Raw genomic sequence first — 111,722 nt, forward strand, 5'->3', positions numbered from 1 at the left:
ACAGGTCGCGGTCGATGAAGAGTTGGGGCGCCGCGAAACCCTCGACCGGCGCAAAGCCGGCCGGCGACACGCCGCCGATGGAGAAGCCGGTGCGAGCCTTGACGAAGTCGGCATCGGCACGGCCCAGCGGCCCGGTGTGGGGCTTGAGCTTGGACTCGTCGACGCGCCGGTCACCCGAGGTGATGACGAGGACGGCAGAGTCGTCGGCCTTGCGGCGGAAGACCACGGACTTGGCGATCTGGCCCAGCGTCACGCCCAGGGCGTCGGCGGCCTCCTGGGCGGTGCGGGCCGCGACGTCCAGCCACAGCGGCGGGTGGGGATGAGCGGCGGCGGCCAGCGCGGCGCTGACGCGTTGGAAGCCTTCGGGTCGGGTATCGAGATCAGCCATGGCCGCAATTGTGTCGCGGCCGGCGGGGGCCATGCGCTCAGTCGCGGTCCTTGTCCTTGCCGTGGCCATGGCCCTTGCCATGCTTGCCCTTGCCGCGGTCCTCGCCCTGGTCGTTGCCGCCCTGCGGTCGCGCATAGCGCTCCTGGTACCAGTCCTCGCGCACGAAGTAGACCGGCACGCCGCAGGCGTTGTACTTGGCGCAGTGCTTGTCCCAGTGCTTCTGGTGGCCGGGCGGGATGCGCATGTAGACAGGCTCGACATGCACGGGCCGGCGCTGCACCCAGACCGGCTCGGCCAGCACGACGGGCGGCGGCGCGACATTGCCGATGTCGATGCGGCCGTAGAAGCCGGGCTGGCCGACCTGGATGGACACGCCAACGTCGGCGGCCTGGGCGGCGCCGGCCAGCAGCGTCGCCAGGATGAGGAGGGTGTGCTTCATGGCATCTCCTTCAAGGGGTGGGCAGCGTGAAATCGAAGTCGTAGAAGTGCTGGTGGCCTTCGACGCGGATTTGCATGCGGCCGGCCAGGCCGGTCAAGGCCCCGGTGCCGGAGTCGGGCACGATGCTGATGTCCAGCGAGGGCTGGCCACGGTCCATGCGGCCCTGGTGGACCAGGGCGAAGCTGCCTTCGCGCCCCTGCAGGCTGCCCGTCACCGTCTCCAGTGCCACGTAGGCAGCTGAACCGGCCACGCTGCCATGCGTGGCCAGCATCTGGCCGGCGCCACGCGCCTCGAGAGCCCCGTGGTACTGCTTGTCCAGCAGCATGCGGCCAATGCTGGCGCTTTGGGCTTCGGCGTCCCGGACCGTCATGCCGACGCTGAACTCACCGCTGATCGTCGTCATCACCGTTCTCCTTGCAGCCGCTGCTGGCCCGATTCGACCACGCGCAGGGTCTCGGCGACCAGCGGCGTGAACAGGGGGTTGGCCACGCGCACCGGCACGACGTCCAGACGCGCGCCGAGCACCGTGTAGTCCTCGCCGCCACGCACCGCGCTGCACCAGCCGACCAGGCCGGGGCCGCGACGCAGGCGGAACTCGAAGCCGATGTCGGGCATGAGGTCGCCAGGCCGGGGATTGGCCCGGTAGGCGAGGCCGCGCACCTGCGGGGACGGGCCGTCGAGCAATTGGGTCAGGGCCTCGAGGAGACAGCCGTCGCCCAGGATGTCGAGGAAATAGCGGTCGGACTCCAGTCCGGGCTCGAAGCCAGGCGCGGCCGGGTCGATGCGCGGCTCGCTCAGCTTGTGGGCGGCCGGCGTCGTCACGCCGCTGGCCAGGTCGTGGCGGTCGCCATGGTCCAGATAGGACAGGCGCGCACCGCGCAGGTTGAAGGCCGGCAGCGTGACGTCATGGGTGGCCTCCTCGAGGTCGACCAGCACGGCGCCGCTGCCGCCAATGACTTCGAGTTCCGAACCCTTGATGACGACCGCTGCGTTCTCGTCCACGCCCAGGCCCAGGCGATAGCCCAGGGCCTGCAGCGCCGGCAGCATGCGGCCAACGCGACCCCTTTTCAGGAAATGCTGGTCGATGAGGAGGTCCGGGGCGACGAAGCCGAAGCCGCGGTCGTACTCCTGGCCGGCCCGCCACTGACCGCGCAGCACGGCCAGGTTGTCCATGGCATCGCGGAACATCAGCCGGCTCATGACGGCCGCGCCGGCGCTGGTGCCGGCAATGACACCACCGGCCGCGAAGACGGCACGGATGGCGTCCAGCATGGCGGTCGACCGGCCATCCGGCTGCAGCGTGTCGACGAGGTATTCCTGGGCACCGCCGGAGAAGAACACGGCCCGGGACGCCGCGACGCGGGCGATCAGGGCCGGGTCGTTCAAGGTGGCATGCAGGTCGACGCCTTCGAGATGAGGCGCCAGCGGGATGGCCTCGGCCTGGGCGCCGCAGCGGTTCAGCGCGGCGACGATCTGGGCGGCGATGCGCTCGGGCTCATAGGCCGCGGTGGGGAAGACGGCGATGGGCGCGCCAAGGCCGCCGGCCTCGTCGACGATGCGTTGCCAGACGGCGTCGCTGTCAGCTTTCAGCGCGCCGCCAATGACGATGACGGTGCCGGCAGGAGCGTGGGAGGTCAAGGCGGGCGGGATGGCCCGGCGCGAAGGCCGGGCGGGCAGGAATCAACAGCCTGCCATCATGGCAGCGTCGCAGCGCACAAATCAACCGGGCATGCCCGGGGAAGCGCAAGCAGCCGTGAGCAAACGCTGCAAGCAGTCACTGCCCGCTGGCAGGCGTGGCCGACGCGGCCGGTGCTGGCGGCGGCGGCGCGGCCGGCTTGGGCGGCGTCCAGCCCCCATACAGCGGCATGGGCAGGCGCACCGGGCTGATGTCGAGGTAGAGATTCGTCACCGTGAACTGCTCGCCGCCGAATTCCTCGGTGCTCCAGCCCAGTGAGTCCGAGCCCTTGTAGAGGCGGAACAGGAAGCCCAGTTCGGCCAGCGGGTCGTTGGCGCGCGGCAACACGTCGAAGGCCAGGCCCTTGACCTCCTTGCGCACGCTGTCGATGAGGCGGCTCATGGCGCCCGAGATGGTCGAGTCTCCCAGCATGTCGAGATGGAAGACGTCGTCGGTGTAGTAGGGCTTGAAGTTGGGCGACTCGGCGTCGTGCAACTCACCGCGCAGCTTGGGCGCGGAAGGCGTCGTCGAGCGTGCGCGCAGGTGGTAGCGGTCGCCATGCTCCAGGTAGGAAAGACGCGCGCCCTGCACGTTGAAGGCACCCAGCGTCGAGTCGGTTTTGGCCTCGGTCAGGTCCACCACCAGCGCACCACGGTCGCCGATGACCTCGATCTCGTCGCCACGGATGATGGCCGCCGTGTTCTCGTCCACGCCCAGTCCGATCTTGTAGCCCTTGGCCATCATCAGCGGGATCATGCGGCCGAAGCGGCCGCGCTTCAGGAAATGCTGGTCGACGAAGAGATGCGGGCCGACGAAGCCCAGGCCGCGGTCGACCTGCTTGCCATCGACGAAACGGCCCTTGAGGATGTTGATGACGCTGGGTGCGTCGCGGAACATGATGGTGCTCATGATGGCCGCGCCGGCCGAGGTGCCGGCCACCACGCCGCCCTTGCGGTAAACGTCCCAGATGGCTTCCAGCATGGGCGTGCTCTGGCCGCCGGGCTGCAGCACGTCAACGATGCGCTCCTGCGTGCCGCCCGTGAAGAAGATGCCCTTGGCGGCCTTGACCTTGGCGATCAGGGCCGGGTCACGCACCACCTTGCTCAGGTCCACCCACAGGAATTTGGGCGCGACGGGCAGGGCCTCGGCGACGGCGCCGCGGCGCTGCAGCAGGTCGACGACCTGCTTGGCACTGGCTTCGGGATCCTCGCTGGCCGTGCCGAAAACGACGAAGCGAGCGCCCTTGCCGCCGGCCAGCTGCACGATGCGCTGCCAGACCTCTTCGTTGTCGGCCTTGAGCGCGCCGCCGATGGGCACGGCATAGCCACGGATGGCGGGTTCGGTGTCGACGACGGCGGGTGCCGGCGTGGGTGCCGGGGCCGGCGCCGAAGCTGCTGGCTTGGCCGGCGCCGGCGCGGTGCTGCGCGGGGCCGAAGCCGGCGTGGCGGGTCGAAACAACCTGAAACCCTGCGGCGCGCTGGCCGCCGGCGCTGCGGGGGTGGCCGCCTGCACGCTGATGGCCATCGCCATTGCTGCCATTGCGGCCCAGATCCTTGCCCTCATGCCCTCACCTCTCCTTGGTCAGACCGCGCATGATGACAGACGCGGCAGGACCATTCGCCCCTAATTCGAACGACGAAGGCGTGGCGTGCACGAGACGAATCGATGACAGGAGACCGGCAGCTAGCGGCGCCATGCCTAGACTCGCGCGAACCACGGAGGCTCCCCCATGAAAACGCCCTGCCCTTCCCGCATTGCCGTCGCCACGGCCCTGCTCGCACTGAGCTGCGCCGCCCAGGCCCAGACGTCGCTGGAGCGCGTCGAGATCACCGGCACGGCGATCAAACGCATCGAGGGCGAGACAGCGCTGCCGGTGCAGGTCATCACGCGCAACGAGATCGACAAGGCCGGCGTGACGACGGCCGCCGAGCTGGTCGCCCGCATCAGCGCCAGCGCCAACAACCTGACCGACGGCGGCAGCGTGGCCTATGGCGGCTTTCGTGACCAGATGGGTTTCAACGCCGCCAATCTGCGCGGCCTGGGCGTGTCGTCCACCCTGGTGCTGCTGAACGGCCGGCGCATGGCCAATTTCGCCTCGCCCGGCGACTCGGCCGGCGTGGACCTGAACAGCATCCCGGCTGCCGCCATCCAGCGCGTCGAGATCCTGCTGGACGGCGCCTCGTCGCTGTACGGCTCCGACGCCATCGGCGGCGTCATCAACTTCATCACCCGCAAGGACTTCACCGGCGTCGACGTCAGCGCGCTGGCGGGCAATACCACCGAGGGCCATGGCGCAGCCAAGCGCTCGGCGACCGTGGCCGGCGGCTTCGGCGATTTCGGCCGCGACGGCTTCAATGTCTTCGGCGTGCTGGACGTGCAGAAGACCAGCAGCCTGAACGCGTCCCGACGCCAGTTCATCAAGGACCTGGACATCCCGGGCCGCCTGCCCGACCTGCTGTCCAGTGCCAGCTTTCCCGGCAACATCCGCCTGTCCAACTACCAGCGCGACACGCTGATCGGCGAGGGCTACTCGAGCAATGGCTCGACGGTCATCGATTCCAAGACCGTCAATCCCTCCGCGACCAAAGGCTGCAATCCGCCCGCCAACCTCTACCTGCCCGACGGCATCGGCGGCGTGGACGGCTGCACTTTCGACTACATGCGCGACATCGAGCTGTATCCCAAGTCGAAGAAAAGCAGCTTCTTCACCCGCGGCATCTTCAACGTAGGCGGCGGCCACCAGGCCTTTGCCGAAGTCTCGCTGGCACGGGCCCGCACCCTCTACACCGGCACGCCCAACCGCGTCGATGCCGACATGGACGTGTCACGCGTGCCCGCCTTCGCCGGCAGCGCGCTGAACAGCCTGGACGCCGACGACGAGGAACGCATCATCACGGTGCGCACCCGCCTGTCCGAAGCCGGCCTGCGTACCAGCGAGCTGGTCTCGACCACCCAGCGCGTCGTGGCCGGCATGACCGGCCTGGTATCGGGCTGGGACTATGAATGGGCGCTGAACCACAGCACCAGCAAGGTCTCCGACCGCGACTACCAGGGCTATCTGAACGAGCAGATGATCCTGGACGGCTTCGCCACCGGCCCGCTGAACGCCTTCGGCCCGTCCAGTGCCGCCGGCCTGGCCCTGTACGAGAAGGCCCAGATCCGCGGCGAGGTGCGCCACGCCACCGGCAACATGGACAGCCTGGACTTCAAGGCCTCCAAGGCCCTGACCCAGCTGGCCGGCGGCGACCTGGCCGTGGCCTTCGGCGGCGAATACCGCCGCGAGAAGCAGAACTACCACCAGTCCGACGCGCTCAAGCAGGACCTCATCCTCGGCGAGACCACGCAGGGGCCGGACTCCGACTTCGGCAAGTCGCGCAAGGTCGGCGCGCTGTTCGGCGAGATCAGCGCCCCCATCACCAAGCAGCTCGAACTGCAGGCGGCCCTGCGCTATGAGCACTACCAGGTCAGCGGCGGCGCGCTCAGCCCCAAGCTGGGGCTGAAGTACGTGCCCATGAAGGAACTGCTGCTGCGCGCCTCCATCGGCAAGGGCTTCCGCGCGCCCAGCCTGTCGGACCTGTACCGCCCGGTCACCGAGGGCTCATCGGCCACGCTGGTGGACCCGGTCTGCCTGGCGGCCGACCCGAGCAACACGCCCACCGACTGCTCCGACATCTGGACCACGCTGAACTTCAGCAACGCCAAGCTCAAGCCCGAGAAGTCGCGCCAGTTCTCGGCTGGCATGGTCTTCGAGCCCCAGCGCGGCGTGAACATCAACGTCGACTACTGGAATATCGAGAAGACCAACCTGATCAGCACCCTGGGCGTGGACGTCATCCTGTCCGACCTGGCCAAGTACGGCAACCTCGTGCACCGCGACGAGGACAACTTCATCGACCACATCGACCTCGTCAAGGAAAACCGCGGCAAGCAGCGCATCTCCGGCCTGGACCTGGGGCTGAACCTCAGCGGCCTGAAGACCGGCTTCGGTCAGTTCGGCGTGCGCCTGAACGGCACGCTGACGCTGAAGTCCCAGCAGCAGACCGGCGACGGCGACCCCTTCGTCAGCAACCTGGGCGTCTTCATCAACGACGGCGTCGTGCAGCGCTGGCGTCATACCGTGGCCCTGGACTGGGATGCCGGTCCGGTGTCGATGACGCTGTCCAACAGCTATCTGCAGGGCTACAACGACCAGCACATCGTCGGCAAGGCCGATCGCAAGGTTGAAGCCTATTCGCTGTGGAATCTGTCGGCCGCCTTCGAGGCCAGCAAGTCCCTCACCTTCCGCGTCGGTGCGCAGAACCTGCTCAACACCGCACCGCCGTTCTCGCAGCAGGCCTGGTTCTTCCTTTCGGGCTACGACCCGAGCTACACCGACTCGCGCGGCCGCTTCGTCTACGCCAGCGTGAAGTACGCCTTCAGGTAACGAGTGCCCTGACCCAGTCCGGCAGGGCGATGGCCTTGTCGGTCTGGGCGTCGAACCACAGCGTCGTCGCGCCGCCCTCGGCGTAGATGACGCCGGGTTCGTCGACGCGTTCCAGCGTGATCCAGGTCTCGAAGCTGGTGCGGCCGGGGTCGCTGACGTAATGCTTCGCCAGCACCTCGCCCGGCACTTTCAGCTGCCGGTAGAAGTTGCAGAAGGCGTTGACGATGACCGGGCCCTGCCCACCCGGGTTGGGCGGTGCGCCGATGGCAGCCAGCCAGTCCACCCGCGCCATTTCCAAGTAGCGGAAGTAGAGCGTGTTGTTGATGTGGCCCATGGCGTCCATGTCGCCCCAGCGCATCTGGATGCGCAACTCGAAGGTCAGCTTCTTCTCGGCCGGGACGGCATATCTCATGGGGTGATGCCCAGTTCGGCGGCGATGCGGTTGACGAGTTGGCGCAGCGAGGCGACTTCCGCGCGCAGCAAGGCCACTTCTTCGTCGCGCGGCGCGGCAACAGCAGCAGCATGCTCGACCGACGAGACCGGCCCGCACAGCAGATGTGCCCAGCGCGCCTCACGTGCACCGGGCGCCTTGGCCAGCTTGATGGCAAAGGGCTGCTCACGCCCGGCGAGTTCCTCGAGGAAGCCTTCGACCGAGGACACATCGGCAAAGCGGTGCAGCCTCTCGGTGTTCTGCCTGAGCTCGGCCGCCGTCTGCGGGCCGCGCAGCATCAGCTGGGTCAGCAGGGCCATCGCAGCGCCGGGCACACCCAGGCCACGCGCGAAGTTGTGCTCGTAGCGCACGACGCGGCTGCCGCTGACGGTGTTGACGAGGCTCCGGCTCTTCAGCTCCTCGATGGTCGCCAGCACCTCGGCCTCGCTGACGTCCATGACGGGGTCGCGCGCCGTCTTCTGGTTGCAGCCCGAGGTCAGCGCATTGGCCGACAGCGGATAGCTGTCCGGCACGGTGGATTCCTTCTCGACGAGGACGGCGAGGACGCGGGCCTCCAGCGGGGTCAAATCTCTTTTGTTCATGTGTTTGGTATTGCGGGCCGAGCGCCGGGCCGCTCCCTAGCGGGCCCGCGTTGGCGATGTTGCATGGGCTCGAAGCCCATGCAATCGCCGTCCCGACGGGGGACCGACTGGGCTGGCCCGCGTTCAGCGCGGCCGGACTGGGCGAGGGGCTTCAAGACCTAGACGCCGAACCCGTCGTCGGCCTGGATGACGGCGCCATTGATGAAATGGCTCTCGTTGGCGCACAGCATCAGCAGCGAGGTGTCGAGGTCCTGGGGTTGGCCCACGCGCTTCCTCGGCAGCAGCTCGACCAGCTTCTTGCCCTGCTCCGTGCCCCAGTGGTGGTGGTTGATCTCGGTGTCGATATAGCCCGGGCAGATGGCGTTCACATTGATGCCGTACTTGCCCCATTCCAGCGCCATGGCCCGCGTCATGTGGATGACGGCGGCCTTGCTCATGGCGTAGACGCCGATCTGGCCCAGCACACGCAGGCCGGCCATGGAAGCGACGTTGACGATGCGCCCGCCGATGAAGGTGCCCGGCGCCGAGCCGCGGGCGCGCGCCAGCATGCGCTTGCCCACCTCCTGCGCGACGAAGAAGGCACCACGCGTGTTGGTGTCCATCACAAAGTCGTAGTCGTTCTCGGTGACGTCGGTGAGGCGCTGCGTCGTGGACACGCCGGAGTTGTTGATCAGGATGTCCAGCGTGCCGACCTCGGTCTCGGCATGGGCTACCGCCGAGCGGATGCTGGCCACGTCGGTCACGTCCAGCTGCACCACATGGGCGTCGCCGCCATTGCCTTCGATCTCGGCGCGCAGGTCCTTGAGTCGCTCGACGCGGCGGCCCGCCAGCACGACGCAGGCGCCGGCCTGGGACAGGGTCTTGGCGAACTGGGCGCCCAGGCCGCTGGATGCGCCCGTGACCAGGGCCACGCGGCCTTCGAGGTTGATGGAGTAACTCATGAGACTGCCTTCCGAGTGGGTTGCAGCCATCCTACCGGTCTAGACCGCACAACCTAAAAAAGCACGATCGTTCGATTCACCATCCAGCCTCTCTAGAATCGCGCGCAATTCAAGCTGACGGAGACTTGGCAATGACATCCGAAGAAATCCTGGCCCAGTTCGGCCCCCGCGAGTCCATGGAATACGACGTGGTCATCGTCGGCGGCGGCCCGGCCGGCCTGGCGACGGCCATTCGCCTCAAGCAGATCAAGCCCGACGCCAACATCGTCGTGCTCGAGAAGGGTTCGGAGCCCGGTGCCCACATCCTGTCCGGCGCCGTCATGGACCCGCGCGCCATCACCGAGCTGTTCCCGAACTGGAAGGAACTCGGCGCACCGCTGAACCAGGCCGTGACCGGCGACGACGTGCTGATGCTCAACGAGACCGGCAGCACGCGCATGGCCGACTGGCTGGTGCCGCGCAACTTCCACAACGACGGCTGCTACGTCATCAGCCTGTCCGACGTCGTCAAGTGGCTGGCCCAGCAGGCCGAGAACCTCGGCATCGAGATCTTCCCGGGCTTTGCCGCCGCCGAGGTGCTCTACGACGAACAGGGCCGCGTCAAGGGCGTGGCCACCGGCAATATGGGCCTGGGCAAGGACGGCGAGCCGACCGACCACTTCCAGCTCGGCATGGAACTGCTCGGCAAGTACACGGTGTTTGCCGAAGGCGCTCGCGGTCATCTCGGCAAGCAACTGCTGGCCAAGTACAAGCTGACCGAAGGCAAGGACACCCAGACCTATGCCATCGGCATCAAGGAGCTGTGGGAGATCCCCGCCGACAAGGCCCAGCCCGGCAAGGTCGTGCACACGGCAGGCTGGCCCATGGAAGGCGACACCTTTGGCGGCGGCTTCCTGTATCACCTGGCGGACAACAAGGTCACGCTCGGCTTCGTCATCGGCCTGGACTACGACAACCCTTATCTGAGCCCGTTTGAAGAGATGCAGCGCTGGAAGGCCCACCCCGCCATCCGCGCCCACATCGAAGGCGGCAAGCGCATCGGCTATGGTGCGCGCGCCATCAACAACGGCACGCCGCAGGCCCTGCCCAAGACGGTGTTTCCGGGTGGCTGCCTGATCGGCTGCGACGCCGGCTACCTGAACGCCGCCCGCATCAAGGGCAGCCATGCCGCCATCAAGAGCGGCATGCTGGCTGCCGAAGCCCTGGCCCCGGCCCTGGACGCCGGCCGTGCCCAGGACGAGCTGAGCGCCTACCCCGAGGCCTTCGAGAAGAGCTGGCTGAACGAGGAGCTGCAGCAGAGCCGCAACTTCAAGCTCTGGTTCAAGAAGGGCCAGATGACGGGCCAGCTGATGACGGGCATCGAGCAGTGGCTGCTGCCCAAGCTGGGCGTCAAGAACCCGCCGTGGACGCTGCACAACCACAAGGCCGACAACGTCTCGCTGCGCCCGGCCGCCGAGTGCAAGCCCATCGCCTATCCCAAGCCCGATGGCAAGCTGACCTTCGACCGCCTGTCCTCGGTGTTCATCTCCAACACCAACCACGAGGAAAACCAGCCCGCCCACCTGACGCTGAAGAGCGACGCGGTGCCGGTGCAGGTCAACCTCGCCAAGTACGCCGGCCCCGAGAGCCGCTACTGCCCGGCCGGTGTCTACGAGTTCGTGCCCAACGAGGATGGCAGCGGCGAACGCCTGCAGATCAACGCGCAGAACTGCGTGCACTGCAAGACCTGCGACATCAAGGACCCGACGCAGAACATCGTCTGGGTCACGCCCGAGGGCGGTGGCGGCCCCAACTACGCCGGCATGTAAGACGCCGCATCCCACGCTCGAAGCCGGCCTCGCGCCGGCTTTTTGTTGCCTCCGCGCCAGCGCGCCGATAGACTGTTTTTCCATACAGTCAGCAGCCAGGAGGCGCTAGCGTGAGTTCAGCAAAGATCAGGGTCGGCATCGGCGGCTGGAACTTCGAGCCCTGGCGCGACAACTTCTACCCCAAGGGCTGGCCCCAGGCGCGTGAGCTCGAATATGCGAGTCAGCACCTGACGGCCATCGAGATCAACAGCACCTATTACGGCGCGCAGAAGCCGGCCACCTTCGCCAAATGGCGCAAGGACACGCCCGATGGCTTCATGTTCTCGCTGAAGGCCATCCGCTTCGCGACCCAGCGCCGCGTGCTGGCCGATGGGGCCGACTCCATCAAGCGCTTCATCGACTCGGGCATCGCCGAGCTGGGCGACAAGCTCGGCCCCATCGTCTGGCAGCTGGCCCCGACACACAAGTTCGAGGCCGGCGACCTGACGGCCTTCCTGGAGCTGCTGCCGGCGGAGGTCGACGGGCTCAAGCTGCGCCACGCACTGGACGTGCGCCACGCCAGCTTCCAGTGCGCCGAATATCTCGCCCTGGCCCGCCAGTACAAGGCCGCGACGGTGTTCACCGAGTCCGACGACTACCCGCCCATCGCCGAGCCCACGGGCGATTTCGTCTACACCCGCATCATGCGCACGCACAGCGACGAGCCCCTGGGCTGCAAGCCCGAGGTCTTCCCGCAACTGGCGGCCTCGGCCCAGGTCTGGGCCGAAGGCGGCGAGCCGGATGGCGTGCCGCGCATCGAGGCCGTGCCCACCACCGGTGCGGGGCCGCAGACGCGCGACGTCTTCGTCTACTTCATCAGCGGCGCCAAGGAGCGTGCGCCCCACGCGGCCATGGCACTGCGGCGCGCGCTCGGGGAAGACGTGCCGGCCTAGCGTCGAGAGCCTGGGGCTGCCGGCGCGCCGCGCGCGAGGAATCAAAAGGGGCGCGATCATCGCGCGGCATGCCCCACAAAAGGGCGCCCTGGTCGGCATGCATCACCGGGGTGCCGAGGCCATGCGGCTAGCCGTGAGGCTGCACCCGGTGCGCAAGGCCTGCAGATGGCCTAACGCCGAGCTTGATGCCAACTTCCGTGAAGCGTAGCGACACGCACCAGACTGGCGGCACCAACAGCAGGCACGCCACTTGCGAGATCGCCCGGATTTGGGCTTGGCCCGTGAAAACGTTTCCGGAGTAGTGAATCGCGATGACGAACAAGGTTTGGCACAAGGGCTTGCCCTTCAGCCCCGAGGTGGCGCCCTATCTGAGGCGCATGGCATTGGTGGACGAGCACCGCGAGGCGCTGCTGCGGCTGCAGGGCGTCTGGGACAGCCTCGCGCTGCTGGGCCAGATGAGCGGCACGGCCACCGACATCGCGCAGACGCGCACGGCCTTCCAGGACCTCACGACGACGCTGCTCGACAGCCTCGCGCGCCGGCTGCGCTCGCATGCGCTGGAGCGCATGGCCAGCAAGGCCCGCGTGGCCATCGACATCCTGGTGCGCAACCTGTTCGAGCGCACGGCCGACGTCGGCTTCCTCGCGTCCGACGGGCCTTTGTGCGCCCACGCGGCGCTGTCACCCACCGACCCCGACCCCGCTGCCAGCCGCCAGGCCTTGCAGGCGCGCTTTGCAGCCTACACGGCCAAGTACTCGGTCTATGACGACGTGATCGTGCTGTCGCCGCGCGGTGAGGTTCTGGCGCGGCGGGACGAGGGCATCACGCTGGCGGCCTGCAACGAGCCCTGGATTGCCGAGGCCCTGGCCTCGGACGCGCCCTACATCGAACGCTATGGCACGACGGCCCTGCTCGGTGGCCGCGAAGGCCTGATCTATGCCCGCGCGTTGAAGTCCCCGGCCGGCACGAACGAAGTGATCGGCCTGCTGTGCCTGTCCTTCCGCCTCGAGGACGAGATGGCGGCAGCCTTCCGCCAGCTGCTGGCGGGGCAAGACGAGCATGCCGTGATCTGCCTGCTCGACGCCGGGCAGCGCGTGCTGCAGAGCTCCGACGCCTGGCAGATCGCGCCTGGTGCCACGCTGCGGATCAAGGGCGAGCGGGTGGTTTTCGCGGGTCGCGACTATCTGTGCGCCGTGGCCGGCGCCAGTGGCTACGAAGGCTATGGCGGCCCACCGGGCTGGACCGCCTGCGTGCTGACGCCGCTGGAGTGGGCCTTCGAAGCCGAGGACGACGCTGCCCTGGGTGACGAGCTCGGCCAGGCCATCGACACGCGCCAGCTCTTCGACGCCGAGCTGCAGGGCATTCCCTTGGAGGCGCAGCGCATCCAGCGCAATCTGTCGCGCACGCTGTGGAACGGCAAGCTGCGCAGCCACGCGCGCGGTGCCACCGGCGCCAGCGGCGCCGGCTTCGCCACCACCCTGCTCAACGAGGTTCAACGCACCGGCGGGCAGCTGCGCCAGGTGTTCGAGCAGGCCATCGCCAAGCTGCAGAACTCCACGCTGGCCGCGGTCTTCGATGGCGCGCGCTTCCAGGCGCGGCTGGCCATCGACATCATGGACCGCAACCTCTACGAACGCGCCAACGACTGCCGCTGGTGGGCGCTGGACGTGAGGCTGCAACGCGCGCTGGCCGCGCAGGGAACGGCCCAGGCCCAGGCAGCCGCGCTTGAGGCCCGGCAGGTGCTGCAGCACATCAACGGCCTGTACACCGTCTACTCGTTGCTGCTGGTGTTCGACATCCAGGGCCGCGTCGTCGCCGTGTCGGACCCGGCCCAGGATCGGCATGTCGGCCAGCCGTTGAGCGCGCCCTGGGTCGGCGCCGCGCTGGCCTTGCGCGACCCCGAGCGCTACGTCGTGTCGCGCCACGAGGTCTCTGCGCTCTATGACGCGGCGAATCCCACCTACATCTACGCCACCTCGCTGCAGCACGAAGGCCAGGTCGTGGGCGGCATCGCCATCGTCTTCGACGGCGCGCCGCAATTCGCCGCCATGCTGCGCGACGCCCTGCCGGCGGCGAACAGCGACGCGGCGGGGCTGTTCGTCACGCGCGACGGCCGTGTCGTCGCCAGCTCCGATGCGCGCTGGCCGGCAGGCACCTCCGCTCCGCTGTCACTCGCCCTGCTTGCCGGCCTCGGCGCGGGTCAGACGCTGCGCAGCGAGCTGGAGATCGACGGCAGGATCTACGCGGCCGGCATCGCCATGTCCCAGGGCTATCGCGAATACCGGCAGGGCCAGGCCGCATCCGGCGAGGACGTGGCCGCCGTGCTGTTGCAGCCGCTGGGTCCGCGCCTGCCTGCACTGGGCGCTGCCACCGACGCCGGCTTCATCCCGCCGCCTGCTCAAGCCGGCGCACAGACCCTGGACATCGCGGCCTTCAGCGTCGCCGGCGAATGGCTGGGGCTGCCCGCGGCCCTGCTGGTCGAAGCGCTGGAGCAGCCGCGCCTGACCGCGCTGCCCAATGCACCGCACCATATCGTCGGCATGCTGGAGCACGAGGGCCGCATGCTGCCGGTACTGGACCTGAGCCTGGCCTTGTATGGCCGTGCGGCACCTGCGCAGGAGGCGCCGGTCATCATCTGCCGCAACGAGGGCGGCCAAGGTCTGGCATTGCGCGTCGAGGAACTCGGGCCCGTGTTCGGCATCGCCGCCAGCCAGGCCCTGCCCAGCCCAGGCCATCGCGCGCGGCTCGTGCGCGGCGCCGATGGCTCGTCGCACCGCATGCTGACGCTGCTGACCGCCGAGGATCTGTGGGCCCACATCGGCATGACGCTGGCGCCGCAGCGCGGCCAGCCCGCCCTGCTGTCGCCCTGATTCGGCAGCATCCGGGCATGGCTCCTATCATGCTGCCATGCCCGCTGCCGAAGACCTGTCGCCCCTCATTCCTGAGCCGCTGCTGACGCTGCGTCCCCACGGCGCCACGGCCGACGAGCAGGTCGCCGTGGAGATGCCGGTGGCGTTGACGGTCAACGAGGTGTCCCAGGCCGTCATGCTCGCCACGCCGGCCGATCTGGAGGACTTCGCGCTGGGCTTTGCACTCAGCGAGGGCTGGATCACGTCGCGGCGCGAACTGCTCGACGTGGAGGTGCTCGCCCAGGCCGATGGCATCGAGCTGGCCTTGCGCGTGACCGCCGCGCGCGAGCAGCACCTGAAGGCGCGCCGCCGCATGCTGGCCGGCCGCACCGGTTGCGGCCTGTGCGGGCTGGAGAGCCTGGCCCAGTTGGGCGCGGTGCAGCCCGCACCGGTGCAGGCGCCCGCGTTGGCCGCCGGCGCGCTGGACCGCGCATTGGCCGGCATGCGTGCGGCGCAAGTGCTGAATGCACGCTGCGGCGGCCTGCACGCCGCGGCTTGGTGCCACCTCGACGGCGAGCTGCAATGGGCCCGCGAAGACATCGGTCGCCACAACGCGCTGGACAAGCTGGCCGGCGCCCTCGCCCGGCGCGACACGGACGCCCGCGAAGGCTTCGTGCTGATGTCCAGCCGCGCCAGCTACGAGCTGGTACACAAGACCGCGATGGCCGGCATCGGCCTGCTGGCCTGCATGTCGGCGCCCAGCAGCCTGGCGATCTCAACGGCGCAGGGCCTGGGCCTGCAGCTCTGGGCCTTTGTGCGCGAAGGCCGCGCGACGCGCTACGCCTGACGGTCGCTCAGCGCCAAAGGCTCAGAAGGCCGCGCCTCGGCCTCGCCCTCGCCAGCCAGGAAGCAGCGCATGACGACCTGATCGCGCCCGCCCCGCTTGGCCTCGTACAGGGCCTCGTCTGCCGCGGCATACATGACGTCGGGCGTCAGGCCGGAACTCGGCGCCGCCCACCACGCCAGGCCGAAGCTGGCCGTCACCACCTTCTGCGGGCTGCCCTCATGCGGCAGGCCCAGGGCGTGCAGGGCCGCATTGAGCTGGCCGACGAAATGCAGGGCTGTCTCCGCCGACGTGGCCGAGAAGATCACGCCGAACTCCTCGCCACCGAGGCGGAACAAAGCATCGGTCGAGCGCTTCAGGCTGTCTTTCAGGGTCTGGGCCAGGGCCTTGAGGACGGCATCGCCGGCCTGGTGGCCGTAGCGGTCGTTGTAGGCCTTGAAGTGGTCCACGTCGAGCATGCACAGGGCCACGGCCTGGCCGCGCTGGGCGCCGGCCAAGGCGGCCAGGCAGACATCGTTAAAATGGCGCCGGTTGAAGGCACCGGTCAGCGCGTCCACGATGGCCAGGTCGCGCAGCTGGCGGTTGGCGGCCTCCAGGGCGCGGGCATCGTCGTGCAGGCGCTGCTCGTCGGCCTTGCGGCGCGAGATGTCCATGTGGGTGCCGGCCAGGCGCAGCGGCCGGCCCTCGGCGTCACGCTCGAAGACGCTGCCATTGCTCTGCACCCAGATCCAGCGGCCATCGGCATGGCGCATGCGGAACTCGGCCGTGTAGCGCTCGTCGGCGCCGCTGAAGTGGCGCTTCATGGCCAGGCTGGCCTCGATGAGGTCACCGGGATGGCACAGCCTCTCCCAGGTCGTGCCGGTCACGGGCTCCAGCTCCGCGCGCGTGCGGCCCAGCATCTGGGCCCAGCGCTCGTTGATGTCCAGCTGGCCGCTGTCGATATGCCAGTCCCAGGTGCCGGCGGCGGTGCCATCCAGCACATTGGCCATGCGCTGGCGGTCTTCGGCCAGCACGGCCTCGGTCCTCTCCAGGCGCCGACGGATGACGAGGCTGCGGGCCACCGCGACCGCGACCAGCAGGCTGGCGAGGCTGCCGGCGGCCAGGGTCAGCAGGGGCGTCCGGTCGCTCTCGGCGGCAAGCGCTCCGGGCCGGGGCCTGAGCACCAGCTCCCAGGGCCGGCCACCCACGTCCACATTGAGGGCGGTGTCGCGCTCGTTGGACTGGAAGGGCTCGCTGCCCGCGGACGAGTAGATCAGCCGGTGCTTCTCTTCCTGGTCGAAGACGAAGACGTCCAGGCCATTGGCGTCGGCGCGCAGCGCTGCCTCGGACATCAGCGCCGGCAGTTCGATGACACCGGCCAGATAGCCGGCCAGCTCGCGGCGGCGCGCCTCGACGCCCTCGGGCCGGGGCGAGCGATAGACAGGAGCGGACACCGCAAAGCCGGTCACGGCCGCGCCGGGCTGGCCACGACGGATCAGCGGGAAGGTCTCGGAGGCGATGGGCACGCCCGCGTCGCGGGCCAGCAGCTTGGAGCGCATGCGGCGTGGGTCGAAGGCCATGTCCACGCCCACCGCAGCGCCCATCTCGGGCCAGGAATAGCGCACCGGCACGTGCACGTCACGCTCGCGGGCCGGCACGAAACCATCGCCCTGGTAGTCCGGCGCCGGTTCAACGACGCGATAGCCAGGCTGCTCCAGGTTGGCCCGGCTCTCGAACTCGGCCAGCTGGGCGTGCGGCACGACGGGCTGCCACTCCAGCAGCGTCAACGCCGTCGCATCGTTCGCCAGGCTGGTGCCGTAGCGCGCAAACTGGGCGCGCGTCAGCTCGGCCTGGGCCGACAACATCTGGCTGGCGGCCTGCAGCGTCTCCACCGTCCTCACCAGCTGCAAGTCAAAGGCGCTGACGACGCTCTGCCCCATCGCGTTCAGCAGCTCGCGCTGCTGGCTGGCGGCCTTGAGCGCCAGCGATCGATAGGCGCCGAGGCTGCCTGCCAGGCCCACCGCCAGGATGAGCACGACCAGCGCGGCGTCCACGATCGAAGGCCAGATGCGGCGACGCGGGTTTGCGCTCATGGCCGGGTCTCCAGCGTCGTCACGAGGCGCTCGTAGAACTGCGCCTGCTGGCGCAGATAGTGCGCGGGATCCTTGATGGCTTGGATGCGGGCGGATGCGCCCAGGGCTTCGGTGCCCGCCTGCCATTCGGGGTCGACCGCCACCTTGTCGAGCACGGCGCGCCAACGTTCGATGGCCTCGGCCGGCATGCCTGCCGGCCCGAGCAGGGCCGACCAGCCCTGCAGCTGCTGCATGTCACGCAGGCCCAGTTCCGCGGCGTTCTTCAGCCCCGGCAGCGACTTCAGGCGCCCCTGGGCCGTCGTCATCAGGCCCCGCAGCGCCCCCGACTGCACCGCCGGCACGACCGTACGCGCGTTGTTGCAGCTGAAGTCGACCTCGCCATTGACCAGGGCCTGGGTGGCCAGCGAGCCCTGGCCGAGGTGCAGGGGCCGGGCCGCATCGGCAGGCAGGCCGTTCAATGCCAGCAGGTAGCGCACGGCCAGGTTCTGCAGGGTTCCGGCACCCGCCGTGCTGTAGCGCAGCTTGCCCGGCGTTGCGGCAATGGCGGCCAGCAGTTCCCGCAGCGACTGGATGGGGGTGCCGGTGCGAACGGCGCAGATGAGCGGCGCCTGGTCCAGCACCGCCAGCACGGTGAATTGACTCACGGGCGGGGCGGTGCCGGGTGACAGGGCCGGCAGGATGGCCACGCTGCCCACCCGGGCGAGCAACAGGGTCTGGCCATCGGGTGCAGCCTGCTTGACCGCCCTGCCCGCCGCGGCGCCCGACTCGGCGGTCAGATGGATGATCTCGAAACCCGTGCCACCGACACGCGTCGCGCTCTGGATGAAGTTGCGAGCCGAGCCGTCGGCCTCGCCGCCGGCCATGAAGGGCACGAACACCTTCACGGTCGCGGACGTCGTGGCTGCGGCATGCACGGCGGCGCCGGTCAGCACACCACTGATCAGCGCAGCGAGGGCGCAAAACGCCCTTCCCAACCTATTTCTTGTTTTGAACGCCACGCAGCGATCATAAATAACCGAATCCGGGTCCGATTTGGCAAATTTGGACTCGAAACGGTTAATTCGTGACGAATCGCCCGGAAGCGTCGCGATGATGGCGGCGCCCAAAAAGAAAAAGCCCGTCGATTGACGGGCTTTGAATGTGTCTGGCGGAGACGGAGGGATTCGAACCCTCGATGCAGGTTTTGCCCACATACTCCCTTAGCAGGGGAGCACCTTCGGCCACTCGGTCACGTCTCCAGCACAGCCACGCATTCTATACCAGCGCGGCGCCCTCTCAGAGGGAAATCAGTTTTTTCAGGCCGCGGCCGCTTCCTGATCCAGATCGAAGGCCTTGTGGAGCGCGCGAACCGCCAGCTCCATGTACTTCTCGTCGATGACGACGCTGGTCTTGATCTCGCTGGTCGAGATCATCTGGATGTTGATGCCCTCTTCCGACAGCGCGCGGAACATCTTGCTGGCCACGCCGACATGCGAGCGCATGCCGATGCCGACGATGGAGACCTTGCAGATCTTGGGATCGCCGACGACCTTGCTGGCGTTGGTGGCCGGGCCGACGGTGTTCTGCAGCAGCTCCATCGTGCGCGCATAGTCGTTGCGGTGCACGGTGAAGGAGAAGTCGGTCTTGCCGTCGTGGGAGACGTTCTGGATGATGACGTCGATGTCGATGTTGGCCTCGGCCACCGGGCCCAGGATCTGGAAGGCGATGCCGGGCTTGTCGGGCACGCCGAGCAGCGTCACCTTGGCCTCGTCACGGTTGAAGGCAATGCCCGAAACGACGGCTTGTTCCATTTTTTCGTCCTCTTCAAAACTGATCAGGGTGCCGGACTTGGCTTCTTCGTTGATGTCGATGTCCCAGGGCGTGAAGCTGGACAGCACACGCAGCGGCACGCGGTATTTGCCGGCGAATTCCACCGAGCGGATCTGCAGGATCTTGGAGCCCAGCGATGCCATCTCCAGCATCTCTTCGAAGCTGATGGTGTGCAGGCGGCGCGCCTCGGGCACGATGCGCGGATCGGTCGTGTAGACGCCGTCCACGTCGGTATAGATCAGGCATTCGTCGGCCTTCATCGCGGCGGCAATCGCCACGGCCGAGGTGTCGGAACCGCCACGGCCCAGCGTCGTGATGTTGTTGTCGGCGTCGATGCCCTGGAAGCCGGCGATGACGACGACCTTGCCCTCGGCCAGGTCGGCGCGCACGCGCTTGTCGTCGATGCTCTCGATGCGGGCCTTGGTGTAGGAGGAGTCGGTCGCGACCGGCACCTGCCAGCCCGTGTAGCTGACGGCCTGCACGCCTTCAGCCTGCAGCGCGATGGCCAGCAAGCCGACCGAGACCTGCTCGCCGGTGGCGGCGATCATGTCCAGTTCGCGGTTGACTTCCGCGCTCATGCTGGCGGGCGACAGCTCCTTGGCCAGGCCGAGCAGGCGGTTGGTCTCGCCGCTCATCGCCGAGGGCACCACCACCATCTGGTGGCCGGCACGCACCCATTTGGCAACGCGCTTGGCAACGTTGCGGATGCGATCGGTGGAACCCATTGAGGTGCCGCCGTACTTGTGGACGATCAGAGCCATGAGATTGAGCGAAGGCTGAGGACGGAGCCGCCGGGACGGCATGCTCGCAAACCCCTGATTTTATGCGGCAGTCCCGCCCTCGCCTTCGCTCTGCGTCAAGGCTGAGTCCTCGAGCCAGCGCAAAGACAGCTGTGGCTCATCTTGATCGGCGAAGGCACGGGCGTCCAACCCCAGGCCGGCGACGGCGATGAGGCGCTCCTGGGCATCGAACAGCAAGGGGCCGGCGCGACGCCAGGGTGGCAGGCCGGCCTCCTGGCTGGCCTTCTTCAGGCTGCGTGGCACGGAGGCCGGGGCGCGCTGGAAACGCTCGCCACCCGCACGGCTGCGCTGGGTCAGCTGAACCAGACGGTCTGCGGCAATGCCGCGTGAAGCCGGCTCGACGAGCCAGGCGCCGCCCCATCCAGGCTGGGGATGCAGGCCGGGGCGACGCAGGTCGAGGATGGCAGGCGGCGGAGGCCGCAAGGCTTCGGCCGCCCAATAAAGGCCGTCGCGATAGGCGTGCAATTCGCCGCCCGGCGCGGGCCAGGACAAGGTCGAGCCAGGCTGCCACTCCGTCAGCAAGCGTTCGACCAGACTGGTCGGCGCGACCGTATGCGGGGCCAGCCAGGCCCGCAGCGCATTGCTGGCGCGAGCGGGCGACAGGCCGGCCAGCGCGACCAGGTCCAGGCGCTCGGGCGTCGACAGGCGCGCCAGATCCTCGGCCGCCACTTCCGCCGCCAGTGCCTCAACCTGCTGGGCCCAGCGCGCCGCCTGGGCCAAGCCGGCTTCGGCCGCCGGGAATGCCGGCCACAGCGTCTGGCGCAGCCGGTTGCGGGCGTAGCGCGCATCGGCATTGCTCGGGTCTTCGATCCAGCTCAGCGCATGCTGCTGTGCATAGGCACGAATGAGTTCGCGCGGCCGGTCCAGCCAGGGTCGGGCCCAGCACAGGCCGTCGCGCCATTGCGCCCTGGGCATGCCCGACAGCCCAGCGGTGCCGGCACCTCGCATGGCCTGCAGCAGAAAGGTCTCGGCCTGGTCCTGGCGATGGTGGGCCAGCAGCAGCAGATCGGCGCCAGCGGCGATGGCCATGTCATGCAGGGCCAGGTGTCGCCCTTCGCGGGCCCAGGCTTCGATGCTGTCGCCTCGCCCCGGCGCGCCGCTCAGCCGCGTGCAGGCAAAGCCGGCGGCGCACTCGCGCGCCACGCGCTCGCAATGCGCCGCCCAGTCGTTGGCCTGCGGCTGCAAGCCGTGGTGGACATGAAGTGCGACGACCCTGGTGCCTTCCGCCGCGCGGGCGGTGGCATGCAACAGGGCCGTGGAATCGAGGCCGCCGCTGAAGGCGACGGCGACCGCTTTACCGGTTCTTGGTGTCGCTGAAGCGGCCATAGGCCTGGACGCGCTCGTAGCGGCGATCCAGCAGCTCGCGGGTCTTGAGGTCGCTGACCTGGCGCAGCGAGTCGGACAGCGCGCGCTTCAGGTTGGACGCCATCTGCTTGGCGTCGCGGTGGGCGCCGCCCACCGGCTCGTTGACGATCTTGTCGATCAGGCCCAGGGCCTTCAGGCGGTGGGCCGTGATACCCAGGGCCTCGGCCGCGTCAGACGCGCGCTCGCTGCTCTTCCACAGGATGGAGGCGCAGCCTTCGGGCGAGATGACGGAATAAGCCGCGAATTGCAGCATCAGCACCTGGTCGGCCACGCCGATGGCCAGGGCGCCGCCCGAGCCGCCTTCGCCGATGACGGTGGCGATGATGGGCACTTCCAGCTGGGCCATCTCGAGGATGTTGCGGCCGATGGCCTCGGACTGGCTGCGCTCCTCGGCACCGATCCCGGGGTAGGCGCCCATGGTGTCGATGAAGGTGAAGACGGGCAGGCCGAACTTCTCGGCCAGCTTCAGCAGGCGCAGCGCCTTGCGATAGCCCTCGGGGCGCGGCATGCCGAAGTTGCGCAGCGTGCGCTCCTTGGCGTCGCTGCCGCGCTGGTGGCCGATGACCATGCAGGCCTGGCCGTTGAAGCGTGCGATGCCGCCAACGATGGCAGCGTCATCGGCGAAGTGGCGGTCACCGTGGAGTTCCTGGAACTCGGTGAAGACCTCCGCGCAATAGTCCAGGGTCTGCGGACGCTGCGGGTGGCGGGCCACTTGGTAGACCTGCCAAGGCGCGACGTTGGAATAGACGTCCTTGGTCAGCTGCTGGCTTTTCTTGGAGAGGCGGTCGATCTCTTCCGAGATGTCGACGGCCGACTCGCTCTGCACATAGCGCAGCTCTTCGATCTTGGTCTCGAGCTCGGCAATGGGTTGCTCAAACTCTAGAAAGTGCTTTTTGCTCATCAGTCGTCCTGACATCAAACGCCCACCATCTTTCTACCGCGCCAAGGCGGTAGGACGTGGGCTAGTAATCCACGGGTAGTGGATCCAGGCTGCGCCAAATGTACCAAACCGCAACCGAGCGGTAAGGCGCCCAGGCGTCGCCGACTTCGCGGGCCTCGGCTCGTGACACGGGCTCGCCGGAGAAGTAGTTCAGGCTGATGCCCTTCAACAGCCCGATGTCATCCAGGGGCATCACGTTGGGGCGCATCAGGTGAAAAATCAAGAACATCTCAGCCGTCCAGCGGCCGATGCCACGAATGGCGACCAGTTCTTCAATGATGGCTTCGTCGTCCATCTGCGCCCATTGGCGCACATGAACCTGGCCGGAGTCGAAATGCTTGGCCAGATCGGCCAGGTATTCGACCTTGCGAGCCGACAAACCGGCGGCGCGCTGCTCTTCCACCGTCAAGGCCAGCACGGCGGAGGGCTGGAACTTCGGCGCGAGCGCCACCCAGCGGTTCCAGACCGACTGAGCCGCCTTGACCGAGATCTGCTGGCCGACGATGGAACGGGCCAGCGTGGCGAAGGCATCGCCGCGGCTTTGCAGGCGGGCCTCACCGAACTGCGGGATGAGCTTCTTCATGACCCGGTCGCGCTTGACCAGATGCTTGCAGGCATCATCCCAGTAGGCCGGGATCACTTCAGGTGCGACCTCGGCAGGGGTCTTGGATGCCATCAGCTCTTCACCCAGGTCGTGCCGCCGGCACCGTCCTTCAGCGTGATGCCCTTGGCCGTCAGCTCGGCGCGAATGGCATCAGCGCCGGCAAAGTCCTTGGCCGCCTTGGCCGCGGCACGCGCGGCGATGCGCTCCTCGATCCAGGCCGCCTCATCGCTGGAGCCGCCCTGCAGGTAGGCGCGCGGCGCCTGCTGCAGGATGCCGAGCACACCGGCAAGGGCCTTCAGCAGGCCGGCACGCTGGGGCGAGCGGTCACGGTTGACCTCGTTGACCAAGTCGAACAGCACGGCGATGGCGCCCGGCGTACCGAAGTCCTCGTCCATGGCCGTCTTGAAGGCGGCGGCGCTGGGCTCGGTCCAGTCGATGGCCACGTCGGCGGGCGGCACGGCGTCCAGCGCCGTGTACAGACGCGTCAGCGCCGTGCGGGCGTCTTCGAGGTGGGCGTCGCTGAAATTGAACGGCCGGCGGTAGTGGGTGCGCAGCATGAAGAAGCGCAGCGTCTCGCCGTCGAACTTCTGCAGCACGTCGCGGATGGTGAAGAAGTTGCCCAGGCTCTTGGACATCTTCTCGCCGTCGACGTTCAGGAAGCCGTTGTGCAGCCAGTATTTGGCGAAGTCGTAACCGGCACCCTGGCTCTGGGCGATCTCGTTCTCGTGGTGGGGGAACTGCAGGTCGGTGCCGCCACCATGGATGTCGAAGGCCTCGCCCAGCAGGGCGCAGCTCATGGCCGAGCATTCGATATGCCAGCCAGGGCGACCCTCGCCAAAGGGCGCGGCCCATTTGGCGTCGGCCGGCTCCTCGGCCTTGGCGGCCTTCCACAACACGAAGTCCAGCGGGTCGAGCTTGCCGTCGTCCACGGCGACGCGCTCGCCGGCACGCAGGTCGTCAATGCTCTTGCCGCTCAACTTGCCGTATCCGTCGAACTTGCGCACCGCGTAGTTCACGTCGCCACCTTCGGCACGGTAAGCCAGGCCACGCTGCTCGAGGCGCTCGATCAGCGACAGCATCTGCGGCACGTATTCGGTCGCACGCGGCTCATGGTCAGGCCGCAGCAGACCGACGGCGGCGAAGTCCTCGTGCATCGCGGCGGACATCTCCTCGGTCAGCTGACGGATGGTGATGCCACGCTCGACAGCGCGCTTGATGATCTTGTCGTCGATGTCGGTGATGTTGCGCACATAGGTGACGTCCAGTCCGCTGGCGCGCAGCCAGCGGTAGATGACGTCGAACGCCATGTTCATGCGCAGATGCCCCATGTGACACAGGTCGTAGACCGTGATGCCGCAGACGTACATGCGCACTTGGCCAGGCACGAGCGGTCGGAAGTCTTCGAGAGTGCGACTGAGGGAATTGAAAACGCGCAGGGACATGGAGAAACGGGCCGCAGCCACCAACAAGAAGCCCCGCACCGGGTCCGCCCAGGCGGGGCTCATAGAATGAATTCAGTATAGCGGCCGACCTTCGCCGTCGTCCTTTTCGCCGCCCCCCGCGACAACCCTCATGCGCCTGCCCCTCCCCACCTTCCTGCTGCTCGCTGTACTGGCCGCGGCGCCCGCCCGGGCCGACGATCTGGCCAGCGCTCAGCGCCTGTGGCTGGCCGGCCAGAAGACCCAGGCCGTCGACCAGATCGAACAGGCCCTGACCCGCCAGCCCGACGACCTGCAGCTGCGCTTCGCCCTGGGCGTCATGCGCATGGAACTGGGCGACCGCGCCCAGGCCATGACCATCTTTACGCGCCTGACCCAGGACTTCCCCGACCTGGCTGACCCCTACAACAATCTCGCCGTGCTGCATGCCGCCGCGGGCGAGCTGGACGAGGCCAAGGCGGCGCTGGAGCAAGCCCTGCTGCTGCATCCCGAACATGCCCAGGCGCAGGAGAATCTCGGCGATGTGCTGGTGCGCCTGGCCCTGCGCGCCTACCAGCGCGCCCAGAAGTCTTCGGTGATGGCGAGCGACGCCCTGAACACCAAGATCAACCGCACGCTGGCCCTGACCCGCGAGCTGCGCCCCCGCTAACCTGCACGCCTCCCATGACCAAGTTCATTCCCCTTCTCCTCGCCGGCCTGCTGGCCACGCTGGGCGTCCAAGCCCAGACCGTCAAGCTGCAGACGACCGAGGGTGACATCCGCATCGAGCTGAATGCCGAGAAGGCCCCCAAGTCGGTCGCCAACTTCGTCCAGTACGTGAAGGCCGGCCACTACAACGGCGTCGTCTTCCACCGCGTCATCGAGAGCTTCATGATCCAGACCGGCGGCTATGACGCCAAGCTGGCCCAACGCCCGCAGCAGATGCTGCAGCCGCGCCCGACCAAGCCGCCCATCCCGCTGGAATCGCACAACGGCCTGGCCAATGTCCGCGGCAGCGTCGCCATGGCGCGCACCAACGACCCGAACTCGGCCACCGCGCAGTTCTTCATCAACGTCGTCGACAACCCCATGCTCGACGGCGAGCCCGACAATCCCGCCTCCGGCTACGCCGTCTTCGGCCAGGTCATCGAGGGCATGGACGTGGTCGACAAGATCCGCATGGCCCCGGTCGCGCCCTACCAGATGCACCAGCATCTGCCCGTCAACGCCATCATCATCACCAAGGCTCTCATCGAGCCCGTCAAAAAATGAGCCAAGTCAAACTCACCACCAATCACGGCGACATCCTCATCGAGCTGGACGCCGAAAAGGCACCGTTGTCGGTTGCCAACTTCCTGCAATACGTCCGCAGCGGCCACTACGATGGCACGGTCTTCCACCGCGTCATCAAGGGCTTCATGGTCCAGGGCGGCGGCTTCGAGGTCGGCATGAAGCAAAAGCCCACCGAGGCTCCCATCCAGAACGAGGCCAACAACGGCCTGAAGAACGCCCACTACACGCTGGCCATGGCGCGCACCAACGCCCCCCACTCGGCCACGGCGCAGTTCTTCATCAACACGACCAACAACGGCTTCCTGGACTTCAAGTCCGAGAGCCCGTCGGGCTGGGGCTATGCCGTCTTCGGCAAGGTCGTCGAGGGCAAGGAAGTCGTCGACAAGATCGAGAAGTCCAAGACCGCCGGCCGCGGTGGCCATGGTGACGTGCCCGTCGAGGACGTCATCATCGAGAAAGCCGTCGAGGTTTGATCCACACGCTGACGGCCCCGGCGCGGTGGCAGCAGGTCGACCTGCTGTCCGACCTGCACCTCGGGCCGGACACGCCGGGCACACTGGCCCGGCTTGAAAAACATCTCGCCGAGACTCCTGCGCAGGCGGTGCTGCTGCTCGGCGACATCTTCGAGGTCTGGGTCGGCGACGACGCCCGCCACGAGCCCTTCGAGGCCGGCGTCGTGCGCCTGCTGCGTGAGGCCTCGACGCGGCTGGACCTCTTCTTCATGCACGGCAACCGCGACTTCCTCGTCGGTGCCGCGCTGCTGGCCGACGCCGGCATGTCCGCCCTGCCCGACCCGACCGTGCTCGAGGCCTTTGGCCAGCGCTGGCTGCTGGTGCACGGCGACGCCCAATGCCTGGACGACAAGGCCTACCAGGCCTTCCGTCAGCAGGTGCGCTCACCCGCATGGCAGGCTCAGTTGCTGACCCAGCCGCTGGCCGCCCGCCAGGCCCTGGGCCGGCAGATGCGCGAAGGCAGCAAGGCCGCCCAGGCCCGGCAGTTGATGGCGACGGACCTGGATGCCGAGGCCTGCCGCGCGTTGCTGCGCGAGGTCAACGCCAGGACCATGATCCACGGCCACACCCACCGCCCGGCCGAGCATGACCTGGGCGACGGTTGGCGCCGCGTTGTGCTGTCCGACTGGGATCTGGATGCCAAGCCGCCGCGCGGCGATGTGATCCGACTGTCAGCCGCCGGACTGCAACGCCTGCCGCTGTGATCCTGAAGGCCCTTCGCAACTGGCGCGAGCAACGCGCCGTCGAGCGCCATGCCATCCCCGATGCGCTGTGGCAGCTGACGCTGCTGCGCTACCCCTTCCTGGCCCAGCGCAGCGAGGACGACCTGAACGAACTGCGCAAGCTGTGCAGCCTCTTCCTGTCGACCAAGGAGTTCCACGGCGTCGGCGGCTTCGAGGTCAGCGACGAGGTGGCCGTGGCCGTCGCGGCCCAGGCCTGCCTGCCAGTGCTGCGCCTGGGCCTGTCCTGGTACGACGGCTTTGTCGGCATCGTCATGCACGAGGGCGAGGTCGTCGCCCAGCGTCGCTTCGAAGACGAGGACGGTGTCGTCCACGAGTACGACGAGGAACTGGCCGGCGAAGCCATGGAAGGCGGCCCGTTGATGCTGACCTGGAATGCCATCGCCGTCAGCGACGACCCGGCCGAGTTCGGCGCGGACGCCGTCTACAACGTCGTCATCCACGAGTTCGCCCATGTCATCGACATGCGCGACGGCGTCGCCGATGGCGTGCCGCCACTGGACGCTGAAGAGCGCGAGCGCTGGATCGGCATCATCGACACCGAGTGGGAGAAGTTCTGCGCCCGCATCGACGCCGGCGAGGAGACGCTGATCGACCCCTATGGCGGCGAGGCCGTCGAGGAGTTCTTCGCCGTCGCCGTCGAAGCCTTCTTCGTCGCCCCCGCCGCGATGCGCGCCGAGGAGCCGGCGATGTACGAGCTGCTGGCCAGCTTCTTCAGGCAGAGCCCGGCGGGCTGAAAAGAAAAGGAACGCCGAGGCGTCCCTTTCAGTTCAGAGCTGCAAGGCTCAAGCCGTCGCCGGCTCGGCCTTGGGCTTGCCGTCCTTGCTCGGCTTGGGCGGCGTGGGCTGGATGTCCAGCACCGTCTCGCCCTTGTCGTCCACGTCCACGCTCAGGCGGCCGCCATCGACCAGCTTGCCGAACAGCAGCTCGTCGGCGAGTGCACGGCGGATGGTGTCCTGGATCAGGCGTTGCATCGGCCGCGCGCCCATCAGCGGGTCGAAGCCCTTCTTGGCGAGATGCTTGCGCAGCGCGTCGGAGAAGCTGACTTCGACCTTCTTCTCCTGCAGCTGGCTTTCCAGCTGCAGCAGGAATTTGTCGACCACGCGCAGGATGATTTCCTCGTCCAGCGGGCGGAAGGAAACGATGGCGTCCAGGCGGTTGCGGAACTCCGGCGTGAACAGGCGCTTGATGTCGGCCATCTCGTCGCCCTGCTGGCGAGCGTTGGTGAAGCCGATGGTGGACTTGTTCAAGGCCTCCGCGCCCGCATTCGTCGTCATGATGATGATGACGTTGCGGAAGTCGGCCTTGCGCCCGTTGTTGTCGGTCAGCGTGCCATGGTCCATGACCTGCAGCAGCACGTTGAAGACATCCGGGTGGGCCTTCTCGATCTCGTCCAGCAGCAGCACCGAGTGCGGCTTCTTGGTGACGGCCTCGGTCAGCAGGCCGCCCTGGTCAAAACCGACATAGCCCGGAGGAGCACCGATCAGGCGGCTGACGGCATGGCGCTCCATGTACTCGGACATGTCGAAGCGGATCAGCTCGATGCCCAGGATGTAGGCGAGCTGCTTGGCCACTTCGGTCTTGCCGACGCCGGTCGGACCGCTGAACAGGAAGCTGCCCACCGGCTTGTCCGGGCGGCCCAGGCCGGAGCGCGCCATCTTGATGGCGGCGGCCAGCGCGTCCACGGCCGGGTCCTGACCGAAGACGACGCTCTTCAGGTCGCGGTCCAGGGTCTTGAGCTTGCTGCGATCGTCGCTGTTGACCGAGGCGGGCGGGATGCGCGCGATCTTGGCGACGATGTCCTCGACCTCGGCGCGGGTGATGGTCTTCTTCTGCTTGCTCTTGGGCAGGATGCGCTGGGCGGCGCCGGCCTCGTCGATGACGTCGATGGCCTTGTCCGGCAGGTGGCGGTCGTTGATGTACTTGGCCGACAGCTCGGCGGCGGCCTGCAGGGCGCCCAGGGCGTACTTGACCGAGTGGTGCTCCTCGAAGCGGCTCTTCAGCCCCTTCAGGATCTCGATGGTCTGCTCGACCGAGGGCTCGGCCACGTCGACCTTCTGGAAGCGACGGGACAGTGCCGCGTCCTTCTCGAAGATGCCGCGGTACTCGGTGAAGGTGGTGGCGCCGATGCACTTCATCGCGCCGGAACTCAGCGCCGGCTTCAGCAGATTGCTGGCGTCCAGCGTGCCGCCCGAGGCCGCGCCGGCACCGATCAGCGTGTGGATCTCGTCGATAAACAGCACGGCGTTGGGCTGGTCCTTCAGCGCCTTCAGCACCGCCTTCAGGCGCTGCTCGAAGTCGCCGCGGTACTTGGTGCCCGCCAGCAGCGCGCCCATGTCCAGCGAGTAGACGATGGCGTCGGCCAGCACTTCGGGCACTTCGCCTTCGGTGATGCGCCAGGCCAGGCCTTCGGCAATGGCCGTCTTGCCCACGCCGGCCTCACCGACGAGCAGCGGGTTGTTCTTACGGCGGCGGCACAGCACCTGCACGACGCGCTCGACCTCGGACTCGCGGCCGATCAGCGGATCGATCTTGCCGTCCTTGGCCTGCTGGTTCAGGTTCTGGGTGAACTGCTCCAGGGGCGAGGCCTTGGCATTGCCGCCCTCGCCTTCCTCGCGCTCGGCGTCCGTGCCGCCGGGGGCCTGGCCCTCGGGGTTCTTGGGCGGCTCGGGGTCGGTCTTCTTGATGCCATGGGCGATGAAGTTGACGACGTCCAGACGCGTGACGCCCTGCTGGTGCAGGTAGTAGACGGCGTGCGAATCCTTCTCGCCGAAGATGGCGACCAGCACGTTGGCGCCGGTCACTTCCTTCTTGCCGCTGCCGGTGCTCTGCACATGCATGATGGCGCGCTGGATGACGCGCTGGAAGCCCAGCGTCGGCTGGGTGTCCACCTCGTCGCTGCCGCCCACCATGGGCGTGTTTTCCTTGATGAACTGCGTCAGGCTCTTGCGCAGATCGTCCAGGTTGGCGGCACAGGCCCGCAGCACCTCTGCGGCGCTGGGGTTGTCGAGCAACGCGAGCAGCAAGTGCTCGACGGTGATGAATTCGTGCCGCTGCTGGCGCGCCTCGACGAACGCCATGTGCAAACTGACTTCAAGCTCTTGCGCAATCATGCGGCCTCCATAATGCACTGCAGGGGGTGGCCGGCACGCCGTGAGGCGGCCAGAACCAGCTCCACCTTGGTCGCGGCGACATCCTTGGTGAACACACCGCAGACCCCGCGACCCTCGTGGTGGATTTTGAGCATGATCTGCGTCGCCGTATCGAGGTCATGCCGGAAAAATTCCTGCAGAACCATGACTACAAACTCCATCGGCGTGAAATCGTCGTTCAAGAGCAGGACCTGATAGAGCCGCGGGGGCTCGGTCTTCTGGGTCTGGCGCTCGACGACGACCGCACCTTCGCCCTCGTCCTTGCCCGGCTTGATGGGCGGCACGGGCGGAGGCGGCGTCGACTGGTTTCGCGGTGAAAAAACGGGGAACACAGGCATGTCGGGATTCTATCGACGGGGGGTTTCCCTCGCCGACTGCGGGCAAGTGGAGACGCGACCCGAAATTGCAAGCAGCTTCGGGTGAACCCGGCCGGGAAGGTCCCGAATTGACGCTTTTTATTGCGCTACCAGAATCCACGTCCGCCTCCCCGGGAGGTGCCACAAAGAATTGGAGACAAGATGATGGCGCTGGGCAAAGTCAAGTGGTTCAACGATGCCAAGGGCTTTGGATTCATCGAGCCGGAAGCCGGCGGCGATGACGTCTTCGCTCATTTTTCGGCGATCCAGATGGAGGGTTTCCGAACGCTGAAGCAGGGCAGCCAGGTGCAATTCGATCTGGTGCAGGGCCCCAAGGGTCAACTCGCCCAGAACATCACGCCGATGGAAGCAGCCAGGGTCATGGAGCAGCCGCAAGCTTCCTGAGCGAAACGCCCCCCAAAAAGCCCCGTGAGCCGCAAGGCCACGGGGCTTTCGCATGGCGGGGTGCCGTTTCGGCGAGCGACTCGGCTTGCTAAAGTCCATGGCTTGCGCGCGGCGACCTGGCCGCTGCGCGCTGCAAGGATTCCCCCTTTACCGGACCACGCTCATGACCGCCGAAAAGACGACCCAGATTGTTTACACCCTGACCGATGAAGCACCGCGCCTGGCCACGGCCTCGCTGCTGCCGGTCGTTCAGGCCTTCGCGGCTCAAGCTGGCATCGACGTCGTCACCAGCGACATCTCGGTGGCCGGCCGCATCCTGGGCCAGTTCCCCGAGTTGCTGACCGAAGAACAGCGTGCGCCCGACAACCTGGCCGCCCTGGGCAAGCTGACGCTCAAGCCCGAAGCCAACATCATCAAGCTGCCCAATATCAGCGCCTCGGTGGCCCAGCTCAAGGCCGCGATCAAGGAACTGCAGGACAAGGGCTACAAGATCCCCGACTTCCCCGAGAAGCCCGAGACCGACGAGCAGAAGGACATCCGCGCGCGCTACAACAAGTGCATCGGCTCGGCCGTGAACCCGGTGCTGCGTGAAGGCAACTCCGACCGCCGCGCGCCCAAGGCCGTCAAGGAATACGCCCGCAAGAACCCGCACCGCATGGACGCCTGGAGCCAGGCTTCGCGCTCGCATGTGTCGCATATGCACGGCGGCGACTTCTATCACGGCGAAAAGTCCATGACCCTGGACCGCGCCCGCGACGTGAAGATGGAGCTCATCACCAAGAGCGGCAAGACCATCATCCTCAAGCCCAAGGTCTCGCTGCTGGACCGCGAAGTCATCGATTCGATGTTCATGAGCAAGAAGGCCCTGCTCGAGTTCTACGAAACGGAGATCGAGGACGCGCGCAAGACCGGCGTGATGTTCTCGCTGCACGTCAAGGCCACCATGATGAAGGTGAGCCACCCCATCGTGTTCGGCCACTGCGTGAAGATCTTCTACAAGGACGCATTCGCCAAGCACGCCAAGCTGTTCGACGAACTGGGCGTCAACGTCAACAACGGCATGGTGGACCTGTACACCAAGATCGCCACGCTGCCGCAAAGCACCCAGGACGAGATCAAGCGTGACCTGCACGCCTGCCACGAGCACCGCCCCGAACTGGCGATGGTGGACTCGGCCAAGGGCATCACCAACTTCCATTCGCCCAACGACATCATCGTGGACGCCTCCATGCCCGCGGCCATCCGCAGCGGCGGCAAGATGTATGGCGCCGACGGCCGCCTGAAGGATGTCAAGGCCGTGATGCCGGAGTCGACCTTCGCCCGCATCTACCAGGAGATGATCAACTTCTGCAAATGGCATGGCGCCTTCGATCCCAAGACCATGGGCACCGTGCCCAACGTCGGTCTGATGGCCCAGCAGGCCGAGGAATACGGCTCGCACGACAAGACGTTTGAAATCACCGAAGCCGGCACCGCCAACATCACCGACCTGGAAACGGGCGAAGTGCTGCTGAGCCAGGAGGTCGAGCAGGGCGACATCTGGCGCATGTGCCAGTGCAAGGACGCCGCCATCCGCGACTGGGTCAAGCTGGCTGTCAACCGCGCCCGCAACTCGGGCATGCCCGTCGTCTTCTGGCTGGACAGCTACCGCCCGCACGAGGCCCAGCTGATCCGCAAGGTCAAGATGTATCTGCACGAGCACGACACGACCGGCCTGGACATCCAGATCATGAGCCAGGTGCGCGCCATGCGTTACACACTGGAGCGCGTCATCCGCGGCCTGGACACCATCAGCGCCACCGGCAACATCCTGCGCGACTACCTGACCGACCTCTTCCCCATCATGGAGCTGGGCACCTCGGCCAAGATGCTGTCCATCGTGCCGCTGATGGCCGGTGGCGGCATGTACGAGACCGGCGCCGGCGGCTCGGCACCCAAGCACGTGCAGCAGCTGGTGGAAGAGAACCACCTGCGCTGGGACTCGCTGGGTGAATTCCTGGCCCTGGCCGTCAGCCTCGAAGATGTCGGCATCAAGACCCAGAACGCCAAGGCCAAGGTGCTGGCCAAGGCCCTGGACGCCGCCACCGGCAAGCTGCTGGACAACGGCAAGGGCCCGAGCCCCAAGACCGGCGAGATCGACAACCGCGGCAGCCACTTCTACCTGACGCTGTACTGGGCCCAGGAACTGGCCGCACAGAAGGATGACGCCGAACTGGCCGCACGCTTCAAGGCCCTGGCCGACACGCTGACCGCCAACGAAGCCAAGATCGCCGAGGAACTGAAGGCCGTCCAGGGCCAGCCGACCGACATCGGCGGCTACTTCCTGCCGGACACGGCCAAGCTGGACAAGGTCATGCGCCCCAGCGCCACCTTCAACGCGGCCTTGCAAGCGCTGGCCGGCTGATCTGCTGCACCGCAACAAAAAGGGCGCCCGTCGGGCGCCCTTTTTTTGCCTAGCAGCAGCGTTGCGTTTTCACGCTCAGGGCAAGTCCGTAATCCGACAGCAAGCCAATCGCCAGCTTCTTTCTTTACAGTCTGAAACCAGGCGTTTGCTCCTGCAATTGCCGATCACAGCCGCCTCGTGAAGCACCGCGAGACAGCCCCAAACCCCGGCCCAGAGCCGGGGTTTTCCTTTTCGGGGCGACAAAAAGCCCCGCGCTCGACGACGCGAGGCGGGGCGATGGATGAACACCGGGCCTTGCCCGATGTCGCTTACTCCATGCAGTCGATCATGACCTGGCCAAACCCCGAGCAGGACACCTGGGTCGCGCCGTCCATCAGGCGGGCGAAGTCATAGGTGACCTTCTTGCTGAGGATGGCCTTTTCCATCGAGCTGATGATGAGGTCGGCGGCAGCTGTCCAGCCCATGTGGCGCAGCATCATCTCGGCCGACAGGATCTCGGAGCCGGGGTTCACATAGTCCTTGCCGGCGTACTTGGGCGCCGTGCCGTGGGTGGCCTCGAACATGGCGATGGAGTCGCTCATGTTGGCGCCCGGCGCGATGCCGATGCCGCCGACCTGGGCGGCCAGAGCGTCGGAGACGTAGTCGCCGTTCAGGTTCAGCGTGGCGATGACGCTGTACTCCGCGGGGCGCAGGATGATCTGCTGCAGGAAGGCGTCGGCGATGACGTCCTTGATGGTGATGGACTTGCCGGTCTTGGGGTTCTTGACCTTGCACCACGGGCCGCCGTCGATGGGCTCGGCGCCGAATTCCTTCTGCGCCAGCGCGTAGGCCCAGTCACGGAAGGCACCTTCGGTGAACTTCATGATGTTGCCCTTGTGCACGATGGTGACGCTGGGCTTGTCGTTGTCGATGGCGTACTGGATGGCCTTGCGCACCAGGCGCTCGGTGCCTTCGCGGCTGACCGGCTTCACACCGATGCCGGAGGTTTCGGGGAAGCGGATCTTCTTGACGCCCATCTCGTCCTGCAGGAACTTGATGAGCTTCTTCGCCTTGTCGCTCTCGGCCTCGTACTCGATGCCGGCGTAGATGTCTTCCGAGTTCTCGCGGAAGATGACCATGTCGACCTTGTGGGGCTCCTTCACGGGGCTGGGCACGCCGTCGAAATACTGCACGGGGCGCAGGCAGACGTAGAGGTCCAGTTCCTGGCGCAGCGTGACATTCAGCGAGCGGATGCCACCGCCGACCGGCGTCGTCAGCGGGCCCTTGATGGAGACGATGTAGTCCTTGACGACCTGCAGCGTCTCTTCCGGCAGCCAGACGTCGGGGCCGTAGACCCGGGTGCTCTTCTCGCCGGCGTAGATCTCCATCCAGTGGATCTTCTTCGAGCCGCCATAGGCCTTGGCCACGGCCGCGTCCACCACCTTCAGCATGACGGGCGTGATGTCCAGGCCCGTGCCATCACCCTCGATGTAGGGAATGATGGGGTTGTTCGGCACATTCAGCGAGAAGTCGGCATTGGCGGTGATCTTCTGGCCGCCTTCAGGCACCTTGATGTGTTGGTACATGGCTTGTGGGCTTTCGAGACAAAAACGAAACCCGGCGAGTTTATGGCCGCCTCAGCAGGCCAGCCGGATCCCATGCCATATGCCTTGCGCCAGCCCCCAGCCCGCACCGGCTGCGAGGCCCAGTCCGGCCAGACGCAGGGCCAGCACGTCTCCACCCGCGCCACGCTTGAGCAGCCGCGCCCGCCACAGCGGCGCGATGGCGAGGCCCGGCGTGCTGGCCAGCGCAAAGCCGGCCATGGCCAGCGCGCCGCTGCCGGGCGAGCCCGACAGCCCGGCCAGCAGGAGTGCCGCGTGCAGCAGGCCGCAGGGCATGGCAACCCAGGCGAGTCCGGTCGCGAAGGCATGCCGCGGCGCGGGGCGCCAGCGCACCGTGCCCAGCCACGCCGGCACCCGGCCGCGCGCCAGCAGCGTCAGGCCCAGCAGCAGCATGCCCGCCTGCAGCAGGGCCCAGGCGGGTTGCAGCAGCAGGACGCGACTCGACGCAGTGGCCAGCGCCTGTGCCGATGCCGCGGCCACCGCGCCTGCGGCTGAATAGCCCAGCAGCCGCCCGACGAGCAGCCTCACCGGCCGCGGCCCGGCGGCCAGGGCACAGGGCGCGCTGCACATGGCGGCGCAATGCGGCGTAACGGCCAGGCCCATCAACGCGGCCGAGGCGATCAGCGCCGCATCCAGGCCCATCAGATGATCTTGGAGAAGCGCTCGCGGCCCGCGTCGGCCTGGCAATAGCGGTCAAACACCATGGCCACGGCGCGCACGAAATACCAGCCCAGCGGCGTCACCTGGATGGCACCGGGCTCCAGCGCCACCAGGCCCTGAGCGGCGAGCGCCACCAGGCGTTCCAGTTCGGGCGCGAAATAGGCCTGGACGTCGACCAGGTAGGACGTGGCGATGGACTCGAATTCCAGCCGGCCCTGGCACATCAGCGCCATGATGACGGCGCGCCGCACCAGGTCGTCGCGGTTCAGCGCCAGGCCGCGCTGCACGGGCAGCTGGCGCTGGTTCAGCGCATCCTCGTAGTCGGCCAGGGTCTTGGCGTTCTGCGCATAGGTGGCGCCGACGCGGCTGATGGCCGACACGCCCAGGCCGACGAGATCGCAGTCCGGCTGCGTCGAATAGCCCTGGAAGTTGCGATGCAGCAGGCCCTGGCGCTTGGCGACGGCCAGCGGGTCGCCCGGCAGCGCGAAGTGGTCCATGCCGATGTAGGCATAGCCCTCGCCGAGCAGGGCGCTGATGGCACCCGACAGCATGGCCAGCTTGTCCCCGGCCGGCGGCAGCAGCTCGGCGACGATGCGACGCTGCGGCTTGAAGCGCTGCGGCAGATGGGCATAGGCATACATCGCGATGCGATCGGGCCGCAGCCCGGCCACCTGGGCGATGGTGCGGGCGAAGCTGGCCGGCGTCTGCAGCGGCAGGCCATAGATCAGGTCGACGCTGAGGGACGCGAAACCCAGCTCGCGCGCCGATTGCATCAGCGCGGCGACGGACTCCAGCGGCTGCACCCGATGCACCGCCTTCTGCACACCGGCGTCGAAGTCCTGCACACCGAAGGACAGCCGGTTGAAGCCCAGCATGCGCAGATGGGCCAGCCGCGCCGCATCGACGGTGCGCGGGTCCACCTCGATGGACAGTTCGGCGCCGGGCAGCAGCCGGAAGCGCCGCCGCAGCATGTCCATCAGCAGGCTGAGCTCGTCGTCGGACAGGAAGGTCGGCGAACCGCCCCCCAGGTGCAGCTGCGACACCGGTGCCGCACCGCCCAGGGCCTCTGCCACGAGGTCCATCTCGACACCCAGCAGGTCCAGGTAAGGGCGCGCCCTCTCATGGTGGCGGGTGATGATCTTGTTGCAGGCGCAGTAATAGCAGAGCTGCTCGCAAAAAGGGATGTGCACATAGACCGACAGCGGCTGGATCGTGCCGCGCAGGGCCAGCGCCTGCAGATGCTGGGGCGCCTGATGAGCCTCGACGAAGCGATCGGCCGTCGGGTAGGAGGTGTAGCGCGGGCCGGCCACGTCGTGGCGGCGCAGCAGTTCGGGGTCCAGGGGTTTGTCGGTGACGGCAGCCATGCCGCCACTGTGCCCAGCAGCGACTTCAGCGGCCTTGATCCAGGTCAAGGACAGTGCGGGTGCGGCGGCGAACAATGCATTTCATGCTGACCACCCTGCCCCGCGCGATGCCCATGCCGATAATTCCCGACATGGCCACTGCACCCACCACTGTCGAGCCCCTCAAGGTCGCCTGCGCGAGCTGCAATCTGCGCGAACTCTGCCTGCCGGTGGGGCTGAACGCCAGCGAGCTGGACCAGCTGGACGGCCTGGTGGACCGGCGCCGCAACGTAGCACGCGGCGAGCATCTGTTCCGCAACGGCGAGCGCTTCGAGGCGCTCTACGCGGTGCGCACCGGTTTCTTCAAGACCTGCGTCGGCAGCGAGGATGGGCGCGACCAGGTCACGGGCTTCCAGATGGCCGGCGAGCTGCTCGGCCTGGACGGCATCAGCAGCGACCATCACCACTGCGACGCCGTCGCGCTGGAGGACTCGTCGGTCTGCGTCATTCCGTACACGCAGCTGGAGGAGCTGTCGCGCGAGTTCACCGTGCTGCAGCACCAGTTCCACAAGATCATGAGCCGCGAGATCGTGCGCGACCATGGCGTCATGCTGCTGCTCGGCAATATGCGCGCCGAGGAGAGGCTGGCGGCCTTCCTGCTCAATCTGACGCAACGACTGCAGGCGCGCGGCTTCTCGCCGAGCAGCCTGGTGCTGCGCATGACGCGCGAGGAGATCGGCAGCTATCTCGGCCTCAAGCTCGAGACCGTCAGCCGCACCTTCTCCAAGTTCCAGGACGACGGGCTGATGGAGGTCAAGCAGCGCCAGCTGCGCATCCTCAACCAAGCCGGCCTCCAGGCGCTGGTCAACAACAGCCGCTGCTGACGCAAAAAGGCCCCGCGGGGGCGCGCGGGGCCTCGAGATGCAAGGTATGGCGTCAGCCGACCTTGATCTCGCTACGCACTTCCTTCACGCCCGACACGGCCTGCACCAGCAGCACGGCCTTCTGGGCCAGGTCAGCGGTGGGCGCGACGCCCTTCAGGACAACCACGCCGCCGGTGGTGCTGACGGTCAGGGGCAGGGCCTGCAGGTCCTTGTCCTTTTGCAGGGCAGCCTGGGCCTGGCTGGTGATGGCGGCATCGCCGGCCGGCTGGGCCTGCGCCACTTGCTGGACCGGGGCGTCAGCGGGCGCCGGTGCTTGTTCGGCCGCGAAGCTCGCGGTCGCGGCACCCGCCATCAGCGTGGCGGTCAGCAGTCGGGCGAAGGTCGAGGTTTGTCGCATGCAGATCTCCTGAGGATGCGTGAATCGGAAGCAATGCCGGGTGGCACCACTACCGCCTTAGCGCAAAGCCCGTGCCAGCTCTGAAAATCCATTCCAAATCAACCACTTGAGGAATTTCTCACGAACGCGCCGGCGGTCCGCGGGCCGGTTTTGTCGCCGGGTGGCGACAGGCCAGCCCACCGAAACGCTAAGCGCTTGATTCGTCTGACAATTTTCTGTCGCCGGAATCCGACGGCTGAGCTAGGGGGGCCGCATCCGCGCGGAAGAGCTGCGGGTCCAGGCCATGCTTTTGCAGCAGGCGATAGAACTCGGTGCGGTTGCGATCCGCCAGGCGCGCGGCCTCGGCCACCTGGCCCGAGGTCAGCTTCAGCAGCTGGTTCAGGTAGTCGCGCTCGAAGCGCTGCTTGGCATGCTGGTAGTTCAGCACCTCGGCCGGCGGCATCTGCAGCGCGCGCTGCACCTGGGCCAGCGGCACCAGCGGCGCCGTCGCCAGCACGCAGACCTGCTCGACGACGTTGAAGAGCTGGCGCACATTGCCCGGCCAAGGCGCCGTCACCAGGGCCTCCAGTGCATCGGGGGCAAAGCCCTTGACCGGCTTGCGATGCCGCCCGGCCAGCGTCAGCAAAAAATGCTGGGCCAGCAGCGCAATGTCCTCGCGCCTCTCGGCCAGGGCCGGCAGCTGCAGCTTGACGACATTGAGGCGGTAGTAGAGGTCAGGCCGGAACAGGCCCTCGCTCATGGCCAGCTCCAGGTCGCGGTGGGTGGCCGACAGCACGCGCACATCCACCGCCACGGCCTCGTTGCTGCCCACCGGCCGCACGACGCGCTCCTGCAGCACCCGCAGCAGCTTGACCTGCAGGGCCAGCGGCATGTCGCCGATTTCGTCGAGGAAGACCGTTCCCCCCTCGGCCGCCGGGATCAGGCCCTGTCTATGGCCTTGGGCGCCGGTGAAGGCACCCTTCACATGGCCGAACAGTTCCGACTCCAGCAGGGCCTCGGGGATGGCCGCGCAGTTCACTGCGACAAAGGGCTTGCCGGCGCGCGGGCTGGCCTTGTGAATGGCACGGGCCAGCAGCTCCTTGCCCGTGCCGCTGTCGCCAGCGATCAGCACGCTGGCATCGGTGCCCGCCACCAGGCGCGCCTCGGCCAGCACCTCCGCCATGCGCGGACTGCGGCTGATGATTTCGCTGCGCCATGCGCCGTCGCCGTCGAAGGGCGCCGGGCCGGGCCGGTTCAGCAGCAGGGCCTGGTTGATCTTGTCCAGCAGCTCCTTGCCGTCGTAGGGCTTGGTCAGATAGGCATGGGCGCCGCGCGTGGTCGCCTCGACGGCGTCGGGGATGGACCCATGGGCCGTCAACAGGATGACGGGCAGCGAAGGGTGGCGGGCGCGGATCTCGTCGAACAGGGCCAGGCCGTCCAGGCCGGGCAGGCGCACGTCGGTGATGACCAGGGCCGGCAGCTTGACGGCCAGATGGGCGAGTGCGGCCTCTGCACTGGCGACGGCCTGCACGGCGTGGCCGGCCGCGGTCAGCCGCATGGTCATCAGGCGCAGCAGGTCGGTGTCGTCGTCGACGACCAGGATGGCGGCGGGTGTGCTCATGCCCTGCCCTCCTTCCTCAACGCGGCGCCGCGCCAGGCTTGGCGGGCAGGGTCTGCTCGATCGCCTTCAAGGCTTCGAGCTTCTCGTTGAGTTGCTCGTTGCGGCGCTGGCTGTCGCGCAGCTGCTGGTTGAGCTTGTCGACGTTGTCCTGCAGGCGGCGCTGCTCGGCCAGGCGTGCGGCCATCAGCGTGGCCAGTGGCTTCAGCGGTTCGGCTTGCGGGTCACTGGAGCTGGCCAGGGCTTCCAGTTGGGTCGCGGCCTGGGCCTGCTCGGCCGCGCTGCGGCCCTGACCGAGCTGCATGGCCTTTTGCAGATCGGTGGCATACGCCTGCACAGTCTTCAGGCCCTCATCGACAGGCGCGGGAGGCGCCGGCGGCGGCTCGGGGCAGACCGGCGCGGGAGGAGGCGGCGCCAGCGGCATGGGTGCCGGCGTCTGGCAGGCGGCCAGCAACAGCAGGCCGGTGATCTCAAGCAGTCTTCGCATGGGGTATCTCAAGGCGGAAATGGGCGCCGCGCTCGCTGGGCAGCAGGCAGCAGGAGCCGCCATGCGCCTGCACGATCTCGCGCACGATGGACAGGCCGATGCCGCTGCCACGGCGGGCGCCGGGGGGCTGAAGGCGGCCTTGGTAGAAGGGATCGAAGATGCGCTCGACGTCCTCGACCGCGACGCCGCTGCCCTCGTCCAGGCAGTCGATGGCGACGCTCGCCGCGTCCTCGCTCAATCTCAAGATGACGTTGCCACCCGGCGGGCTGAAGCGCACCGCGTTGACCAGCAAATTGGCGAGCACGACACCCAGCTTGTCGCCGTCGACCGCAGCGGTGACATCGACCGCTTCGAGCTGGACTTTCAGCCCCTTGGCCTGCCACAACAGGCGCTGATCGTCGACGACACGCTCCAGCAGAGGCTTCAAGGCCGTCGGGCGGCGGCGCAGCTGCTGAGCATCCGAAGCGAGCGACTGATAGCTCAGCAGGCCCTCGATCTGACGCTGCAGCGCGGCACTGTTGTCACCGAGGATGCGCACGATCTCGACCTGATCGGCCGTCAGCGGCCCGGCCACGCCGTCGCGCAGCAGGGCCGCGCCCTCGCGGATGGAGGCCATGGGCGTCTTCAACTCGTGGGAGATGTGGCGCACGAAGCGGGTCTTGTCGGACTCCAGCGTGGCCAGGCGCTGGCGCAGCCACTCCAGCTGGCGGCCGAGACGGCGCAGGTCCACCGGGCCGCGCACGTCGACGGGCTGGTCGAAACGGTTGTCGCCGAGCCGGCCGATGGCGGTCTCGACATCGGCCAGCGGCCGCAGCAGCCAGCGCCCGAAGCCCAGGCCCAGCAGGACCGCCAGCACGATGGCGCCGACAACGAGGGCGCTGATCAGCCGCCGCTGCTGCTCCAGTTCGGCCAGCACGGCGTCGCTGCGCCTGTCCATGGCCTGCTGGCCTTGCTGCGTCAACGCCTGGTTGAGGCCGTGCATGCGAGCGAACAAGGGGTTCAGGCGTTGCAGGGCAGCTTGTCGGGCGCGACCCGGGTTCTGCAGGATGCGCCAGGCCGCATCGGCCTGAGCACCCCAGTCGGCGAAAAGCTGGCGCGCGGCCGGCTCCGTCAGCGTGTGCGTCAGCTCGGCCTGGGTATCGCGCGCCTCAGCCCAGGCCGCCTGGAAGCGTTCGCGCAAGGCCCCGTCGTCCAGCACCAGGAACTGGCGCGCGCTGCGCTCCATGGCCACGGTGCGCTCGGCCAGGCGCTGCACCTGGGATGTCAGTGTTGCGGCGTCCTGGGAGGCTTCACGGCCTTGCAGAGCCAGATGCTCCAAGGCCAGCATGGCCTGGGCCGCGGCGCCGCCCAGGGCGATGGCGATCAGCAGGAAGACGGCCAGCAGGCCCTGGCGAAAGGACAGGCCACGCAGGCCCTCGCTGCGCAGGCGCTGCCAGGCCGAGTCGGTGGAAGACGTGGGCTCGGAGCTTGAGTGGGCAGGTGCGGAAAGGAAATGGGCGGACATCGTGCAGGCGCGCGCCGCATGCTAAGAGTCCATCCCGCCAGCGGCTCTCCCCAGCTTCGCATCCATTGCAACAGCGCGAAACGGGGCTTGACCCGGAGCATTGCTGCGGCGCAGCAAATGAGGCGTAGGATCGGTTGCATGCGTCCCCAAGTCCTCATCATCGGCTGCGGCTTCGGCGGCCTGGAGGCGGCGCGAGCTTTCTCCGGCTCAGGCGCTGCTGAAGTCGACATCACCGTCGTCGACAAGACCAACCACCACCTCTTCCAGCCCCTGCTCTACCAGGTGGCGACCGCAGGCTTGTCGGCGCCGTCGATCGCGGCACCCATCCGCCACCTCTTCCGCGGCCAGCGCAATGTGACGACGCTGCTCGGCGAAGTCGCCGGCATCGACGCCAACGCCAAGACCGCCACGCTGAAGGACGGCGCCGTGCTGCGCTGGGACCACCTCATCGTCGCCGCCGGCGCCACCCACAGCTACTTCGGCCGCGACGACTGGGCGCAGCACGCGCCTGGCCTGAAGACGCTGGAAGACGCCTTCGAGATCCGCCGCCGCGTGCTGCTGGCCTTCGAGGCGGCCGAGCGCGAGGATGACCCAGCCCGGCGCGCAGCGCTGATGCAGTTCGTCGTGGTCGGCGCGGGGCCGACCGGTGTCGAGCTGGCCGGCACCTTCGCCGAGATCGCCCGCCACACCTTGTCCGGCGAGTTCCGCCGCATCGACCCGCGCCAGGCCAAGGTGCTGCTGGTCGAGGGCGGGCCGCGCGTGCTGGCCGCCATGCCCGAGGCCTTGAGCGAACGCGCCCGCGAGCAGTTGGTGGCCCTGGGCGTGGAGGTGAAGCTGAATGCCCGCGTGACCGGCATCGATGATCAAGGCCTGGACCTGACGACCGCTGGCGGGCCCGAGCGCCTGCACAGCCGCTGCGTCGTGTGGGCTGCGGGCGTGGCCGCGTCACCGCTGGGCCGTGTGCTGGCCGAAGCCACGGGCTGCGCACTGGACCGCGCCGGCCGCGTCGTCGTCGAGCCCGACCTGAGCCTGAAAGGCTTTCCTCACATCCAGGTCATCGGCGACCTGGCCGCGGCGCAGAGCCATGTGGCGGGCCGCGAGCCCAAGCCCGTGCCCGGCGTGTCGCCCGGCGCCAAGCAGATGGGCCGCTGCGCCGCCGCCAACATCAAACGCCGCCTGCGCGGGGAGGCGATCCAGGCCTTCCGCTACAGCGACTACGGCAACCTCGCCACCATCGGCCGCAACAGCGCCGTCGTCGACCTGGGCACGCCGGCAGGCCCGCTGCGCTTCTCGGGCTATTTCGCCTGGCTGTTCTGGCTGTTCGCCCACGTCTACTTCCTGATCGGCTACCGCAACCGCTTCGTCGTGCTGCTGGACTGGGCCTGGGCTTATTGGACCTATGACCGCGGTGCCCGCGTCGTCGCCAACGCGGGCCTCAGCGAGGCCAGCCCGGCGCGTGACGTGAAGGCCTGACGTCATCGGGCAAGCTGACCAACAGCAGTGACAGACTGGCCCCCAGGGCAATGACGGCCCAGAAGATCAGGAAGCTGAGCGTGTAGATCGCCTGCGCCGTCAACTCGATGGGCGTGGCGCCGAACCAGCGCAGCTCGGTCGGGTCAACAACTGCGAAGACCAGAGCCTCCAGCACGCCGGCGCTCAGGAAGGACGACCAGGCCACGGCCATCGCGAAGCGCCTGACGCGTGAGGGGCCGACCGGTCCAGTCATGGCTTCAGGCCAGCGGTGCCGGTGGCGGCGTGATTGCGGGCGGTCAGCGCCGGCACGGAATCGTTGCTGCGCAGGTCGGCCACGTCGTCGGCGGCCACGGCGTGGCGCAGTTCCAGCGGCGGGTCGGGATGCCGGATGGCCAGGGCCAGCGTGAAAAAGCTGGCGACGACGACGGCTGTCGGGCCGGCCACGACCAGCCAGACCATGGGCTGGCGCCAGGGCGATGTCGAAGGGATTGAGCGCATCGGGTTCTCCTGCCGCCTCAGCGCGGCACGACAAAGGTGGATTTCTCGGCAACGGTCTCGCCATCGGCCTCGCGCCGGATGCGCCACTGCAGTGGATGCGCGCCGGCTTTGAGCGCCTGGGCTGCCTCGGGCGGCATGCGCAGCGACACCGCCACCCAGCGCGCCCCGGCCGGTCCGACCTCGACCGTCGTCTCCTGGGTGAGTTGCAGACTGGGCAGGCCATCGGCCGCCAGGCGGTAGCGCTGCGTCGCCTCGGTGGCGTTCATGATCTGCAGGCGGTAGACGTTCTCGATCCAGCCGTCTTCCACCAGCCGAGCCAGCGAGGCGCGGTCGCGCACCACGTCGACGCGGAAGCTGTGGCGCGAGGCCAGGCTGACCAGCGCACCGGCGCAGATCAGCAGCAGCACGATGCCGTAGACCAGCACGCGGGGCCTGAAGAGGCGGCGCCAGTGCTGGGCGCGCGTCAGCTGCTGCGACATGCCGTTCTCGGTGTCGTAGCGGATCAGGCCACGCGGCGTGCCCATCTTGTCCATCACGCCATCGCAGACGTCGATGCAGGCCGCGCAGCTGATGCATTCGTACTGCAGGCCGTCGCGGATGTCGATGCCGGTCGGGCAGGCCTGTACGCAAAGACCGCAGTCAATGCAGTCGCCCACGGTCTCGGCGCGCCTGTTCTGGTCACTGCCCTTCTTGCCGCGCTGGGCGTTCTTGCCGCGGGGTTCGCCACGCACCGGGTCGTAGCCGATGATCAAGGTGTCGCGGTCGAACATGGCGCTCTGGAAGCGCGCATAGGGGCACATGTATTTACAGACCTGCTCGCGCATATAGCCGGCGTTGCCATAGGTCGCGAAGCCGTAGAACAGCACCCAGAAGGCTTCCCAGGGTCCCAAGCCCAGGCTCAGCACCTCGGCGCCCAGCGTGCGGATGGGCGTGAAGTAGCCGACAAAGCTGAAGCCGGTCCACAGGCCGATGGCGATCCACGCCAGCTGCTTGCCTGTCTTGCGCCCCAGCTTGCCGAAGGACCAGGGGCCTTTCTCCAGCCGAAGCCGTGCATTGCGGTCGCCCTCGAACCAGCGCTCCACGAGCATGTAGATCTCGGTGTAGACCGTCTGCGGGCAGGCATAGCCGCACCAGACCCGCCCCGCCACGGCCGTGAACAGGAACAGCGCAAAGGCCGACACCATCAGCAGCACCGCGAGGTAGACAAAGTCCTGCGGATACAGCACCAGGCCGAAGACATAGAAGCGTCGCGCAGCCAGGTCGAAGAGGACGGCCGGGCGGTCACCCCAGCTCAGCCAGGGCAGGCCGTAGAAGACTGCCTGCGTCACGGTCACCAGGGCCCAGCGCCAGCGCGCGTAGAAGCCGTCCACCGCGCGTGGGTGGATCTTGTCCTCGGAGCGGTAGAGCCGGATGACGGCTTCCGAATCGGCCATGGCTAGTTGCTCAGGCCCCAGACATAGGCCGCCAGCACCTTGATCTGCTCCGGCGTCAGCCGCTCGCCATGGGCCGGCATCACGTTGTGCTTGCCGTTGTTGACCATGGCCATGACGGCTTCCTCGCCCCAGCCGTGCAGCCAGACCTTGTCGCTGAGGTTGGGCGCGCCGAGGGCCGGGTTGCCCTGGCCGCGCGGTCCATGGCAGGCCGCGCAGGCCGTGAACCTGGGCTTGCCCAGTTGGGCATACAGCGGGTTGTGCGGGCTGCCCGACAGCGACAACACGTAGTGGGCGACGTTGCGCACGTCCTCGCTGGTGCCGACGGCCGCTGCCATCACCGGCATATTGCCTTCGCGACCCTGCGTGATGGTCTCGGTGATGGTCTCGAAGCTGCCGCCCCACAGCCAGTCCTTGTCGGTCAGGTTGGGGAATCCCTTGCTGCCCTTGGCATCGGCGCCATGACATTGGGCGCAGTTGTTGGCGAACAGGCGCTCGCCGATGGCGTGGGCCTTGGGATCCTTGGCCAGTTGCTCGGGCGTCAGGTTGGCAAAGCCGGCGTAGACCGGCGCCATGGCCGCGCGCGCCTGAGCAAGGTCGGCCGCATGCTCGGTCGTGCTCGTCCAACCGAGCTTGCCGCTGATGCTGCCCAGGCCCGGATAGAGGGCCAGATAAATGCCAGAGAACACCACGGTCAGCACGAACAGACCCATCCACCACAGCGGCAAGGGGTTGTTCAGCTCGCGCAGGTCTTCGTCCCAGACATGGCCCGTCGTGTTGTCGGCCGCCGAGGGCTGGCGACGGCTGGCGATCAGCAGCAAGACGATGCAGGCGACCAGGCCCAGCACCGTGGCCGCGGCGACAAAGATGGACCAGCCGGGGCTGATGAAGTCACTCATTGGTCATCCCCCAACAGCGGCAGCTCGGCGGCAGCCTCGAAGCGGCCGCGCCAGGCCCAGACGACGATGCCGATGAAGACGGCCAGCGACACCAGGGTCACGGCCACGCGCAGTTCATTGATTCCCACGGGGTGCCTCCTTTCCGGCAGTACCGAGCACCTGCAGATAGGCGACCAGCGCATCCAGCTCGGTCTTGCCGGCGGCCGCCTGCGGCGCGTCCTTGATCTCGGCGTCGCTGTAGGGCGCGCCCAGGGTGCGCAAGGCGCTCATGCGGGTCGGCAGGCCGGCGGCGTCGACCGACGCGCTGGCCAGCCAGGTGTAGGCCGGCATGTTGGACTCCGGCACCACGTCGCGCGGATTGTTGAGGTGGATGCGGTGCCAGTCGTCGCTGTACTTGCCGCCGACGCGGTGCAGGTCGGGGCCGGTGCGCTTGCTGCCCCACTGGAAGGGGCGGTCATAGACGAACTCGCCGGCCTTGGAGTACTCGCCATAGCGCAGGGTCTCGGCCAGCAGCGGACGGATCATCTGCGAGTGGCAGTTGTAGCAACCCTCGCGGATGTAGATGTCGCGGCCGGCGACCTGCAGGGCCGTGTAGGGCTTGAGGCCGGGAGCCGGCTGCGTCGTCGAGCGCTGGAAGAACAAGGGCACGATCTCGACGAAGCCGCCGACGAAGACAGTCAGCAGCACGAGGACGATCATCAGCAGGTTGCTGGTCTCGATGCGTTGGTGGCCGGTGTAGCGTTCAGTAGTCATGCGGCCTCCTTCAAGCGTGGACCAACGTAGGTTGTGGAATGCGCACCAACTGCGGTTTGCCCGCCTGCATGGTCTTCACCACGTTCCAGGCCATCACCAACATGCCGGCGAGATACAGCAGCCCGCCGAGCAGTCGCGCCACATAGAAGGGCCAGGTCGCCTTGACGCTCTCGACGAAGGTGTAGACCAGGGTGCCGTCGGGGTTGACCGCCCGCCACATCAGCCCCTGCATGACGCCGGCGATCCACATCGCGGCGATGTAGAGCACGATGCCCAGGGTCGCGATCCAGAAGTGCAGCTCGATGGCGCGCTTCGAATACATCTCCGTGCGGCCAAACATGCGCGGGATCAGGTGGTAGAGCGATCCCATCGAGATCAGCCCGACCCAGCCCAGGGCGCCGGCATGCACATGGCCGACGGTCCAGTCGGTGTAGTGCGACAGCGCGTTGACCGTCTTGATCGACATCATCGGCCCCTCGAAGGTGGCCATGCCGTAGAAGGACAGCGCCACGATGAGGAACTTCAGGATGGGGTCGTCGCGCAGCTTGTGCCAGGCCCCGCTGAGCGTCATGACGCCGTTGATCATGCCGCCCCAGCTCGGCGCCAGCAGCACCAGGCTGAACAGCATGCCCACGCTCTGCGCCCAGTCCGGCAGGGCCGTGTAGTGCAGGTGGTGGGGGCCCGCCCACATATAGGTGAAGATCAGCGCCCAGAAGTGGACGATGGACAGGCGGTAGCTGTAGACGGGGCGCTCGGCCTGCTTGGGAATGTAGTAATACATCATCCCGAGGAAGCCCGCGGTCAGGAAGAAGCCCACCGCGTTATGGCCGTACCACCACTGCACCATGGCGTCCTGCACGCCGGCATAGGCCGAATAGCTCTTCCAGAAGCTGACCGGCAGCACCGCGCCGTTGACCAGGTGCAGCAGGGCCACGGCGAGGATGAAGCCGCCGAAGAACCAGTTGGCCACGTAGATGTGGCGGATCTTGCGCCGCCCCACGGTGCCGAAGAAGACGATGGCATAGGCCACCCAGGCGATGGTGATGAGCACGCCGATGGGCCACTCCAGCTCCGCGTACTCCTTGCCGCGCGTGATGCCCAGCGGCAGCGTGATGGCCGCGCCGACGATGACGGCCTGCCAGGCCCAGAAGTGGAACCAGGCGAGCATCGGCGCGAACAGCCGCGTCTGGCCGGTGCGCTGCACGACGTGATAGCTGGTGGCCATCAAGGTGCAGCCGCCGAAGGCGAAGATGACGGCGTTGGTATGCAGGGGCCGCAGGCGGCCGTAGCTCAGCCAGGGGATGCCGGCGCCGAGCTCCGGCCAGGCCAGCTGGGCGGCGATGAAGACACCCACCGCCATGCCCACCACGCCCCAGAGCACGGCGGCCAGCGCAAAGGCGCGTACCGGTCCGTCTTCGTAGGTCGTCACGGCCGCTGCCGGGACTCTGTCGTTCGCCATCGCGACTCCTTCAGTCTGATGCAAACGATTCTTCGTGGACGGGGCTTCAGCCGCCTTGATCCTCGTCAAGCAGGATGCGTTCAGCCTCGTTTTCAAAGCCGTCGAGTTGTCCGGAGTTCACGGCCCAGCCGAACACGGCCACGATGAGCAGCACCAGGACGACGGAGAACGGGATGAGGAGGTAGAGGATGTCCATCAGCGGTTGAGGCGTTGCGCGTTGAGGACGACGAAGAGGGAACTGGCGGCCATGCCGATGCCGGCGGCCAGCGGCGGCAGCCAACCCGTGAGCGCCAACGGTACGCAGGCCAGGTTGTAGAGCGCCGCCCAGGCGAGGTTCTGGCGCAGCACGCGACGCGTCTGGTGCGCCAGCTTCAATGCGCAGGGGATGGCCGTCAGGCGGTTGGACACCAGCAGCGCATCGGCCGCGCTGCGCGCCAGCATGGCGCCCTGCCCCATCGCGATGCGTACATCGGCGGCGGCCAGCACCGGCGCGTCGTTGATGCCGTCACCCACCATCAGCACCCGCTCTCCCCGTGCTTGCCAGTCGCGCAGCGCGGCCAGCTTGGATTCGGGCGTGGCGCCGGCCTGCCAATGGGCGATGTCCAGCTGATGGGCCATGCGCGCGACCGCAGCAGGCTGGTCGCCGGACAGCAGGCGCACGCGCCTGCTCTGGGCCCGCAAGGCCTTGATCGCTTCGGCTGCATCAGGGCGTGGCACTTCAGCCAGATCCAGCCACAGCACGCAATCGCCGCAGCCAAAGGCGAGCTGCGCGGCGGAATCAGGCCGCTCGCTGACCCAGGCCGGCGCGCCCAGGCGCCACAGCTGGCCGCTCGCATCACGCGCCTCGATGCCCCGCCCGGCCACTTCGTGCACCTCGACCCAGATGCCCGCATCGCCCGCTATCGCCTGCGCATGCGGGTGACGCGACAGCGCGGCCAGGCTGCGCGCCACGGCCAGCAGCGCATCGGCATCTGCACCTCGGGCCCAGTGACGGCGCAGTTGCAGCCGGTCCTCGCTCAGCGTGCCGGTCTTGTCGAAGACGACGGTGTCCACAGCGCACAGGCGCTCCAGCGCCGACAGGTCCGCCAGCAGCAACCCACGTCGCGCCAGCGCGCCGCTGGCCGTGAGCCACGCGGCTGGTGCAGCCAGCGTCAGCGCACAGGGACAGGTCACGATAAGCACGGCGACAGCGATGGGGATCGCGCGCGACGGTTCCACCCACCACCAGGCCAGGCCCGCCGCGAGCGCGAGCAGCAATACCGCGGCCGTAAAGCCTGTTGCAACGCGCTCGACCAGGCCGTTCGCCAGCGGCCGCTGGCTCTGCGCCTGCTGCATCAGCCGCACGATGCCCTGAGCCGTGGTGTCGGCACCGATGCGCTGCACGCTGATGATCAGTGAGCCGTCCAGATTGATGCTGCCGGCCACGACGGCATCGCCCAGCGCCTTGGCGACCGGCGCGGACTCTCCCGTCAGCAGCGCCTCGTTCACAAACCCCTGGCCCGACAGCACACGGCCGTCCGCCGCAAAGGCCTCGCCGGCTGCGACGCGCAGGCGGTCACCCACACGCAGAGCCTCGGGTGGCACGCGTTCGCTCGTGCCATCCTCGTTCAAGCGCTCGGCCGCCGTCGGCAGCGCGCCTGACACCGCTTCCAGCGCCTCCGCCGCACGATGGCGAGCGCCCAGCTCGAACCAGCGCGCCAGCAGCAGCAGCGCGATGAACATGGTCAGCGAATCGAAATAGACCTCGTGGCCGAAGGGACCGCCGGGATCGAACAATGCCCCGGTGCTGGCGACAAAGGTGACGGCAATGCCCAGCGCCACCGGCACATCCATGCCCAGGCGGCCGGCCCGCAACTGCCGCCACGCGCCGCTGAAGAAAGGCCCGGCCGCGAACACCAGCACCGGCAGGGTCAGCACCCAACTGCCCCAGCGCAGCAGGCGGTCCAGGTCGGGCGCAAGCTCGCCCGAGCCGGCGACATAGGCCGGCGTCGCCAGCATCATGACCTGCATCATCAGAAAGCCCGCGACGAAGAGGCGCCACAACGCCCGCCGCTTCTCCTGACGGCGCAGCTCACGCGCCGGCGCGGCGACGTCGGGCGTGGCGCCGTAACCCGCCGCCCGCAGGGCCGCCATCACATCGGCCAGTGCGAGCTGCGACGGCAGCCACTGCAGCGCGAGGCGCGCCGAGGCCGGGTTGACGTTGGCGCTGCGCACGCCAGGCAGTTTCAGCAGCGCCGCCTCGACGAGCCCCGCGCAGGCCGCGCAATGCATGCCCGACACCTGGAATTGCGACAGGGCCGTGCCGTCCGGGCCATCGGGCCAGGTCGTGAAGGGTGCGAGTTGGCAGGCGGCGGCGGCGGCCGCACCCAGGCCTGGAGGTGGAGTACTCACGCCGCCAATCTAGGTGGCGGGCCCGGCCCCGGCCATGACCTGGATCAAGCTTTGGCGGGAACGCATATTGCGTGTGCCCTATGCCTGCAGTTTTTCAGGAGGCTTGGTCATGTCGGATCTGTCGATACCCGTGGACGCCGCCAACGATGCGTCCGCCACGCGGTTCTCCCACGTCAAGCCCGGGGACACGCCCTGGCGCAGCGACGGGCTCAGAGATTTCTTCCTCTACCGCGACCTCGGCGTGGCCGAAGCCACCGGTGGCAAGGTCATTGCGCACCTTGTGAAGGCGAACATGGCCCCTGAAAAGGGCACGGGATGGCACCGCCATGAGGCGCAGTTCCAGATCGTGCTGATGACCAAGGGCTGGGCCAAGTTCATGTACGGCGACCAGGTGACCCTCGTCGAAGCCGGCGACTGCGTGCACCAGCGCCCCGGCATCGTGCACTACCTGTTCGACTACTCGCCGGACATGGAGTATCTGGAGATCGTGTCGCCGGCCGACTTCAAGACGGTGGACATGCCGGCGCCCTGCGACGTTCCCATCCCCACGCCCTGGTCTTAGAAATCCATGTGGAGCTGCTCGATCTCGTCGGGCTCCAGCTGCGCAGCGGCCGCCCACTCCTTGAGTTCGGGCATGGCGCTGATGGTTTTGCAATAGGCCATGCAGGCAGGGTTCAGCGGCACGTCATAGGTCGTGAAGCGTGTGACGACCGGCGCGAAGAAGGCGTCGGCGGCGCCGCGCCTGGCGCCGAAAAGATAGGGGCCGCCGTAGCGGGCCAGGCAGTCGGTCCAGATCTCGGTGATGCGCTCGATGTCGGGCCGGGCGCCGGCCCAGATCTTGTGGCGCGGGAAATGACCCTTGAGGTTCATCGGCAGCGAGGCGCGCAGATTGGCAAATCCCGAGTTCATCTCGCCGCAGATGGCACGCGCATGGGACCGGGCCACGCGCTCGGCCGGCCACAGCCCGGCCTTGGGAAAGCTCTCGTTCAAGTACTCGGCGATGGCCATGTTGTTCCAGACCGTGACGCCGTCGTGGCGCAGGCAGGGCACGCGGATGGACGGGGCCAGCAGCAGCAGCTCCTTGCGCGCATCCTCGTCGTCGGGCGAGACCATGATCTCCTCGAAGGCCAATCCGGCAAAGCGCGTCAGCAGCCAGCCGCGCAGCGACCAGGACGAATAGTTCTTGCTGCTCAGCGTCAGCGTGGCGGCGGCCACCGCGGACCTGGATTTGACGGCCTTGCGGGCTGCGGGCTTGGTCGGCGTGGCAACAGGCATGAGCGTCTCCTTGGCGTTCAGTTCAGCCATCTCGTCGCAAGCCCCATGCCATGCTGGCGCGCTCCTTGCGTTGTCCATGGCATCCCGGCCTTGCAGGAGCAGCCATGTACCCCGCCTACCAGGCCCACAGCGATCTGATGTGGCCGCTGCGCGCGGCCACGCGCATGTCGACATCGTTTCTGCAGCAGTCGGCCATCGCCGACACCGGCTGGCTGCCGGCCCGCCAGATGTCGGCCGCCGGCAAGGTCTTCGAACTGGCCCAGATCACCCACACCCGCCCGCCCTGGCGCATCGGCGAGATCGTCAGCGGCGACGAGCGCTGGGCCGTCACCGAAGAGGCCACGCTGACCACGCCCTTCGGCACCCTGCTGCGCTTTCGCAAGGAAGGCGCACCGGCACAACCCAAGGTCATGGTGGTGGCGCCGATGTCGGGCCATTTCGCCACCCTGCTGCGCGAGACGGTGCGCACCCTGCTGCAGGACCACGATGTCTATGTCACCGACTGGCACAACGTGCGCGATGTGCCGTTGACGGCCGGCCGCTTCGGTCTGGACGAGTACACCGGGCACCTGATCGACTTTCTCGCTGCCATCGGTCCGCAGGCCCACGTGGTGGCCGTCTGCCAGCCCTGCGTCAGCGCGCTCGCGGCCGTTTCAGTGATGGCCGAGGACGATGACCCCGCCACGCCCGCCAGCCTGACGCTGATGGCCGGCCCCATCGACTGCCGGGTCAGCCCCACGGCTGTCAACGATCTGGCCACCAGCAAGCCGATCGAGTGGTTTCGAAAGAACCTCATCAGCCATGTGCCCTGGCAGCACGCCGGCGCGGGGCGGCGCGTCTACCCGGGCTTTGTGCAGCTGTCGGCCTTCATGAGCATGAACAAGGACAGGCACAGCAATGCCTTCAAGGACTATTACAAGCACCTGGTCGCCGACGAGTTCGACAAGGCCGAGGTGACGCGCATGTTCTACGAGGAATACCTGGCCGTGGCCGACCTGGCGGCCGAGTTCTATCTGGAGACGGTCGAGCGCGTCTTCCAGACCTATGACCTGCCGCGGGGCGAGATGATGTTCAAGGGCCGCCGCGTGAACCCGGCGGCCATCCGTCGCACGGCGCTGCTGACCGTCGAGGGCGAGCGCGACGACATCTGCTCGGTGGGGCAGACGCTGGCAGCCCAGGATCTCGCGAGCAGCCTCAAGGCCTATATGCGCACCCACTACATCCAGCCCAATGTGGGCCACTACGGCGTGTTCAGCGGACGGCGTTGGCAGCACCAGGTCTATCCGCTGGTGCGGCACGTCATTCAAGTCTCGCAGTAGTGAAGCCCCTCGCCCGGTCTCGCCACGCTGAACGCGGGCGTGCCCAGTCGGTCCCCCGTGGGGACGTCGATGCTCGCGGCATCGAACCGCGAGCACATCGCCCACCGGGCCGGCTCGGGAGCGGCCCAGCGCTCGGCCCGAAAAACCGAGACCTCAGCTGAGCTCGCCAATGCAAAAGGCCGGCAAGTGCCGGCCTTTTGTCGAGCGCTTCGCGATCAGGCGAAGTTGGCTTCGGCGAACTGCCAGTTGACCAGGTTCGACAGGAAGGTCTCGACGAACTTCGGGCGCAGGTTGCGGTAGTCGATGTAGTAGGCGTGTTCCCACACGTCGACGGTCAGCAGGGCCTTGTCGGCGGTGGTCAGCGGCGTGCCGGCGGCGCCGGTGTTGACGATGTCGACCGTGCCGTCAGCCTTCTTGACCAGCCAGGTCCAGCCCGAACCGAAGTTGCCGACGGCGCTCTTGACGAAGGCTTCCTTGAAGGCGGCGTAGCTGCCCCACTTGGCGTTGATGGCCTCAGCCAGCGCGCCGCTGGGCTCGCCACCGCCTTGCGGCTTCATGCAGTTCCAGAAGAAGGTGTGGTTCCAGATCTGGGCCGAGTTGTTGTAGATGCCGCCGGAGCTCTTCTTGATGATCTCCTCGAGCGTCATCGACTCGAACTCGGTGCCCTTCTGCAGGTTGTTGAGGTTCACGACATAGGCGTTGTGATGCTTGCCGTGGTGGAACTCCAGCGTCTCCTTGCTGTAGTGCGGAGCCAGCGAGTCGATGGGGTAAGGCAGCGGGGGCAGCGTGTGTTCCATGGTGTGAACCTCAAGTGTTGGGGGGGAAGGGAAACCGAAAGATTGTAGGGAGCGAAATCAGGCCCTACAGCGACGAGGGAGGCGGCAAGGGACGTACCCGCAGGGTTTGCAGGTCGGCGCTGCCGTCGGCCAGCACGGCTCGCACTTCCTGGCCGGGCTGAAGGGCCTGCACCGAAGTGATGGCGCCGCCTTTGCCATCGTCCAGCCAGGCATAGCCGCGGGCCAGCACATGCTGGGGGTCCAGGGCCAGCAGCCGGGCCTGCAGGGCGTCCAGCCGCGTGTGCTGGCGAGCCAGGATGTCGCGGTGGGCGCGCTCGTGGCGCTGCTCCAGATGGGTCAGGCGCTGCCCTTGCAGCTCCACGCGGCGCCGGGGTGCCGCAACCGCTCGCTGGGCCAGCAGATCCAGCAGGCGGCGCTGGCGCGCCAGCGCGTCGCTGGGACGGGCCAGGCGCAGGGCCAGGCGGTCCAGACGCTGGGCCAGGGATTGCAGGCGGTGGTCGGTGCGCAGCGTCAGGCTGCGCTCCAGGCTTTCCAGGCGCTGCAGCAGGGTGGCCCGTGACGGCGCGGCCAGCTCGGCGGCGGCCGTGGGCGTGGGGGCGCGCAAATCGGCAGCCAGGTCGCACAGGGTCACATCGGTCTCGTGGCCGACGCCGCAGACGATGGGCAGGGCCGAGGTAGCCACGGCGCGCACGACACGCTCGTCGTTGAAGGCCCACAGGTCTTCCAGCGAGCCGCCGCCGCGGACCAACAGCAGCACATCGACCTCGGCCCGTGCGTTGGCCGTCTGCAGGGCGCGCACCAGGGCCGGCGGCGCCTCGGCGCCCTGCACCGGGCTGGGGTAGACGACGACCTCGACCTGGGGCGCCCGCCGTGCCAGGGCCGTCAACACATCGTGCAGGGCCGCACCGGCCGTCGACGTGATGACGCCGATGCGGCGGGGATGCGTCGGCAGCGCACGTTTGGCCTCTTCATCGAACAGGCCTTCGGCCGCCAGTCGGGCGCGCAGCTTCAGGAACTGCTCGTAGAGCGTGCCGGCACCGGCGCGGCGCATGGCCTCGACGACGAATTGCAGCTCGCCGCGCGGCTCGTAGACGGCGACGCGGCCGCGCACCTCGACCAGCACGCCCTCGCCCGGCGCAAAGTCCAGCAGGGCGGCGGCGCGGCGGAACATCGCGCAGCGCAGGCTGGCGGCCTGGCCGTCGGCGTCCTTCAGGCCGAAATAGCAGTGGCCGCTGGCCGCCCGCGTGAAGCCGGCGATCTCGCCGCCGACCACGACGACGGAGAAACGCTCGGCCAGGCTCTGGCTCACCGCCTCCAGCAGGCCGGCCACGCCCCAGACACGACGATTTGAAGCGGCTTCGCGAGGCTCAATCACGCGCAAACCCAATGCCGGCGCGGGCCGGGAAGTCCACAGCCGCGCCAATGCTGGGCTGGCGGGCAGTTGCGCCTCATTTCGCTCGTCACCAAGCTGTCATGAGCACATAAGGCCTTGTTTTTCAATTCGATTTCCACTGCTCAAATTGGAGGCAATTTGTCCAAGGCCTTGATTTGACGGCCTCTGCGGGCCGACCGGGCAAGCTTGCCCACAAAGTTATCCACAGCAACGGTGGATTGTGAGAACGCTTTCGTGGCTTGCAGGACAGGCTGGGGCCAGCGAGGCTGGGGCCATAATCCCGCGCACTCTTCCGGCCGCCTGCGGCCGTTTTTGTAGACGGCCTGCTGGCCTTTTCATCGACGGGGACGACCTTGTTTTCGATCATACAAGCCGCCGGTTGGCCGATCTGGCCTCTGCTCCTGTGCTCCGTGGTGGCCCTGGCCCTGATCATCGAGAGGCTGTCCAGCCTGCGTGCCAGCCGCATCCTGCCCCCGCGGCTGCTGGAAGACGTCATGAACGTCAGCGCCCAGCAACTGCCCGCACCCGACATGGTCGACCGCCTGGCTGAGAACTCCCTGCTCGGCGAAGTGCTGGCCGCCGGCCTGCGCGCCGTGACGGCCGAGCCGCAGATGCCCGAAGGCAAGCTGCGCCTGGTGTTCGAGTTCGCCGGCCGCCGTGCCGTGCACCAGCTCGAGCGCTATATGAACACCCTGGGCACCATCGCCACGGCAGCGCCCTTGCTGGGCCTGATGGGCACGGTGGTCGGCATGATCGAGATCTTCGGCAGCCAGACGCCCGGCGGCGGCAACCCCGCCCAGCTGGCGCACGGCATCTCCATCGCCCTCTACAACACAGCCTTCGGCCTGATGATCGCCATCCCCTCGCTGATGTTCTACCGCTACTTCCGCGGCAAGATCGAGGAGTACGTGCTCGAGCTGGAAGCCGCAGCCGACCGCCTGCTGGGCCAGCTGCGCCGCTACACCGCTTGAGCTGACGAGAGGATCACGCCATGCGTTTCCGCTCCCCGCACCGCGAGCCGCCGGAGATCAACCTGATCCCCTTCATCGACGTGCTGTTGGTGATCCTGATCTTCCTGATGCTGTCGACGACGTATTCCAAGTTCACCGAGCTGCAGATCACCCTGCCCTCGGCCGACGCGGACAAGCTCAAGGACAGGCCGCAGGAGGTCATCGTCGGCATCGCCGCCGACGGCCGCTTTGTCGTCAACCGCCAGCCGGTCGAGGGCCGCTCGGTGGACATCCTGATCGCCGCGCTGCGCCAGGCCTCGGGCGGCAACAGCGAGGCCTCGCTGATCATCTCGGCGGACGCCGCCACGCCCCACCAGGCCGTCGTCAACGTGATGGACGCCGCGCGCCGCGTCGGCCTGACGCGTGTCACCTTCGCCGCGCAGACCGACGCTCGCTGACCGGCTGCAGCAGGAGTGGCTGACGGGCGGTGCGCTGTCCGTCGCGCTGCTGCCGCTGAGCTGGCTCTACCGCGGGCTGCTGGGCCTGCGCCATCTCATCTACCGCGTCGGGCTGAAGCGTGTCCAGACGCTGCCCGTACCCGTCATCGTCGTCGGCAACTGGATCGTCGGCGGCGCCGGCAAGACGCCGACGACGCTGGCCCTGCTGGCGCTGCTGCGCGCGCGCGGCCTGCGTGCCGGCGTGGTGTCGCGCGGCTATGGGCGCGAAGGCGATGGCGTGCGCCTGGTCACCCGCGTGTCGACGGCGCGCGAGGTGGGCGATGAACCCCTGCTCATCCATCTGCGCAGCGGCGCGCCTGTCGCTGTGGGCCGTGACCGCGTCGCCGCGGCGCGTGCGTTGCTGGCCGCCGAGCCCGGCCTGCAGCTGCTGGTCAGCGATGACGGCCTGCAGCACTGGCGGCTGCCGCGCGACTTGAGCCTGCTGGTCTTCGACGAGCGCGGCCTGGGCAATGGCCGCCTGCTGCCCGCCGGTCCTCTGCGCCAGCCGCCTGCACCGCGGAAGACCGACCAGCTTGTCGTCTACAACGCTCCCCGCCCCAGCACCGCCCTGCCCGGCTTTGTCGCCGAGCGCGGCCTGGCCGGTGCCGTGTCACTGGCGGACTGGTGGGCCGGCGGGCCGGCGCAAATGAACACCTTGCTGGCCCTGCGCGATCAGCCTGGCCTGCTGGCCGTCGCCGGCATTGCGCGGCCGCAGCGCTTCTTTGACATGCTCTCCGGCCTGGGCCTGGCCTTCGACACGCTGGCCCTGCCCGACCATGCGGACTTCGCCACCCTTCCCTGGCCGGCCGACACGGCCGCCATCGTGCTGACCGAGAAGGACGCCGTGAAGCTGGCGCCCGAGCGTGTCGGCCCCCTGCCCGTCTGGGTGGTGGCGCTAGACTTCTCGCCCGGTGCCGGCTTCGAGGCTGCACTGGACACCCAACTGCAAAAACTCTTCGCTCCCGCCTGATGGATCAACGCCTCATCGAAATGCTGGTCTGCCCGCTGTGCAAGGGGCCGCTGACACTGCTGCGCGAAGGCGAACTGCCGGCGCTGGGTTGCCGCGCCGACCGCCTGGCCTTCCCCATCCGCGACGGCATCCCGCTGATGCTGGAGAGCGAGGCCAAGCCCTGGGATCCGGACACCACCAGCGCGCCGGTTCCTCTCGCACCGTGAGCTTTACCGTCATCATCCCGGCGCGGCTGGCATCGACCCGCCTGCCCAACAAGCCGCTGGCCGATATCGCCGGCCTGCCGATGATCGTGCGGGTGGCCCAGCGTGCCGCGCAATCGGGCGCTGGCCAGATCGTCGTCGCCACCGATGCGCCCGAAGTGGCCGCCGCCTGCGCGGCCCATGGCGTGCGGGCGCTGATGACGCGCGCCGACCACCCATCCGGCAGCGACCGCCTGGCCGAAGCCGTCGAGCAGCTCGGCCTGGCCGACAACGCCGTCGTCGTCAACGTGCAGGGCGACGAGCCGCTGATCGCCCCGGCCATGATCGATGCCTGCGCGGCCACGCTCGCCGCCCAGACCGACTGCGTGATGGCCACCGTCGCGCACGAACTGACCGACCCTTCCGAGTTCGCGAACACCAATGTCGTCAAGCTGGTCATGGATCAGGCCAGCCGGGCCCTGTATTTCTCCCGCGCGCCCATCGCCTGGTGGCGTGATGGCGGCGGCCAGCCCAAGGGCGCGCTGCGCCATGTCGGCATGTACGCCTACCGCGCCGGCTTCCTGCGTCGCTTCCCCACGCTGGCGGTCAGCCCACTGGAGCAGATCGAGTCGCTGGAGCAGTTGCGCGTGCTCTGGCATGGCGAGCGCATCGCCGTGCATGTCAGTGCAGAAAAGCCCGGTCCGGGTGTCGACACGCCCGAGGATCTGGAACGCGTCAGGCGTCTCATCGAGGGTTGACGCGGGTCTGTCATGTCAGGCCCTCGAAAGGCCACATGCGATACTGACCGCTGACCCATGCAGGACTTTTTGACAGTCCTGACGAGACGAGGAGACCCATGCGACTGATCCTTCTGGGCGCCCCTGGCGCCGGCAAAGGCACCCAAGCTGCCTTCATCTGCAAGCAATTCGGCATTCCGCAGATCTCCACCGGCGACATGCTGCGCGCCGCCATCAAGGCCGGCACCCAGATGGGCCTGGCCGCCAAGGCCGTCATGGATTCGGGCGCCCTGGTCAGCGACGACATCATCATCGGCCTCGTCAAGGAGCGCATTGCCCAGGACGACTGCGCCAAGGGTTTCCTGTTCGACGGCTTCCCGCGCACCATCCCCCAGGCCGACGCCATGAAGGCCGCCGGCGTCAAGCTGGACTATGTGCTCGAGATCGACGTGCCCTTTGACGCCATCATCGAGCGCATGAGCGGCCGCCGCGTGCATGTGGCCTCGGGCCGCACCTATCACGTCAAGTTCAACCCGCCCAAGACCGCTGGCAAGGACGACGAGACCGGCGAGGAACTGATCCAGCGCGAGGACGACAAGGAAGAGACCGTCAAGAAGCGCCTGGATGTCTACTCCGCGCAGACGCGCCCGCTGGTCGACTACTACTCGCAATGGGCCGCCACCGGCGACGCCAACGCGCCCAAGTACCGCCGCATCGAAGGCGTGGGCTCGGTCGACGAGATCATGAAGAAGGCGCTGGCTGCACTGGCCTGATCACCCTCTCCCACAAAGAGCCGCACGCCCCAGGGCCTGCGGCTTTTTTGTCGGCCACAATTGACGTTTACGTCAACCGGGAACGATGAGCGAGTCTCCGTGAGTCTGCGCGCCCGGGTGCGGGATGCAGCGCAAGGCGCAAAGCACAGCCATGGCGGTGCCATGGCGAGCATTTGCAACGCAGCGATGCGCCCGGACCCGGGATGCGCAGGCCACGAGAGACTTGTTCATCGTTCCCCATACCCAGGAGATCCTCATCATGGAAATCGCAGGCAAGGTGTTCATCGTCACCGGCGGCGCCTCGGGCCTCGGCGAAGGCACGGCCCGCATGCTGGCAGCCAACGGCGCCAAGGTCGTCATTGCCGATCTGCAGATCGAGCGCGGCCAGCAGGTCGCAGCCGAGATCGGCGGCGTCTTCGTCAAGTGCGACGTCAGCCAGGAGGCCGATGGCCAGGCCGCCGTCGCCGCGGCCACGGGCCTGGGCAAGCTGATGGGCCTGGTCAACTGCGCCGGCATCGCCCCCGCCATCAAGACGGTCGGCAAGGACGGCGCCCATCCGCTAGCCTCCTTCAGCAAGACCGTCACGGTCAACCTGATCGGCACGTTCAACATGATCCGCCTGGCTGCCGAAGCGATGAGCAAGAACGAGCCAGAAGCCACCGGTGAGCGCGGCGTGATGATCTCGACGGCCTCGGTGGCCGCCTATGACGGCCAGATCGGCCAGGCGGCCTATGCGGCCTCCAAGGGCGGCGTCGTCGGCATGACCCTGCCCATCGCTCGCGACCTGGCACGCAACGGCATCCGCAACATGACCATCGCCCCCGGCATCTTCGGCACGCCGATGCTGTTCGGCATGCCCCAGGAAGTGCAGGACGCGCTGGCCGCCAGCGTGCCCTTCCCCAGTCGCCTGGGCAAGCCCGAGGACTACGCCAAGCTGGTGCATCAGATCGTCACCAATGACATGCTGAACGGCGAGGTGATCCGCCTGGACGGCGCCATCCGCATGGCACCGAAATAGGCGCCCCTCGCCCAGCAGACCACGCTGAACGCGGGTCCGTCTGGTCGGTCCCCCGAGGGGACGGCGATGCTTGCCGGATCGACCGGCAGGCACATCGCCAGCGCGGGCCGGCTAGGGAGCGGCCCGGCGCTCGGCCCGCAAAAGCAAGGCAGAGCAGACGACGGAATGAAAAAGGGCCTGGTTCGCACCAGGCCCTTTTTGTTTGGCAGTCAGACGATCAGCGCTTGGCGGAACGCGACTGGATCATCCAGAGGCGGGCCAGGTCGGCTGCGCCTTCGTTGCCCTTGACCGTCTTCCACGCCGCTTGGGCCTTGGCATGGTCGCCACCCAGCTGATAGGCCAGACCCAGATAGAGCTTGGCGTCTTCGGGGCGCTTCAGATTGCCCTTCTCGATGCCCTGCTGGATCTGGTCGACACCCTTCTTGGCGTCGCCGCCGAAGGCATTGGCCAGGCCCAGCGTCACGAAGGCGTTGCCGTCCTTGGCGTCGGCCGCGGCCTTCTCGTTGGTGGCGGCGGCAGCCTTGGCTTCACCGATCTTCTTGACCATCAGGTCGGCCAGGCGCTTGTGGCGGGCGCCTTCGGCACCCTGGCCCAGCACGCCGGCGGCCAGACCCTTGTCGACGACCTGCTTGCCCTCTTCCGGATAGCCGGCCTGGGCGGCCATCTGGGCCATTTCCATGTAGTCCTCAGCGCCACGCGACATGTTGCCGGTGGCCAGGCGCAGGCGGTACAGGTCCAGCTGATAGCGGTTGGTGTCGAAGCTCTTCTTCTCCGGCAGTCCGCCCAGGATCTGGGCCCACAGCTTGGGATCCGGGTAGTAATTCAGCAGCTTCTCGGTCGCGATGGCCTCGGCGTTCGAGTCACCCTTCTTCTGCGCCGCCCAGAGCAGGTTGGTGAGCTTGTCCTTCGCCGGAGCGCGGCCCGCCTTCTCGTCGGCCTGGACCTCAGCCAAGGTGTCCTTCAGGAAACCCGACACATCGCCCGACTTGAACTGGGCTTGCTGCTGCACCTGCTTCATCGTCGGGCTGCTGCCACCCGCCGCAAAGTACTTGTTGGACCATTCCAGCGCCTTGGCCGCATTGCCGCCACGCAGGTAGGTGCCGGCGATGGCTTCCATGTACTGCAGTTGCTGCGCCTGTCCCAGCTTGCCGGAGCCCTTCAACACATCGAAGGAACGCGCCATCGTGTCGGTATCGCCGGCGCCCATGGCGGCAGAGAAGCGGATGCCTTCGATGGCGTTGTTCTCGGACGCGGTGCGGCCACCGACGGCTTCGGCGTCGCGCAGCTTGGCCAGCGCTTCCTTGAACTTGCCAGCCTTGTAGAGCTTGGAGGCCTCGGTCAGCGGTGTGCCGACCTCCTTGCGCACGGTGTCCTGGGCAGCCGCCTGGCTGAAACCGAACTCGGCGCCGGGTGCACCGTTCAGGGACAGGGCCAGGGCGCCAACGGCGACAGCCACCATGGTTTTCAGAGTATTCAATTTGCTCTCCTGCAAAGCAAAAACGCGCCGCCCTTTCGGGCAGCGCGCATCACAGTATCGTGGTCAGCGGTCCCGAGGACGTCACTTGACGTATTGCTCGTTACCGACCATGCCCATCTTCTTGACGTTGTTGCGCTGGGCCGAAGCCATCACCGCTGCAACGACACCGTAGTCCACCAGCTTGTTCGGCTTGATGTGAAGTTCCGGCTGGTCGCCCAGCGGCATGGCGCCGACTTCCTGCATCTTGGCGTTGACCGCGTCGATGTTCGCCAGCGCCTCGGCGTCCCAGTAGACCGTGCCGTCGAAGTCGATCATGACTTCGTGCACGACCGGGTCCTTCTCCGGCTGGTTCTGGCTCGGCGGCGGCATGTCCAGGTTGACCGTGTGCAGCTGGATCGGGATGGTGATGATGAGCATCACCAGCAGCACCAGCATCACGTCGATCAGCGGCGTCGTATTGACGTCCATCATGACTTCGGGGTCACCGCTGCCCGACGAACTTCCAACATTCATTCCCATATTCGACTCCTGGGATCAACCACCGCGAGCGGGCGGCTCGGTGACGAAGTTGATCTTCATGATGCCAGCGCGCTGGCAGGCATAGATCACGCGACCGACCGACTCGTAGCGGGACTTGTCGTCGCCGCGGATGTGCACCTCGGGCTGCGGGTTCTTGACCGATTCCTTGCCGAGGCGCTTCACGAGCTCCTCCATGTCAGGAACCTGCTTGGTACCCCAATAGACTTCGCCGTCCTTGGCGACCGAGATTTCGATGTTTTCCGGTTTCGTGACGCGGACGATGTTGGTTTCCTTTGGCAGGTTCACCGCGATCGATTGCGTCACCACCGGCACGGTGATGAGGAAGATGATCAAGAGCACCAACATCACGTCCACGAGGGGCGTGGTGTTGATGGACGAGACCACATCTTCATCGCCGGAGGAGGATCCGACGTTCATGCCCATGGCATTGGCTCCTGAATGAGCTTCAGCTCAGGGATTAGCGCTTGGCGACAGCGCGGTTGCCCATCAGCACGCCGTGCAGGTCACCGGCGAAGGAACGGACTTGGCTCATGACGGTCTTGTTGCGGTTGACCAGCCAGTTGTAGCCCAGCACGGCCGGCACGGCGACGAACAGGCCGATGGCGGTCATGATCAGGGCGGCGCCCACGGGGCCTGCCACCTTGTCGATGGAAGCCTGGCCGGCCAGACCGATGGCGGTCAGCGCGTTCAGAATGCCCCACACCGTACCGAACAGGCCGATGAAGGGAGCGGTCGAACCGACGGTAGCCAGGAAGCCCAGGCCGGCGGAGATCTTGCTGTTCACGTCGGCAACGGCGCGGTCGACGTTCATCGTCACCCAGCTGCTGTGGTCGATGTTCTCGGTCAGGGCGCCTTCATGGTGCTCAGAGGCTTCGATGGCGGCGGTGGCGATGTAGCGGAAGGCGCTTTCTTCCTTCAGGCTGCGGACGCCGTCAGCCAGGCTGGCCTTCTTGAAGAAGGTGGCGCGGACTTCCTTGGCTTCGGACGACAGCTTGCTGGTGTCCCACAGGCGGACGACCAGGATGTACCACGAGCCCATGGACATGATGCCCAGCAGCACCAGCACGGCCTGGTCAACGATGTTGCCGTGGGCCAGGATGTTGGTCAGGCTGTAGGGGTTCTCAGCGGGCTTCGAAGCGGCGGGGGCCGGAGCGGCGGCGGCGTCAACCGTGGCAGCCGAGGCGGCGTCGGCCGGCTTCTGGTCTTGCGCGTGGGCGGGCGAAACAGCCAGGGTCGCGGCCATGGCGATGGCGGCCAGGAAGCCGGTGATGCGAGAAATCATGGAGTCAACTCCTAGGAAAAATTCTGGTTTGATGCGGTTCTGAATTGCGCCGGTCTGGCGCCGGGTTCGAAGCGGGTTCTCTTATTCGATCTTGAACTGGAACTCCTGCTCGAACTGGTGATCGCCCGGGCATTCGTAGGTGTCACGCAGAGTGGCTTCGATGGCTTGGATCAAGGCACGTTGAGCCTTGCGATCCACACCGCCCTTCAGCGAAGTGATCTCGACGGAGGTCACGCGACCCGCCTTGACGGTGGCAATGGCCTTGTAGAGGGCTTCGCCGCTCCAGTTGACCGACGGCATTTCAGGCTTGCCCATCTTGGTGCAGACCATGGCTGCCTTGACGGGGCCGGTACGCGCCACCGGAGGCGGCGGCACGGGCGCCGGGGGCGGCGCCGGACGGACGTCAGCGGCGGGCGGCTGGACCTGGGTGGAAACGATGGCCGGCGCCGGCGGTGCAGGTGCGGTGACCTGAAACTCGGGCGGAGGCACGAAAGGCGGAGGGGGTGCCTTGAGATCCGGCGGGGGCGGTACCACCTTCTCAGGCGGCGGCGGCGGCTTGACCTTCTCTTCGATCACCTTGACGTCGATCGGGCCGGTGACCTTCTTGACGATATCGCGCGCCAGGCCACTGGCCAGCGCGTAGATGGCGACGACGTGGATCAGGACCACGATGCCGAAGCCCGTGAACCGGGACGCGCCCTGCTTCTCCTGCGCAAAATTCATGCGCGCTCCTTCTTGCAACTACAAATCACAGTCAATGACTTCGACCCGGGGATTGAGATCGCCCGAATGGCGGAAGTTGCGCTCCAGCCATTGCCAAGCCCCCGAAGGGCGGGATTCTAGACCGCGACGAGGCTGATTCCGCCTCGTCGAAAACACGCAGTCCAACGTTTTGTAAAGTCCCCTTGCACGGGTTCAAGCAAAAAAAACGCCCGGTGGCCAAAAAGCCGTCGGGCATGCGTTTCATCGCCACGAACCATGCGCAGCCGAAACGGCGCATCGGCCGAATCCGGCCACCTGGACATCTTAGCCCTGCGTCACCCCCCGTTTTCCTGGGGCTAACCCGAGCAGTTTCAGGCTTTCCGGACGTCGAATTTCTTACGGTTTCACGCATCTCGAGGCCCGAGTCCAAGCCAACGAAAAAGGCCCACGCCAGGGGCGCGGGCCTTGTCAGACGTCAGCTGAGCCGACGATCAGAACTTGTAGTTTCCGACGAGGTAGAACTGGCGGCCGATCGGGTCGGTGTAGCGACCGTCGAAGCCGCGCGCGTTACCGGTACCACTCTGGTCGATGATCGAGAACGGCGGGTTCTTGTCGAACAGGTTCTTGATACCGAAGGTGAACGACAGGTCCTTGTTGAAGTTGTACTTCGTCTGCCAGTCGACCAGGGTGTAGCTCTTGACCTGGCGGCTGCCCGAGGCCTCCGTGCAGGACCCGTTGACAGGGTCGATCTTGCCGTTTTCGTCGACGGGGTTGCGGCAGTAGTCGATCCAGTCGTCCGTGTAGCCCGGCTTGTAGTTCAGCTGCACGGTGTGCGAGAAGGCGCCGGTATCGAGCGTGGCGCTCCAGTTGATCAGGTAGCGGAAGGTGACCTGGCCGTCAGCACCGATCTTGCTCATGCTGGTCAGATAGCCCGGGATGCCAGGCGACTGGTAGTCGGCCTTCATCATGTAGGTCGCGCGCAGCGAGGAGGTCAGGCGACCCAGCGGCGTCTGGACGCGGCCCTGCGTGTCGATGTCGATACCCTGGTAGTTCGCCTTGCCCGTGTTCACCGGCACGCTCAGGAAGGTCAGCGTCGGGGTGCCCGTGATGGGGTCCGGCGCGCTCTTGAAGAGGTTGGCGTAGACGGCGCCGTTGCTGAAGGCCGTGTTCTCCGTGATCGTGTTGATCTGGTCCTTCAGCTTGACGTTCCACAGGTCGGCACCCAGGGACAGCGACGCATTGGGTTCGTAGCGGAAACCCAGGGTCCATTGCTTGGACTTCTCCGGCTTCAGAGCAGCAGCACCGGACGACGGGTTGCCGCCGGCCTGGATGTTGTACTCGGAGGCCGTCGGCGTGCAGAGCGCGGCGAGCGCAGCAGCCAGGCCCGGGGGGCAGGCATGGAAGCCGGTGTTGCCGAAGGCGGCCAGCGGCGACGTGACATTGGCCAGCGTGGGTGCCTTGAAGCCCGTGCCGACAGAGCCGCGCAGCAGCAGCTCCTTCATGGGCGTGAACTTGAAGCTCAGCTTGTAGGTGCCCGACGAGTTCTTCGTGCCCTGCGTGGCGGCCGAGATCGGCGTGCCGTTGGAGTCGAAGTTCTTGTCGTTCTTGACGGCGTCGTACGAGTCATAGCGTGCCGAACCCGAGAGCTCCAGCGTCTTCATGACCGGCAGCACCAGTTCCGAGAACAGGCCGTAGGAATTGCGGGTCGAATCGAAGGGCAGCGTACCGCCACCGCCGCCGACGATGGCGTCGGAGTAGGTGGGCTGCAGCTTGTTGTTGCCCATCAGGATGGCGCTCGGATCGTCCGAATACTTCTGCTTGGTCAGGTCAGCACCCAGGCCCAGGCCAATGGGGCCGCCGGCCAACTGGCCGAAGTTGGTCGAGCCACGCACCGACAGCACGTCCAGCGAGGACTTGCTCTGGTCGATGACCTGGCGCAGCACGATGGGCGCGAGCACGTCAGCCTTGGTGCCGGCCGTGTCCATCAGGGGGTCCCACTTGCCGCTGGCGATCAGGGCGTTGAAGCCGCTCAACGTCGTGTAGCCGCCGCGGGTCTCGTCGGAGAACTTGTTCTGCGAGTGGGTGTAGTAGCCGCTCAGGTCCCAGCCACCCAGAGTCACATCGGCGCCAGCCACGAAGTGGGCGGTGTCGGTCTTGTAGCGGTCCATGCGGCCACCCGCGTCGAAGACACGCAGGTTCATGGTGCCGGAGATGGCCGTCACGCCGGCGGGCACACCCAGCTTGGACAGATAGGGGTCCACGCTCTTGGCCAGCAGGGCGGCGCTCAGCGGCAGGCCGGGCTGGGCGGGAGCTGCGTAGCGGGGATCGTTGAAGAATCGCGACAGCGACAGCTCGGAGAACAGCGACACCTTGTCGGACAGCACCAGGCGGCCGCTGCCGTAGACGCTGGTGCGCTCCGACGCCGGGATGCTTTCAACGGTGGCGGAGTAGTCAAAGAAGCAGCGGTTGCCACCCTTGATCTGGCCTTCCGGGCAGGCGCCGGTCTTCAGCAGATAGGGGTTGAAGTTGTTCAGCTTGTTGGTGAAACCGCCTTTGCCATCCGGAATCACGCTGGCCGACAGCGTGACCGACGGAATGTTGCCGGGCACCGAGTTGGAGCTGATCAGGTCGACTTCCTGATCTGCGCCGTTGTCCTGGAAAGTCAGGATGCCGGTCTTGGAGAAGCTGCGCTGGCTGGCGTCGAGCTTGTCCTGCTTGTCCCAGCTGGCGGCGATCAGCACATTGAACTTGTCGCGATCCAGGTCGCCAAAGCCCTTGCTGATGGAAGCGGACTTGCTGCCGCCGCCCTTCTTCTGGGGCACGTAGACGTCGACGTTCAGCAGACCGGTGGTCGAGTCCTTCTTGGTGATGAAGTTCACCACGCCGGCAATGGCGTCGGAGCCGTACAGGGCCGATGCACCGTCGCTCAGCACTTCGACGCGCTCGATGGCGGCCAGAGGGATGCTGTTCAGGTTGACCGTCGAGCCCGTGGTGTAGGGGGCCAGGCGGCGGCCGTTCAGCAGCACCAGGGTGTAGGAAGAGCCCAGGGCGTGCAGCGAAGCCGTCGCCGCACCGCCACCGCCGCCGTTCACGGACTGCGAGTTTGTGGTGAAGCCCTGCATGGCGGGCAGGTTCTGGATCAGGTCGGTAACCGTGGTGTAGCCGGTCTTGGCAATGTCCGCTGCCGTGATGGTCTGAATGGGCAGGGCCGATTCGCCGGAAATGCGCTTGATCGACGAGCCGGTGACTTCCACGCGCTCCAGTTGCTGGCTTTCCTGTGCCAACACCATCCCCGGCGCAGTGGCGCCCAGTGCGAGCAGCGCGGCAGCGCTGACAGCCTTCCTCTTGAACATTGCTAACTCCTTGTAGTTGAACGGGCGGACCGAATAGGTACGCAATCCCCGAGGCCCGGATGGGGCCGTCCTTGACTGAGCTTTCGTCTCAGGTTGAGGGTGCGGGGAGTGTGTCTTTCGTCATAGAAGCCCCTCCTCCGGAGTACTCCTAGGCGCCACCTTGGTGCAAGCCAAGTTGTTGATTCAATTGGTTTTTAGTGAGAATTCGCTCTAGAGTGAATTCCCTTAGGCGTTGTCGGAGCGCGACAAGCCTCAGCAGTGATAAATGGCGAGTCGCGGCACCGCTTTGAGCAGATCTTTCGTGTAGCCTTCGCGAGGCTGACAGGTAACTGTCTGACAGCTTCCCTGTTCGACGATCCGCCCGGCCTGCATCACCGCGATGTCGTCGGCGAGGTACTCGACGACGCCGATGTTGTGGGTGATGAAGAGATAGGCCAGTCCCTGCTCGCGCTGCAGCTCGCGCAGCAGGTTCAGGATCTGGGCCTGCACCGACACGTCCAGGGCGGAGGTCGGCTCGTCGCAGACGATCAGCTTGGGCTCGACCGCCAGCGCACGGGCAATGGCGATGCGCTGGCGCTGGCCGCCGGAAAACTCATGGGGCCAGCGCTGCAGCGCATCACGGCGCAGACCGACCTGGTCGACCAGGGTGTGCAGGCGCTCGCGGCGGGCGCTGGCGTCGAGGTCGGGACGCAGCGCGATCAAGCCCTCTTCCAGCAGGTCGGCCACGCGCATGCGCGGGTTCAGCGACGCAAACGGGTCCTGGAAGATGACCTGGATGTGGCGCCGCGCCTGCAGCAGGGCCGAGCCGCTCAACTGGAACAGGTCCTGGCCTTCAAAGAGTGCTTGGCCACCGATGCTCGCCTGGCGGCGCAGCAGTTGAGCAATGGCCTTGCCCGAGGTCGTCTTGCCGCAGCCCGATTCACCCACCAGGGCCAGGGTGCGGCCGGCATTCAGTTGCAGGCTGATGCCGTCGACGGCGTCGAAATGGCGCGGGCCGCGATGGAACAGGGGGGCCTTCAGCGCGAAGCGCACGCGCAGGCCGCGCACGTCCAGCAGAGGTGCGCCCTGCCCTGCCGGCGCCGCTGGCAGCGCCTTCGCAAGCGCGACCTCGCGCGGCAGGGCTTCACCCGGCTGGCTGTAGAGCAGGCAGCGCACCTGGTGGCGTGGGCCCTGCTCCGTCAGCGCGGGCGGCGTGGTCGCGCAATGGCCCATGACGCGGTCGCAGCGTGGCGCGAAGCGGCAGCCGGTGAACGCCAGCCACAGCGGCGGCACCGTGCCGGCGATGGCCGCCAGCGGCTCGCCGCGCCGGTCCGCGTCGGGCAGGGCCTGCAGCAGCAGCCGGGCATAGGGATGTTTGGGTGCGGCGAAAAACTCGTCCGCCGGCGCCACCTCGATGATCTGGCCGGCATACATCAGCGCCACGCGGTGGGCCATGCCACTGACGACCGCCAGGTCGTGGGTGATCAGCAGCACGCCGAGCTGGCGCTCGCGCTGCAGGTCGCGGATCAGGTCGAGGATCTGCGCCTGGATGGTCACGTCCAGGGCCGTCGTCGGCTCGTCGGCCACCAGAAAGTCGGGCTCGGCCGCCAGCGCGATGGCAATCATCACGCGCTGCTTCTGGCCCCCGGACAGTCGGAAGGGATAGTCGTCGATGCGGCGCTGCGGCTCGGGGATGCCGACGCGGGCCAGCCAGTCGATGGCCTTGGTGCGCGCCGCCGCGCCGCGCAGCGAGGTGTGGGCTTCGATGGCTTCGACGATCTGGTCGCCCACGCGCATGACGGGGTTCAGGCTGGTCGAAGGCTCCTGGAAGATCATCGAGACCCGGCCGCCGCGCACCTGACGCATGCGGCTCTCGGGCAGGGCCAGCAGATCCTGCCCCTCCAGGCGGATGCTGCCGCCGGCGATGCGGCCGTTCTCGGGCAGCAGGCGCATCAGGGCCAGCGCCGTCATGCTCTTGCCGCAACCGCTCTCGCCGACGAGTGCAAAGGTTTCGCCGCGCGTCATCGCCAGGCGCATGCCGTCGATGGCCCGCACCAGGCCGGCGTCGGCGTCCAGCTCGACCTGCAGATCGACGATCTCAAGCATCAGCGGCCGCCTTCCTGCGCAGGAAGACGCGCGGCCGCGCCGAGCGGGCCCGCGGATCGAAGGCGTCACGCACGCCGTCGGCGAAGAGGTTGGCCGCCAGCACCAGGCCCACCATGAAGCCGAAGGCCGCCGCAAAGCTCCACCAGACGACCGGGTCGCGCGACATCTCGGCGCGGGCCAGGTTGATCATGCTGCCGAAGCTGTTCATGACCGGGTCGACGCCGACGCCGACATAGGTCAGCACGGCTTCGTACAGCACCAGCTCGGAGAAGCTCAGCACGACGGTGATGAGCACCAGGTGCATCACATTGGGCACGATGTGGCGGGCCATGATGCGCAGGTCGCTGACGCCGAAGGCCGTCGCGGCCTGCACATAGTCCAGCTCCCTGAGCTTCAGCGTCTCGGCGCGCACCAGGCGGCACAGGCCGGCCCAGCCCGTCAGCCCGAGGATGAGGCAGAGCATCAGCATCTTCAGGTCCGAGCGCTCGGCAGCCGTCTCGAACAGCTCGGGGTTCTTGTCGAAGAAGACCTGCACCATCAGCACGCAGGCCGCGATCAGCAGCACATTGGGCACCGAGCTCAGCATCGTGTAGAGGTACTGGATGAGCTCGTCGACCCAGCCCTTGTAGTAGCCGGCCAGCACACCGAGCAGCAGGGCCAGCGGCAGCGTGGCCAGCGTGGACAAGGCGCCGATGACGAAGGCCGTGCGCACGCTCTTCAGGGCCTGCATCAGGACATCGTTGCCGGTGCGGTCGGTGCCGAAGACGTGATAGTGCGGCATCAACGCGATGACGGGGCCGGCCAGCAGCAGCACGACGGTCAGCGTCAACAGCATGGCCCGCAGCGGGTAGAAGGTCCGGTCGGCGGCCAGGTCGGCCAGCGCGTGACGCCAGCCGCCGTGATGGCGGGCGAGGCTCGCGGCGCCCAGGGCCACCGCGGCCAAAGCGAGCATCAGGCCAACGGCCAGCCCTGCCCCTGCATGCGCCGCGACATCGCTGGCCCACTGCGCGGCGGGATCGCCCAGATGGGCACCGCCGAACTGCAGGCGCGGGTAGTCGCGGCGGGTCACGCCTTGCGCATCGAGGACGCTTTCCTTGTTGAAACCATGCGTGGCCAGCGGCACCGAATAGCTGACCTCGCGCATGGTGATCTGGCGCTCCAGCAGCAGGTCCAGCGCCGACAGCGTGCGGGTGTCGTAGACCATGCTGCCGTCCGTTGCCGGCAAGGCGCGGCGCAGATGGACGCTGTCCACGAGGGTGACGAGCAGGAAGATCGCCATCACGACGCCCGCGCTCGCCGCGACGGGGTCTCGCAGCACGCGCTGCCAGGTCGCCCGCAGATGCGCCTGGCTCCGCACCCGCAGCGCATAGGCCACGACCACGGCCGCCATCAGCCACAGCGCGAGATCGGTCCACAGCAGCACGAGCTTCATGGCAGCCTCAAGCCAACCGGACCCGGGGGTCAACCCAGGTGTAGGCGATGTCGATCAGCACATTGCTGGCGATATAGAGCAGCGCGCCGAGGAAGACCATGGTGCGCACGATGGCGAAGTCCTGGCCCGTGATGGCCTCGATGACGAAGGCGCCCAGGCCCGGAATGCCGAAGAAGCTCTCGAACACCAGGCTGCCGAGGAAGACATAGGGCAGATAGCTGCCGGCGCTGGTGATGATGGGGATCAGCGCATTGCGCAGCACATGGCGGCTCAGCACCCGGCCCTCGCTCAGGCCCTTGGCGCGCGCGGTGCGCACATAGTCCTTGCCCAGCTCTTCCAGGAACATGGCGCGGTACAGCCGCGCCTCGCCGCCCAGTCGCGACAACAGCGACAGCAGGATGGGCAGGGCCAGGAACTTGATCGCATCCAGCCCCGGCGCGAAGCCGTTCATGGGCACCAGCTTGAACAGCCGCGCGAACAGGAACTGGCCGACGATGATGTAGAACAGGCTGCTGATCGACAGCATCAGCACGCACAGCACCACGCCCCAGAAGTCGATGCGGCTGTGCCTGAAGAACACCAGCAGCAGCGAGAAGGCCACGCTGACGATGACCTGCAGGATGAAGAGCGGCAAGGCCAGTTGCAGGCTCACGGCCATGCGCACCTTGACCTCATGGCCGATGTTGACGGCCTGGCGCGCGTCGCTCTTGCCGAAGTCCAGCGCAAACAGGCTGACCGAGCGCTCCCACAGGATGGTGTGGGTGAAGCGCTCGGCGCCTTCGCGGCCGACGTCGTAGTACAGCGGCTTGTCATAGCCGCGTTCGGTCTTCCACTTCTCGATCTGCACCTGGGTGACGCGCTTGCCGCCGATGTTCAGCCGCGCCATGTCGTCGGGCGTGTTGACCGAGAAGAACAGGAAGAAGGTGAACAGGTTGACGCCGACCAGGATGGCCAGGCCATAGCCCAGGCGGCGCAGCATGAAGCCCAGCATCAGGAAGCCACCTTCACTGGCGTGGCCGTGACGGTCTCGCGGTTCCGCCAGGCGCGCCGCGTCGCGATGAAAATGGCGATGACGCCCGCCGCCAGGGCCAGCAGCGGCCACCAGACCGGCCGGTTCCACTCGGCGAGCTTGCGCGTGCGCTCGGCCACGTCGACGCGCAGATAGCGCGAGCGGTCCAGCACGACGACGCCGGGCTTGCCGTTGTGCACCCAGCTCTGGAAGGCCAGACCCGAATAGCTCCAGTAGCCCCAGGTCCAGGGCGCGTCCTGGCGCACGACATCGTTCATCTTCGCCATCACCTCGGCCTTCTCGGGGCCGTCCTCCAGCGACTGCAGCTTGCGGAACAGCCGGTCGAACTCGGGGCTGGCGTAGTTGGAGATGTTCTCGCCCTCGTGCAGGCTCTTGCTGTTGGGGCCGTACAGCAGGAAGAAGAAATTCTCGACGTCGGGATAGTCGGCAAACCAACCACCCCAATAGACCTGGTGGCGGCCCTTCAGCACCTTCTCCTGGAACTGGTTGAAGTCGGTGGCGCGGATGTCGAGCTGGATGCCGAGCTTGGCGAACTGGCGCACCATCCAGTCGTTCTCGGCCTTGAGTTCGGGCGTGATGACACGCTGGAAGTCGTAGTTCAGCACCAGGGGCTTGCCGGTCTTCACGTCGCGCCCGCCGGGGTAGCCGGCTTCTTCCATCAGCTTCAAGGCATCCTCGATGGGCCGGCGCACCGGCTTGCCGTCGACGAGGCGATGCGTGACGGGGTTGTATTCGCCGGGCCGCCCCTCCTTGGAGCCGAACACGCCCGGCGGGATGGGGCTGTGGGCCGCGTCGCCACCCTTGTCGCGAAAGATGCGGCCATAGCCCTCCTCCCAGTCGACGGCGATGGAGATGGCCTGGCGCAGCGCGCGGTTGCGCTTCTGCTGCCCTGGCGTGTCGCCGCGGCCGACGACGGGGTCCAGCCAGTTGAAGCCGACATACCAGTTGGTGATGTCGACATCGGTCGGCAGCTGGAAGCCACGCTGCTCGAAGAAGCGCTGGACTTCATCCGAGTCGTCGCGATCCACGGCCAGGTTGATGCCCCAGTCGGTGCGGTCCAGTTCCGGCAGGTCGAGATAGCCCTGTTTGAACAGCTCCTTGATCGGCACCTTCTCCTTGACGTTGATCGCGACGATCTTGTCGACGAAGGGGATGCGCTTGCCGCAGTCGGCCAGCCGCCCGCCCTCGGCGTCTCCCGGCCCACCTTCGCAGGGATAGGTGTCGGGCCGGTAGTTGGGGTTGCGGCTCATGACGTGGCGACGGTCCTGCTGATACTCCGTCATCATGAAGGGGCCGCTGCCGACCGGCCACTGGTTCCAGCTCAGCGAATTGGCGGCCATGCCAGGCTGGGCATAGAAAGCATCCACCTCCCAGGGAATGGCCGCCGTGAAGCTGGTTGCCAGCCAGTAGCGCCACTGCGGATAGCGGCCCTTGAGGCGCACGCGCAGCAGGTGGTCGTTGACGGCCTGGGCGCCCGCCAGCGGCCAGCGGCGCAGGTCGAGGAAGGGCTTGTCGGCAACGTTCTCTGGCAGGCCGGCGAGCTGCTTGTCGCTCTCGCTCTTGACCAGCGCGATGTACTCCTTGAGCCCGATGACATGCTCGGAAAACACCGGCCCCACCGGCGCCTCCAACCGCGGGCTGGCGTGGCGCTTCAAGGCGTAGACGAAATCCTCGGCGACCACCTCGCGCGTGGCGAGCTGTTTGAAGTCGAAGGGGCTGCGCTTGTCGCCGAGCTCACCGGGTTTGAGGTGGTGGTAGAGATAACCACCCTGGGCGTCCTTGGCGAAGGCCGGGTGCGGCGAATATTTCAGGCCGGCGCGGATGGGGATGTCGTAGACGGCCTCGGCAATCTGCTCGTCCGCAGCGTCGTCGGGCAGGCGCTTGCCCTGGGCATCGAGGAAATAAGGCTTGACCACCTCGGCCGCGGCGCGCGGGATCAGCTCATAGGGCCGCTTCAGGTATTGGTAGCCGTAGGGCGGCTCGCTGACCTCGTAGACGTAGGCGCTCTCGGGCGCGGCGTACGACGAAGTCGGGTCCAGATAGCGCGGCGAACGCTCCGGGAAGGCGACATAGAGCGTGTTCTCACGCTCGGCGCCGCGCGGGAAGGGGCTGTTGTTGCAGGCGGCCAGCAGCGCCAGCGCCAATGCGCCCCAGCCGCCCCTGATCCACCTGCCGATTCCCGCCACGAGACACCCTCAAAAACAATCGCCTCGGCGCGGGCCGAGGCGGTGTAGGAATCATAGACGGGCGACTCGTCTATACAGGGTCATCGCCGGTGCAAATCCGGCGAGGAAAACCCGGGGTGGCTTCAGTGATGGTGGTGGTCGTGGCCGCAGTCGTCGCCACAGCTTTCGTCGTGGTGATGGTGGGCCGCATGGGCGAGGCGCGGGTCCGACTGCCAGCCCAGGATGGCCTCGCGGCCCTGCACATAGAGCTCCACCGTGCCCCCCACGGGCAGGCAGATCTTGGTACGGACATGGCCGAAAGGCAGGCCGGTCAGCACCGGCGTATTGGTGCGGGCGCGCAGCGCGGCGACGGCGTCCTTGATGCCGTAGCCCTTGTCCAGCGGCGACTTGGCCGCCCCGCTGAAGTCGCCCAGCAGCACGGCCGCCTGGTTGTCGATGACGCCTGCCTGCAGCAGCTGCAGCAGCATGCGCTCGACGCGGTAGGGGTGCTCGTTGATGTCTTCCAGGAACAGGATGCCGCCCTTGACCTTGGGCCAGTGCGGCGTGCCGAGCAGGGAGCACAACACAGTCAGGTTGCCGCCCCACAGCCGCCCGCGCGCCTCCAGTCCGTCGAAGCTGCCACTGGGCTCGCGAAAGCCCACGGCCTCCAGAGCGCCGCTCATGGCTTCGGTGAAGCAGTCCTGGGTGATCTCGTCGACACCGCCATCGGCCTCGCTGCGGCCAAAGTCATCGCAGGCCAGCGGGCCGGCCCACATGGACAGGCCCTTGTGGCGGGCGATCAGGCCGTTCTGCAGCGCCGTCAGGTCGCTGTAGCCGACCCAGCGCGTACCCTGCTCGATGCTCTTCGCGATGCGACTCCAGTCGAGCTGGTCCAGCAGCCTTGTGAGGCCATAGCCACCGCGCGTGGCCATGGCGACCGAAGGCGCCGCATCGGCAATGCGGTGCAGGGCCGCCAGCCGCGTTGCGTCGTCGCCGGCAAAGCGCTGGTGCTTGGCCAGCGCGTCGGCGTCGATGCTGACCTCGAAGCCGAGCCGGGTCAGCCGCTTGGCGGCGCGCTTCAGGTTCTCGGCCTTGGCGAGCACGCCCGAGGGCGTGAACAGCGTGAGTGAGGTCATCAGAGTTCGTCCAATTCCGTGGCTTCGCCGGTCGGGATGATGCCCCGGCGTTCGGCGCGGCGCGCACGGGCGGCCTCGCGGCGTTCGGCAAAGAAGTCGCGCAGCAATTGCGCAGAGGTATCAGCCATCAGCCCGCCTTCGATGCGCGTGTGGTGGTTGAGCAGCGGCTGGCCGAACAGGTCGATGACCGAGCCGGCCACGCCCGTCTTGGGGTCGGCCGCGGCGAAGACGACGCGCTTGAAGCGCGCATGCATCAGCGCCATCGCGCACATCGCGCAGGGCTCCAGCGTCACGAAGAGCTCGCACTCCGGCAGGCGGTAGTTCTCCAGCAGCGTGGCCGCGTGGCGCAGGGCCACGATCTCGGCATGCGCCGTGGGGTCATGCGTCGTGATGGGGCGGTTGTAGCCGGTGGCGATGACCTGGCCATCGCGCACGATGACGGCGCCCACCGGCACCTCGCCCACCAGCCAGGCGTTGTGGGCCTGGTCCAGCGCCTGGCGCATGGCGTATTCGTCGGCGGGGGAGAAAACAGTCGGCTCAGTCATCGGGCCGGCAGTTTAGGCCCGGGCTTCAGAGCGATGCAGCGGAACGCGACGCCTGGTCATAGAGCCCCGACAGAAGGCGCATCAGCTGGGCGCAGTCGCCAATGTCCTGGTTCTGCTGGCCGCTGTCGGCCAGGGCCTCCATCAGGCAGCGTTCGCGCACCTCTCGGTAAGCCTCGCACAGGGCCTGGCCCTGGGCCGTCGTCGAATAGAAGGCTTCCTTGCCGACCTTTTCGCTCTGCACCAGGCCCATGCCCACCAGCTTGCGCAGCGAGTAGGCCACCACATGGGTGTCCTCCACGTTCAGCACGAAGCAGATGTCGGCCAGCTTCTTCTGCCGGTCGCGATGGTTGACGTGATGCAGCAGCGACACATCCAGGGCCGCCAGGTCCTTCATGCCGGCGGCGGCCATGCAGCGCACCATCCAGCGGTTGAAGGCATTGCTGACCACGATGAGGCCGAACTCGAACTCCGACAGTTCGGCGCTCTTGTCCGAGACCAGATGCGAGGACGACACGATGCTGCGAACCATGATTGACATCATAAGCACGACTCGAATACAAATCGTATACGTTTTATTGAAATACAAATGAGCACCACGCCACCCGCCCTCCTCATCCGCCCCTTGGGCGAGGCGGCGCTGTGCTGTGCGGTGGACGGCGCCATAGCCCTGGAACACCAGCAACGCATCTGGCAAATGGGCGCCGGCCTAGCCCAGACGCAAGGCGTGCTCGGCCTGATCCCGGGCATGAACAATCTCACGCTGACCTTCGACCCTCTGGTGACCGACAGCGCAGCGCTGGCAGACGCGGCGCGAGAGCTGTGGGCCCAACCGTTGCGACGCCAGCAGGCCGGCCGCCTCGTCGAGATCCCGGTGCGCTATGACGGGCCTGACCTCGTCGACGTCGCCGCCCATTGCGGCCTGTCGGTCGACGAGGTCGTGCAGCGCCACACCGCGGCCGACTACATCGTCTACTTCATCGGCTTCCAGCCGGGCTTTGCCTACATGGGCGGCCTGGACCCGACCCTGCACACGCCGCGCCGCAGCGAGCCGCGCACGGCCGTGCCGGCCGGCAGCGTCGGCATCGGCGGCGCCCAGACCGGCATCTATCCCCTCGTCACCCCCGGCGGCTGGCAGCTCATCGGCCGCACCGCCCTGCCCCTCTTCGACCCCAAGGCCGAGCCGCCCACGCTGCTGGCGCCGGGCGACCGCGTGCGCTTCGTCGCGGAGGCGTCTTCATGATCGAAGTCCTGCGCGCCGGCCCGCTGACCACCGTGCAGGACCTCGGCCGCGACGCCTGGCGCGACCGCGGCATCAGCCGCTGCGGCGCGATGGACGACGTCGCGCTGAGCTGGGGCAATCTGCTGGTGGGCAACGCCGCCGACGCGGCCGGCCTCGAGTTCACCCTCGGCCCGGCGACGCTACGCTTTGATGCCGATTGCTGCATTGCCGTCACGGGCACCGATGCCGACGCCACGCTCGACGGCCGCCCGCTGCGGCCCTGGTGGCGCCAGCGCGTGCAGGCCGGCCAGACGCTCAAGCTCGCTGCGCCACGTGAGCGCATGCGCAGCTATCTCTGTGTCTCGGGCGGCATCGCCCTGCCCACGGCCCTGGGCTCGCTCAGCACCGACCTGAAGGCCGGCTTCGGCGGCCTGGGCGGCCGCGCACTGCGCGATGGCGATGTGCTGCCGCTGGCCATACCCGAGCACCTGCCCCTGCGCAGCATCGGCATCCGCCCACCCGACTGGGATACAGCCGTGCGCGTGCTGCTCGGACCCGAACACGAGGACTTTTCCGCAGCCGCCCGCGACGCCTTCTGGGCTGCCGGCTGGCAACTCACGCCGCAGAGCAACCGCATGGGCTATCGCTTTGCCGGCCCGGAGCTGAAGCGCGAGCGCGGCGGCGAGCTGGCATCGCACGGCGTGCTGCCGGGCGTCATCCAGGTGCCACCCTCGGGCCAGCCCATCGTGCTGCTGGCCGATGCACAGACGACGGGCGGCTATCCCAAGATAGCCGTCGTCATCCGCGCCGATCTGTGGAAGCTGGGCCAGCTGCGCCTGGGCGGCACGCTGCGCTTCGCCCCCTGCAGCATCGACGAGGCGCGCACCGCGCTGCGACAACGCCAGACCGAACTCGCTCAACTGAGGACTGCCCTATGCATGTCGACCTGAATGCCGACCTGGGCGAAGGCGCGCCCGACGACGCCGAACTGCTGGCCCTGGTCAGCTCGGCCAATATCGCCTGCGGCTGGCATGCCGGCGATGCGCGCGTGATGCAGGCGACCGTGGCCGCCGCACTCGAGCGCGGCGTGGCCATCGGTGCTCATCCGAGCTATCCCGACCGTGAGAACTTCGGCCGCAGCGAGATGCAGCTCGCGCCCGCCGATGTCAGGGCCGACCTGATCTATCAGATCGGCGCGCTGGACGCCCTGGTGCGCGCGGCCGGCGGGCGCCTGCATCACGTCAAGCCCCACGGCGCCCTCTACAACCAGGCGGCGCGCGATCCGGCGCTGGCCGATGCCATTGCCGGCGCCGTGCTCGACGTCAATCCCTCCCTCGCCCTCTACGGCCTGGCCGGCGGCGAGCTGCTGAAGGCCGCCGAGCGCGCCGGCCTGCGCGCCGTCGCCGAAGTCTTTGCCGACCGCGGCTACCGCGCTGACGGCAGCCTGGTGCCGCGCAGCCAGCCCGGCGCCTTCGTCGAAGACACCGAAGAAGCCGTTGCTCGCACCTTGCGCATGGTCAGCGACGGCGTCGTGCAGGCCGTCAGTGGAGAAATCGTTCCCTTGCAGGCCCAGACCATCTGCCTGCATGGCGACGGCGCCCATGCCCTCGCCTTTGCCCACGCCATCCACCAAGCCCTTCAACAAGCCGGCGTGCAGCTGCGCGCCTGACCCGACCCAAGGATCACCATGCAAGCTACCGTCTCTCTGTGGCCGCTGATCGGCGTCGCCGTCGTCATCGTCGGCTTCGTGCTGCGCTTCAACCCGGTGCTTGTCGTCGCCGTGGCCGGCATCGCGACGGGTCTCGCGGCCAAGCTGCCGCTGGAACTCATCCTGGCCAAGCTCGGCACCGGTTTCGTCAAGACGCGCAATCTGCCGCTGACCCTGCTGCTCCCCCTCCCCATCATCGGCCTGCTGGAACGCCACGGCCTGCGCGAGCGCGCCCAGACGTGGATCGCCGGCATCCGTTCCGCGACAGCGGGGCGGCTGCTCGTCGTCTACCTCTTCATCCGTGAGACCGCTGCCGCCATGGGCCTGACCTCGCTGGGCGGCCATGCCCCCATGGTGCGCCCCCTGGTCGCGCCCATGACCGAAGCCGCCGCCGAGAAGACCCACGGGCCGATTCCTCAGGCCGTGCGCGACAAGTGGAAGGCCATGGCCTCGGCCACCGACAACGTGGGCCTGTTCTTCGGTGAGGACATCTTTGTCGCCTTCGGCTCCATCGTGCTGATGCAGACCTTCCTGGCCGAGAACGGCGTCGTCACCGACCCGCTGCACATCGCGCTGTGGGGCATCCCGACGGCCATCGCCGCCTTCATCATCCACGCCGCGCGGCTGATCCGGCTCGACCATCGCCTGCCCCAGGACATCGCCCGCGCCCGCGCCGAGGAATCCAAGGCATGAACGCCCTGCTCAAGCTCGACCAGCTCTTCCTGCTGACCGGCATCGCCCTGGTCATCGTCGCGGTTCTGACCTGGCGCGACCGCAGCAATCCGCGGCGCTGGAGCAGCGGCCTGTTCTGGGCCTTGTGGTCCGTCATCTACCTGGCCGGCGACATGCTGCCGCCGGTCGTCTCGGGTCTCATCGTCGTCATGCTGGCGGCCCTCGGCGGTCTGGGCGGCGTGTCGCTGGGCAAGCATGGCACGCGTGAGCCCGCCGAGCGCCAGGCCAGTGCCGCGCGCCTGGGCAACAAGCTCTTCCTGCCCATCCTGGCCATCACCGTGCTGGCCCTGGTCGGCACGCTGACGCTGAAGGACGTCCACCTCGGCAACTGGCTGCTGGTCGAGACCAAGAACGTCACGCTGATCAGCGTCGGCCTCGGCGCCCTGGTCGGCCTGGCCGCCGCGCTGTGGATGACGCGCGAGACGCCGATGCAGGCCCTGCGCGAGTCGCGCCGCCTGCTGGAGACCATGGGCCCCGCCGTCATCCTGCCGCAGATGCTGGCGACCCTGGGCCTGCTGTTCACCGACGCCGGCGTCGGCAAGGCCGTGGCGCATCTGACGACCAGCTACATCCCGGTCGACAACGCGCTGTATGCCGTCGCGGCCTATGCCATCGGCATGGCCCTCTTCACCATGGTGATGGGCAATGCCTTCGCGGCCTTCCCGGTCATGACGGCCGGCATCGGCATTCCCATCCTGCTCGGCATGCACCACGGCAACCCGGCCGTCATGGCCGCCATCGGCATGTTCTGCGGCTACTGCGGCACACTGATGACGCCCATGGCCGCCAACTTCAACATCATCCCCGCCGCCCTGCTCGAGCTGAAGGACAAGAACGGCGTCATCCGCGCGCAGTTGCCCACGGCCTTGATGCTGCTGGTCGTCAACATCGTGCTGCTGAAAGTGCTGATGTTTTGATGCAGGACGAGCTGTTCGGCGGCCCGCCCGAAAAGCGGGCACGCGGCGTGCAGCCGGCGCCGCCACTTGCCGAGGACCAGGCCCTGGCAGCGGCGCTGTCCGAGCGCATCCATCTCGGCACGTCGACGTGGAGCTATCCCGGCTGGGAAGGACTGGTCTGGGCCGGCAAGCACAGCGAAGCGACGTTGTCCAAGACCGGCCTGACGGCCTATGCAGCCCACCCGCTGCTGCGCGCCGTCGGCATCGACCGCGGCTTCTACCGGCCGATCGCCGCGAGCGACTTCGAGCGCCATGCCCAGCAGGTGCCGAAAGGCTTTCGGTTCACCGTCAAGGCGCCCAGCCTCGTGACCGATGCCTTGCTGCGCAGCGAGGACGGCCGCGGACAGGAACCCAATCCGCTCTTCCTCGATCCCGCCACGGCGCTGCAAACCTTCATCGAGCCGGCCTACGAGGGACTGGGTACGACCATTGGCGCGCTGGTCTTCCAGCTCAGTCCCCTGCCCTCATCGCGGCTGGGGCGCATGAACGAGCAGCTCGACCTGCTGCACGCCCTGCTGCTGGCCTGCCCCACGCCACCGGCCGGCGTGCTGGCCGTGGAGGTTCGCGACGCCGCCTGGCTGAACTCCGACTTCGTCGCCCTGCTGCGCGACACCGGCGCGCGCTACTGCGTCGGCCTGCATCCCAAGCTGCCGCCGCTGCAGGAGCAACTGCCGTTGCTGCGCGCGCTGTGGCCGGGGCCTTTGGTGGTGCGCTGGAACCTGAACCGGCTGCACGGGCCTTACGGCTATGAAGAGGCGGAGAAGCAGTACGGCCAATTCAACGAGATGCTGGACCCGGACCCCGAGACGCGAGCCGAACTGGCCCGCATCATCCGCGGCACTGCGGGCGCGGGCCAGGAGGCCTTCGTCACCATCTCCAACAAGGCCGAGGGCTCAGCGCCGCTGAGCGTTCGGGCCCTGGCCGAAGCCATCGTCAGGGGCTGACGCGCTTGGTGCGGGTGGCGCGGCGCTTGGCCGGTGCCTTGGCAGTCGTCTGGGGTGTGGGCAGATTGCCGCCTTCGGCTTCCCAGCGGTGCATGTCTTCGCGGTGCTGGCGCTTGTCGTCATGGACGCGGCGCTGCTTGTGGGTGTGGCTGAAATGCTGGACCAGCTTGGCGGCCAGGGCGGAGGTGGCGACGAGGGCCAGGAGGGCTTTGGTCAACATGAGGGTGTCTCCTTGCGAGGCCCACCCATGGTGGCCAGCGGACGGCCGCCCACCCGTCGGCCGGCGGCTTCAAGCCCTGTAGGAGCAGGCCTCAGCCCTGCAGCGGCCAGCGGGCAATGACGTCATGCCGCGTCAGGCCCTGGGGGCTTTTGACGAGGACAAATTCGCTGGCGACCCAGCCGGCCAGGTCGACCGCCCAGTCGGGCGCGGTGTGCTTGTCGTAGCGCAGGGTCAGATGCGGCTGGAAGTCGCGCTCCGGCGTGGGCGATCCGTGCGCGGCCAGGCGCTCGACCAGGGCACCGTGCAACTCGCGCACGGCCTCCAGGCCTTGACCGCCGGTCAGCACGAAGGGATGCTTGGACGAGCGCTCCTGGCCCCAGCTCTTGAAGTGGTCGAAGCTCAGGTCGAAGGCCGGCCAGACGACTTCGGATGCGGCCCGACTTGCCAGCGCGACGAGCTCGGCATCGGGCTCGGCCTCGAAGAAACCGAAGTAATGCAGCGTGATGTGGAAGATGCGGCTGGGTCTCAGCCGCGGCTGCAGCCCACGCGCCTCATGCTCGGCTGCGACGAAGCGCGCGATGCGTTCGGCCGTCTCTTCGTCGGGCCGCAGCGCGAAGAAGAGCTTGTGGCCGGTCACGACCTCAGTTCGTGGCCGCCGAGGCCGCTTCGGCCGCCTTCCTGGCGGCCTCGTCGATCGAGTTCTGCACCTGCTGGCCCACGGCCTTGGGCGCCGGCAGGGCTGCACCGGCCGTGCCGGTCGCTGCAGCCGACGCGCCCGCTGCCGCCGGCTTCAGCGCCGTGGCCTGCTTCTTGGCGAGCGACAGCACGATGGCCGCGACGATGACGAGGGCGAGAAGGCTGAAGGCAGCACGCATGGCAGGCAAGAGCTGATGTTGTTGCCGTCCAGCATAGCTTTCGCATCGGGCCTGTCCAGACTTGAGCTGCGGCGCGGCCATCGCCGTCAGATCGACGCCCCGGACTTCAGGCAGCCGGAACGGGCAAACACTTCTGCCATGCGGGCCGACCCGTGCAGCGACAGGTGATGGGTGTCCCTCAGCAGCGCCCGCCCCGTGTCGTCCCGAAACTGCAGCCGCCCATCGCGCAACAACAGGGTCGACTGCCTGACCACGCACACGTCTTCACGCGCAGCCAAGTGGGCGTCGAGCCAAGCGACATAAGGGCGGTCAATCAGGTGGGACTCGGCAATCGAGCAGTCCGCCGAGTCCGGCTGTCGGAACGGCCGAGGCAAGCAGTTGCGGGCGCTGACGGGGCTCAAGGGGGCGTCGTAGGTCACCACGACGCGTTTGCCGGCGGCCACGAGCGCCTGGACGTCGTTGTCCAACAAACGCTTGAAGGCTTCAAGCTGCTGCTCGGGCGTCGGATTGGCGTCCGGCGGCCCCACCCCCCACTTCTTGAGGTCACGCGCGAAGAAGGCCAGCACCACCGTGTCCACGTCGGGTGAAGCCAGGATGGCCTGGTAGGCCAGCTGCATGGTTTCGACGCAGGGGTTGTGCACCCCCCAAAAAGCCCGGTCGACCAGGCCGCGCAACGGCGGGCAGCTCCAGCCCCCGACGTGAAGCAGGCCTTTGCCCTCTGACTCCGCCCAGGCAGCCAGCCCCGGCGCCAGAGAGTTGGCGGTACTGTCGCCCAACAAGGCCACGCGGCTGGGCCTGCCGCGACCAGCCTCGATGCAGAACGCCGCATTGGCACCGAGCCGTTCACGGCAACCGTCCGTCAAGAATTCGTTCCAGGCCAACTCACCCAGCGCGTGCCGGCTGGGCCCTCCGGCCGGGAACTCCCCCGCCGAGGCTAGCGCAATGCCATTGAAGACCGCGACAGCCACACCCCCTGCCAGCAATGGCTTTGCCACGCTGAGGCGCCGGCCGGTCTGAGCGCCGAGGCGTCGCGCGGGCATCTCGACCCAGCGATAGGACGCAAGCGCCAGCAGCGCGCCGCAGGCCAGCCAGAAGCAAGTCCACGCCATGCCGATCGGATGCCCGCCCACAACGCGGACGAAGACCAGCACCGGCCAGTGAAAAAGATAGAGCGAATAGCTGAGCAAGCCGATCTTGACCGGCAGGCGGGTCGACAAAAGCCGGTTCACGAGGGAAGCCGGCCCCGCCGCAATGAGCATCAATGCGGCCAGAACCGCCGGCGCCACGGCCAGAACCGGCTGATCGCGCCATGTGGCGGCGTGAGGCAGGGCAGCCACCAGCAGCAGCAAGCCCAGGAGCGAAGGCAGGTGGCGACGCAAGGCCTCCGCAGCGCCGCGCATGCGGTGTCTAGACAGCGAGGCTCGCGAGAGCGATTCGGCATTTGATGGGGCATGCCAAGCCAGCGCCACGCCCGCCAGCAATTCCCAAGCGCGCGTCCAGGGGGCGTAGAAAGCGCCGACCCCGTCGGACGCCGCCAGCGTCAGCCCAGCCCACGCAGACAGCCCCGCCAACAGAGCCAGCGCCGCCAGACCCAGTCCGGGGCGCACACGCGCCAGCGGCAGTGCCAGCAGCGGAAACACGAGGTAGAACTGCTCCTCGACGGCCAGGCTCCACAAATGGAGCAAGGGCTTGGTTTCGGCTGCGGGGGCAAAGTACCCCGACTCGGACCACAGCTTGAGATTCGACGCAAACGCCTGCGCCGACAGCGCATGCGATGCCAACGCGCTGGACTCGTCGGCCGTCAGCAGCATCCAGCTGGCCACGCAGGAAAGAACCAGCAGCAGCAGCAGCGCAGGCAGGATGCGCAGCGCCCGCCGCCACCAGAATGCCATCACGTCGAACGTACCCTCGGCCATCTGGCGGAACACCGGCCTCGCGATGACGTAGCCGGAGATCACGAAGAAAACATCGACCCCCACGTAGGCGCCAGGAAAAGCCTGGGGAAAGGCGTGGAAAGCGATGACCAGCAGGATCGCGACGGCACGCAGGCCGTCGATGTCGGCCCGATACGAGGCTGGCGCTGCCTCGCCGGATGTCACTCCCACTCGATGGTCGCGGGCGGTTTGCTGCTCACGTCGTAGGTGACGCGGTTGATGCCGCGCACCTCGTTGATGATGCGGCCGCTCGTCTTCTTCAGCAGCGAATAGGGCAGCTCGGCCCAGTCGGCCGTCATGAAGTCGCTGGTCTGCACGGCGCGCAGGGCCACGACATAGTCATAGGTGCGGCCGTCGCCCATGACGCCGACGCTCTTGACCGGCAGGAAGACGGCAAAGGCCTGCGACGTCAACGCATACCAGCTCTTGCCGGTGGCCGGGTCGATGGTGTTGCGCAGCTCCTCGATGAAGATGGCATCGGCACGGCGCAGCAGGTCGGCGAAGTCCTTCCTGACCTCGCCGAGGATGCGCACACCCAGGCCGGGGCCCGGGAAGGGATGGCGGTAGACCATGTCGGCCGGCAGGCCCAGGGCCACACCCAGAGCACGCACTTCATCCTTGAACAGCTCGCGCAGCGGCTCCAGCAGCTTCAGCCCGAGCGTCTCGGGCAGGCCGCCGACGTTGTGGTGGCTCTTGATGGTCGTGGCCTTCTTGGTCTTGGTGCCACCGCTCTCGACGACGTCGGGGTAGATGGTGCCCTGAGCCAGCCACCTGGCGTTCTTCAGCTTCTTGGCCTCGGCCTGGAAGACATCGACGAACTCGGCGCCGATGATCTTGCGCTTGCGCTCGGGGTCGGTCACGCCGGCCAGCTTGCCCATGAACTGCTCGCTGGCATCGACGCGGATCACCTTGGCGTGCAGCTTGCCCGCGAACATGTCCATCACCATGTCGCCCTCGTTCAGGCGCAGCAGGCCGTGGTCGACAAAGACGCAGGTCAGCTGGTCGCCGATGGCGCGGTGGATCAGCGCGGCGGCCACGCTGGAGTCGACACCGCCGGACAGGCCGAGGATGACTTCCTCGTCACCCACCTGCTCGCGGATCCTGGCGACGGCTTCGTCGATATAGCTGCCCATCTGCCAGTCGCCCTGGCAGCCGGCGATGTCGCGCACGAAGCGGCGCAGCAGCGCGTCGCCCTGCACGGTGTGGGTCACCTCGGGGTGGAACTGCACCGCGTAGTAGCGCTTTTCCTCGTTGGCCATGCCGGCGATGGGGCAGCTGGGCGTGGAGGCCATCAGCTTGAAGCCCGGCGGCATGGCCGTGACCTTGTCGCCATGGCTCATCCAGACCTTGAGCATCCCGTGGCCTTCGGGCGTGGCGAAATCCTGGAGGCCTTCGAGCAGCTTGGTGTGGCCGTGGGCACGCACCTCGGCGTAGCCGAACTCGCGGTGGTCGGCCGCCTCGACCTGGCCGCCCAGCTGTACCGTCATCGTGAACATGCCGTAGCAGATGCCCAGCACCGGCACGCCGGCGTCCCAGACCGCCTGCGGCGCGCGCAGCTCATGGTCCTCGTAGGTCGAGGCGTGGCTGCCGCTGAGGATGATGGCCTTGGGCGCGAACGACTTGATGAAGTCGTCGGAGACGTCGTTCGGGTGGATCTCGCAGTACACCGCCGCTTCGCGCACGCGGCGCGCGATGAGCTGGGTGACCTGGGAGCCGAAGTCGAGGATGAGGACCTTGTCGTGTTGCATGGTGATCTCAGGCAGTTTGCAAAGCGGCGCGCTGGCGGTGGAAGAAGCGGTAGGCCAGCATGAGGCCGACCGCTTGCAAGGCAGCGCAGGTGAAGAAGGGCAGACCCATGCGCGGGTCGCTGGCGGGCAGATGCGAGACCCAGCCCAGCAGGGTCAGGCCGATGACCGGCGCGAGGACGGCGGTCATGCTGTTCAGCGACGACACGGCGCCCATGGCCTGGCCTTGGTGGTGGGCACCGGCGGCGTTGGAGATGATGCTCTGCACCGCAGCCGCCGCAACCCCGCCGAGCAGGTTGAAGGCGATGACGGCATACATCATCCAGCCTTCGCTCGCGAGGCCGAAGCCGAGGTAGGCCAGCGAGGCCGAACCCATGCCGACCAGGGCCAGCCGCTGCGGGCTGAAGCGCGCCAGCAGCGGCTTGAGCAGCACGCCCTGGCTGACGACCGACACGACGCCCACGGCCAGCAGCGAATTGCTGACCTCCAGCGGGCCCCAGCCGAACTTGAACTTGGTGTACAGCACCCAGGTCATGTGCAGCATGAACTGAGCGAGCGAGGACAGCGCGATGACGACGACCAGGGAGCCCACACCCTTCAGTGCCGCCAGGCCGCGCAGCGCGCTGACCGGGTTGGCCTTCTTCCAGTTGAAAGGCGTGCGCCTTTCCAGCGGCAGGGACTCGGGCAGCACGAAGAAGCCGTAGCACCAGTTCAGCACGGCCATGCAGCCGGCGGCGATGAAGGGCCAGTGCACGTCGTAGTGGCCCAGGCGTCCGCCAATGAAGGGACCGAGGATGAAGCCGATGCCGAACATGGCGCCCAGTTGGCCGAAGCGGCGTGCGCGGTCTTCCGGCGCCGTGATGTCGGCCACATAGGCGTTGGCGATGGCGATATTGGCCTGCATCGCGCCCGAGAACAGGCGCACCACGACCAGCATCCACAGCGCCGTGGCCATCGCCGTCACGAAAAAGCTCAGCGCCAGGCCGGCAAAGCCGATCAGCAGCACGGGCCGTCGGCCGAAGCGGTCGGACAGCGCCCCCAGCACCGGCGAGCCCACGAAGTTGGCCACGCCGAAGGCCATGGTCACGAGCAGGAAGGCCGAGGTCTGCTCGTCGTTGCTGTGCGTGAACGTCCCCACGATATGAGGCAGCACCGGCACCATCAGGCCGATGGAGATCATGTCGATCAGCACGGCGGCCATGATGAAGCCCATGGCGGGCGTGCGATTCGGGGAGGAGCTCATCGTGAATCTGAAAAGAGAAACGGGGCGATCAGAAATCGCCCCGTTCATGCGGTCAGCAGCTCATTCGCTGCGGTAGTTCGGGGCTTCCTTGGTGATCTGCACGTCGTGGACATGGCTCTCGCGCATGCCCGCCGTCGTGATCTCGACGAACTCGGCCTTGTTCTGCATGTCGGCAATCGAGCCGCAACCGCAGTAGTGCATCGAGGCCTTCAGGCCGCCGGCCATCTGGAAGATGACCTGCACGACCGAGCCCTTGTAGGGCACCTGGCCCTCGATGCCCTCGGGCACCAGCTTGGACGTGTTGGGGTTGTTGCCCGTCTCGGCCTGGAAGTAGCGGTCGGCGCTGCCCTTGGCCATGGCGCCCATGGAGCCCATGCCGCGGTAGCTCTTGAAGGTGCGGCCCTGGTAGAGGATGGTCTCGCCCGGCGCTTCCTCGGTGCCGGCAAAGGCGCCGCCCATCATGACGGTGTCGGCGCCGGCTGCGATGGCCTTGGCGACGTCGCCCGAGTAGCGGATGCCGCCGTCGGCGATGACGGGCACGCCAGTGCCCTTGAGGGCCGTCACGACGTTGTCGATGGCGGTGATCTGCGGCACGCCGACGCCGGCGACGATGCGGGTGGTGCAGATGGAGCCGGGGCCGATGCCGACCTTGACGCCGTCGGCGCCGGCTTCCACCAGCGCCAGGGCGGCCGCGCCGGTGGCGATGTTGCCGCCGATGACGTCGACCTGCGGGAAGGCGCGCTTGACCCAGCGCACGCGCTCGAGCACGCCGGCGCTGTGGCCGTGGGCGGTGTCGACGATGAGGGCATCGACGCCGGCCTTGACCAGCAGTTCGACGCGCTGCTCGGTGTCGTCACCGAAGCCGACGGCGGCGCCGACGCGCAGGCCGCCATGTGAGTCGCGGGCCGCGTTCGGGAAGCTGGTCTGCTTGGTTATGTCCTTCACCGTCATCAGGCCGCGCAGCTCGAAGGCGTCGTTGATGACCACCACACGCTCCAGCTTGTGGGCGTGCATCAAGGCCTTGGCTTCTTCCAGCGACGCGCCTTCGCGCACGGTGATGAGCTTGGAGGCCGGCGTCATGATCTCGCGGACCTTGGCATCCATGCGCGTCTCGAAGCGCAGGTCGCGGCCGGTGACGATGCCGACGACGCGCTTGCCTTCGACGACCGGGAAGCCCGAGAAGCCGTGCTGGCGGGTCAGCTCGACGGCGTCGCGCACCGGAGCGTCGGGGCTGATGGTCAGCGGTTCGCGGACGACGCCGCTCTCATAGCGCTTGACCCGCGCCACTTCGCGCGCCTGGGCCTCGGCGCTGAGGTTCTTGTGCACGATGCCGATGCCGCCTTCCTGCGCGATCGCGATCGCCAGGCGGGCTTCGGTCACAGTGTCCATGGCGGCGGACACCAGCGGCAGGTTCAGGGGGATATTGCGCGACAGGCGGGTCGCAAGGCTGGTGTCGCGAGGCAACACCTGGGAGAACGCTGGCACCAACAGAACATCGTCGAAGGTGAGCGCTTTGCCGAGAAGGCGCATGAGGAAAGCTCCAGACGCAAAGCGGCATTATACGGAGGGTCAGACGACGGGCCGCTTCACCCCCCGGCAATAGGCCTTCGCGAAGCTGTGGGCACACGCGGTGGGCGCGAGTGTGTATTGCGTTGTATTTGTCGACCCCGCACCTGGGTGGACAGGCTCTAAACTGGCTGGATGCCTCGCCAAACCCTTCGCCAAGCCGTCCTCGTCCTGCTCTGCCTCGCCGCCGCCGGCGCCGCCCAGGCGCAATGGAAGTGGCGCGACGCCAAGGGCAATGTGCAGTACAGCGACATGCCTCCGCCGTCCGGCACGCCGGAGAAGGACATCCTGCAACGCCCCAACCTCACCAGGCCGATCGTCGTCGTCGCGGCCCCTGGCACCCAGGCCAGCGCTGCGGCGTCGGCGCCCAAGGCCGCCGCCAGCGCGCCGACCAAGGCCGAGCAGGAAGCCGCGGCCAAGCAGAAGCAGGACCAGGACACCCAGGCGGCCAAACAGAAGGAAGAGGAAAAGCGCATTGCCCAGGTGAGGCGCGAGAACTGCACCCGCGGCCAGGCCAACCTGCGCGATCTGCAGAACGGCCAGCGCCTGACCCGCACCAACGAAAAGGGCGAGCGCGTCTACATGGACGAGGCCCAGATCGCCGCCGAGGTCAACCGCGCCCGCGACCTCATCACCAGCGAATGCAAGTGATGCCCTGACGGCCCGCGCTCAGCCCGAGTGCTTGGGCCGGTGGCGCGACACGATGGGCTGGCCACGCTTGGCATAGCGCAGCCGCCGGGCCTCCTTGGGGTCGACGGTCAGCGGGCGGTAGACCTCGATGCGATCCCGCTCCCGCAGTACCGTCTCCAGGGGGCGCACCCGTCCCCAGATGCCGATGCGCAGTTGACCGAGAGGCTGGCTGTGCGCCGCCATGAAGTCAGCGCAGCCGCGCAAGGCGGCGTCGAGGGTGATGCCCTCCACCACCTCCAGCCAGCGCTGCTGCACATCGCCGGCCTGCGGACTCCAGACCAGTTCAACGCGCACCGTAGAGGCTTTCCGCGCGCTGCACGAAGCTGTCGACAAAGGTATTGGCGATGCGGTCGAACACCGGGCTGACGACGGCTTCCAGGGCGCCGCTGCTGAAGGCATAGCTGAGTTCGAAGGCGATCTTGCAGGCCGTGGCCTCGGCATCCGCGCCGGACTTGTTCAGCGGGAGGAACTGCCACACACCGTCCAGATGCGAGAACGGCCCGTCGACCAATTCCATGCGCACGCTGCGGCCGTCCTCGTTGTGGTTGCGCGTCGTGAAGGCGTGGCGCACGCCGGCGTAGGCCAGGTGCAGGCGGGCCGTGACGGAGTCGCCTTCGCGCTCGATCACATCGACCTTGTTGCACCAGGGAAGGAACTCGGGATAGCGCTCCACTGCGGTGACCAGCTCGTACATCTCACGCGGCGTGTACCAGAGCAAAACGGACTTTTTGACCTGCTTCATAGAATGCCGGGATTGTAAGAAGGGCCCAGAGCCCCACATGCCACTTCATGTCCATCGCCGAGAACCGCCGCGCCCGCTACGACTACCACATCGAGGAACAGTTCGAGGCCGGTGTCGTGCTGTCCGGCTGGGAGATCAAGGCCATCCGCGCCGGCCAGGTCCAGCTGACGGATGGCTACGTGATGATCAAGGACGGCGAGCTCTTCCTGATCGGCTGCCGCATCAATGCATTGCGCAGCGCCTCCACCCATGTTTCACCCGAGGCCGACCGCACCAAGAAGCTCTTGATGCACAAGGCCGAGATCAAGCGCCTGGTCGGCAAGGTCGAGCAGCGCGGCTTCACGCTGGTGCCGCTGAACCTGCACTACAAGGGCGGCCGCGTGAAGGCCGACATCGCGCTGGCCAAGGGCAAGGCCCAGCATGACAAGCGCGAGACCGAGAAGAAGCGGGATTGGGAAAGAGAGAAGGGGCAGTTGATGCGGCACAAGGTGTCAGCGAAGGGCTGACAGCGCCTGCTCGATATCCGCCTTGAGGTCGTTGCCGTCCTCGAGGCCGATCGCAAATCGCACCAAGGTACCGCCGTCGAACGGCAGCGGCAGGTCGCGGCTGCGGCTCATGTCGTAGGGCACGGCCAGGCTCATCGGGCCGGCCCAGGAATAGCCGATACCGAAGAGCTGCAGCGCATCGACGAAGGCGTCCACCTGCGCCGCGCTGTACTCGGGCTTGAACACCGCCGAGAACAGGCAGGCCGCGCCCGCACCGCCGACGGCCAGCCAGTGCTCGTGGCCGGGTGATCCGGGCAGCGCGGGGTGGAAGACCTGTGCGACCTCGGGCCGACCCGCCATCCAGCTCGCCAGCTGCCGCGTGACGCGGTCCTGGGACTCATAGCGCAGCTGCATCGTCGGCAGGCTGCGCAGCACGATCTCCACATCGTTCAGCCCCAGGCCATAGCCCAGGTGCTCGTGGGTGCGGTCGAGGCGCTCGTGCAGCTTGCGGTCGCGGGTGCAGACCGCGCCCATGAGGATGTCGGCGCCGCCACTGGCGTACTTGGTCAGCGCCTGCATGACGATGTCGGCGCCCAGCCCCGGGTGGGTCTTGGGAGCCGGCTCGAAGCCGTTGAAGGCCAGGCCTGCGCCCCAGGTGTTGTCCAAGGCTGTCGTGATGCCGCGCGCGCGGCAAGCAGCCAAAGTGCCCAGCAGGTCGGGGAACTCCAACGTGATGGACCCTGCAGCCTCCAGCCAGACCAGCTGGGTGTTGTCGCGCAGCTCCGGCACCGTCAGCGGGTCGTAGAAGCGGTGCGTGACGCCCCATTGCGGCAGCCAGGACTCGGTCAGGTAGCGGTTCTGGCCGTAGACGTTGTCCGGCACCAGCACCTCGTCACCCGGGCGCAGCATGGCCAGCGACGGCAGCGTCACCGCCGCCAGACCGCTGGGCACCAGCAGGCAATGTTCCGCGTGCTCCAGCGTCGCGATGCGGGCCGCCAGCGTGTAGCTCGTCGGCGTGCCGTGCAGGCCGTAGCGATAGGACAGGCCGCCGCGCACCCGGGGCCGGTGCAGTTCGGCCGTGCTCTTGAAGAGCACCGTCGAGGCCTTGGCCACCGGCACGGGCACCGCGTCCCAGCCTTCGGGGGCGCGGTAGGGGTGGTGGATGAGCTGGGTGCTGGGTGCGCTCTTCATGTTTGCCCCTCGCCCGCCGAGTACGTCGTGCGATCCCCCGAGGGGATGCGGGCCAGCTCGGGAGCGGCCCAGCGCTTGGCCCAGGTCATCAGACCAAGCTTGCCACGAGGTCGTGGCCATCCGCGGCAACGACGCGGGCGCGCACGAAGTCGCCGACCTTCATCGTCTTGCTGGCTTTCTCGGGTGGCAGGATCTTCACGGTGCCGTCGATCTCGGGCGCATCGGCATACGACCGCCCCACGCCGCCCTTGCGGCCCAGGGCCGGCGCGGAGTCGACGAGGACCTGCAGCGTCTGGCCGACGCGGGCCTGCAGCTTGGCGGCCGACACCTGCTCGGCCACGGCCATGAAGCGCGCACGGCGCTCCTCGCGCACTTCGGTGGGCAGGGCGCCGGGGATGTCGTTGGCGCTGGCGCCTTCGACCGGCGAATAGGCGAAGCAGCCGGCACGGTCGATCTTCGCTTCCTGCATGAAGTCCAGCAGATGCTGGAACTCGGCCTCGGTCTCGCCGGGGAAGCCGGCGATGAAGGTCGAGCGGATGACCAGCTCCGGACAGCTCTCGCGCCAGCGCAGGATGCGCTCCATGTTCTTCTCGCCGTTGGCCGGGCGCTTCATCCGCTTGAGCACATCGGGGTGGGAATGCTGGAAAGGCACGTCCAGATAGGGCAGCACCAGGCCTTCGGCCATCAGCGGCAGCACGTCGTCGACGTGCGGATAGGGGTAGACGTAGTGCAGGCGCACCCAGGCGCCATAGGGCTTGGCCAGCTCGCCCAGCTGGGCCACCAGGTCCAGCATCTTGGTCTTGACCGGCTTGCCGTCCCAGAAACCGGTGCGGTACTTGACGTCCACGCCATAGGCCGAGGTGTCCTGGCTGATGACCAGCAGCTCCTTGACGCCGCTCTCGAACAGCGCGCGGGCCTCGTTCAGCACATCGCCGATGGGGCGGGACACCAGGTCGCCGCGCATGCTGGGGATGATGCAGAAGGAGCAGCGGTGGTTGCAGCCCTCGCTGATCTTCAGATAGGCGTAATGCTTGGGCGTCAGCTTGACGCCGTAGCTCGGCACCAGGTCGACGAAGGGGTCGTGGGGCTTGGGCACATGGGTGTGCACCGCGTCCATGACCTCTTGCGTGGCATGCGGGCCGGTGACGGCCAGCACACTGGGATGGATCTCGCGCACCAGGCTGCCGGCATCGCTGCTGGTCGCGCCAGCCTTGGCGCCCAGGCAGCCGGTCACGATGACCTTGCCGTTCTCGGCCAGGGCCTCTCCGATGGTGTCCAGGCTTTCCTTGACGGCGTCATCGATGAAGCCGCAGGTGTTGACGATCACCAGGTCGGCGCCGGCAAAGGTCTTGGAGGTTTCATAGCCCTCGGCACGCAGTTGCGTGAGGATCAGCTCGGAGTCGGTGAGGGCCTTGGGGCAGCCCAGGGACACAAAGCCGATCTTGGGCGCGGCGGCCGCAGCGGCGGTGGTGGCGGATTCGTTCATCCGCCTATTTTCGGCGATGTGGCGCCCAACGGGCTCGGGCGCTCGGAAGCGCCCGCACGAAATGCCTATTTCTTGGTGCCGAACGGGAACATCACCCCCGCCTGCTTGAGCTGCTCCTGCCACTGGTTCATCAGCGTCTTGGACTGCTCGGCATAGCCGCCCATCAGGCCCGTCCAGGCCTCAGGGGTGAAGGGTATGCCGCCTGGCGTCTGTTCGGTGAAGCGCGACTGCAGGTCGGTGAAGGCCTGCATCTGGCGCTCCAGCAGGCCGCCCATCACGCCCTGCATGGCATGGCCGTAGAAACGGATGATCTGGGCCAGGGAGCTGGTGGAGAACATCGGCACGCCGCCGGTCTCCTCCTCCAGGATGATCTGCAGCAGGATGGAACGCGTCAGGTCTTCCTGGGTCTTGGCGTCATGCACCTCGAACTCGACGCCCTCCAGCACCATGCGCTTCACATCGGCCAGCGTGATGTAGCTGCTGGTCTGGGTGTCGTAGAGGCGGCGATTGGGGTATTTCTTGAGGATGCGCAGGCCGGGTTTGGTGTCGCCGGTCTGGGCTTGCTCGGTTGCCGCTTTCTTGCGGGCAGTCGCCATGCGGAAATCTCCTGTGCAGTGCAGCAAATTCTAGGCAGACCCTGACCCCGCCTCTGAACGGGTTTACCTGGGGCTGGGCGGGCCGTCCCCATAATGCCGTCAAATCCATGAGCCCTCTCGACGCCCGACATCCGCCAGGCTGGTACATCCTCTGCACGGCTCGCGCCCTGGGTCGCAAGCCGCTGGCCGTGCAGGCCGCGGGCCGCCACTGGGCGGTGTTCCGCTCGGCCTCGGGTGCCGTCAGCGCCGTCGAGGACCGTTGCCTGCACCGCGGCATGGCCCTGTCGGCCGGCAAGGTCTGCGGCGAGCATCTGCAATGTCCGTATCACGGCTGGGCCTACGGCGGTGACGGCCGGGTGCGCATCGTGCCGGCCATGAAGGGTGACGGACACGACTGGGTGTCGACCGCCCTGCCCTCGCTCGAGTGCCGCGAGCTCGACGGCTATGTCTTCGCCCGCATCGGCGAGCCGGCCGGGCCACCCCACCGCTTCAAGCACCTGGGCGAACCGGGCTGGACCAGCTTTCACATGGCCACGCGCTTCCAGGCCGGCGTCGACGCCTGCGTCGAGAATTTCCTCGACTGCCCCCATGCCACCTTCGTGCACCGCGGCTGGTTCCGCACGCCGACGGCCAAGCCCGTGCGCTGCACGGTAACGACACTGGCCGACGGCGCCCAGGCAGAATTCTTCGACGAACCGCGCGAAAAGAGCGTCGTCTGGTGGCTGCTGTCACCGCGGCGCGGCGAGATGCGCCATGTCGACCGCTTCATCTCGCCCCACACCACCGAGGTGGAGTACGAGTTCCCGAATGGCCTGCATTACGTGATCACCTCGTCCTGCACGCCCATCACGGCCACCAAGACCCAGGTCCACACCGTCATCAGCTTCCGCAGCTGGCGCGGCCTGGGGCCGCTGGTGCGCGCCTTCTTCGAGCCGCTGTCGCGCCACATCATCCAGCAGGACGTGCGCATGCTGGACGCCCAGCAGGCCAATCTGGCCCGCCATCCGGGGCGCCCCTTTGCCAGCACGCCGGCCGATGTGCTGGGTGGCCATATCCAGGCCTGGCGCCGCTTTGCGCGCGGCGAGGGCGAACCCGTCGCCGCGGGGCAGGTCCAGCATGTCGACCTCGTCCTCTGAGCGCCGCCTGCGCGTCGTGGCCCTCGCCTGCGTGGCGGCGATGGCCGCCGCCGCCCTCGTCTTCCATCTGCTGCAAAACCGCCTGGCCCTCACCGGGGGCGGCATCGCCTGGCCCAAGAGCCTGTGGCTGGGCTGCGCCCTGCTCTACTGGTTCGTGCTGCCCGCCCTGCTGCTGCGCGACACGCGGCTGCTGCCGGCCTGGCGACTGCCTTTCGCGGCCCTGCTGGCCCTGATGGGGCTGCGTGGCGTCATCGAGCTGTGGATGCTGTATGTCTCGCACAACTGGTCGCCCTTCTACGGCATCGCGCATGATGGGCTCTGCCTCGCGGCGCTGTGGGGCCTGGCCCTGCGCGCCCGGGCCGTCTTCGGGACCCACCGGCTGGCCCTGGTGCATGCCTTGGCAACCGGCCTGCTCTTCATCCCCGAGATCTATTTCGCCTGGTATATGCAGGCCCATTTCCAGACCCAGGGCGAGAAGCCGCTGTACTTCGTGCCGGATGACGAAGCCCATGCGCATGTGCTGGCGCTGACGACGGCCGCCGACGCCGCGGCGCTGCTCTATCTGCCGGCCTTCCTATATGCTTGGTTGCATGGGAAGACTGAGGTCACGGGTGCGCGAGCGCAGCGCACTGGGTGAGGGTGATGTGGCGGCGATGGCCGACCTGTTCGAACGCTACTACGAGGGGGGACCACCCTCCCAGTTCAAGCAGGATCTGGCGGGCAAGACGCACGTGATCGAGCTGCGCGACGGCGACACGCTGTGCGGCTTCTCGACGCTTTGCGTCTACGACTTCGATGCGACTCAAGGCGCCGTGCGCGTCATCTTCTCTGGCGACACCATCATCGACCAAGCCTACTGGGGCGAGCAGTCGCTGGCCCTGGCCTTCTGCCGTTTCGCAGGTGCGACCAAGGCAGCCGACCCGCAGCGCCCGCTGTACTGGCTGCTGATCTCTAAAGGCCATCGCACCTATCGCTATCTGAACCTCTTCGCGCACCGCTACAACCCCAGCCACGCGGCGGATGGAACGCCAAGCCTGGCCGGGCTGATGGCCGAAATCGCCAGCCAGCGGTTTGGCGACGCCTTCGACGCGAGGACCGGCCTGGTGCACTTTGGCGCGGCGGCCACCCGGCTGCGACCGCGATGGCAGGACGAGGACAGCACGAAAAGGCTGTCGCCCGCCACGCGCTACTTCCTGCAGCGCAACCCCGGGCATGCGCAAGGCGACGAACTGGTCTGCCTCTGCGAACTGGATGCCCCCAATCTGCGTTCCTTCGCGCTGAAGGCCTTCCGCGAGGGCTTGGTCCATGGCTGAGGCCTCCTTCGCAGCTCATCTCGCCGGCGAAGCCGCGGCCTTGCGCGCACTGCTGGACGATGCCGAGGCGGTACAAGCGGCCCATCTGGCCGCCATCCTCGAGCGCAACCGCGACACCACCTTCGGCCGCCTGCATGGATTTGCCGAGGGTGCCGCGCATTTCGCTGCGCAGATGCCGGTGTGCGGCTACGACACGCTGGAGCCCTGGATCACACGCGTCGCCGACGGCGAAGCCGGCGTGTTGACGGCCGAGCCCGTGCTGGCCTTCGAGGAAACCGGCGGCAGCACCGCCGGCGGCAAGCTCGTGCCCTATACCGCCAGCGGACTGGCCGAGTTCCAGGCCGGCCTGAGGCCCTGGCTGGACGATCTGTTCATGGCCTTCCCCGCCCTCGACGCAGGCAGCTTCTACTGGTCCATCTCGCCGGCCTGCCGCCCGGCGCGCGCGGCGCCCGGCGGTCTGCCCATCGGCCTGGGCAGCGACGCGGCCTATTTCGGGGAGGCCCTCGTGCCTTCCATCCTGCGCACGCTGGCGGTCGGCCCCGAAGTCGGCACCATCAGCGATGTCGACGAATGGCAGCGCCAGACCCTGGCCCAGCTCGGCCGCCGCCGCGACCTGGCCATGATCTCCGTCTGGTCCCCCACCTTCCTGACCCAGCTGCTCGAAGCGCTGCCGGATGCCGATCACAGGACGCGCTGGCCGCAGCTTCAGGTCATCAGCTGCTGGGATCAGGCGGCCTCGGCGCCTTTCGCTGCGACCCTGCGCGAGGCCTTCCCCGGCGTGTGCGTGCAGGGCAAGGGGCTGCTGGCGACCGAAGGCCTGGTCACCATCCCGCTGATCGACCAGCCCTGGCCGGTCGTCTCGCCCCGGTCCGGCTACTACGAGTTCCGCGACGCGATAGGCGCCGTGCACGGCATTGCCGGCGTGCAGACCGGCCAGGACTACGAACTCCTCATCACCAATGCCAATGGCTTCTACCGCTATGCCATCGGCGACCGCGTGCGCGTGCAGGGCTTTGTCGGCCAGGCGCCCATGCTGGAGTTCATCGGCCGCGGCCAGGCCGCCACCGATCTGTGCGGCGAGAAGCTGACCGAAGCCTTCGTCATGCAGCTGCTGCAACCGCTGGGCTTGAGCTTCGCGGCGCTGGCGCTGGACACCACGGCGTCGGGCTATGTGCTGCTGGCCGACGCCGCCGGGGCGCTGCCCGCTTCAGAACGCGACCTGCTCGATCGCGCCGAGCAGGGCCTGGCCTGCAACCCGCAATACGCCTATGCACGCCGCGTCGGCCAGCTGCGGCCGCTGCGGCTCGAACGCATCCAGCAGCCCATCGCGCACTGGACCCGGCTGCGCCAGGCCCGCGGACAGCGCCTGGGCGACATCAAGCCGCCGGTGCTGATCGGCGACGCCGACTACCGCGCCTTGCAATCGCCGTGATCCGCTACGAGTTTGCACTCGCCCAAACCCAGGACGACGCCCAGCTGCGCGCCTGCATGGCCCAGGTCTGGATGGAGGGACGCATGGCCGTCAGCTTCCGGCGCGAGCCCAGCTATTTCGCTGGCTGCCGCATGCAGGGCGATGCCGTGCAGGTCATCAAATGCACGGACAGCCAGGGCGGCCGCATCATCGGCATGGGCGGCCGCTCGACGCTGCGCGCCCACGTGAATGGCCGCCCCACGCGGGTCGGCTATCTGTCGGACCTGCGCGGCCTGCCCGAGGTCAGGCGGGGCACGCTGCTGGCGCGCGGCTACCGCTTCCTGCACGAGCTGCACCGGCGTGAGCCCCTGCCTTTTTATCTGAGCGTCATCTTCGACGGCAACGAGCAGGCCCTGTCGGCCCTGCTCGGCGCACGCGCCGGGCTGCCGGTCTACACGCCACTCGGACGCATCCTCACGCCGGCCCTGCAGTTCGACTTTGCTCGCGCACCGCTATCAGTCGAAGGCGTGAACTTCGCGCGGGCCGGCGAGGCCGCACTGCCCGAGATCGTGAGCTTCCTCGCCGAGCAGCTGCCACGCCGGCAGTTCAGCCCCGTCATCGCAGCGGCAGACTTCGCCGACGGCGGCCGTCTGGCGGGCCTGCGCGCCCGAGACTTCTTCATTGCCCGGCGCCAGGGCCGCCTTGTCGCCTGCCTCGCCGCCTGGGACCAGTCGGCCATCCGCCAGACCCACATCGAGCGCTATCCGCCTGGCTTGGCCCTGGCCCGCCCCTTCATCAACCTGGCCAGCCGGCTGTCGCCCCTCAAGCCCCTGCCTGCGCCCGGTGGCCGCGTGGCGCATCTCTATTTCTGCCTGGCCACCGTAGCCGGCGACGAGCTGCCCGTTTTCCGCGGCCTGCTGCGCCACGCCTACAACGCCTTGCGCACGGGCCCCTGGCACTACGCCATCCTGGGCCTGCACGAGAGCGATCCGCTGACCACCGTCTTCGACGACTACCGCTGCATCGCCGCCGCCGGCCAGCTTTTTGTCGTCCACTATCCCGAAGATGGCGACCCCATGAAAGACCTGGACATGACGCGCATCCCCGGCGTCGAGATGGCTCTGGCATGAACGACACGACCTCCCCAGCACGCCGGGCCACCATCCCGCCGGCCAGCGACCCGCGCTGGCGCGTCGCCGCCATCCTGCTGGCCTATGTGGTGCTGGGCATCACCGTGTTGGGCTTCAACCGCTCACCGCTGCAGGTGGCGACGACGGTGGCCACGGCCGTGCTGCTGGACATGCTGCTGCACCGGCTGCTGCGCGGCGGCCCGGCGCTCTTCCCGCTGAGCGCCCTCATCACCGGCCTGGGCCTGAGCATCCTCGTCAACTACGCCCACGGGCTGTGGCTGGCCGCCATCCCGGCCCTGTTCGGCATCGCTTCCAAATACCTCTTCACCTTCCGCGGCCGCCACGTCTACAACCCAGCCCTGTTCGGCGTCGTGGCCTGCCTGCTGCTGGGCGGCGGGCTGATCAGCGATTCGCCGGCCTACCAGTGGGGCGGGTCGTACGCGATCACCATCTTCATCGCCACGCTGGCCCTCTTCCTCTTCGTGCTGAAGATCAACCGGATGGCCCTGGTGCTGTCCTTCCTGGGCTTCTATGCCGTGTCGGTGCTGGTACGAGCCTGGCTGACGCGCTGGCACATGCCGATGGAGACGTGGCTGCTGGGCGCCGTCAGCTCACCGCCGCTCTACCTCTTCACCTTCTTCATGATCACCGACCCGCAGACCTCGCCGCCGACGCGCCGCGCCCAGGTCGGCGTGGCTCTGTGCATCGTCGTCATCGACTTCGCCCTGCATCTGCGCGAGACCCTGTCGACGCTGTTCTACGCGGCCTTCATCTGCGCCTCGCTGCGTTTCCTGCTGAACCATGCCCAGGCCCTGCGAACAGATGCGGGCGACTGGTGGCGTCAGTCGCGCGCCCGCCTGGGCCGGCGCCTGGGACTGGTCGCCGCGGCGGTGGGGGCCTGGTTCGGCATCCAGGGCCTGGTGGTGGCCGACGCCGACTACCTGCCGCCCTTCACACTGACCGAGGTGAATGCCGAAGCCGCCGGCATCGCGTCTCGCCCCGGACAGGTGCTGCAGTCGGTCGACCCGCGAATTGCCCCGGTGGCCAAATGGCTGCTGTCGGTGGGTGATGCGGTCGCCGTGGCCGACATCGACAACGACGGTCTGCAGGACATCTTCCTGAGCTACCCGCTCAAGGACGACGGCAGCCGCGCCGGCCTCTATCGCAACCTCGGCGGCTTGCGCTTCGAGCGCGTGCACGTGCCCGGGCTGGAGCAGCTGTTCAACGACCCGGCCCGCAACGGACTGCCTGCGGGCGCCGTCTTCTTCGACTACGACAACGACGGCGACCAGGATCTGCTGGTTCTCGTCGGCTACGGCCAGACCCGGCTGTTCCGCAATCGCCTGGTCGAAGACGGTGTGCTGGGCTTCGAGGACGTCAGCGACCAGGTCAATCTGCCGAAGTACGGCATTGCCGTCGCCGGCACGGTGGCCGACCTCGACCGCGACGGCCGCCTGGACATCGCCATCGGCAACCCCATCAACCCCTGGCTGCCCGGCTACGAGCAGCCCACGCGCTTCAACATCTTCGCGCTGCCGGCGCCAAACGGCGCCGATGACCGCCGCATGTTCAACGTCATGCACCGCACCTGGCACAGCGCCAACAACGGCGGTGGCATGTCGGTGCTGATGAATCGCCAGGGCCGCTTCGAGGCGCTGACGGCCGAGCAGCTCGATCTCGTCGGCGAGCACCGCTGGACCACTGCCATCGGCATCGCCGACTTCGATGGCGACGGCTGGCCCGACCTTTACGCCTCCAACGACTTCGGGCCCGACCAGTTGCTGATGAACAAGGGCGACGGCAGCTTCCGCATGGTGCGCGGCCAGGTCGCCGGCACCGTCGGCCGCGACACCTACAAGGGCATGAACGTCTCCATCGCCGACTTCGACAACGATGGCCGCGTCGGCATCTATGTGTCCAATGTCCACGAGCGCCTGCAGGCCGAGGGCAGCATGCTGTGGCAGTTGTACGGCGATGCGCGCCAGGTGGACTCCTGGGTCGACCGCGCCATGCAACGTGGCCTGCTCAACGAGAACCGCTTCGGCTGGGGTGCGGCCGTGGGCGACCTCGACCTGGACGGCCGCCTGGACATCCTGCAGGCCAACGGCATGGTCGACAACGCCTACGACAAGGACGCGCCGGGCTGCCCTGACTACTGGTACTGGAACGACAAGATCGCGCTGACCCGCCCCGACGTGCATGGCTACAGCGACCGCTGGGCCGACCTGCGCGGACGCTGCATCTTTCCCTACGAGAAGAACCGGGTCTACATGAACCGCGGCCAGCATTTCGTCGACGTGGCGGAGCGGGTCGGCTGGTCGGCACCAGGCAACTCGCGCGGCATCGCGCTGGTGGACCTCGACAACGACGGCGACCTCGACGTCATCGTCACCCACCAGTTCGCACCGGCCTCCATCTATCGCAACGACAGGCGTGCCGGCAGCCCGGTGGCCTGGGTCGGCTTGCAGCTGCAGGGCGACGGCAAGACCTGCAACCGCGATGCCATCGGCAGCAAGGTGGTTATCGATTACAGCGACAACGGCGCGGCCAGGACGCAGAAGCGCGAGGTGATGGCGGTCAACGGCTTCTCGGCACAGAGCGACCGGCGGCTGCTGTTCGGCCTGGGCGGGGCAACAGGTCCCGTCAATGTCAGCGTGTCCTGGTGCGGCGCGTCAACGCCGCAGAAGTTCGCATTGCGGCCGGGTCAGTACCATCGCCTCGTCATGCAGGGAGATCAAAAGCAGTGACGCTCGTGGCCTTCTCGCCGGCGCCCGTCCGGTCCGCTCCTTTGCCGGCCTGGCCCGACGCCTGGTATGTCGTCGCCCGCTCCAGCGATGTGGCCCGCGGCCGCATCGTCGACGGACAGGTGGCGCAGCGTGCCTATGTGCTGTTCCGTGACAGCCAGGGCGGCCTGGTGGCGCTGGACGCCCACTGTCCGCATATGGGTACGCATCTGCGCACGGGCGAGGTGGTGGACGACGGCATCCGTTGTGCCCTGCACCACTGGACCGTCGACCGCGACGGCGTGCTGCAGGCAGAGCCTGGCTGTGCGCGCATGCGCAGCCGCACCTGGCCGGTGTTCGAACGCTTCGGCCTGGTCTTCCTGTTCGCCGGCACGGGTACGCCCCCCCCTCGGCCGTTTGCCGAGCTGCCCGATGACCACCGCTGGCTGCCGGCCCAACCCCTGCTGCTGAAGGCCGATTGGCGAGCCATGCTGGTCAACGGCTTCGACACCCAGCACATGCGCGCGGTTCATCAGCGTGAGCTGGTGCGGCCGCCGGCGTTCTCGCGCAGCCGCGACGGTGCCCTGTGCATGAGCTACGAGACCCGCATCCTGCCCGGCGGCGGACCGTCGAGCTGGTTGATCCAGCGCCTGGCACGCGGCCGACCACACATCACCCAGACCTGCCACGGGCCGACCATGCTGGTCGAGAGCCGGCTGGGCCGCTTCGAGTCGCGCGCCGTGTTTGGCCTCATCACCCGGGGCGACAGCACCGTCGCCTATGCCTCCTTCGGAGCGCCCCAGGGCGGCCCGCTGCGCTGGATGCGGCTGTGGTTGACGCGGGCCCTCTATGCCGCCTTCCTGCGCAAGGACTACGCCGTCGTCGAGGGCATGCGCCTGATGGTCGATGGCGCCACCGATCCCGGCGTGCGAGGCATCAGCGACTATCTGCGCACCCTGCCCGAGCTGGACGGCGACGGCCATGCAGGCTGAAGCCACGCGAGCCGCGTCAGAGCGCGCCGAGATTCCGGCACGGCTCAATCTGGCCCTGCTCATGCTGGCCTCGCTGGCCAGCGCGGCACTGCTGTATGGCGCCTCTCACGCCGGCAGCGCATGGATGCTGCTGGCATGCGCGGCGGCCTTTTCTTTCACGGCGAACACGCTGTTCTCGCTGCTGCACGAAGCCGTGCATGGCCTCTTTGCCGGACAAAAGGCCTTGAACGAGTGGGCCGGGCGCTGGGCCGCAGCCTGGTTCCCAACCGCTTTCGCCATGCAGCGAGCCTTCCACCTGACCCATCACCGCAACAACCGCTCGGCAGCCGAGCAATTCGACGTGCTGCATGCCGGCGACCTGAAATGGTTGAAGCGGGCCCAGTGGTACGCCATCCTGACCGGGCTGTACTGGCTGGTCGCGGTGGCCGGCGTGCTAACCCACCTGGCCGTGCCGCGCGCCCTGCGCAAGCGCCTGCTTCGGCTGGCGGGCAGCCAGGCGTCCGAGCAGACCAGCGCCCAGCACTACCTCGACGCGCTGGACGGCCTGGACCCGATCGCCTCGCGGCTGGAAGTGCTGGCCTCCATCGGATTCCAGGTCCTGCTGTTCTGGGCCCTGGACCTGTCCCTCGTCGGTTGGGCTGCCTGCTACGCCGCCTTCGCGTTCAGCTGGAGCTCGCTGCAATACACCGACCACGCCTTCTCACCCCTCGACGCGCGGGCCGGCGCCTGGAATCTGCACGTCGGGCCAGTGACGCGCGCCTTCTTCCTCAACTACCACTTCCACCTGGCCCACCACCGGCGCCCCTGGCTGCCGTGGATCCACCTTCCCCGCGATGCCGAGCCCGGCCCGCGTTTCATGGAGGTCTGGCGTGAGGCCTGGCGAGGCCCGCGACCCGCGGATCGATTCCCTCGCTTCACGCTGCATGAGATCGCGCCCAGGCCCGCCTGGGCTATCCCCACGGGCATTGACGCCGCCGCAGCCCTGGTCTTCAGCCTCGGCTTCACGGCAGTTTTTGTCGTGCTCTTTGGCGGCACCAGCGTCCTGGCCGGCTTCGTCCCCTGGCATGTTGAAGTGGCCTTGCCCTTCGAACTGGGCATTCCCTTCAGACCGGCATGGTCGGTGGTTTATCTGTCGATGATCCCGCTGCTGTTGCTGCTGCCGCTGGCGCGGCCGCGCTGGCAGGCACTGTTCCCCGTCCTGGCCACCCTCGTGGCCGAAACCCTGGTCGCGTCGCTGTTCTTCATCGCCCTGCCCGTGCGCAGCAGCTTTCCCGTGCGGGATGCGTCAGGCACCTGGGACGCCCCTTTCCAGTTGGCGGACCTGCTGAACATGGACGGCAATCTCTTTCCCTCGCTGCATGTCGCGTTCGCCTTCACGGCGGCGCTCGCGTTGTCGTCAAGGGTGGGGCTGGCCGATCGCCTGTTGTTCTTCGCCTGGGCGGCGGCGATTGCCGCCAGCACCCTGCTGATCCACGAGCACCATGTCGTCGACGTGGTGGCGGGCGTGCTGCTAGCCCTGCTGGCCTGGCACCATGTGCCACGCTGGGCCTGCCATGACGACGTGCTGGCGGCCGTCGACATCGAGCTGCTGTGCCTGCGCAACGAGTGGCTGTTCGCGCGGCGGCACCGGCGCTACGGCTTCATCGCCCTGCTGCTGCTGGTCGACCGCCTGCCTCGCTGGCGGCAGCGCCGCGTGCTCAGCACGGGCTTCTGCTTCCTGCAGGCCGTCGACGACCTGATGGACGGCGATCGTCCGTCCGACCGAGACCCCTTGCTCATCGTCGACGAACTCATGCAGGCCATACGCGAGGACCGCTACGGCGATGACGAGCTGATGCGCCTGGGCCAGGCCCTCGTTGCCGATTTGCGCTCGATTGGCAGGCCATCAGCAGTCGACGACCTGCTGGCCGTGATGGCCGTCATGCGCAGCGATCGCTGCCGGGTTGTCGAGCAGTCCATCTGGGAGCTGGAGGCCCTGCGCCAGCACCATCGCAACACCTTCACACTGTCCCTCAACCTGCTGCTCGCGGCACGGGGCTCCGACCTGAGGGCCGCGGACGCTCCCGAGCTCATCGAGGCTTTTGGCTGGTGCTCGGTGGTGCGAGACTTGCGCGAGGACCTCCAGGCCGGCCTGGTCAACGTGCCCGCCGAGGTACTGCGGGCAGCCCAGATTGCCAACCACCCGCCCATCGAACTTGGCGCCTTGTTGCAGAGTGCCGCCATGCAAACCTGGATGAAGGCGGAACACGACCGCGCACTCACGTTGCTGGGCGCCATGCCGCCGCGCCTCGAAGCCCTCGCGACCCAACCAGGCGTCGAGGTGCTGAGGATTTTCACGCGTTCCATCCGCGGCTTTGCCGGCCGACCATTCGCCCGCCTGTACCCACAACTCGCCCAACCCGCTGATCCACAAGGAGTGAAGGCATGTCACTGAAGCACCTGATCCAGACACTGCTCGCCCTGCCCCTGCTGTTGCTGGCCCTGCACGGGCAGACCGCGACGACGCCGCCGCTGGATCCGTCGGGCGGGCGCATCGAGGACCGCCAGCAACTGCGCGTGTTGCTCGAGGGCATGGAAGCGGGCATCAACAAGCTCGACATCGACGCCCTGCTCAAGCTGGCTCAGCCCGACGTGGTCATCACCTGGCAGAACGCCGAGGTCTCGCGCGGCCATGCCCAGGTGAGGGCCTACTACGAGCGCATGATCAAGGGCGCCGGCGGCGCGGCCATCGTGCGCAAGCTCAGCACCAAGGCCACGCTGGGCGGTCCTGCCGTGTTCTACGGCGACAGCGCCGTGGCCTATGGCACGACGGTGGACCGCTACGACCTGGCCGATGGACTCGCCTTCACACTGAACGCCAACTGGAGCACCACGGTCACCAAGACCAGCGACGGTCAGTGGAAGGTGGCTTCACTGCACTTCTCCACCAATCTCTTCGACAACGCCCTGCTCAGCGCGGCCGAACGCATGGTCTGGTACGCCGCGGGCGCCGCTTTCGTGGTCGGCGCCTTGCTGTGCTGGCTGCTGATGCGCCGCCGCAGGCCGGGCTGAAACGCCAGAAACGCAACAACCCCGTGCCATCATGCTCGGTGCGATGCAGCTCACCTCCCCGCCAAGTCACTGACGCCAGATGCGCGGCCTCTGGTGGACTCTGAAGCTGCTTGCCGGCCTCGCGATCGTCGGCTGCTTGTTGGCCGTCACGCTGGTGGTGGTGTCGCCCGGGCTTGTCCGGAATGCGGAGGACTGGGCTGCCATCCTGCTGATCGCGGCCGCCGTCTACTGGTTCGCGAATGCCAGGCTTGGCGTTCCTGCGTCACGCCCGTCCCCCTCCCACTGGAAAGGCGAGCTGTACGTGCTGCCCGTCCCATGGCTGCGTCAGGTCGTGTTGTGCGTGGTGCTTGCAGGCCTGAGCATCGGGATTCCGCTCGCCTTGGTTTGCAAGGGCCCGTTGCCGGGCTGGGAGGGAGTGTCGGTCCTGCTCGGCGCGCTGCTGGGCCTGTGGCTGTGCCGCGCGAGCGTGCTTGGGCTGCTGAATCTGCGACGTGCGGGGCATGCTCTCAAACTCGATGCCGCCGGCATCCACTTCCCAGGCCTGCCCGCGCTGTCCTGGACGCAGGTCACGGATTTGGCATTGGAGCCCCGCCGGCCCGACAGTGATCGATCGCAATGTCTCGTCCTGCAGATGCGAGTCCTGCCCGAGCATCCCTCCGGGCTTCGTGCGCTCTGGCGTGCGGCACTGCCCGGCGCCAGCATCCGCCGGAACTCGATCAGTCTCCCCTTGCCGGCGCTGCGTGATTCGGCCTCGCTGCTGGATGCGGCGCAGACGCTGTGGCGGCGGCATGGTTCATCGCAGCGGCAGTAAGCCTCGTTGACCCGGCATGGAAAAATGCCCCAGATCCGCGAGGACCTGAGGCATTCTTGACCTACCGAATTTGGTAGGCGCGATTGGATTCGAACCAACGACCCCCACCATGTCAAGGTGGTGCTCTAACCAACTGAGCTACGCGCCTGAAGAGCTGCGCACTATAGCATGGATTTTTCGGGGTTGTCCAGATTCACTTCCGACGGGCTGAACGGACGCCTGAAATCGCGCAGAGATCGCGCAGCACCTTGGCCAGTTTGGACGCGTCCGACAGCTCCAGCGTGAAGCTCATCCAGGCCGTGTCGCCGCCACCGGCCTTGGGCTTCACGGCGCCGGGCTTCATGGACTGCGTGTTCACCGCCACGACGTTCATCTTCTCTTTCGCAAAGACTTCCAGCACATCGCGCAGCAGGCCCTGACGGTCGCCAGCCTCGACGAGCACGTCGACGGGATACACCGGCGCACCCTTGCCCACCATTTCGCCACCGCCCCACTCCACCGCAATGACGCGTTCAGGCGAACGGCGCTTCATCTCCGCGAGGTTGCTGCAGTCGCTGCGATGGATGGCCACGCCCTTGCCGCGCGTGACGAAGCCGGAGATGGCATCGGGTGGCGCCGGCCGGCAGCAGCGCGACAGCGTCGTCAGCAGCGAGTCAATGCCCACCACCAGCACGCCGCCGCGATTGCTGCTCGCGCTGCGCGTGTGCCGTTGCGCCAGCAATTCGTCCTCGTCGGCCACCGGCTCGGGCGGGCGCAGCAGCAGCTCGATATTGCGCAGCGAGTACTCGTCCTTGCCAACCACTTCGAACAGCGCATCAGCACCCTTGAAGCCCAGGCGTGCCGCCAGCTCGTCGAGCTTGAGCGCGGTCTTGCCCTCGCGCTGCAGCAGCTTCTCGACCAGCTCACGGCCCTTGGCGATGGTCTGCGCCTGCTGCAGGGCGTTGAACCAGGCTCTGACCTTGGCACGCGAACGCTGGCTCTGCAGATAGCCGAGTTCGGGGTTGAGCCAGTCCAGCGACGGCCCGCCTTCCTTGGTCGCGATGATCTCCACCGTCTGGCCGCTGTGCAGCGGCGTGTTCAGCGGCAGCATCTGGCCGTCGATGCGCGCACCGCGGCAGCGGTGGCCGAGGTCGGTGTGCACCGCATAGGCAAAGTCCACCGGCGTCGCGCCGGCCGCCAGCTCGACGATGGTGGCCTGCGGCGTGAAGACGTAGATGCGGTCATCGAAGCCCGGCGCGCCCTCGGCATGGGTCGCGTCGCGCTCCCAGGCCAGCAGCTGGTTCAGCACGGCCTTGCGGGCCCGTGCCACCTGCTCCTCGAACTCGCCAGCCGCACTGACACCTGCGTAGCCGCGCGCGCCGGCCTCCTTGTAGGCCCAGTGCGCGGCCACGCCATGCTCGGCATGCTCGTGCATCTCGCGCGTGCGGATCTGCACCTCCATGGCCTTGCCGTCGGGCCCGAGCACGACGGTGTGCAGGGACTGGTAGCCATTCGCTTTCGGCTTGGCGATGTAGTCGTCGAACTCGCCCGGCACCGGCGTGTAGATCTCATGCAGCCGCGCCAGGGCCGCGTAGCAATCGGCCACGCTGGCGACGATGACGCGCAGGGCTCGCAGGTCGAAGACGCGGTCCAGCGACAGGTCCTTGCCCTGCATCTTCTTGTGGATGCTGTAGAGATGCTTGGGGCGCCCCTGCACTTCGGCGGCGATGCCCTGGCCATACAGGTCGGCCTGCAGGGCCGCGCGCGCCGCCTCGACGCGCTGCTCGCGCTCGACGCGGGTCTCCAGCAAGCCCTTGGCCAGCGCCTTGTAGGCCTCGGGTTCCCGGAAGCGGAAAGCCAGGTCCTCCAGCTCCCATTTGATCTGCCAGATGCCCAGCCGGTTGGCCAGCGGCGCGAACACCGACTGCGACTCGGCCGCCAGCTCCGGCGGACAAGGCGTTTTGCTGGCGGCGTACCAGCGCAGCGTCTGCAGCCGCGAGGCCAGGCGCAGCAGCACGACGCGCAGGTCCTTGGAGAAGGCCAGCAGCATCTTGCGCACGCGCTCGGTCTGCTCGGCGTGCTGGTCGGACTTCTTGTCGGCCGGCAGCTTCGCATCACGCGTCGCGCGCTGGAGCTGCACGAGGCGGCGCGTGTGCATGACGAGGCTGGCATAGCTGTCGCCAAAGGCCTTGGCGACGACCTCCTCGGGCTTGCTTAGGAAATCAGTTGCATAGACGAGATAGGCCGCGGCCTGCAGTTCCTGGGCGCTGCCAACGGCATGCAGGATGGCGGCAACGCCATCGGCATGCGCGAGCGCGTTCTCGCCGGTATCCAGCAGCTCGCCAGCCAGCAGCGGCTCGGCAACGGCGCGGGCGCGCACCACCTCGGCATTGGAATGTCCAGCGCCCGCATCCAGCAGGGCGACGATGGGCGCCGTCGCGGCGCCCTCGGGCATCAAGCCTGTCTTCATGAACTCAGGAAGTCCCTCACGATGGCGACCTGGTCGGCGTGGATCAGCGTGGGCGCATGGCCGACACCCGGCAGCTCGACCAGGCGGGCATTCGGGCCACGCTGCGTCATGGCGCGCGCCGTTTCGGCGGTGAGCAGGTCGGATTCGGCGCCACGGATCAGCAGTGTCGGGCAGCGCAGCTGGTCATAGGCGGCCCACAAGGCGGCCTCGCCAGCAGTGACCAGCTCCGGCGTCACGGCCGTGAAGGGCAAGGCAATCGCCGGGTCGTAATGCAGCTTCCACTCGTTGCCGTCCTGGCGGAACAGCGGCTCGGACAAGGCATGCCACTCCTCGTCGGTATGCGGGCCGAAACCCTCGGAGATGCTGCGCAGATAGGCCGCGCCCTCCTCCACCGACTTGAAGCGCGCCGGCTTGCCCAGGTAGGCGCCGATGCGCTGCAGGGCCTCGATGCGGATGGCCGGGCCGACGTCGTTCAGCACCAGGCGGCGGATGGGGCTGGCCGCGCCGTCGGGCCGATGCAGCGAGGCCAGGCCCAGGCCGATCAGGCCGCCCATGGAGGTGCCGACCCAGTCGACCTGCTCCACGTCCAGCCGTGCCAGCAGTGCCACCATGTCCGACACATAACCAGGAATCTGATAGCCGGCCGGCGAACGCAGCCAGTCCGAATGGCCACGGCCAACAACATCGGGGCAAATCACGCGGTAGCGGTCGCTCATGGCACGGGCCAGGGCGTCGAAGTCCCGTCCCTGGCGCGACAGGCCGTGCACGCAGATCAGCACCGGCGCGTCGGCGCTCGGGCCGGCCCACTCCCAGTAAGCCATGCGATGCAGGCCGGTGCTGTCTAGGCAATTGACGAAGCGCAGTTGAGGCTGGGTCATGATGCAATCCTTTGAAGTCATCCTAGCAACCCAGAAGGACCCCTCCATGTTGAAAGGCAAGACCGCCCTCGTCACGGGCTCCACCAGCGGCATCGGTCTCGGCGTCGCCCTCGCTCTGGCCCGTGAAGGCGCCAACATCATCCTGAACGGCTTCGGCGACGTCGACGGCCCCAAGGCCGAAGTCGCCGCCCTGGGCGTCAAGGTCGGCTACCACGGCGCCGACATGAGCAAGCCGGCCGATATTGCCGCCATGGTGGCCTATGCCGACGCCGAGTTCGGCGGCATCGACGTGCTGGTCAACAACGCCGGCATCCAGCATGTGGCGCCGGTGCAGGACTTCCCGGTCGAGAAATGGGACGCCATCATCGCCATCAACCTGACCTCGGCCTTCCACACCACACGCCTGGCCCTGCCCGGCATGCTGAAGAAGGACTGGGGCCGCATCCTCAACATCGCCTCCACCCACGGCCTGGTGGCGTCGGCGCAGAAGTCGGCCTACGTGGCGGCCAAGCATGGCCTGGTGGGCTTCACCAAGAGCATTGCGCTGGAGACGGCCACGACCGGCGTCACCGTCAACGCCATCTGCCCGGGCTGGGTGCTGACGCCGCTGGTGCAGAAGCAGGTCGACGCCCTGGCCGCCAAGGACGGCGTCGACAACGACGAGGCCAAGCGCCGCCTTCTGGCCGAGAAGCAGCCCTCGCTGCAGTTCACGACGCCTGACGAACTGGGCGCGCTGGCCGTCTTCCTGTGCTCGGACGCCGCCATCAATGTGCGCGGCCAGGCCTGGGCCATGGACGGCGGCTGGACGGCAGTCTAGAAATGTCTGCCCCCGGTCCAGCGGGTACGCTGAACCGCCCCCCGAGGGGGCGCGGACCGGCGCGGGGGAGGCCCCGCGCCGACGCCCGCTGCGGTGCCGCTTGGGAGCGGCCCGGCACGGCCCCGCAGTGAACGCAGGTCAGCGCGGAATCATCTAGCGGGTGAGTTGCACCGAACCGCTGACGTTCACCGTCACGGTCGCCTTGCCGGCCTCGGTCGGCAGGGCCTCGTCGCCGCCGGCAGCCTTCATGCGCATGAGGCCCATCACGGGCCGCGGCCCGGCCTCTTCGCTGTTGATGCTGACCTCGCCGATCACATAGCTGCCGTAGCCGAACTGCTTGGCGTATTCAGCCGCCTTGGCACGGTAGCGCGAGATCGCCTGCGCCGTGATGTCGCCCTCGGCCTTCTCGCGCGCCTCGCGCGACAGGCTGTAGCCGACGCGGGC

Annotated in this window: 106 protein-coding genes and 2 tRNA genes (2 of these 108 only partly in view); 42 read left to right on the forward strand and 66 right to left on the reverse strand. The window is 67.6% G+C overall.

Going from position 1 to position 111,722, the window contains the following annotated elements; all coding sequences use genetic code 11:
* The 5 genes from ACS5PN_RS06775 to ACS5PN_RS06795 all read right to left on the reverse strand — a co-directional run.
* Positions 1 to 388, reverse strand: the 5' portion of a protein-coding gene (locus tag ACS5PN_RS06775) for a YbaK/EbsC family protein (protein ID WP_439463162.1). 116 nt of this gene lie to the left of the window's left edge; the window shows 388 of its 504 coding nt (coding positions 1–388); it begins with the start codon at positions 386 to 388; its stop codon lies off the left edge, out of view.
* A 37-nt stretch (positions 389 to 425) separates the two neighbouring features.
* A complete protein-coding gene (locus ACS5PN_RS06780; RefSeq protein ID WP_439463163.1) occupies positions 426 to 827 on the reverse strand; it encodes a hypothetical protein in 402 nt (133 codons plus the stop codon).
* Positions 828 to 837: 10 nt separating this feature from the next.
* Positions 838 to 1,230 carry a DUF3224 domain-containing protein gene (locus ACS5PN_RS06785; RefSeq protein WP_439463164.1) on the reverse strand — a complete coding sequence of 131 codons (393 nt, stop codon included), beginning with the start codon at positions 1,228 to 1,230 and terminating at the stop codon, positions 838 to 840.
* The gene (locus ACS5PN_RS06790) at positions 1,230 to 2,465 is read right to left on the reverse strand and encodes a cyanophycinase (protein WP_439463165.1); all 1,236 of its coding nucleotides are present in this window, start codon (positions 2,463 to 2,465) and stop codon (positions 1,230 to 1,232) included. Before ACS5PN_RS06790 ends, ACS5PN_RS06785 begins: the two co-directional genes overlap by 1 nt.
* 136 nt (positions 2,466 to 2,601) lie before the next feature.
* Entirely contained in the window at positions 2,602 to 4,065 is a 1,464-nt protein-coding gene (locus ACS5PN_RS06795; protein ID WP_439463166.1) for a cyanophycinase, read from the reverse strand.
* A 166-nt stretch (positions 4,066 to 4,231) separates the two neighbouring features.
* Here ACS5PN_RS06795 and ACS5PN_RS06800 point away from each other — a divergent pair, with 166 nt between their 5' ends.
* Entirely contained in the window at positions 4,232 to 6,925 is a 2,694-nt protein-coding gene (locus tag ACS5PN_RS06800) for a TonB-dependent receptor (RefSeq protein WP_439463167.1), read from the forward strand.
* Here the strand turns inward: ACS5PN_RS06800 and ACS5PN_RS06805 are convergent.
* The 3 genes from ACS5PN_RS06805 to ACS5PN_RS06815 form a co-directional block, all read right to left on the reverse strand.
* Entirely contained in the window at positions 6,918 to 7,337 is a 420-nt protein-coding gene (locus ACS5PN_RS06805; RefSeq protein ID WP_439463168.1) for an acyl-CoA thioesterase, read from the reverse strand. The two genes, ACS5PN_RS06800 and ACS5PN_RS06805, sit on opposite strands and share 8 nt — an antisense overlap.
* Positions 7,334 to 7,957 (reverse strand): YceH family protein, encoded by a 624-nt coding sequence (locus ACS5PN_RS06810; RefSeq protein WP_439463169.1) that lies wholly within the window; start codon positions 7,955 to 7,957, stop codon positions 7,334 to 7,336. Before ACS5PN_RS06810 ends, ACS5PN_RS06805 begins: the two co-directional genes overlap by 4 nt.
* A 158-nt stretch (positions 7,958 to 8,115) precedes the next feature.
* Positions 8,116 to 8,898, reverse strand: coding sequence for an SDR family oxidoreductase (locus tag ACS5PN_RS06815; RefSeq protein ID WP_439463170.1), 783 nt, complete (start codon positions 8,896 to 8,898; stop codon positions 8,116 to 8,118).
* 131 nt (positions 8,899 to 9,029) lie between these two features.
* Here ACS5PN_RS06815 and ACS5PN_RS06820 point away from each other — a divergent pair, with 131 nt between their 5' ends.
* From ACS5PN_RS06820 to fdhD, 4 genes are all read left to right on the forward strand, one after another.
* Positions 9,030 to 10,706, forward strand: a complete 1,677-nt coding sequence (locus ACS5PN_RS06820) for a 4Fe-4S dicluster domain-containing protein (protein ID WP_439463171.1) — start codon at positions 9,030 to 9,032, stop codon at positions 10,704 to 10,706.
* A 110-nt stretch (positions 10,707 to 10,816) separates the two neighbouring features.
* Positions 10,817 to 11,638, forward strand: coding sequence for a DUF72 domain-containing protein (locus ACS5PN_RS06825; RefSeq protein WP_439463172.1), 822 nt, complete (start codon positions 10,817 to 10,819; stop codon positions 11,636 to 11,638).
* A gap of 311 nt (positions 11,639 to 11,949) precedes the next feature.
* A complete protein-coding gene (locus ACS5PN_RS06830) occupies positions 11,950 to 14,508 on the forward strand; it encodes a chemotaxis protein CheW (protein WP_439463173.1) in 2,559 nt (852 codons plus the stop codon).
* 37 nt (positions 14,509 to 14,545) lie between these two features.
* A complete protein-coding gene (gene fdhD, locus ACS5PN_RS06835) occupies positions 14,546 to 15,334 on the forward strand; it encodes a formate dehydrogenase accessory sulfurtransferase FdhD (RefSeq protein WP_439463174.1) in 789 nt (262 codons plus the stop codon).
* Here fdhD and ACS5PN_RS06840 read toward each other — a convergent pair.
* The 8 genes from ACS5PN_RS06840 to cysS all read right to left on the reverse strand — a co-directional run bounded on the left by ACS5PN_RS06840 (position 15,325) and on the right by cysS (position 24,363).
* Positions 15,325 to 17,403 carry a diguanylate cyclase gene (locus tag ACS5PN_RS06840; protein ID WP_439463175.1) on the reverse strand — a complete coding sequence of 693 codons (2,079 nt, stop codon included), beginning with the start codon at positions 17,401 to 17,403 and terminating at the stop codon, positions 15,325 to 15,327. The genes fdhD and ACS5PN_RS06840 overlap by 10 nt on opposite strands.
* Positions 17,400 to 18,377, reverse strand: a complete 978-nt coding sequence (locus ACS5PN_RS06845; protein WP_439463176.1) for a Bug family tripartite tricarboxylate transporter substrate binding protein — start codon at positions 18,375 to 18,377, stop codon at positions 17,400 to 17,402. Before ACS5PN_RS06845 ends, ACS5PN_RS06840 begins: the two co-directional genes overlap by 4 nt.
* Before the next feature lie 171 nt (positions 18,378 to 18,548).
* A tRNA-Ser gene (locus tag ACS5PN_RS06850) sits at positions 18,549 to 18,641 on the reverse strand.
* 57 nt (positions 18,642 to 18,698) lie between these two features.
* A complete protein-coding gene (locus ACS5PN_RS06855; RefSeq protein ID WP_439463177.1) occupies positions 18,699 to 19,973 on the reverse strand; it encodes an aspartate kinase in 1,275 nt (424 codons plus the stop codon).
* 60 nt (positions 19,974 to 20,033) lie between these two features.
* Positions 20,034 to 21,338, reverse strand: coding sequence for a tRNA lysidine(34) synthetase TilS (tilS, locus tag ACS5PN_RS06860; RefSeq protein WP_439463178.1), 1,305 nt, complete (start codon positions 21,336 to 21,338; stop codon positions 20,034 to 20,036).
* Positions 21,307 to 22,278: an acetyl-CoA carboxylase carboxyltransferase subunit alpha gene (locus ACS5PN_RS06865; RefSeq protein WP_439463179.1), complete on the reverse strand. Its 972-nt coding sequence runs from the start codon at positions 22,276 to 22,278 to the stop codon at positions 21,307 to 21,309. The genes tilS and ACS5PN_RS06865 overlap by 32 nt, the downstream gene beginning before the upstream one ends.
* 61 nt (positions 22,279 to 22,339) lie before the next feature.
* Positions 22,340 to 22,993, reverse strand: a complete 654-nt coding sequence (locus ACS5PN_RS06870; RefSeq protein ID WP_439463180.1) for a DNA-3-methyladenine glycosylase family protein — start codon at positions 22,991 to 22,993, stop codon at positions 22,340 to 22,342.
* Positions 22,993 to 24,363 carry a cysteine--tRNA ligase gene (gene cysS / locus ACS5PN_RS06875; RefSeq protein ID WP_439463181.1) on the reverse strand — a complete coding sequence of 457 codons (1,371 nt, stop codon included), beginning with the start codon at positions 24,361 to 24,363 and terminating at the stop codon, positions 22,993 to 22,995. The genes ACS5PN_RS06870 and cysS overlap by 1 nt, the downstream gene beginning before the upstream one ends.
* Before the next feature lie 130 nt (positions 24,364 to 24,493).
* Here cysS and ACS5PN_RS06880 point away from each other — a divergent pair, with 130 nt between their 5' ends.
* Genes ACS5PN_RS06880 through ACS5PN_RS06900 form a run of 5 tightly spaced genes read left to right on the forward strand, consistent with a single transcriptional unit; the run spans position 24,494 to position 27,621 of the window.
* Entirely contained in the window at positions 24,494 to 25,009 is a 516-nt protein-coding gene (locus ACS5PN_RS06880; protein ID WP_439463182.1) for a tetratricopeptide repeat protein, read from the forward strand.
* Between the two features lie 14 nt (positions 25,010 to 25,023).
* Complete coding sequence (locus tag ACS5PN_RS06885) at positions 25,024 to 25,611, forward strand: peptidylprolyl isomerase (RefSeq protein ID WP_439463183.1); 588 nt, start codon at positions 25,024 to 25,026, stop codon at positions 25,609 to 25,611.
* The gene (locus ACS5PN_RS06890) at positions 25,608 to 26,105 is read left to right on the forward strand and encodes a peptidylprolyl isomerase (protein ID WP_439463184.1); all 498 of its coding nucleotides are present in this window, start codon (positions 25,608 to 25,610) and stop codon (positions 26,103 to 26,105) included. Before ACS5PN_RS06885 ends, ACS5PN_RS06890 begins: the two co-directional genes overlap by 4 nt.
* Positions 26,102 to 26,848 (forward strand): UDP-2,3-diacylglucosamine diphosphatase, encoded by a 747-nt coding sequence (locus ACS5PN_RS06895; RefSeq protein WP_439463185.1) that lies wholly within the window; start codon positions 26,102 to 26,104, stop codon positions 26,846 to 26,848. The genes ACS5PN_RS06890 and ACS5PN_RS06895 overlap by 4 nt, the downstream gene beginning before the upstream one ends.
* Positions 26,848 to 27,621 (forward strand): zinc-dependent peptidase, encoded by a 774-nt coding sequence (locus ACS5PN_RS06900; RefSeq protein ID WP_439463702.1) that lies wholly within the window; start codon positions 26,848 to 26,850, stop codon positions 27,619 to 27,621. The genes ACS5PN_RS06895 and ACS5PN_RS06900 overlap by 1 nt, the downstream gene beginning before the upstream one ends.
* A 48-nt stretch (positions 27,622 to 27,669) precedes the next feature.
* On the opposite strand, the gene clpA is transcribed toward ACS5PN_RS06900, so the two are convergent.
* On the reverse strand, positions 27,670 to 29,997 hold the full coding sequence (clpA, locus tag ACS5PN_RS06905; RefSeq protein WP_439463186.1) for an ATP-dependent Clp protease ATP-binding subunit ClpA: 2,328 nt from the start codon (positions 29,995 to 29,997) through the stop codon (positions 27,670 to 27,672).
* Entirely contained in the window at positions 29,994 to 30,374 is a 381-nt protein-coding gene (gene clpS / locus ACS5PN_RS06910; RefSeq protein WP_439463187.1) for an ATP-dependent Clp protease adapter ClpS, read from the reverse strand. The genes clpA and clpS overlap by 4 nt, the downstream gene beginning before the upstream one ends.
* 183 nt (positions 30,375 to 30,557) lie before the next feature.
* On the opposite strand from clpS, the gene ACS5PN_RS06915 reads away from it, so the two are divergent.
* Complete coding sequence (locus ACS5PN_RS06915; protein ID WP_439463703.1) at positions 30,558 to 30,797, forward strand: cold shock domain-containing protein; 240 nt, start codon at positions 30,558 to 30,560, stop codon at positions 30,795 to 30,797.
* 163 nt (positions 30,798 to 30,960) lie between these two features.
* Positions 30,961 to 33,201, forward strand: coding sequence for an NADP-dependent isocitrate dehydrogenase (locus ACS5PN_RS06920; RefSeq protein WP_439463188.1), 2,241 nt, complete (start codon positions 30,961 to 30,963; stop codon positions 33,199 to 33,201).
* A gap of 308 nt (positions 33,202 to 33,509) precedes the next feature.
* Here the strand turns inward: ACS5PN_RS06920 and icd are convergent, their stop codons facing one another.
* The 3 genes from icd to hemN are packed head-to-tail and all read right to left on the reverse strand — an operon-like array spanning position 33,510 to position 36,826.
* Positions 33,510 to 34,766, reverse strand: a complete 1,257-nt coding sequence (gene icd / locus ACS5PN_RS06925; protein ID WP_439463189.1) for an NADP-dependent isocitrate dehydrogenase — start codon at positions 34,764 to 34,766, stop codon at positions 33,510 to 33,512.
* A 51-nt stretch (positions 34,767 to 34,817) separates the two neighbouring features.
* Entirely contained in the window at positions 34,818 to 35,444 is a 627-nt protein-coding gene (locus ACS5PN_RS06930; RefSeq protein ID WP_439463190.1) for an urease accessory protein UreH domain-containing protein, read from the reverse strand.
* On the reverse strand, positions 35,444 to 36,826 hold the full coding sequence (gene hemN / locus ACS5PN_RS06935) for an oxygen-independent coproporphyrinogen III oxidase (RefSeq protein ID WP_439463191.1): 1,383 nt from the start codon (positions 36,824 to 36,826) through the stop codon (positions 35,444 to 35,446). The genes ACS5PN_RS06930 and hemN overlap by 1 nt, the downstream gene beginning before the upstream one ends.
* Before the next feature lie 131 nt (positions 36,827 to 36,957).
* Between hemN and fnr the strand changes: the two genes are divergently transcribed.
* A complete protein-coding gene (gene fnr, locus ACS5PN_RS06940; protein WP_439463704.1) occupies positions 36,958 to 37,689 on the forward strand; it encodes a fumarate/nitrate reduction transcriptional regulator Fnr in 732 nt (243 codons plus the stop codon).
* A 52-nt stretch (positions 37,690 to 37,741) separates the two neighbouring features.
* Here the strand turns inward: fnr and ACS5PN_RS06945 are convergent, their stop codons facing one another.
* The 4 genes from ACS5PN_RS06945 to ACS5PN_RS06960 all read right to left on the reverse strand — a co-directional run bounded on the left by ACS5PN_RS06945 (position 37,742) and on the right by ACS5PN_RS06960 (position 41,674).
* A complete protein-coding gene (locus ACS5PN_RS06945; RefSeq protein ID WP_439463192.1) occupies positions 37,742 to 38,086 on the reverse strand; it encodes a BON domain-containing protein in 345 nt (114 codons plus the stop codon).
* Positions 38,087 to 38,273: 187 nt separating this feature from the next.
* The gene (locus ACS5PN_RS06950) at positions 38,274 to 39,686 is read right to left on the reverse strand and encodes a sigma 54-interacting transcriptional regulator (protein ID WP_439463193.1); all 1,413 of its coding nucleotides are present in this window, start codon (positions 39,684 to 39,686) and stop codon (positions 38,274 to 38,276) included.
* 16 nt (positions 39,687 to 39,702) lie between these two features.
* Positions 39,703 to 40,170 carry a hypothetical protein gene (locus tag ACS5PN_RS06955; RefSeq protein WP_439463194.1) on the reverse strand — a complete coding sequence of 156 codons (468 nt, stop codon included), beginning with the start codon at positions 40,168 to 40,170 and terminating at the stop codon, positions 39,703 to 39,705.
* Positions 40,154 to 41,674 carry an ATP-binding protein gene (locus ACS5PN_RS06960; RefSeq protein ID WP_439463195.1) on the reverse strand — a complete coding sequence of 507 codons (1,521 nt, stop codon included), beginning with the start codon at positions 41,672 to 41,674 and terminating at the stop codon, positions 40,154 to 40,156. The genes ACS5PN_RS06955 and ACS5PN_RS06960 overlap by 17 nt, the downstream gene beginning before the upstream one ends.
* A gap of 138 nt (positions 41,675 to 41,812) precedes the next feature.
* Between ACS5PN_RS06960 and ACS5PN_RS06965 the strand changes: the two genes are divergently transcribed.
* Entirely contained in the window at positions 41,813 to 43,147 is a 1,335-nt protein-coding gene (locus ACS5PN_RS06965) for an NAD(P)/FAD-dependent oxidoreductase (RefSeq protein ID WP_439463196.1), read from the forward strand.
* Here the strand turns inward: ACS5PN_RS06965 and ACS5PN_RS06970 are convergent.
* From ACS5PN_RS06970 to ACS5PN_RS07010, 9 genes are read right to left on the reverse strand one after another with little or no spacing between them, the layout of a single operon-like run.
* Positions 43,110 to 43,400: a hypothetical protein gene (locus ACS5PN_RS06970; RefSeq protein ID WP_439463197.1), complete on the reverse strand. Its 291-nt coding sequence runs from the start codon at positions 43,398 to 43,400 to the stop codon at positions 43,110 to 43,112. The two genes, ACS5PN_RS06965 and ACS5PN_RS06970, sit on opposite strands and share 38 nt — an antisense overlap.
* On the reverse strand, positions 43,397 to 43,645 hold the full coding sequence (locus ACS5PN_RS06975) for a hypothetical protein (RefSeq protein ID WP_439463198.1): 249 nt from the start codon (positions 43,643 to 43,645) through the stop codon (positions 43,397 to 43,399). The genes ACS5PN_RS06970 and ACS5PN_RS06975 overlap by 4 nt, the downstream gene beginning before the upstream one ends.
* A gap of 17 nt (positions 43,646 to 43,662) precedes the next feature.
* On the reverse strand, positions 43,663 to 45,078 hold the full coding sequence (gene ccoG / locus ACS5PN_RS06980; protein WP_439463199.1) for a cytochrome c oxidase accessory protein CcoG: 1,416 nt from the start codon (positions 45,076 to 45,078) through the stop codon (positions 43,663 to 43,665).
* 2 nt (positions 45,079 to 45,080) lie between these two features.
* Complete coding sequence (gene ccoP / locus ACS5PN_RS06985; protein WP_439463200.1) at positions 45,081 to 45,974, reverse strand: cytochrome-c oxidase, cbb3-type subunit III; 894 nt, start codon at positions 45,972 to 45,974, stop codon at positions 45,081 to 45,083.
* On the reverse strand, positions 45,971 to 46,102 hold the full coding sequence (locus ACS5PN_RS06990; protein WP_439463201.1) for a cbb3-type cytochrome oxidase subunit 3: 132 nt from the start codon (positions 46,100 to 46,102) through the stop codon (positions 45,971 to 45,973). Before ACS5PN_RS06990 ends, ccoP begins: the two co-directional genes overlap by 4 nt.
* Positions 46,089 to 46,727, reverse strand: coding sequence for a cytochrome-c oxidase, cbb3-type subunit II (gene ccoO / locus ACS5PN_RS06995; protein ID WP_439463202.1), 639 nt, complete (start codon positions 46,725 to 46,727; stop codon positions 46,089 to 46,091). The genes ACS5PN_RS06990 and ccoO overlap by 14 nt, the downstream gene beginning before the upstream one ends.
* A gap of 10 nt (positions 46,728 to 46,737) precedes the next feature.
* Positions 46,738 to 48,186 carry a cytochrome-c oxidase, cbb3-type subunit I gene (gene ccoN, locus ACS5PN_RS07000; RefSeq protein ID WP_439463203.1) on the reverse strand — a complete coding sequence of 483 codons (1,449 nt, stop codon included), beginning with the start codon at positions 48,184 to 48,186 and terminating at the stop codon, positions 46,738 to 46,740.
* A gap of 46 nt (positions 48,187 to 48,232) precedes the next feature.
* A complete protein-coding gene (gene ccoS / locus ACS5PN_RS07005; RefSeq protein WP_439463204.1) occupies positions 48,233 to 48,382 on the reverse strand; it encodes a cbb3-type cytochrome oxidase assembly protein CcoS in 150 nt (49 codons plus the stop codon).
* Positions 48,382 to 50,577 (reverse strand): heavy metal translocating P-type ATPase, encoded by a 2,196-nt coding sequence (locus ACS5PN_RS07010; protein ID WP_439463205.1) that lies wholly within the window; start codon positions 50,575 to 50,577, stop codon positions 48,382 to 48,384. The genes ccoS and ACS5PN_RS07010 overlap by 1 nt, the downstream gene beginning before the upstream one ends.
* Before the next feature lie 109 nt (positions 50,578 to 50,686).
* Between ACS5PN_RS07010 and ACS5PN_RS07015 the strand changes: the two genes are divergently transcribed.
* Positions 50,687 to 51,139, forward strand: coding sequence for a cupin domain-containing protein (locus ACS5PN_RS07015; RefSeq protein ID WP_439463206.1), 453 nt, complete (start codon positions 50,687 to 50,689; stop codon positions 51,137 to 51,139).
* Here the strand turns inward: ACS5PN_RS07015 and ACS5PN_RS07020 are convergent.
* Positions 51,136 to 51,792: a glutathione S-transferase family protein gene (locus ACS5PN_RS07020; RefSeq protein WP_439463705.1), complete on the reverse strand. Its 657-nt coding sequence runs from the start codon at positions 51,790 to 51,792 to the stop codon at positions 51,136 to 51,138. The two genes, ACS5PN_RS07015 and ACS5PN_RS07020, sit on opposite strands and share 4 nt — an antisense overlap.
* A 164-nt stretch (positions 51,793 to 51,956) precedes the next feature.
* Between ACS5PN_RS07020 and ACS5PN_RS07025 the strand changes: the two genes are divergently transcribed.
* Positions 51,957 to 53,171: a polyhydroxyalkanoate depolymerase gene (locus ACS5PN_RS07025; RefSeq protein ID WP_439463207.1), complete on the forward strand. Its 1,215-nt coding sequence runs from the start codon at positions 51,957 to 51,959 to the stop codon at positions 53,169 to 53,171.
* Between the two features lie 215 nt (positions 53,172 to 53,386).
* Here ACS5PN_RS07025 and ACS5PN_RS07030 read toward each other — a convergent pair whose 3' ends face one another.
* Together ACS5PN_RS07030 and xseA are read right to left on the reverse strand one after the other, a co-directional pair.
* The gene (locus ACS5PN_RS07030) at positions 53,387 to 53,968 is read right to left on the reverse strand and encodes a superoxide dismutase (protein ID WP_439463208.1); all 582 of its coding nucleotides are present in this window, start codon (positions 53,966 to 53,968) and stop codon (positions 53,387 to 53,389) included.
* A 64-nt stretch (positions 53,969 to 54,032) separates the two neighbouring features.
* The gene (gene xseA / locus ACS5PN_RS07035; RefSeq protein ID WP_439463209.1) at positions 54,033 to 55,343 is read right to left on the reverse strand and encodes an exodeoxyribonuclease VII large subunit; all 1,311 of its coding nucleotides are present in this window, start codon (positions 55,341 to 55,343) and stop codon (positions 54,033 to 54,035) included.
* A gap of 371 nt (positions 55,344 to 55,714) precedes the next feature.
* On the opposite strand from xseA, the gene ACS5PN_RS07040 reads away from it, so the two are divergent.
* The 7 genes from ACS5PN_RS07040 (at position 55,715) to ACS5PN_RS07070 (ending at position 60,488) form a co-directional block, all read left to right on the forward strand.
* Positions 55,715 to 56,332: a MotA/TolQ/ExbB proton channel family protein gene (locus tag ACS5PN_RS07040; RefSeq protein WP_439463210.1), complete on the forward strand. Its 618-nt coding sequence runs from the start codon at positions 55,715 to 55,717 to the stop codon at positions 56,330 to 56,332.
* 20 nt (positions 56,333 to 56,352) lie between these two features.
* Positions 56,353 to 56,769 carry an ExbD/TolR family protein gene (locus ACS5PN_RS07045; RefSeq protein WP_439463211.1) on the forward strand — a complete coding sequence of 139 codons (417 nt, stop codon included), beginning with the start codon at positions 56,353 to 56,355 and terminating at the stop codon, positions 56,767 to 56,769.
* Entirely contained in the window at positions 56,735 to 57,778 is a 1,044-nt protein-coding gene (lpxK, locus tag ACS5PN_RS07050; protein WP_439463212.1) for a tetraacyldisaccharide 4'-kinase, read from the forward strand. Before ACS5PN_RS07045 ends, lpxK begins: the two co-directional genes overlap by 35 nt.
* A complete protein-coding gene (locus ACS5PN_RS07055) occupies positions 57,778 to 57,984 on the forward strand; it encodes a Trm112 family protein (RefSeq protein ID WP_439463213.1) in 207 nt (68 codons plus the stop codon). The genes lpxK and ACS5PN_RS07055 overlap by 1 nt, the downstream gene beginning before the upstream one ends.
* Entirely contained in the window at positions 57,981 to 58,718 is a 738-nt protein-coding gene (gene kdsB, locus ACS5PN_RS07060; RefSeq protein ID WP_439463214.1) for a 3-deoxy-manno-octulosonate cytidylyltransferase, read from the forward strand. The genes ACS5PN_RS07055 and kdsB overlap by 4 nt, the downstream gene beginning before the upstream one ends.
* Positions 58,719 to 58,816: 98 nt before the next feature.
* Positions 58,817 to 59,470 carry an adenylate kinase gene (gene adk / locus ACS5PN_RS07065; RefSeq protein ID WP_439463215.1) on the forward strand — a complete coding sequence of 218 codons (654 nt, stop codon included), beginning with the start codon at positions 58,817 to 58,819 and terminating at the stop codon, positions 59,468 to 59,470.
* Positions 59,471 to 59,729: 259 nt separating this feature from the next.
* Positions 59,730 to 60,488, forward strand: a complete 759-nt coding sequence (locus ACS5PN_RS07070; protein WP_439463706.1) for a 3-hydroxyacyl-CoA dehydrogenase — start codon at positions 59,730 to 59,732, stop codon at positions 60,486 to 60,488.
* Positions 60,489 to 60,705: 217 nt separating this feature from the next.
* Here the strand turns inward: ACS5PN_RS07070 and ACS5PN_RS07075 are convergent, their stop codons facing one another.
* The 13 genes from ACS5PN_RS07075 to ACS5PN_RS07135 all read right to left on the reverse strand — a co-directional run bounded on the left by ACS5PN_RS07075 (position 60,706) and on the right by ACS5PN_RS07135 (position 76,764).
* Positions 60,706 to 61,965 (reverse strand): hypothetical protein, encoded by a 1,260-nt coding sequence (locus ACS5PN_RS07075; RefSeq protein WP_439463216.1) that lies wholly within the window; start codon positions 61,963 to 61,965, stop codon positions 60,706 to 60,708.
* Positions 61,966 to 62,046: 81 nt separating this feature from the next.
* Positions 62,047 to 62,484 carry an ExbD/TolR family protein gene (locus ACS5PN_RS07080; protein WP_439463217.1) on the reverse strand — a complete coding sequence of 146 codons (438 nt, stop codon included), beginning with the start codon at positions 62,482 to 62,484 and terminating at the stop codon, positions 62,047 to 62,049.
* Between the two features lie 15 nt (positions 62,485 to 62,499).
* Positions 62,500 to 62,928 carry an ExbD/TolR family protein gene (locus ACS5PN_RS07085; protein ID WP_439463218.1) on the reverse strand — a complete coding sequence of 143 codons (429 nt, stop codon included), beginning with the start codon at positions 62,926 to 62,928 and terminating at the stop codon, positions 62,500 to 62,502.
* A gap of 34 nt (positions 62,929 to 62,962) precedes the next feature.
* Positions 62,963 to 63,787, reverse strand: a complete 825-nt coding sequence (locus ACS5PN_RS07090; RefSeq protein ID WP_439463219.1) for a MotA/TolQ/ExbB proton channel family protein — start codon at positions 63,785 to 63,787, stop codon at positions 62,963 to 62,965.
* Positions 63,788 to 63,868: 81 nt separating this feature from the next.
* Positions 63,869 to 64,510 carry an ABC transporter substrate-binding protein gene (locus ACS5PN_RS07095; RefSeq protein WP_439463220.1) on the reverse strand — a complete coding sequence of 214 codons (642 nt, stop codon included), beginning with the start codon at positions 64,508 to 64,510 and terminating at the stop codon, positions 63,869 to 63,871.
* A gap of 470 nt (positions 64,511 to 64,980) precedes the next feature.
* Positions 64,981 to 67,842 (reverse strand): TonB-dependent receptor, encoded by a 2,862-nt coding sequence (locus ACS5PN_RS07100; RefSeq protein ID WP_439463221.1) that lies wholly within the window; start codon positions 67,840 to 67,842, stop codon positions 64,981 to 64,983.
* 252 nt (positions 67,843 to 68,094) lie between these two features.
* On the reverse strand, positions 68,095 to 69,927 hold the full coding sequence (locus tag ACS5PN_RS07105; protein WP_439463222.1) for an ABC transporter ATP-binding protein: 1,833 nt from the start codon (positions 69,925 to 69,927) through the stop codon (positions 68,095 to 68,097).
* On the reverse strand, positions 69,920 to 71,359 hold the full coding sequence (locus tag ACS5PN_RS07110) for an ABC transporter permease (protein ID WP_439463223.1): 1,440 nt from the start codon (positions 71,357 to 71,359) through the stop codon (positions 69,920 to 69,922). Before ACS5PN_RS07110 ends, ACS5PN_RS07105 begins: the two co-directional genes overlap by 8 nt.
* A gap of 7 nt (positions 71,360 to 71,366) precedes the next feature.
* The gene (locus tag ACS5PN_RS07115; protein WP_439463224.1) at positions 71,367 to 72,350 is read right to left on the reverse strand and encodes an ABC transporter permease; all 984 of its coding nucleotides are present in this window, start codon (positions 72,348 to 72,350) and stop codon (positions 71,367 to 71,369) included.
* Complete coding sequence (locus ACS5PN_RS07120; RefSeq protein ID WP_439463225.1) at positions 72,350 to 74,575, reverse strand: ABC transporter substrate-binding protein; 2,226 nt, start codon at positions 74,573 to 74,575, stop codon at positions 72,350 to 72,352. The genes ACS5PN_RS07115 and ACS5PN_RS07120 overlap by 1 nt, the downstream gene beginning before the upstream one ends.
* A 122-nt stretch (positions 74,576 to 74,697) precedes the next feature.
* Positions 74,698 to 75,690, reverse strand: coding sequence for an LD-carboxypeptidase (locus ACS5PN_RS07125; RefSeq protein WP_439463226.1), 993 nt, complete (start codon positions 75,688 to 75,690; stop codon positions 74,698 to 74,700).
* Complete coding sequence (tadA, locus tag ACS5PN_RS07130) at positions 75,690 to 76,235, reverse strand: tRNA adenosine(34) deaminase TadA (RefSeq protein WP_439463227.1); 546 nt, start codon at positions 76,233 to 76,235, stop codon at positions 75,690 to 75,692. Before tadA ends, ACS5PN_RS07125 begins: the two co-directional genes overlap by 1 nt.
* A gap of 25 nt (positions 76,236 to 76,260) precedes the next feature.
* A complete protein-coding gene (locus ACS5PN_RS07135) occupies positions 76,261 to 76,764 on the reverse strand; it encodes a winged helix DNA-binding protein (protein ID WP_439463228.1) in 504 nt (167 codons plus the stop codon).
* A gap of 57 nt (positions 76,765 to 76,821) precedes the next feature.
* On the opposite strand from ACS5PN_RS07135, the gene pxpB reads away from it, so the two are divergent.
* The 6 genes from pxpB to ACS5PN_RS07165 are packed head-to-tail and all read left to right on the forward strand — an operon-like array spanning position 76,822 to position 81,794.
* Positions 76,822 to 77,475: a 5-oxoprolinase subunit PxpB gene (gene pxpB / locus ACS5PN_RS07140; RefSeq protein ID WP_439463229.1), complete on the forward strand. Its 654-nt coding sequence runs from the start codon at positions 76,822 to 76,824 to the stop codon at positions 77,473 to 77,475.
* The gene (locus ACS5PN_RS07145; protein WP_439463230.1) at positions 77,472 to 78,404 is read left to right on the forward strand and encodes a biotin-dependent carboxyltransferase family protein; all 933 of its coding nucleotides are present in this window, start codon (positions 77,472 to 77,474) and stop codon (positions 78,402 to 78,404) included. The genes pxpB and ACS5PN_RS07145 overlap by 4 nt, the downstream gene beginning before the upstream one ends.
* Entirely contained in the window at positions 78,389 to 79,123 is a 735-nt protein-coding gene (gene pxpA / locus ACS5PN_RS07150) for a 5-oxoprolinase subunit PxpA (RefSeq protein WP_439463231.1), read from the forward strand. Before ACS5PN_RS07145 ends, pxpA begins: the two co-directional genes overlap by 16 nt.
* Before the next feature lie 18 nt (positions 79,124 to 79,141).
* Positions 79,142 to 79,855: a DUF969 domain-containing protein gene (locus tag ACS5PN_RS07155; RefSeq protein WP_439463232.1), complete on the forward strand. Its 714-nt coding sequence runs from the start codon at positions 79,142 to 79,144 to the stop codon at positions 79,853 to 79,855.
* Entirely contained in the window at positions 79,852 to 80,811 is a 960-nt protein-coding gene (locus ACS5PN_RS07160; protein WP_439463233.1) for a DUF979 domain-containing protein, read from the forward strand. Before ACS5PN_RS07155 ends, ACS5PN_RS07160 begins: the two co-directional genes overlap by 4 nt.
* Positions 80,811 to 81,794, forward strand: coding sequence for a DUF72 domain-containing protein (locus ACS5PN_RS07165; RefSeq protein ID WP_439463234.1), 984 nt, complete (start codon positions 80,811 to 80,813; stop codon positions 81,792 to 81,794). The genes ACS5PN_RS07160 and ACS5PN_RS07165 overlap by 1 nt, the downstream gene beginning before the upstream one ends.
* Here the strand turns inward: ACS5PN_RS07165 and ACS5PN_RS07170 are convergent.
* The 7 genes from ACS5PN_RS07170 to guaB all read right to left on the reverse strand — a co-directional run bounded on the left by ACS5PN_RS07170 (position 81,784) and on the right by guaB (position 89,341).
* Positions 81,784 to 82,014, reverse strand: coding sequence for a hypothetical protein (locus ACS5PN_RS07170; RefSeq protein ID WP_439463235.1), 231 nt, complete (start codon positions 82,012 to 82,014; stop codon positions 81,784 to 81,786). The two genes, ACS5PN_RS07165 and ACS5PN_RS07170, sit on opposite strands and share 11 nt — an antisense overlap.
* A gap of 91 nt (positions 82,015 to 82,105) precedes the next feature.
* Positions 82,106 to 82,651, reverse strand: coding sequence for a 2'-5' RNA ligase family protein (locus tag ACS5PN_RS07175; protein ID WP_439463236.1), 546 nt, complete (start codon positions 82,649 to 82,651; stop codon positions 82,106 to 82,108).
* Between the two features lie 4 nt (positions 82,652 to 82,655).
* Positions 82,656 to 82,889: a hypothetical protein gene (locus tag ACS5PN_RS07180; protein WP_439463237.1), complete on the reverse strand. Its 234-nt coding sequence runs from the start codon at positions 82,887 to 82,889 to the stop codon at positions 82,656 to 82,658.
* Between the two features lie 86 nt (positions 82,890 to 82,975).
* A complete protein-coding gene (locus ACS5PN_RS07185; protein WP_439463238.1) occupies positions 82,976 to 84,988 on the reverse strand; it encodes an acyltransferase family protein in 2,013 nt (670 codons plus the stop codon).
* Complete coding sequence (gene guaA, locus ACS5PN_RS07190; protein WP_439463239.1) at positions 84,985 to 86,571, reverse strand: glutamine-hydrolyzing GMP synthase; 1,587 nt, start codon at positions 86,569 to 86,571, stop codon at positions 84,985 to 84,987. Before guaA ends, ACS5PN_RS07185 begins: the two co-directional genes overlap by 4 nt.
* Before the next feature lie 7 nt (positions 86,572 to 86,578).
* Positions 86,579 to 87,811, reverse strand: coding sequence for an MFS transporter (locus ACS5PN_RS07195; protein WP_439463240.1), 1,233 nt, complete (start codon positions 87,809 to 87,811; stop codon positions 86,579 to 86,581).
* A 60-nt stretch (positions 87,812 to 87,871) separates the two neighbouring features.
* A complete protein-coding gene (gene guaB, locus ACS5PN_RS07200; protein ID WP_439463241.1) occupies positions 87,872 to 89,341 on the reverse strand; it encodes an IMP dehydrogenase in 1,470 nt (489 codons plus the stop codon).
* 171 nt (positions 89,342 to 89,512) lie between these two features.
* Between guaB and ACS5PN_RS07205 the strand changes: the two genes are divergently transcribed.
* On the forward strand, positions 89,513 to 90,028 hold the full coding sequence (locus ACS5PN_RS07205; protein ID WP_439463242.1) for a DUF4124 domain-containing protein: 516 nt from the start codon (positions 89,513 to 89,515) through the stop codon (positions 90,026 to 90,028).
* Positions 90,029 to 90,046: 18 nt separating this feature from the next.
* Here ACS5PN_RS07205 and ACS5PN_RS07210 read toward each other — a convergent pair whose 3' ends face one another.
* Together ACS5PN_RS07210 and ACS5PN_RS07215 are read right to left on the reverse strand one after the other, a co-directional pair.
* A complete protein-coding gene (locus tag ACS5PN_RS07210) occupies positions 90,047 to 90,361 on the reverse strand; it encodes an RnfH family protein (protein WP_439463243.1) in 315 nt (104 codons plus the stop codon).
* Positions 90,351 to 90,809: a type II toxin-antitoxin system RatA family toxin gene (locus tag ACS5PN_RS07215; protein WP_439463244.1), complete on the reverse strand. Its 459-nt coding sequence runs from the start codon at positions 90,807 to 90,809 to the stop codon at positions 90,351 to 90,353. Before ACS5PN_RS07215 ends, ACS5PN_RS07210 begins: the two co-directional genes overlap by 11 nt.
* 47 nt (positions 90,810 to 90,856) lie before the next feature.
* Between ACS5PN_RS07215 and smpB the strand changes: the two genes are divergently transcribed.
* Positions 90,857 to 91,315, forward strand: a complete 459-nt coding sequence (gene smpB, locus ACS5PN_RS07220; RefSeq protein ID WP_119045625.1) for an SsrA-binding protein SmpB — start codon at positions 90,857 to 90,859, stop codon at positions 91,313 to 91,315.
* On the opposite strand, the gene ACS5PN_RS07225 is transcribed toward smpB, so the two are convergent.
* From ACS5PN_RS07225 to phaR, 3 genes are all read right to left on the reverse strand, one after another.
* A complete protein-coding gene (locus ACS5PN_RS07225; RefSeq protein ID WP_439463245.1) occupies positions 91,301 to 92,485 on the reverse strand; it encodes a PLP-dependent transferase in 1,185 nt (394 codons plus the stop codon). The two genes, smpB and ACS5PN_RS07225, sit on opposite strands and share 15 nt — an antisense overlap.
* Before the next feature lie 88 nt (positions 92,486 to 92,573).
* Positions 92,574 to 93,971, reverse strand: coding sequence for a 30S ribosomal protein S12 methylthiotransferase RimO (gene rimO / locus ACS5PN_RS07230; protein WP_439463246.1), 1,398 nt, complete (start codon positions 93,969 to 93,971; stop codon positions 92,574 to 92,576).
* Positions 93,972 to 94,036: 65 nt separating this feature from the next.
* Entirely contained in the window at positions 94,037 to 94,567 is a 531-nt protein-coding gene (phaR, locus tag ACS5PN_RS07235) for a polyhydroxyalkanoate synthesis repressor PhaR (protein ID WP_439463247.1), read from the reverse strand.
* Between the two features lie 107 nt (positions 94,568 to 94,674).
* Between phaR and ACS5PN_RS07240 the strand changes: the two genes are divergently transcribed.
* From ACS5PN_RS07240 to ACS5PN_RS07285, 10 genes are all read left to right on the forward strand, one after another.
* Positions 94,675 to 95,703, forward strand: coding sequence for a Rieske 2Fe-2S domain-containing protein (locus tag ACS5PN_RS07240; RefSeq protein ID WP_439463248.1), 1,029 nt, complete (start codon positions 94,675 to 94,677; stop codon positions 95,701 to 95,703).
* Positions 95,684 to 96,340 (forward strand): hypothetical protein, encoded by a 657-nt coding sequence (locus tag ACS5PN_RS07245; RefSeq protein WP_439463249.1) that lies wholly within the window; start codon positions 95,684 to 95,686, stop codon positions 96,338 to 96,340. The genes ACS5PN_RS07240 and ACS5PN_RS07245 overlap by 20 nt, the downstream gene beginning before the upstream one ends.
* Complete coding sequence (locus ACS5PN_RS07250) at positions 96,315 to 97,016, forward strand: hypothetical protein (RefSeq protein WP_439463250.1); 702 nt, start codon at positions 96,315 to 96,317, stop codon at positions 97,014 to 97,016. Before ACS5PN_RS07245 ends, ACS5PN_RS07250 begins: the two co-directional genes overlap by 26 nt.
* On the forward strand, positions 97,009 to 98,448 hold the full coding sequence (locus ACS5PN_RS07255) for a GH3 family domain-containing protein (protein WP_439463251.1): 1,440 nt from the start codon (positions 97,009 to 97,011) through the stop codon (positions 98,446 to 98,448). Before ACS5PN_RS07250 ends, ACS5PN_RS07255 begins: the two co-directional genes overlap by 8 nt.
* Complete coding sequence (locus tag ACS5PN_RS07260) at positions 98,445 to 99,557, forward strand: hypothetical protein (protein ID WP_439463252.1); 1,113 nt, start codon at positions 98,445 to 98,447, stop codon at positions 99,555 to 99,557. The genes ACS5PN_RS07255 and ACS5PN_RS07260 overlap by 4 nt, the downstream gene beginning before the upstream one ends.
* Positions 99,554 to 102,304, forward strand: coding sequence for an FG-GAP-like repeat-containing protein (locus tag ACS5PN_RS07265; protein WP_439463253.1), 2,751 nt, complete (start codon positions 99,554 to 99,556; stop codon positions 102,302 to 102,304). Before ACS5PN_RS07260 ends, ACS5PN_RS07265 begins: the two co-directional genes overlap by 4 nt.
* Before the next feature lie 5 nt (positions 102,305 to 102,309).
* Complete coding sequence (locus ACS5PN_RS07270) at positions 102,310 to 103,272, forward strand: Rieske 2Fe-2S domain-containing protein (RefSeq protein ID WP_439463254.1); 963 nt, start codon at positions 102,310 to 102,312, stop codon at positions 103,270 to 103,272.
* Positions 103,262 to 105,706, forward strand: coding sequence for a fatty acid desaturase (locus tag ACS5PN_RS07275; protein WP_439463255.1), 2,445 nt, complete (start codon positions 103,262 to 103,264; stop codon positions 105,704 to 105,706). Before ACS5PN_RS07270 ends, ACS5PN_RS07275 begins: the two co-directional genes overlap by 11 nt.
* The gene (locus ACS5PN_RS07280) at positions 105,697 to 106,323 is read left to right on the forward strand and encodes a YybH family protein (protein ID WP_439463256.1); all 627 of its coding nucleotides are present in this window, start codon (positions 105,697 to 105,699) and stop codon (positions 106,321 to 106,323) included. The genes ACS5PN_RS07275 and ACS5PN_RS07280 overlap by 10 nt, the downstream gene beginning before the upstream one ends.
* A gap of 79 nt (positions 106,324 to 106,402) precedes the next feature.
* Positions 106,403 to 107,134, forward strand: coding sequence for a hypothetical protein (locus ACS5PN_RS07285; protein ID WP_439463257.1), 732 nt, complete (start codon positions 106,403 to 106,405; stop codon positions 107,132 to 107,134).
* Between the two features lie 71 nt (positions 107,135 to 107,205).
* Here ACS5PN_RS07285 and ACS5PN_RS07290 read toward each other — a convergent pair.
* From ACS5PN_RS07290 to ACS5PN_RS07300, 3 genes are all read right to left on the reverse strand, one after another.
* Positions 107,206 to 107,282: transfer RNA gene (locus ACS5PN_RS07290), tRNA-Val, on the reverse strand.
* Between the two features lie 45 nt (positions 107,283 to 107,327).
* Positions 107,328 to 109,583, reverse strand: coding sequence for a RelA/SpoT family protein (locus ACS5PN_RS07295; protein WP_439463258.1), 2,256 nt, complete (start codon positions 109,581 to 109,583; stop codon positions 107,328 to 107,330).
* Entirely contained in the window at positions 109,580 to 110,461 is an 882-nt protein-coding gene (locus ACS5PN_RS07300; RefSeq protein WP_439463259.1) for an alpha/beta fold hydrolase, read from the reverse strand. Before ACS5PN_RS07300 ends, ACS5PN_RS07295 begins: the two co-directional genes overlap by 4 nt.
* Before the next feature lie 46 nt (positions 110,462 to 110,507).
* Between ACS5PN_RS07300 and ACS5PN_RS07305 the strand changes: the two genes are divergently transcribed.
* The gene (locus ACS5PN_RS07305; protein WP_439463260.1) at positions 110,508 to 111,278 is read left to right on the forward strand and encodes a 3-hydroxybutyrate dehydrogenase; all 771 of its coding nucleotides are present in this window, start codon (positions 110,508 to 110,510) and stop codon (positions 111,276 to 111,278) included.
* 153 nt (positions 111,279 to 111,431) lie between these two features.
* Here the strand turns inward: ACS5PN_RS07305 and ACS5PN_RS07310 are convergent, their stop codons facing one another.
* On the reverse strand, positions 111,432 to 111,722 hold the 3' portion of the coding sequence (locus ACS5PN_RS07310; protein ID WP_439463261.1) for an SIMPL domain-containing protein. 402 nt of this gene lie beyond the right edge of the window; only the last 291 of its 693 coding nucleotides appear in the window; the start codon falls outside the window, past its right edge; its stop codon occupies positions 111,432 to 111,434.

It is taken from the genome of Roseateles sp. NT4 (assembly GCF_051857475.1).
In the GTDB taxonomy this organism is placed as follows: domain Bacteria; phylum Pseudomonadota; class Gammaproteobacteria; order Burkholderiales; family Burkholderiaceae_C; genus Pelomonas.

Bases quoted from the DNA above. Each gene is read 5' to 3' on its own strand.
- ACS5PN_RS06780 (WP_439463163.1), bottom strand. From the start codon at position 827: ATGAAGCACACCCTCCTCATCCTGGCGACGCTGCTGGCCGGCGCCGCC.
- ACS5PN_RS06785 (WP_439463164.1), bottom strand. From the start codon at position 1,230: ATGACGACGATCAGCGGTGAGTTCAGCGTCGGCATGACGGTCCGGGAC.
- ACS5PN_RS06795 (WP_439463166.1), bottom strand. From the start codon at position 4,065: ATGAGGGCAAGGATCTGGGCCGCAATGGCAGCAATGGCGATGGCCATC.
- ACS5PN_RS06800 (WP_439463167.1), top strand. From the start codon at position 4,232: ATGAAAACGCCCTGCCCTTCCCGCATTGCCGTCGCCACGGCCCTGCTC.
- ACS5PN_RS06805 (WP_439463168.1), bottom strand. From the start codon at position 7,337: ATGAGATATGCCGTCCCGGCCGAGAAGAAGCTGACCTTCGAGTTGCGC.
- ACS5PN_RS06810 (WP_439463169.1), bottom strand. From the start codon at position 7,957: ATGAACAAAAGAGATTTGACCCCGCTGGAGGCCCGCGTCCTCGCCGTC.
- ACS5PN_RS06815 (WP_439463170.1), bottom strand. From the start codon at position 8,898: ATGAGTTACTCCATCAACCTCGAAGGCCGCGTGGCCCTGGTCACGGGC.
- ACS5PN_RS06820 (WP_439463171.1), top strand. From the start codon at position 9,030: ATGACATCCGAAGAAATCCTGGCCCAGTTCGGCCCCCGCGAGTCCATG.
- ACS5PN_RS06830 (WP_439463173.1), top strand. From the start codon at position 11,950: ATGACGAACAAGGTTTGGCACAAGGGCTTGCCCTTCAGCCCCGAGGTG.
- fdhD (WP_439463174.1), top strand. From the start codon at position 14,546: ATGCCCGCTGCCGAAGACCTGTCGCCCCTCATTCCTGAGCCGCTGCTG.
- ACS5PN_RS06840 (WP_439463175.1), bottom strand. From the start codon at position 17,403: ATGAGCGCAAACCCGCGTCGCCGCATCTGGCCTTCGATCGTGGACGCC.
- ACS5PN_RS06855 (WP_439463177.1), bottom strand. From the start codon at position 19,973: ATGGCTCTGATCGTCCACAAGTACGGCGGCACCTCAATGGGTTCCACC.
- tilS (WP_439463178.1), bottom strand. From the start codon at position 21,338: ATGGCCGCTTCAGCGACACCAAGAACCGGTAAAGCGGTCGCCGTCGCC.
- ACS5PN_RS06865 (WP_439463179.1), bottom strand. From the start codon at position 22,278: ATGAGCAAAAAGCACTTTCTAGAGTTTGAGCAACCCATTGCCGAGCTC.
- ACS5PN_RS06870 (WP_439463180.1), bottom strand. From the start codon at position 22,993: ATGGCATCCAAGACCCCTGCCGAGGTCGCACCTGAAGTGATCCCGGCC.
- cysS (WP_439463181.1), bottom strand. From the start codon at position 24,363: ATGTCCCTGCGCGTTTTCAATTCCCTCAGTCGCACTCTCGAAGACTTC.
- ACS5PN_RS06880 (WP_439463182.1), top strand. From the start codon at position 24,494: ATGCGCCTGCCCCTCCCCACCTTCCTGCTGCTCGCTGTACTGGCCGCG.
- ACS5PN_RS06885 (WP_439463183.1), top strand. From the start codon at position 25,024: ATGACCAAGTTCATTCCCCTTCTCCTCGCCGGCCTGCTGGCCACGCTG.
- ACS5PN_RS06890 (WP_439463184.1), top strand. From the start codon at position 25,608: ATGAGCCAAGTCAAACTCACCACCAATCACGGCGACATCCTCATCGAG.
- clpA (WP_439463186.1), bottom strand. From the start codon at position 29,997: ATGATTGCGCAAGAGCTTGAAGTCAGTTTGCACATGGCGTTCGTCGAG.
- clpS (WP_439463187.1), bottom strand. From the start codon at position 30,374: ATGCCTGTGTTCCCCGTTTTTTCACCGCGAAACCAGTCGACGCCGCCT.
- ACS5PN_RS06915 (WP_439463703.1), top strand. From the start codon at position 30,558: ATGGCGCTGGGCAAAGTCAAGTGGTTCAACGATGCCAAGGGCTTTGGA.
- ACS5PN_RS06920 (WP_439463188.1), top strand. From the start codon at position 30,961: ATGACCGCCGAAAAGACGACCCAGATTGTTTACACCCTGACCGATGAA.
- icd (WP_439463189.1), bottom strand. From the start codon at position 34,766: ATGTACCAACACATCAAGGTGCCTGAAGGCGGCCAGAAGATCACCGCC.
- ACS5PN_RS06930 (WP_439463190.1), bottom strand. From the start codon at position 35,444: ATGGGCCTGGATGCGGCGCTGATCGCCTCGGCCGCGTTGATGGGCCTG.
- hemN (WP_439463191.1), bottom strand. From the start codon at position 36,826: ATGGCTGCCGTCACCGACAAACCCCTGGACCCCGAACTGCTGCGCCGC.
- fnr (WP_439463704.1), top strand. From the start codon at position 36,958: ATGGCCACTGCACCCACCACTGTCGAGCCCCTCAAGGTCGCCTGCGCG.
- ACS5PN_RS06945 (WP_439463192.1), bottom strand. From the start codon at position 38,086: ATGCGACAAACCTCGACCTTCGCCCGACTGCTGACCGCCACGCTGATG.
- ACS5PN_RS06950 (WP_439463193.1), bottom strand. From the start codon at position 39,686: ATGAGCACACCCGCCGCCATCCTGGTCGTCGACGACGACACCGACCTG.
- ACS5PN_RS06955 (WP_439463194.1), bottom strand. From the start codon at position 40,170: ATGCGAAGACTGCTTGAGATCACCGGCCTGCTGTTGCTGGCCGCCTGC.
- ACS5PN_RS06960 (WP_439463195.1), bottom strand. From the start codon at position 41,674: ATGTCCGCCCATTTCCTTTCCGCACCTGCCCACTCAAGCTCCGAGCCC.
- ACS5PN_RS06965 (WP_439463196.1), top strand. From the start codon at position 41,813: ATGCGTCCCCAAGTCCTCATCATCGGCTGCGGCTTCGGCGGCCTGGAG.
- ACS5PN_RS06970 (WP_439463197.1), bottom strand. From the start codon at position 43,400: ATGACTGGACCGGTCGGCCCCTCACGCGTCAGGCGCTTCGCGATGGCC.
- ACS5PN_RS06975 (WP_439463198.1), bottom strand. From the start codon at position 43,645: ATGCGCTCAATCCCTTCGACATCGCCCTGGCGCCAGCCCATGGTCTGG.
- ccoG (WP_439463199.1), bottom strand. From the start codon at position 45,078: ATGGCCGATTCGGAAGCCGTCATCCGGCTCTACCGCTCCGAGGACAAG.
- ccoP (WP_439463200.1), bottom strand. From the start codon at position 45,974: ATGAGTGACTTCATCAGCCCCGGCTGGTCCATCTTTGTCGCCGCGGCC.
- ccoO (WP_439463202.1), bottom strand. From the start codon at position 46,727: ATGACTACTGAACGCTACACCGGCCACCAACGCATCGAGACCAGCAAC.
- ccoN (WP_439463203.1), bottom strand. From the start codon at position 48,186: ATGGCGAACGACAGAGTCCCGGCAGCGGCCGTGACGACCTACGAAGAC.
- ccoS (WP_439463204.1), bottom strand. From the start codon at position 48,382: ATGGACATCCTCTACCTCCTCATCCCGTTCTCCGTCGTCCTGGTGCTG.
- ACS5PN_RS07015 (WP_439463206.1), top strand. From the start codon at position 50,687: ATGTCGGATCTGTCGATACCCGTGGACGCCGCCAACGATGCGTCCGCC.
- ACS5PN_RS07025 (WP_439463207.1), top strand. From the start codon at position 51,957: ATGTACCCCGCCTACCAGGCCCACAGCGATCTGATGTGGCCGCTGCGC.
- ACS5PN_RS07030 (WP_439463208.1), bottom strand. From the start codon at position 53,968: ATGGAACACACGCTGCCCCCGCTGCCTTACCCCATCGACTCGCTGGCT.
- ACS5PN_RS07045 (WP_439463211.1), top strand. From the start codon at position 56,353: ATGCGTTTCCGCTCCCCGCACCGCGAGCCGCCGGAGATCAACCTGATC.
- ACS5PN_RS07055 (WP_439463213.1), top strand. From the start codon at position 57,778: ATGGATCAACGCCTCATCGAAATGCTGGTCTGCCCGCTGTGCAAGGGG.
- adk (WP_439463215.1), top strand. From the start codon at position 58,817: ATGCGACTGATCCTTCTGGGCGCCCCTGGCGCCGGCAAAGGCACCCAA.
- ACS5PN_RS07070 (WP_439463706.1), top strand. From the start codon at position 59,730: ATGGAAATCGCAGGCAAGGTGTTCATCGTCACCGGCGGCGCCTCGGGC.
- ACS5PN_RS07080 (WP_439463217.1), bottom strand. From the start codon at position 62,484: ATGGGAATGAATGTTGGAAGTTCGTCGGGCAGCGGTGACCCCGAAGTC.
- ACS5PN_RS07085 (WP_439463218.1), bottom strand. From the start codon at position 62,928: ATGGGCATGAACGTCGGATCCTCCTCCGGCGATGAAGATGTGGTCTCG.
- ACS5PN_RS07090 (WP_439463219.1), bottom strand. From the start codon at position 63,787: ATGATTTCTCGCATCACCGGCTTCCTGGCCGCCATCGCCATGGCCGCG.
- ACS5PN_RS07095 (WP_439463220.1), bottom strand. From the start codon at position 64,510: ATGAATTTTGCGCAGGAGAAGCAGGGCGCGTCCCGGTTCACGGGCTTC.
- ACS5PN_RS07100 (WP_439463221.1), bottom strand. From the start codon at position 67,842: ATGTTCAAGAGGAAGGCTGTCAGCGCTGCCGCGCTGCTCGCACTGGGC.
- ACS5PN_RS07105 (WP_439463222.1), bottom strand. From the start codon at position 69,927: ATGCTTGAGATCGTCGATCTGCAGGTCGAGCTGGACGCCGACGCCGGC.
- ACS5PN_RS07110 (WP_439463223.1), bottom strand. From the start codon at position 71,359: ATGAAGCTCGTGCTGCTGTGGACCGATCTCGCGCTGTGGCTGATGGCG.
- ACS5PN_RS07115 (WP_439463224.1), bottom strand. From the start codon at position 72,350: ATGCTGGGCTTCATGCTGCGCCGCCTGGGCTATGGCCTGGCCATCCTG.
- ACS5PN_RS07125 (WP_439463226.1), bottom strand. From the start codon at position 75,690: ATGACCTCACTCACGCTGTTCACGCCCTCGGGCGTGCTCGCCAAGGCC.
- tadA (WP_439463227.1), bottom strand. From the start codon at position 76,235: ATGACTGAGCCGACTGTTTTCTCCCCCGCCGACGAATACGCCATGCGC.
- ACS5PN_RS07135 (WP_439463228.1), bottom strand. From the start codon at position 76,764: ATGGTTCGCAGCATCGTGTCGTCCTCGCATCTGGTCTCGGACAAGAGC.
- pxpB (WP_439463229.1), top strand. From the start codon at position 76,822: ATGAGCACCACGCCACCCGCCCTCCTCATCCGCCCCTTGGGCGAGGCG.
- ACS5PN_RS07145 (WP_439463230.1), top strand. From the start codon at position 77,472: ATGATCGAAGTCCTGCGCGCCGGCCCGCTGACCACCGTGCAGGACCTC.
- pxpA (WP_439463231.1), top strand. From the start codon at position 78,389: ATGCATGTCGACCTGAATGCCGACCTGGGCGAAGGCGCGCCCGACGAC.
- ACS5PN_RS07155 (WP_439463232.1), top strand. From the start codon at position 79,142: ATGCAAGCTACCGTCTCTCTGTGGCCGCTGATCGGCGTCGCCGTCGTC.
- ACS5PN_RS07160 (WP_439463233.1), top strand. From the start codon at position 79,852: ATGAACGCCCTGCTCAAGCTCGACCAGCTCTTCCTGCTGACCGGCATC.
- ACS5PN_RS07165 (WP_439463234.1), top strand. From the start codon at position 80,811: ATGCAGGACGAGCTGTTCGGCGGCCCGCCCGAAAAGCGGGCACGCGGC.
- ACS5PN_RS07170 (WP_439463235.1), bottom strand. From the start codon at position 82,014: ATGTTGACCAAAGCCCTCCTGGCCCTCGTCGCCACCTCCGCCCTGGCC.
- ACS5PN_RS07180 (WP_439463237.1), bottom strand. From the start codon at position 82,889: ATGCGTGCTGCCTTCAGCCTTCTCGCCCTCGTCATCGTCGCGGCCATC.
- guaA (WP_439463239.1), bottom strand. From the start codon at position 86,571: ATGCAACACGACAAGGTCCTCATCCTCGACTTCGGCTCCCAGGTCACC.
- ACS5PN_RS07195 (WP_439463240.1), bottom strand. From the start codon at position 87,811: ATGAGCTCCTCCCCGAATCGCACGCCCGCCATGGGCTTCATCATGGCC.
- guaB (WP_439463241.1), bottom strand. From the start codon at position 89,341: ATGCGCCTTCTCGGCAAAGCGCTCACCTTCGACGATGTTCTGTTGGTG.
- ACS5PN_RS07205 (WP_439463242.1), top strand. From the start codon at position 89,513: ATGCCTCGCCAAACCCTTCGCCAAGCCGTCCTCGTCCTGCTCTGCCTC.
- ACS5PN_RS07215 (WP_439463244.1), bottom strand. From the start codon at position 90,809: ATGAAGCAGGTCAAAAAGTCCGTTTTGCTCTGGTACACGCCGCGTGAG.
- smpB (WP_119045625.1), top strand. From the start codon at position 90,857: ATGTCCATCGCCGAGAACCGCCGCGCCCGCTACGACTACCACATCGAG.
- ACS5PN_RS07225 (WP_439463245.1), bottom strand. From the start codon at position 92,485: ATGAAGAGCGCACCCAGCACCCAGCTCATCCACCACCCCTACCGCGCC.
- rimO (WP_439463246.1), bottom strand. From the start codon at position 93,971: ATGAACGAATCCGCCACCACCGCCGCTGCGGCCGCCGCGCCCAAGATC.
- phaR (WP_439463247.1), bottom strand. From the start codon at position 94,567: ATGGCGACTGCCCGCAAGAAAGCGGCAACCGAGCAAGCCCAGACCGGC.
- ACS5PN_RS07240 (WP_439463248.1), top strand. From the start codon at position 94,675: ATGAGCCCTCTCGACGCCCGACATCCGCCAGGCTGGTACATCCTCTGC.
- ACS5PN_RS07245 (WP_439463249.1), top strand. From the start codon at position 95,684: ATGTCGACCTCGTCCTCTGAGCGCCGCCTGCGCGTCGTGGCCCTCGCC.
- ACS5PN_RS07255 (WP_439463251.1), top strand. From the start codon at position 97,009: ATGGCTGAGGCCTCCTTCGCAGCTCATCTCGCCGGCGAAGCCGCGGCC.
- ACS5PN_RS07265 (WP_439463253.1), top strand. From the start codon at position 99,554: ATGAACGACACGACCTCCCCAGCACGCCGGGCCACCATCCCGCCGGCC.
- ACS5PN_RS07275 (WP_439463255.1), top strand. From the start codon at position 103,262: ATGCAGGCTGAAGCCACGCGAGCCGCGTCAGAGCGCGCCGAGATTCCG.
- ACS5PN_RS07280 (WP_439463256.1), top strand. From the start codon at position 105,697: ATGTCACTGAAGCACCTGATCCAGACACTGCTCGCCCTGCCCCTGCTG.
- ACS5PN_RS07285 (WP_439463257.1), top strand. From the start codon at position 106,403: ATGCGCGGCCTCTGGTGGACTCTGAAGCTGCTTGCCGGCCTCGCGATC.
- ACS5PN_RS07295 (WP_439463258.1), bottom strand. From the start codon at position 109,583: ATGAAGACAGGCTTGATGCCCGAGGGCGCCGCGACGGCGCCCATCGTC.
- ACS5PN_RS07300 (WP_439463259.1), bottom strand. From the start codon at position 110,461: ATGACCCAGCCTCAACTGCGCTTCGTCAATTGCCTAGACAGCACCGGC.
- ACS5PN_RS07305 (WP_439463260.1), top strand. From the start codon at position 110,508: ATGTTGAAAGGCAAGACCGCCCTCGTCACGGGCTCCACCAGCGGCATC.